The sequence below is a fragment of the Albibacterium bauzanense genome, assembly GCF_004339765.1.
GTDB lineage: Bacteria > Bacteroidota > Bacteroidia > Sphingobacteriales > Sphingobacteriaceae > Albibacterium > Albibacterium bauzanense.
Window position 1 is genome coordinate 692058 of record NZ_SMGO01000002.1, and the last position, 82943, is coordinate 775000.

An 82943-nucleotide genomic window follows, 5' to 3' on the forward strand; every position below is an offset into this window, starting at 1 on the left:
GGAGATGCATCAGAACCGATTATATATTCATTTTCTCCAACACCAATTACTAGGGGACTTCCTTTGCGTGCTGCAACAAGCTGATCGGGTTGTTCTTTATCTACAATTACAATGGCATAAGCTCCGATTACTTGTGTTAGGGCTAAACGAACAGCCTCTGTAAGATCACATTGTTCTTCTTTCTGGATTTCCTCGATTAGGTGAATAAGAACTTCAGTATCGGTATCGCTTTTGAAAACATGACCATTGCTGATCAAGGTTTCCTTCAAGATTGCATAGTTTTCAATGATTCCATTATGAACAATGGCTAAGCGTTGATTGCCAGAAGAGTGAGGGTGTGCATTCCGATCAGAGGGTTCGCCATGGGTAGCCCACCTTGTATGACCGATACCCACTGTTCCACTTAGGTCCTTATCGGCTGCATATGCCTCAAGAACAGATACTTTACCAGCCTTTTTAAGAGTCTTTATTTCATGTGGCTTAACGAGTGCAATGCCAGCACTGTCATATCCTCTATATTCTAATCGTTTTAATCCTTTAATTATAATTGGCCAAGCCTGTTTTGGGCCGACATATCCTACGATTCCACACATATATTTTAGTTATGAAAAAAACAAAAGTCGGAAAAAACTCCGACTTCTATGTGACTTCTTGAAAAAATGAACTAAATTTTATGATTTCTTAATTCGCTTTTGTATAATAAATATTCAATTTCATTTTATAATTCTCGTTACTGTTTCCGCCTAATACTGCCCGAGAACCTGAATAAACATTTAATAGGTAAGGTACAATCGTAGCTTCTACATTAGAAGCCGGAGCAACGTAAAAAGTACTATTGTTTGTTTTACTTTTTAATATATCTTGAATATAAGACGTAAGTATAAATGTATAGCTCTTTTTGTCTTTATCGTATTTTCCGCCGAAGGATAGTCCGAAACTTCTTGGATCGCGAATATTACGTACTTCTCCTGTCGGTAGTGTAGCTGTACGGGTATCGCCATCTGGTAAAGGTACACGTTGACCTGCGATGTCTTCACGATATAACGTTAGTCGTGGTGCTTGTTTAGTAAAGATTGTTCCGGTAGCGTCTGAATCAGTATAGATAATCAGTTCAGCTTTATTAATGATTAAATTCTGGTCTTTTAAAGAAGCAAGTGTCGGTAGAGATAATTTAGTACGTAAACCTGCAGGAGCTTGTACATAAACCGTTTCAAAGTTTCCTGTAGGATTTGCTAGCTGATCTGTAACAGCAGTAGAATAATCATTTGAAAGGGAGGAAACAGCATTTTGAGAACTTACAGAATAGAACTTGATCTTTTGATCTGTAGAGCCAGGTAATTTATAATAGACCATTAACCCATTTTGATTGCTATTTATTGCTAAATGGACAATACCCCCGATGCCAACCTGAGCTGTTTTATTAACGCTAACCTGGAAACCTTTTATCCGATTCTGGAAGAATGTATTGCTTGCAAATGTTGTAGAGTCAATGTTGCCATCAAATAAGCTTTTAATTTTAGCAGCATCCATCGGTATGCGTAGCTGAGGCCCAACCTTAATGATTGTATCTTTTGCGCTGATTACTGTATGGATCTGAATGCTATCGCGGTATGCAAATTTATTAAGTGTTTTGCTTCCAAGTATATCTGCTTCAACTGCCCATGTTGCATCGCTAGGATAATCCTTATTGAATTCGAAAGGTGTACTTAGCTGTTTTACTTCAACTGTAGTAGTTGAATTTAATGAGTCTCCAAAGAAATCCATTCCATAGTCGAATACCATAATAGCCGAATCAATATTTGCATTGGCTGGTATACGAGAATCGTCTGCGAATATCTTTTCAAGGCCTAATTGAATGCTAGCACTGCTTTCACCAATGGTAGGGTCTTTTAAATAACCTAGGGGATGCTGATATGAACTTTTTGTGGAAGTACTACTTTCTTTAACTGTAACGGCGTATATAGGAAGATCATCAATAAGTGCGCCTTGTATTTGGTCTTCTGGATCAACATCTAAACCTACTTTTGACGGGTTTTCACAACCACTTAAAATAAAGAGACTTATCAACAGGGTTAATAAGTCTCGAAAATAATATTTCATATGTTACTATTGAAAACTGAACGATTATACAGTTTCGAGTTCTTCACTCGCAAATTGTTCGTAAAGGTTGCAATAATTTTCGAAATCTGTATCATTCTGAACGTCGATAACTGGAATTTCCACGTTTTTAACAATTTTTAACAAATCCTCATGGATGTTATCTTCGGCTAATACGAGCGCATCAGAGTAATTAATAGCACCTTGATAGAGACTTAAATGAGTAGCGTCTTTGTAGTGTGAAACATCCTCATCTTTCATAGAAGAAGTTAATGCTTTCTTAGCGAATTCCTCTCCTAAGTTCTCTTTGAAAGAGTCGTTATATAATGAATAGATAACTTTTGCATCTTTATAGGTTGGGTCGTTTTTATAGGAAGTTTTAAGATAAGCAGGAATTAATGTACTCATCCAGCCATGACAGTGAACTACATCTGGTGACCATCCTAATTTCTTAACGGTTTCTAATGCTCCTTTGCAAAAGAAGATTGCCCGTTCATCGTTATCTGCAAAGAATTTGCCAGTTTTGTCGCTGAAAATATGCTTTCTATTGAAGTATTCATCGTTATCTAAGAAATAAACTTGCATACGAGCTGCAGGTATAGAAGCTACTTTAATAATCAACGGGTTGTCATTATTATTAACAACGATGTTCATTCCTGATAAGCGAATAACTTCATGAAGCCTATTCCTACGCTCGTTAATTGTGCCAAATCTTGGCATAAGAATTCGGATCTCATATCCTTTTTCCTGCATTGCCTGAGGCAATTGACGTGCAATTTCTGAAATTTTGCTTAATTCAAGGAATGGCGACATTTCATGTGTAATAAACAATATCTTTGTTTTTGCCATCTCCAATAATTTTTTATGTGTTTGTTTCTTTAGTAGAATATTGACTAACTAGGTTGGACAAAGATAAGCATTATCTGCCAACTTATCAATGAATTACGAAAAAGGCTTTGTATTACCAATTGAATTTACCACTTTTGGCGGTATTTTTTAACGAGTTAGCTGTGCTTATATTTTATAAAAAAAAGGAGTTAGAGAATCATCTTTCTTTTCTAAGAGAGGAAGGCAAGCGAATAGGGTTAATACCTACAATGGGTGCTCTACATCAAGGACATCTGACTTTATTAAACTATGCTAAAGAATACTGCGATATACGTTTATGTAGCATTTTTGTAAATCCTACCCAATTTAATAATGCAGAAGATATGGAGAAGTATCCTCGTCCTATCGAAAAGGATATAAATAATTTAAAAGAAGCAGGGTGCGACTTATTATTTATGCCAGAAGTAGATGAAATGTATGCTGAAGGGGAAGAGTGGCATATTAATTTGGAAGGATTGGATTCTATATTAGAGGGAGCATTTCGACCAGGTCACTTTCAAGGAGTAACTCAAATCGTTAAAAAGCTTTTTGATATTGCAAAACCGGATATTGCTTGTTTTGGTCAAAAGGATTATCAGCAATACCTGGTGATTGAAAAGATGGTTCATTTATTAAAAATACCTGTTGAGTTAAAACTATGCCCTACCGTACGTGAAACTGACGGTTTAGCGATGAGCTCAAGAAATATTCGTTTATCGGATAGGGGGCGCAACCAGGCTCTGATTATTTATAAAAGCTTAATTTACTTGAAACAACATATAAGGCGAGAAACTATCGAGAAGTCTAAAGTAAAGGCTATTGAGATGTTAGAAAGTATCCCGGATTTAAAACTTGAATATGTTGAGATTTGTGATTTGGATAGTTTAGAACCTTTGACTGATTATACGACAAATGAGTCGGTCATTGCGTTGATTGCAGTTTGGATAGATGGTGTAAGGCTGATTGATAATATGATAATTGAGGTTGAAAACTAAAGTATTACCATGATATTCTTTAATTTTAGTAAATTTGTACCATGATTATTGAGGTAATGAAATCAAAGATTCATCGTGCGCGTGTTACACAGGCGGAGTTGAATTATGTGGGAAGTATTACAATTGATGAAGATTTAATTGACGCTGCCAATATTATAGCAAATGAGAAGGTGCAGATTGTGAATAATAATAATGGTGCTCGTTTTGAAACCTACGTAATTAAAGGTGAACGAGGATCAGGTATTGTTTGCTTAAATGGCGCTGCTGCCCGTTTAGCCCAAGTGGGAGATGTAATTATTATTATTTCATATGCGTATATGTCCATTGAAGAAGGAAAGAGCTATGACCCTTTGCTTGTATTTCCCGATTCTAACAACCGATTAATTAAATAAATTCTATTTAGGGCCCGATAGTCGTAGGTTTTTCTTTTTCACTACTATGCTTGCATAGTAATTGTTATATTTAAGAAAATTTTAGCTTATGATTTTTGAACTAAGTGAAGAGCAAAAGATGATTCGTGATGCGGCTCGTGATTTTGCTGAAATAGAATTGAAACCCGGCGTTATTGAACGCGATGAAAATCAAACGTTTCCTGTTGAACAAGTAAAAAAATTAGGAGAACTTGGTTTTCTGGGTATGATGGTGGATCCAAAATACAATGGATCAGGTTTAGACTCTATTTCTTATGTTCTTGCTATGGAGGAGTTTTCTAAAATTGATGCTTCAGCCTCTGTAGTGGTTTCTGTAAATAATTCATTAGTATGCTTTGGTTTGGAGAAATATGGTTCCGAAGATCAGAAAGAAAAATATCTAAAGCCACTTGCTGCTGGTGAGGTTATTGGAGCTTTTTGCCTTTCTGAGCCTGAAGCAGGATCGGATGCAACTTCTCAAAGAACTATCGCAGAAGATAAAGGGGATTATTATTTGCTTAATGGAACGAAAAATTGGATTACCAATGGGAATTCTGCTTCTATATATTTAGTGATTGCACAAACTCATCCTGAAAAAGGAAGTAAGGGTATAAATGTTCTTATTGTTGAGAAGGGTATGGAAGGCTTTAGTATAGGACCAAAAGAGAACAAGATGGGTATTCGAGGTTCGGATACGCATTCTCTTCTTTTTAATGACGTGAAAATTCCAAAATCGAATCGTATTGGTGATGATGGCTTTGGATTTAAATTTGCGATGCAAACATTGGATGGTGGGCGTATAGGTATTGCTGCACAAGCTCTTGGGATTGCATCTGGTGCCTATGAGCTGGCATTAAATTATGCAAAGGAAAGGAAGGCCTTCGGTAAACCAATTGCAGAACTGCAGGCTATTAGCTTTAAATTAGCCGATATGGCAACTGATATTGAAGCAGCGCGTTTACTTGTCATGAAGGCTGCCTGGTTGAAGGATCAAAAATTGCCTTATGCAAAATATGCATCAATGGCTAAGTTAAAAGCTTCGGAAGTTGCGATGAAAACAACGATAGAGGCTGTCCAGATCCATGGAGGATATGGGTTTGTAAAAGAGTATCATGTTGAACGATTGATGCGCGACGCAAAAGTAACACAGATTTATGAAGGGACTTCTGAAATTCAGCGGCTTGTAATTGCCAGAGAAATACTGAAATAGTTATCTTTACAAAAAAATGTAGTATGAAAAAGTTCTTGTATTCCTTGTTGATTTTCAGCATCATCTATATGATTGGTTGTAGCCCTGCAAAGGTGGAATTGGAAAATGGAATATGGCGTGGGGTATTTAGAACCGATTCGGCCATTGAGATCCCTTTTAACTTTGAGGTATATGATTCCGCAGGGACTAAACAGATTGCATTTCTGAATGCAAAGGAACGTCTGAATATCAGTGAAGTTAGTTTAGTGGGTGACTCTGTTATTATTAAGACTCCTTTATATGAAACAGAGATTCGTGCTCTTTTGAGCGCAGATGGGATGTCAGGTACATGGACTCGCCATTTCCCTGATAAGATACAACATATGCCTTTTGAGGCTAAACCTAATGTGGCCTGGCGTTTTATAAAGAACCCAAGAGCTGCAAAGGAAAATATTACAGATAAGTGGTCGGTTCTTTTTAGAAGTGACAATGGTACGGATACTACAGCTGCTATAGGTGAATTTATTCAGGATGGAAATAAAGTGAGTGGGACCTTTTTAACAGACTATGGAGATTATCGTTTCTTGCAAGGGGAGATTGATGGGGATATTCTTTCTTTATCTGCTTATGCAGGGTCTAGTCCGAGTCTCTTTGTAGCTACTGTGTCAAAAGAGGGCATCATTGGAGATATGTATTCAGGGCCGAATAATCATACAGATTGGGAAGCAAAACGAGATGAAAATGCGATGCTGGCAGATGCTTATCATATTACCAGGTTGAAAGTTGATTCAAATACTGTTGCTTTCAAGTTCGAGGATACCGAAGGAAAGATGGTTTCTTTAAAGGACGAGCGTTATAAGGGTAAGGTTGTTATTATCCAGTTTTTAGGATCATGGTGTCCAAACTGTATGGATGAAACAGCATACTTAAGCTCTTTTTATAAGAAATATAAAGATAAGGGTGTTGAAGTTATTGGTTTAGCATATGAGCGTTATGCTGAACCTGAACGGGCTAAAAAGGCAGTTGTTAATCTTATAAATCGTTTTCAGGTTAGCTATCCTGTTTTATTAACAGGTTATACCAATAAAACAGAGGATGTATTAAAGAGTATTCCTGCACTTGAAAATTTTAATGCTTTTCCTACAACGATCATAATTGATAGGAAAGGAGACGTTCGGACAATTCATTCAGGATTTACAGGCCCAGCTACCGGACAAGCATATGTTGATTACACAAATAAATTTGAAACTACCATAAATGAACTATTAAACGAAAAGATATAATGATTAAGATTAGACCTATTAAAATGCAGAACGGCTCCTTAGGAGCCGTTCTGCATTTTAATAGGTTTTTGCTTCTATTTAATAAAATGTTTTAATTGTATAACTTCTTTTTCGTCCAGGTGTCTCCAGCGGCCACGTGGTAGATCTTTTTTGCTAAGATTAGCATAAATTACGCGATCTAATTTAATAACGTCATAACCTAAATGTTCAAAGATCCGTCTCACTATGCGGTTCTTTCCACTATGTATTTGTATGCCAACTTCTTTTTTACTTGCTCCTTGAACATAGCTAATATCATCCGGCTTGATTAGACCATCCTCTAATTCTATTCCGTATTCAATTTTGTTGAAATCGCCTTGACTAAGATTTTTGTTTAACTCGACCTGATAGATCTTTGTTATGCTATTGCGTGGGTGAGAAAGCTTCTCGGCTAATTCACCGTCATTGGTCATTAATAGTAAGCCAGTAGTATTGCGGTCAAGTCTTCCTACCGGATAAATACGTTCGCGAGTTGCTTTGTCAACTAAGTGCATAACTGTGCGACGTTCTTGAGGATCGTCTGTAGTTGTAATATAGTCTTTTGGTTTATTTAGAAGTATATAAACCATTTTCTCACGTTTTAGACGTTCGCCATTGTACTTAACTTCATCGGTAGCAGGATTTACGCGTGTGCCTAAAGAGGTAACTACTTCGCCATTGATACTAACTACTCCAGCTTCAATTAGTTCATCTGCTTTTCTTCTTGAGCAAATACCTGCATTTGCAATATATCTATTTAAGCGAATTAATTCAGGTTCATTAAAAGAGCGAGGTTTTGACTCTTTAGAGATCTCTTCTTTTTGATAAGGAGTATCTCTTCGAGGGCGATCTCCTTTCTTAAGATCATTAGATTTTCTGAAAGGTTTGTCTTCTCTTTTAAAGTTGTCTTCCCTTTTAAAAGAATTCTCTCGTCTTGGACCATCTTCTTTTTTGAAGTCATTTGACTTTTTGAATGGCCTATCTTCTCTTTTAAAGTTATCGTCTTTTTTAAAAGGAGTATCTTTTCTTGGACGGTCTGTCTTTTTAAATTCGCCAGGCTTTCTGAACGGTTTATCTTCTTTCTTAAAATGATTTTCCTTTTTATAAAGATTATCTTTTTTTGATCGCTCGTCTTTTTTGAAGTCGCCTGATTTTTTGAATGGTCTATCCTCTCTTTTAAAGTTATCGTCCTTCTTAAAGGGACGATCTTCTGATTTAGAGAATCTAGATGAAGATGTTGTAGTTTTTTTATAGGGTCTCTGCCTGTTATCATCTGATTTCTTAGCATCAAAGCTAGCTCCTGGTGCTTGATCAGAACGTTTTGAGTGAGGTTTTCTATCATCGAAACGATTGTCTCGGTTTGTGCTTCCTTCAGCTTTTCTTCCGAAAGAGGGTTTACCTCCGTGGTTGGACTTGCCGTCACGGCTGTTCCTTTTGTTATTGAATGGCATATATTTTACCCTTATTTTGAATCTGCAAAGGTAGATCAATTTTTTAAATATTAGCTATTAGACATCTTTTTTTGAAAAGAAGAATATTATGCTAAAAATATTGCCAATAGGTAGGTTTAAGAGGGGGTTTTGCGTAACTGTTTGGTAATTAACATTATAGTTTGTATATTTGCCACCCACATTTTCCCAGTACCAAAAGGAGAGGTAAAATATGATAAAAAAGCACCTGTTAACTTGCACTTTGGCAGTAGTAGTTTTGCTCGGTTCAAAGTTGTTTATATACAGTACCCCAGTAAAAAGTGAAGCGGAAACGAGGAGTTTGATGGGAGATGATAAGATAGTAGAGAGGCACCGCTTAGCTTTGGAAGTAGAAAGGAAAGAAAAGTATTATTCTTCCTTGAACTTTGCAGATGAGGAGATACCAACAGGTATTAAATCGGTTGATACAAGGATGAAAAGAAATCTTAATAAGTTTTCATATCGCAACCTTCAAACTCATAAACTACATCGTACTGCAAAGGAATGGTTTCCGAAAATAGTACCTATTTTAAAGAAATATGGTATTCCGGAAGATTTCAAATATATGCCTTTGGTAGAAAGCGGTTTGCGATCAGGGACTTCGCATCGAGGGGCCTCTGGCTATTGGCAATTTATGCCTGGGACAGCTCGCGCTTTTGGATTGAAAGTGAATGCACAGGTAGATGAACGACAAGATATAATAAAATCTACTGAAGCTGCTGCCAAATATTTAAATGCCTTGCATGATATTTTTGGAAATTGGACCTTGACAGCGGCAGCTTATAATATGGGAGAGGGCGGATTGCTTAAATCGATGAGGAATCAAGGCAAGGATGATTATTATTTATTGTCTTTAAATGCTGAAACTGCTGCTTATGTATATCGGTTGATTTCAATGAAGGAAATTATTGAGAATCCTGATATATATGGTTATTTACCTGCTAGCGGAAAAGGTATGCTCGCTGAAAATATTTCCTATCAGTGGGGGCTTGATAATCGCTTATAAGACGAATCTAATTTTATATTAAGGCTTCAGCTCCTTTACTTTTCTTCAGATTATTTCATAATATTATCTGTATTTTTGCATAAATGGGATATGGTTAAAACCCTTTTGCATTGAGCTTCCTACATGAATAAAAATACTATTCCGGATTTAGTAGAACAGAATGAAGTTGAGGTCTTTGGAGCTCGAGTTCATAATCTAAAAAATATTGACGTTAGTTTTCCACGAAATAAGTTGGTTGTCATAACTGGATTAAGTGGTAGTGGTAAGTCTTCATTGGCTTTTGATACCATTTATGCAGAAGGACAACGTAGGTATTTAGAAACTTTTAGTGCTTATAGCCGACAGTTCCTTGGAGGTTTAGAAAGACCAGATGTAGATAAGATTTCAGGGTTAAGTCCTGTAATTGCTATTGAACAGAAGACCACCAATAAAAATCCACGGTCTACAGTGGGCACAATTACGGAAGTCTACGATTTTTTGCGTCTTTTATATGCTCGTGCAGGAGAGGCATTTTCCTATGTCTCTGGTCAAAAAATGGAGCGTCTTTCAGAGAATCAAATTATTGATCGGATACTATTGAAATTTAATAATGAACCTGTTAATGTCTTAGCGCCCGTGGTAAAAGGTAGAAAAGGGCATTATCGGGAATTATTTGAACAAATTAGAAAGCAAGGCTTTGTAAAAGTTCGGATTGATGGAGAGTTGGCAGATCTTACTCCTAAAATGCAAGTGGATAGGTATAAGACCCATGATATTGAGATTGTAATTGATCGGTTGACCATTAGCGAGAAGGATAGAAGCCGGTTGCAAAGTTCAGTTCAACAAGCCATGAAATTGGCAAAGGGGGTTATCAAGATTAGTAATGCTGCTAATCAGGAATTTTTCTTTAGCCGGTTTTTAATGGATCCTGAATCAGGAATATCTTATGATGAACCTCAACCTAATACTTTCTCTTTTAATTCACCTTATGGTGCTTGTGAAAATTGTGATGGATTAGGCTATGTATTTCAGATTGATCGTGAAAGCGTTATCCCAGATCCGAAATTAAGTATTATGCGTGGAGGTTTAGCCCCTCTGGGTGAATATAAGGATAACTGGACTTTTCAGCAGTTAAAAGCTTTGGCCAAGAAATATGGCTTTTCATTGACTACACCTCTAAAAGATTTATCGGAAGAGCATCTTAGTTTAATTTTTGAAGGTGCTCCAGACATAATAAGCGTTCCTGTTTCTTATAACAAATGGAATGTAAAGACCTATCAGATTGTGTATGAGGGCCTCTTTAAGCAACTTGAAGAACAACATGAACAAAAGGCAGGGAAAGAAGATATCGAAAATTTTAGATCGTTGAAAACTTGTACAGTATGTGAGGGTGCGCGATTGAAAAAGGAAGCTCTGCATTTTAGGATTGATCATAAGAATATTTCGGAATTAGCTGATTTGGATATTTCGACTTTGATGACCTGGTTTGATAATTTAGAAAGCAGGCTGAGTGATCGTCAGAATATTATTGCTACTGAAATTCTTAAGGAGATTCGTTCTCGTTTAGGTTTTCTCTTAGATGTGGGTTTAAATTATCTAACCTTGAATCGTTCAGCGAAAACACTTTCAGGAGGAGAGGCTCAACGCATTCGTTTGGCTACTCAGATAGGTTCTCAACTTGTTAATGTTCTTTATATTCTGGATGAACCAAGTATTGGTTTACATCAGCGGGATAATGAACGGTTAATTGGCGCTTTAAAGAATTTAAGAGATATTGGTAATTCTGTTTTAGTAGTAGAACATGACAAGGACATGATCTTAGCTGCTGATTATGTGATTGATATGGGTCCTGCTGCAGGTTTACAAGGTGGAGCCGTTGTTGCAGAAGGTACACCTGAGGAAATTACTCAGAGCCATACATTAACAGCAGCTTATTTGAATCAGGAGAAGGAGATTCCGCTTCCTTCTGCAAGGAGGAAGAGTAATGGTTTGACTTTACGTCTAGAAGGTGCGAGCGGACATAATCTTAGAAATGTAAATGTTGATTTTCCTTTAGGATGCTTTATTGCAGTTACAGGTGTATCAGGCAGTGGAAAATCCAGTTTGATAACAGAAACGCTCTATCCTATTCTAAATCATCATTTTTTTAGAGCGAAGAAGACTCCATTGCCTTATAAAAAGCTGATTGGTTTAGATAATATTGATAAGGTAATAGAGATCGATCAGTCACCTATTGGTAGAACACCTCGTTCAAATCCTTCTACCTATACAGGCGTGTTTTCAGATATTAGAAATCTATTTGTTCAGCTTCCTGAAGCTAAGATCCGTGGCTATAAGCCTGGACGTTTTTCATTTAATGTAAAAGGAGGACGTTGTGAGACTTGTAAAGGTGGTGGAATGAAAGTAATAGAGATGAATTTTCTTCCGGATGTTCAGGTGCCTTGTGAAACTTGTCAGGGAAGACGTTATAATCGTGAGACATTGGAGGTGCGTTATCGTGGAAAATCTATTAGCGATGTTCTAGATATGCGTATTGAGGAAGCTGTTACGTTCTTCGAGCCTATCCCATCAATTTATCGTAAGGTTAAAACGTTGAATGACGTAGGCTTAGGATATTTAACATTAGGACAGTCATCGGTTACTTTATCAGGTGGAGAGGCGCAACGTGTAAAGCTTGCAACTGAACTTTCTAAAAAAGATACTGGTAAGACGTTTTATATTTTGGATGAACCAACTACCGGTTTGCATTTTGAGGATGTGAATGTATTATTGGGAGTATTGAATCGTTTGGTTCAGCGTGGTAATACAGTTTTGGTGATTGAACATAATATGGAAGTGATAAAAGTGGCGGATTGGGTAATTGATATGGGACCTGAAGGTGGTAGTGGTGGTGGCGAGCTTGTATTTGCCGGAACACCTGAAGGTTTGGCTCAAAATAAGATAAGCCGAACTGCTAAGTTTATCGAAATGGAATTAAATTTCAGTAATAAAGTAGTATCTTAAGGTGTTATAAGTTAATATAAAAAATTACAGATATGGAAATGATTGTATTGGATAAATTGGGTGTGGCAGATCAGATAAAAGAAGTGTTGGAGACTGTGTTTGATCCAGAGATTCCTGTAAATATTATTGAACTGGGCTTAGTTTATGAGATAATCACCAAAGAAGATGGAACAGCTAAAGTTATAATGACTTTAACAGCTCCAAATTGTCCTGTTGTTGACTCAATCATTAATGAAGTTCAGGAAAAAGTTGAGTCTGTAGAAGGAGTTAAGAATGCCTTGGTTGAATTAAGTTTTGACCCACCTTGGGAAAAGAGTTTTATGAGTGATGAGGCTCGATTAGAGCTTGGGTTTATGTAAGAGAACTACTCGAGCCCTTTTTCTAAATCATCTAGTCGCTTTGGAAAGGATGATACAGGTTTTACTTTATCCTTTTCATTTCTTCCAAAGGTGAGTTTCCAAAAGTTTCTGGATTCTTTTGTTAATAGGGGAGCCACAATACTTAATATAAGTACATATACTACTACAAAAGATTGGATGATTGGATTTAATCCGCCTGCCTTACCAATATTTGCCATGATAATTGAAAATTCTCCCCTTGCCGATAATGTAAACCCGATATCGAATGTAGCATGCTTTTTCATAGAAGAGATGCGAGTTGCAAAATAGCCCGATGCTAAGTTACCCAGTATAGTTAATGCCGCAGCAATAGAAGCCCACATAACGGCGCCGCCCAAGCTCATAGGGTCGATTGATAATCCGAAACTGAAAAAGAACATCGCTCCAAAGAAATCCTTGTATGGAAGCACCATATGCTCGATTCGTTTAATGTATTTTGAATCAGCTAATACTAGTCCTGCCATTAAAGCTCCTATAGCCTCTGCAACGTGAATGGTTTCAGAGAATCCTGCTGTAATAAATAATAATGCGAAAATAATAAGTATAAAAATTTCCGATGATTTTACTTGTAGTAGCTTATCGATAGCAGGAACCATTTTTCTGCCCAGGATTAGGAAAAGCAGAATAAAGCCAAGTGCGAGCAGGCAAGTGCCTACAACGGTCCACATTGATCCTCCACCACTTAAGACAAGGCCAGATAAAAAGGAAATATGCATGGCAATAAATAGATCATCGAACATGATCATTCCCATAATGATTTCAGTCTCAGGATTTGCTGTTCTGCGTAGATCGGTTAAAACCTTTGCCACAATTACCGTAGAAGAACTTGTCATAATACCACAAATAACCATTATCTCAGCAAATGGCATCCCCATCATCCAACCTACTAATAGACCGGTTACAAAATTGATACAGACATAAATGGTTCCACCAGTAACTATTGATCTTCCTGATTTAATTAAACGCCCTACAGAGAACTCTAATCCAAGATAAAATAGTAGAAATAGTACTCCAAGTCTGCCCATGAAATCCAGGAAAGGCATACTTTCTTTGAACTGGAGATCAATGACACCAAGATCAGGTGCATGTTCACCTAATACCATACCAATAAGAATAAAAAAAGGAATCACAGATACTCTTAATTTGTTTGATATTAAGCCAACTGTGGCTACCAAACAAACGGCAATTCCAATTTCTAATATTAAGGTATTCATTTTTATGTCTTAGGGTTAACGGTTATTTATCTAGTAGTATCTGCTTTAGCAATTTAATGTGATTCCGTTTTCCTGCTACAATTAAAGTAATCCCTGAAGATATAATATAGTCGGGACCTGGATTTATTATAGTTTCGTCTTGATTAATAGCAGCAATAATTGAAGCCCCGGTCATCTTTCGAACTTCAAGCTCTCCGATGGTTTTTGTTATGGCTTTGGATTCGTTAGGAACTTTATACCATTCGATCATTAGATCATCTAATGCTACCTCAATGGTTTCCAAAGCTTTGGGTTTATATGATAAACCTCCTATGATTCCAGCAACTTGACGTGATTCCTCATCATTCAATGTTAGAACACATCGCGATTCGTTCTCAGCTTCATCATAATTGTAGAGTTCTCTTCTTCCATCATCGTGGATTACGATTACTACATTATCGCCATAACTCGTTTCTAATTGATATTTCTTTCCAATACCAATCAGATCCGTTTCTTTAACATTTGACATAATCTATTTTTCTAATAAATATTTATATATGACAATTATGATGTTGTTCATCATATATTCCAAAAATATAAAAAATAAGCCAGACCATCATAATTGAGTATTTGTAAAAAGATTGATAGTTTTTTCTTAATTTCAGGAATGCGTAAGTTGATAACAGTTGCACAGATCCGAGAGGCGGATGCTGATTGTTTGAAGGTTAAGGACCTTTCATCAATCAGTTTAATGGAAAGGGCTGCTGCTGCTTTCGTAAATGTGTTCTCTGGGTTAATACCTGAAAAATATCGAGCGATTTTGGTTTTATGTGGTACAGGTAATAATGGTGGAGATGGTTTGGCAATTGCTCGTTTATTGCAGTGTGATGGTTATTCTCGTATTCGGATATTGATTGTTCGTACGGGAAAGAAAGAGTCTGCTGATTTTTTACATAATCTCAGACGTTTGAAAGAAACACCTATTGAGTTTAAATATTGGGAAGGGGAGAATCTAGGAGAAATATCTGAAGATATTATTATTGATGCAATTCTAGGATCAGGTGTTAATAGATCACTTGGTAGTGATCTATTAAAGTTGGTTGAAACTATTAATAGGAGTGAGAAATATTTGATTGCAGTTGATTGTCCGACAGGGTTTTTATGTGAAGGCGAGCTGCCTTCACGTGGAGATGTTCTAGTAGCGAAGGATGTAGTTAGTTTTCAAAGACCTAAATTAAATTTCTTCTTTCCTGAATCCGCTGCTTTTTTACAAACTTTTCATGTTGTGGATATTGGTTTGCGTGAAGAGTTTATTGAATCGTGCCCTTCTGATTATTATTTGCTTGAAAGTTCTGATATTGTTAATATTTATCGTCAGCGGCAAAGTTTTAGCCATAAAGGAACCTTTGGTCATGCATTAATTTATGCAGGGAGCATAGGAAAAAGTGGAGCCGCTCTGCTTTGTGCAGAGGCGTGTATATATTCTGGGGCCGGTTTAACAAGTGTTTGTATTCCAGAGGAAGATAGGATCGCATTGCATACTCGTTTGCCTGAAGCCATGTATCTGAATATTGAAGATGCCTGGAAAATTGAGCGAAGGGCTGCCTTTTCTGCCATAGCGATTGGCCCAGGTTTAGGAAATAATACTTCATTAATAGAACAGATTATTAAAGAGACAAAAGTGCCCTTAGTTATTGATGCAGATGGATTAAACTATTTAGCTCTCAATCAATCTTTATTAGGACTTTTGCCGAAAAGAACTATTCTGACACCTCATATGAAAGAATTTGACAGGATATTTGGAGAATCAAGTTCTTGGTGGTCACGATTATTGTTGGCTATTAGAAAAGCCAAAGAGTATCAGATCATCATTGTTTTAAAGAATAGATATACCTTTATTATTTTGGAAGATGGCCGGGTTATGATTAATCCAACAGGAAGCCCTGCTATGGCTTCTGGGGGAATGGGAGATGCACTTACAGGAATTATTGTTTCCTTTATCGCACAAGGATATACATCAGAAGAGGCTTGTATATTGTCTTGCTATTTACATGGGAAAGCTGGTGATTCTTTAGCTGCTGCAGGCAGATCTCCGGTGTCTGCCACACAGCTTATTGCCAAGATGCCTTTTATTATCGGGGATATTAAGAATTAGTTTACAGGCGACTGAGCTGTTCTTGTAAAACAGCCCGTCGAGAGATATGATCTAGGGATACAAATTGATATTCATTTTCCAAAAGGCTTACAAGAAGGAGATATTTTTTGTAAAGGTGTATCTGTAAAGTAAATTCATCTTGTAGTCCGGCATATTCATCGATGAAGTAGCTTAACATATTTAATTCCTCTGGTTTGAGGTTTTTATTTTTTATCTTTTCCAGAAATTCATCTTCTGAAAGCATTAAGAGGTCGTTATCATCTAGCTGATAGTACTCTTTGAAAATAGCATAACTAATTTTCTTCGCTTCTTCTTCAGCGTCTTCAATAATTAAACGTTTTACTTTCGCTAAAACCTGGCTTAACTGCTGCATTTGTGCAGCTAATGAATCTCTTTTTAACATTTATATTATCAATTACCAGCCTCCACTAGCTCCACCGCCACCAAATCCACCACCACCGAAACCGCCAAATCCGCCACCACCACCGAAGCTTCCGCCTCCACCAAATCCACCACCTCTACCGCCGAAGCCACCACCACGATTTCCAAGACCCCCAAGCAGAGTCCACCATAGCAAATCAGAGCTTCCTCTACTACCAATTACTTTACCGCCACCTTTACCGTTGCCGTTATTTCCACCTTTAGAAATAATACTTACAATTATAAAGAAGATAACTACGAAGATAATTGTTGAGACACTTAACCCGTTATTGGTTTCTTTTGGCTTAGCCTTGTACTCACCCTTTGTATAAGCAATTAAAGAGTTTGTTGCATCATTTAATCCTGTAAAATAGTCCTGACGTGCGAACGCGGGCTTTATTTCATTGTTGATGATTTGGAAGGCTATGGCATCCGGTACAGCTCCTTCTACTCCATAACCTGTTTGTATAGTTACTTTTCTATCACCTAGCGATGCCAGGAGTAAAATACCACTATCATTTTCTTTTCCTCCTATTCCCCATTTTTGAGCTAAACGAACGGCATAGTCGGCTACTTCGTAATCTTGTAGAGATTGAATAAGTACAACAGCAATTTGAATAGTTGTAGAGTCGTCAAATGCAACAAGTTTATTTTCAAGCTGTTGTATTTGGTCAGGGCTTAAGGTATTTGTATAATCATTGACTAATCGGTTAGAGCGTTCTGGGAAATCATCCGCATAGCTAAGGTTGATTAAAAGAAGACTTAAAAATAAGGCACTAAAGAATTTTGATACTTTCATGGGTAGCTTAATAAAGCAGAGATCTTCAAGGTGTTTAGAAGTAAACAACTTCGTTTGGTAATTCATTTATATCATCGTCAGATCGTGGGAAAAAGGTTCTAAGCTGTGTGCCTGCACGATCTATACCGGCAATTAAACCTTCTGCAAATTGCTCCTTTTTGAACAATTCAGCCATGATATTCTTCGTTTCCTCCCAAAAGTTTTCTGGAACTTTTTTATTTATTCCTTCGTCACCTATAATAGCGAATTTGTGATCTTCAATAGCAAGATAGATTAGAACACCATTTTTTAACGCAGTTTTGTGCATATTTAGCTCACTAAATCGCTTGGCTGCTTGTGTTATTGCCTCGTTAGGACATTTTTTTTCAATACATATTCTAATTTCACCGGAAGTACGGTTCTCTGCCATGTTTATGGCATGCATAATCTTTTCTTCTTGTTGACTATTAAAGATTTTCATTTCTTAAAATTGAACGTCAGGGGCTTCATTAGCACCCGCTTCTGCTGTAAAAGATCCTTTTTGTTTAAAGCCAAATATACCCGCCATTAGGTTATTTGGAAATTGGCGAATCTCAGAGTTATATTGTTGTGTTGCTTCAATAAATGCACGTCTTTCTACAGATATTCTATTCTCAGTTCCTTCTAATTGAGCTTGTAGCTGTAAGAAGTTCTGATTCGCCTTAATATCCGGATAAGCTTCTACAGTAGCTAATAAACGGCCCAATGATTGCGACAAAGTTCCTTGTGCTTGTTGAAACTGTGCGATTGCTTCTGGCGTCAAGTTATTCGCATCTATGTTAATAGAAGTTGCTTTAGCGCGAGCTTCAACTACTTGCGTTAAAGTTTCTTGTTCAAAATTAGCTGCACCTTTGACTGTATTAACTAGATTTGGTATTAAATCTGCCCTTCTTTGATAGGCATTCTCAACTTGCGCCCATTTCGCTTTTACGTTTTCATCAAGTTGAACCATGGTGTTATAACCGCAAGAGCTTAATGATGTTATGGCAAGGAAGCCAATTAATCCAACTAATAGTTTTCTCATTGTTTCGTTTTTAAAGGATTAGTTTTCGGGTTGATTTTTACTATTTAACTTTTAACACACAAAAGTTATACCTTTGTTTCTTCCGAAGTAAAAATTCGGTCATACAATATGCAAAAAGTAATTGAATTAGCTATTATTCCCGAAAATATTTTTGATGAGAAACACCTTATACAACAAGCATCAGAAAAGCTAAGTATCTCATCTCAACGTATTAAGGCGGTCAAAATACATAAAAGATCAATTGATGCAAGGGGTAGAAGAGTGGTTTTTCGTATTCAATTAATTGTATATATTGATGAGGAAATATTTGTTCCTGTTTTTGAATTCAATCCGGAAAATGTGTCAGATGCCAAACCTGTTCTTATTATTGGAGCGGGACCTGCTGGCTTATTCGCAGCATTGCAATGTATAGAAGATGGAATGAAGCCTGTTATATTTGAGCGTGGCAAAGATGTAAAAAACAGACGTCGTGATTTAGCTGCATTGAATAAATTAGGTGTCGTAAATGCTGAATCTAATTATTGCTTTGGAGAAGGTGGTGCAGGTACTTATTCGGATGGTAAATTGTATACGCGCTCGAATAAGCGGGGGGATGTTCAAAAGGTGTTGGATCTTTTTGTATATCATGGAGCTTCGTCTGATATCCTGGTTGATGCTCGTCCACATATAGGAACCAATAAATTACCTCATATTATAGAGGACATTCGAAGGACAATCATATCTGCAGGAGGGGAGATTCATTTTGAAAAAAAAGTAATTGACATTGAAACGCAGTTTGGAAAAGTAAGAGGGCTTAGAATGGAATCTGGCGAAACAGTTCTTGCAGATTCTGTGATTGTAGCAACAGGACATTCAGCCCGTGATATTTATGAGTTGTTTCATCGAAAGAATTGGTTGTTGGAAGCTAAGCCATTCGCTTTAGGAGTTCGTATTGAACATCCTCAAGAACTAATTGATAAAGTGCAATATCATTGTGATATTAGAGGAGATTACTTGCCTCCGGCTTATTATAGTTTAGTAGAACAAATAGAACAGCGAGGGGTGTTTTCTTTTTGTATGTGTCCAGGCGGTGTAATAGCGCCTTGTGCTACGGCAGAAGGTGAGATTGTTGTAAATGGTTGGTCTCCTTCTAAACGAAACAATCCTTTTGCTAATTCAGGTACAGTTGTTCAGGTTAATTTAAATGATGTGGGGAACTCAGTTAATAATTCACTGGCGTTATTGAAGTTTCAGAAGTCAATAGAAGAAAAAGCATTTATTTTAGGCGGTGGCAGTCAAGTTGCCCCTGCTCAACGTATGATTGATTTTGTTGAGGGAAGGGTTTCCACGAATTTACCTTTAAATTCATACAAACCAGGAACGCGATCTGTTGATTTGAATGATGTGTTGCCTGATTTTATAGGGAATTCCTTGAAACAGGCTTTGCCTAAATTTGGGAAAAAGATGAAAGGATATTTTACGAATGAAGCCATCTTAGTTGGAGTAGAGTCAAGAACTTCGTCTCCAATCAGAATAGTAAGAGATTCTCAAACTCTTCAGCATCCACAGGTAAAAGGTCTTTACCCATGCGCTGAAGGTGCTGGTTATGCAGGTGGGATTGTTTCTGCGGCGATTGATGGGATGAACTGTGCAAAAGCGATAACAAAACTATAGAGGTATTTTATATGTTAATATGAAAAAACAGGAGGGTATAATGAAAAAGACGATGATAATAGGAGCTACGCCTAATATTGATCGATATGCACATAAAGCTGCAACAAGATTGGTTTATACTGGACATAAAATTGTTAATATTGGAATTAAGAAAGGTGAGGTGGCAGGTAAAGTAATAGAGAAAGCGGATAAGATTTATGATGATGTACATACAATCACGCTTTATATAGGCCCTCAAATTCAGAAGGAATATTATGATTATATTTTGCAGACTAAACCTAAACGATTAATATTTAACCCTGGTGCAGAAAACTCTGAATTGTACAAGTTGGCCGAAGAGAATGGCATTGAGGCAACCAATGCTTGTACTTTAGTTTTGTTAGCAAGCAACCAGTTTTAAGGAATTAAAATATTTCCATTAATTCTTTTAATTCAATAATTTGATGTTTAATATCTTTGGGGGTATTGACTCTATTAGGATTAAAGAAAATTGCGTCTATTCCGAAATTTTGTGCTCCACGAATATCGGCTTCTATACTATCTCCAATCATTATACTTTCGCTTTTTTCTGCCAAAGCTCCTGTGAGTGCATAATTAAAAATCTCGGGGTGAGGTTTGTGCACACCTATATTCTCTGATATAATAATTTGAGAAAAATACTTAGCTATGCCTGTGGTTGCCACTTTGGTTTCTGAAGCTTTTTTAAAGCCATTTGAGATTAGATGGAGTACATATTTATTTTGAAGGTATTCCAATACTTCAATGGCATATGGAAATAGATTTGTTTTTTTGGGGCATAGATTTAAGTAATCCTCTTCGAATTGTGAGGGGAATAAGGATGATTCAATACCTAAATCTGTGAATGTATTAATAAATCTAGCTGCTCTTAATTGATCTTTTGTTATCTCTCCCATATGATACTGAGACCATAATTGGTGGTTGTTCTTAGTATAGACCTCTATAAAAATATCAGAAGAGGAGAGGCCTAATTCTTTGAATTTATAAATTTCAAAGAGTTCAGTAAGTGCTTCTCCAGCATTTTTATCAAAATCCCATAGGGTATGATCTAGATCAAAGAATAAATGTTTTTTAGATTTAAATGATAGACTCATCGCTTTTCACCTTTTCCACCATAAGCAAGATCTCCTGCATCTCCTAACCCTGGAACGATATAGGCCTTGCTGGTTAATTCAGCATCAACTGCACCTATCCAGAAAGAAGCATTTGGCAAGAAAGCTTTCGCATGCTCTAACCCCGCTTCACTTGCGATTGCAGATACAACATGAAGTTTCTTAATTTTGTATTGAGCAAATAATTCTTTACATACAAGAACCATACTTTTGCCAGTTGCCAGCATCGCATCTGAAATGATAACTGTACGGCCGTTAAGATCAGGAGTGGTTTGATATTCTTTATAAATTTCAAATTCCCCACTCTTTCTTGTCTTGCGATAAGTAGCTATAAAGGCACAATCAGATTGGTCAAAGATATTTAATAAGCCTTGATGTAATGGTAACCCAGCTCTTAAAATAGTAGCTAATATGGGATTTTGTATTAATAGCTGCGTTTTGGCCTCCCCTAACGGTGTAGTAGTGTTTTTAATCTCGTAAGAAAGTGTTTTACTGATTTCATAAGCAAATATTTCACCTATTCTTTCCAGATTCTTGCGGAAGCGCATTTGATCATTTTGAATATCAACATCCCTTAGTTCTGCAAGAAAGTGATTTGCAATACTATTTGTATCAGTTAATATATGGATCATAGGACAAAAATAGATTAATTGCTGACTATATTATCTTTAAATTTGTAAAACAATTTATTCCTCTTTAAGTTTTGGTTACACATGGAATTCAAAATCACTTCAGAATATCAACCTACTGGTGATCAGCCAGAGGCTATAAGACAGTTAGTTGAAGGTGTAAATACCGGCGATCATTATCAGAATTTGTTGGGGGTTACGGGCTCTGGCAAAACCTTTACAATCGCTAATGTAATTCAGCAGACACAGAAGCCAACACTTATTTTAAGCCATAACAAAACACTCGCCGCACAGTTATATGGGGAGTTTAAGCAGTTTTTCCCAGAGAATTCGGTTAACTACTTTGTCTCTTATTATGATTACTATCAGCCAGAGGCATATATTGCTACCTCAAATACTTATATAGAAAAAGATCTGGCTATAAATGATGAGATTGAAAAATTACGTTTAAAGACGACTTCTTCCTTAATGTCTGGGAGGAGAGATCTTATTGTTGTTTCTTCAATCTCTTGTATTTATGGAATGGGGAATCCGGAAGATTTTTCTCGTATGGTATTTAGATTTGCCGTTGGAACAGTAATCTCTCGCAATTCTTTTCTTCATAGACTTGTTGAGATCTTATATACCAGGACAACTTTAGAGTTTAAACGGGGTACATTTAGGGTGAAGGGAGATATTGTGGATGTTTATCCTGCTTATATGGATGAAGCCTATCGTATTTCTTTTTTTGGAGATGAGATTGAAGAGTTGGCAGTGATTGATCCGGATAGTGGAAAGACACTAGAGAAAATGACTGATCTTGCTTTATTCCCTGCAAACTTGTTTGTTACTCCTCGTGAACGGTTTACTGAATCTATTTGGAATATTCAAGAAGAGTTGATGTTACGTAAAGAACAACTTATTGGTGATGGAAGAATGCTTGAAGCAAAACGTTTAGAAGAACGAGTAAATTATGATCTGGAGATGATGCGTGAGCTTGGTTATTGTAGCGGGATAGAGAATTATTCCAGGTTTTTTGATGGGAGACAGCCAGGCATGCGCCCGTTCTGTTTATTAGATTATTTTCCTGATGATTATTTAATGGTAATTGATGAAAGCCATGTTACTGTTCCTCAGATTCGAGCGATGTATGGTGGCGATCGGTCAAGAAAGTTGTCATTAGTTGAATATGGCTTCCGTTTACCTGCTGCGCTGGATAATCGACCTTTAAATTTCCCTGAATTTGAAGCTTTGGCCCCTCAAACCATTTATGTAAGTGCTACTCCAGGTGATTATGAACTACAACAGACTGAAGGAGTTGTAGTAGAGCAAGTTATTCGCCCAACGGGTTTACTTGATCCACGAATAGAGATTCGGCCGATTGTTAATCAAGTAGATGATCTACTGGATGAGATTGATAAGACTGTTAAGGAGGGTGGAAGAATATTAGTGACGACTTTAACTAAGCGCATGTCTGAAGAGTTAACTAAATACATGGCTCGGTTAGGTGTAAAAGTACGTTATATACATTCAGAGATAAAAACTTTTGAGAGGGTAGAAATCCTTCGGGGATTGCGTTTAGGCGAATTTGACGTTTTAGTAGGAATTAACTTGTTAAGAGAAGGACTTGATTTGCCTGAAGTTACTTTAGTCACAATTTTAGATGCCGATAAAGAAGGTTTTTTAAGGTCGGAGCGCTCATTAATTCAGACGATAGGTCGTGCTGCGAGGAATGAGAAGGGAAGAGTGATTATGTATGCTGACAGTATAACAAAAAGTATGCAGATTACTATCGAGGAAACAGACCGACGTCGGGAAAAACAGATAGCTTATAATGAGTTGCATGGTATTGTTCCACGAACAGTTGGAAAGTCACGTGAGGAAATTATAGGACAAACCTCTGTAGCTGATTTTAAAGGTGGTATAGCGAAAGCATATGCCGGACCAGATGATGCTAGTTTAGCTGCTGACCCGGTAATTCAATATATGGATAAGCCGCAGTTGCAAAAAGCATTTGAGAATGCACAGAAGCAGATGCAGAAATCTGCAAAGGCAATGGACTTCTTAGAGGCTGCCAAATACCGTGACGAAATGTTTGCTCTGGAGAAAGTTATGAAGGAAAGATATTCTTAGGATGTAACTTCTTCAATCTTCATAACAATATCTGCTATATTTATTTCATTATGCGAGCTATTGTAGATACACTCTTGGTTATATATTAATAGAACTTGTGGAGATTCATGCTTTACTTTCCAAAGTTCTGAAACCTGATTAGAGAGTTCACGAAATTTTATTAAATCAAGAAAATACGTTTGTATATTTTCAGGTAATAATACAGCTTCTAATTCTATGTTTCGTTTTGCCATGCTGCTTACGGGGCAGCGAGTACTGTGTTTGAAAATCAATATAGGTTTAGAATGAGTATTAATATCTTCTAATTGATTAATGGAGTCTAATGGTATCCAGTTCATGATTATAGATTCTTGAATTTTGAAATTTCAACATTTAATAAGGCGGCGACAATGGGATATTGAAAAACTGTACCGCTAATCTTATCTGTAAATTGTGTGGCTAAGGTTAGTCCTCCACCGACGTCTTTAACTCTTGAGCTAAGAAATTCATGTGTTTTTTCATGTTCTTTATCGAAAGTTTCCCACTTGTTAATTATCCCTGTTTGGGAGTCAATATATAGTTTTGCAGATTCAGATTTATTGTTCGACAGATCTACTCCTAGTATAAAATATTTTTTTAAATCAATAATTACAGGATCTTGAACAATAGGCTTAAGGCTTTTATTTGCTATTTGAATAGGTGTAAATAACAAATAAGAATCTTCTTTGAAAAGTTGGGTAATGCTTTCTAACAATTCCAAATTTTGAGTTTTTTCATTATTTAAAAATACTTCTCCCGTATCATTTTGTGTATTGAATAATACTGTTAAAGAGTCACCACCCTCCGTTTTCCCTTCGAATCTACAGTCTTTCGTTTCCCAATCATATATATAGGTACGTTCTTCCTGGATTTCAGAGTGATCTTCATTAATGCAGCTAAACATTATATAGCGTGCATCTCTTAGAGATTTTTCACCACCTATCCCTTCTAGCAGCTTATTTATTGCAGTAATTTGTTCTTGACCATTTGATTTGAGAGAGATGGAATTGAGCAGAAAAAGAAAAGCCAGGAATATTGATGTTCTTTTATTGCACATGATATTTAATTCTTTTAAACAATTAAAATCTTATATCTAGTCAAAGATAGAGTAAATTTTAATAAAAGAGATTTTGGATTATTTAATTAGATCGGAGGAAATCTTTGCCATTTGAATAGCCGTAATTGCAGCTTCTTCTCCTTTATTACCATGTATTCCGCCTGCGCGATCCTCGGCTTGTTGTTGATTGTCTGTTGTTAGAACACCGAAAATTACAGGTTTGCTATATTTTAATGAGACATTAGTAATTCCATTTGCAACCGCATTGCATATGAAGTCGAAGTGACGCGTTTCTCCTTGTATCACACATCCTAAACATATAACAGCGTCAATTGATGCATCTTGTAATAGAATATCTGCACCAGAGGTAAGCTCAAAACTTCCAGGTACCTGGATCGTCTTAATATTATCCTGTTTAGCTCCTTTATCTAATAGGAGCTGGTAGGCACCATCATAGAGAGAGCCTGTTACGGCAGCATTCCATTGGGCAACAACAATCCCAAATGTGAATGCTTCAGCAGAATAAGCCTTTAAGTGCGTGAAATCTGACAGGCTTTTAAGATGAGTTGCCATTTTATAAATTAATTACAAGTGTGCTTCTGCGCGTGCTATGTAGGTATCTACCATAGAAGCTTCTTGACTTTGAGGAAATTGACTTTTAATTTTATTATAAGCATCTAGGGCTCCTTGGAAATCATTTTGAGCCTCACATACCAAGCCTAGTTTCTTCAAAAATAAAGGGGATGTAAAATCATTTGCCTTTATATCTGCAGCTTTTTTGTATTGGGTGGCAGCTTGTTTATAATCTTTTAATTCCGAGTAGGCATCACCTAAGAGACCGATAACTAGTGGATCTAAGATTGGACTACCTGTTGAGGTGTAATTTTCAAGAGCATTTATAGCATCTTGATATTGACCTTGACGTAAATAAAGTCCTCCAAGATAAGCATTAGCAATATTTGCTGAGGGAGTATTTGAATATTCCGCTGCGATCTGTTCAAAACCGGGATATGAACCGTCCCCATTTATAGCAAGCTTCTGTAAAGAGTCTATTTGTGCATAGCTTTCTGCTTTAAAAATCTCATTACTAGCCTTCTCAGCACGTGGTGCTAAGTAAAGTTGCTGATAGCCAAAATATAGTAGAACTAATACTACAATACCTAGAGCAATAAAACCTAGACTCTTTTCATTTTCTTTAATGAAGCTTCTTTCTCCGCCATGGTGGATAGTTGAAGTTGCTACTTTTTTATTTTTTTGTTGTGTTGACATTTCTTAAAATAAATTCGGACTGCAAAAATACATTTTTACAGCGTACAAACAAGAAACTTAGATAAGTTTATATGCTAAAGTGATGATTTTAATGTTATTGTACTAGAAAGATCGAATGTTAAATGTCTAAAAGTACACAAAATAGAATATATTATTTCACTAATTAAAAAAACTATCTTTGTTTCTTATGTGGATTAAGCACCTTTCTGCCCTAAATTTTAAAAACTATGCTGAATTTGCCATTGATTTCTCCTCGGGAGTAAATGCTTTTTCTGGCGATAATGGTGCTGGAAAAACTAACCTATTAGATGCGATTCATTATCTGTCTTTATGTAAGAGTTATTTTAACCCAATAGATTCTCAGCAAATTAAACATGGGAATGATTTTTTTATGCTTCAAGGAATTTTCAGGAGGAATGAGGAAGAGGATACAGTTTCTTGTAGTTTAAAAAGAAATCAAAAGAAACAGTTCAAGCGTAATAAAAAGGAATATTCGCGATTGGCAGATCATATAGGATTATTTCCCTTGGTAATGATATCTCCTAATGATTCCATTCTAATTACTGAGGGTAGTGAAGAGAGAAGAAGGTTTATCGATAATGTGATTTCTCAAACAGACAGTCATTATCTGGATTTATTGATAAGTTATAATCGTATTCTTCAAAACAGAAATGGTTTATTGAAACAGCATAAACAAGGGTCTTTTGATTTGGATTTATTATCGGTTTATGATGCCCAGCTAATAGAGCCAGGTAATAAAATATATATGCAGCGTAAGCTTTTTATGGAGTCTTTCACAAAATTGTTTAATAAACATTATTCGTTTTTGACAGACAACGCTGAGCCGGTCACACTTTTCTATGAATCTCAGTTAAATAAGAGTAATTTTCTTGATCTGCTTAATCAATCTGCTGAAAGAGATCAGATCTTAGAACGTACAACTTCAGGAATTCATAAAGATGATTTGATTTTTACGGTGAATGATATGCCCTTAAAGAAGTTTGGATCACAAGGGCAGCAGAAGTCTTTTTTGATAGCGTTAAAATTGGCTCAGTATAATTATCTGGTAAACAAAAAAGGATATAAACCATTACTTCTTTTGGATGATATCTTTGATAAACTAGATGATAAACGAATAAAACGACTCATGGAAATGGTGTCTCAAGATGAATTTGGCCAGATATTTATTACTCATACTAACCTGGATAGAATTAAGGAGATCTTTAAAAACATTCCTTGTGATTTGCGTACTTTTGAAGTTACTATGGGAGCGATTAGTGAAACATCGAGTGAATTATGATTAAGAGGAATAATGATAAAACGCTGAAAGAGGCTATAGAGCAAATGCTGGATGTTTATCGCTTGCGAAAGAAATTCGATGAAACCGCTCTTATTGCTGCTTGGCCAGAACTCATGGGAAATGCAATTGCAAGTAGAACCACGCAGATTTATATTGCAGATAAAAAGCTATTTATACGCATTGAATCTTCTGTTATTAAAAATGAATTAATGATGATGAAAAGCCAGATTCTTGAAAAACTAAATGATAGGGCTGGTAAAGAAGTTATTACTTCGATTGTAATTCTGTAATGATTAAGTCTAATACCTGTGTAGGATTAGTATTGTGAGCGTCTATTGTTAGTTTCGCTTTCTTATAAAAGCCTGCTCGCTCTTCTAGTTTCTTAGTTATAAAATCTAATATTTCATCTTCACTTTTTCCTTGCAGTAAAGGCCTGTTTTGTATTTCCTTCCCAGAAAGACGTTTTAGAAGTGCCTTAGGAGGAAGCTGCAGATAAATCGTTATCCCTCTTTCATTCATCCATTGCAGGTTTTCATTAAAACAAGGTGTACCTCCTCCGGTTGAAACAATCATTCCCTGGTTAAAGGGAATAGTCTTTAATGTGTTAGTTTCAAATTGTCTAAATGAATCTTCTCCATGCAAGGAGAAATAGTCAGATATGTCCATTCCTGACCTTTCTACAATTAAATGGTCCAGATCAATAAAGGGAAGGTTACTTGCTTTTGATAGCTTTTTCCCCACTGTAGTTTTTCCGGACCCCATAAATCCTATAAGGAATATAGGACAATTCAAATTCTGTTTTGATGTGTGATCAATATGGAACATGGAATTAATTTTGAATAAGGTACTTGTCAGCTAACTTCTGTGCAGATGGAATAATATGGAAATTCCATTTTTTGATGACCGTTCCATTTTTCAATAACATTAATCCTGGATTTGACCGAACCATACTTTTCAATGGTATCGCATCAACAAAGAAAACTTCTGAGAACAACTCAAAGTCTGAAGTAGCATCTTCTACAGCCTGCATGGAGCTGGCAGTTAGTAAAACAGTACGAATTCTATAGTCCTCTGCGGCAGATTGTGCAAGTTCATTAAGTTTTCTTAGACCATCCAAATTTGTGCTATTTATATCGTAAGCTACAATAATGAGATTATAATCCGGATTTTCAATAATCTCATTCGTATGATCTACGCCACTTACATCACTAATAATAAGATCGCTGATTGGTATTTGATAGCCTTTTTTGATTAATCTTGTTTCAGGATCACCCACAATTTCCCAAGACTGATCTTTCCATATTTCATCTTGCAAATATTCTTTATCGCCAACTTTCTTCGTTTCATTGGTTTCTTTATTCTTTAGAACGTATATAGTTTCATATTCATCGAGTGACTCTCCTTCCGGAATTGTCATTAATGAAGGTAAATTGTTCCCTACTTTATAAGGAAGAAAATCGATAATAGGTAAAAAGTTATAAGTATAAACTCCAAACCCAATAGAGATGACAACAATGCAAGTAGTTAAAATAGATTGGGTATAAAAATCTTTAATAAGTGGTTTAATATGTTCTTTGTAGTAAAATAGGATACCGATTAGGGCTAATAAAACACAGTCTTTCGCGAATGATTCCCAAGGGGTTAATGGAATTGCGTCTCCGAAACATCCACAAGAGGTTACAACCTCAAAGAAGGCGGAGTAAAAAGTTAAAAATGTAAAGAAAATAATAAGCAACAGAATACCCCAAATTGTTTTCTTGCTCCAAAAACCAAATAGTAATAATGCTCCTAATATTATCTCGAGACTGCATATAGCTATTGCTATCGCCACTGAATAATCATTTAAGAAATTGAGTTTAAATACGCCAAAGTATTCAACTAACTTATAACTAAATCCGATAGGGTCGTTCGCTTTGATAAGGCCAGAGAAAATGAAGAGTATGGATACAATTAAACGGACAATCCATATCATATAAAAGGTTTTTTTGGAGGTAGAGCTCATTGTTTTAACTTTGAAGAGTTGTTTTCAATCTGATAAGAGCAAATACGGCATAGTTTAGCATGTCTTGATAATTAGCAGATATGCCTTCTGATGCTAAGGTCTCTCCTTTATTATCTTCTATTTGTTTTACTCTTAATATTTTCATTAAGATTAGATCAGTCAAGGAACTAATTCGCATGTCTCGCCAAGCTTCGCCGTAATCATGGTTCTTTGCCATCATTAGATTATACGCTTCATTTACCTTTTTATCGTATTCTGCTTCAAGTAGTTCGAGGCTTAGTGTCTCGTTATCTCCATCTTCACCTAATTCTATCTGTATAAGTGCAATTACACAATAGTTAACGATTCCAATAAATTCAGATGGAATATCTTCATCAACTTTTGAAACTCTTTTTACTTCTAATGTCCGGATTCTTTGTGCCTTAATGAACAATTGGTCTGTTATAGAGGATAATCTTAAAATACGCCAGGCTGTTCCATAATCTTTTGCCTTTTTTAAAAACAGCTCTTTGCATTGTTTTATAGCTTGGTTATATTCCGCAGTAGTATCTTTCATTTTATCTTAATCCAATAATATTTTAAGGCATTTGGCACTTTCTTCACAAAATTACCGGAATATACTTAATTTAGCGAACACATATTGAATTTTATTATTGTGTATAGTCCAGAAGTCTCCACTATAAATGTGGGTCATAGATTACTCAGTCTAGTTGACCCTCTGGTTATGGGAGTTATTAATATTACACCTGATTCATTTTTTGATGGAGGCAGGTATTCGCAAACTGATAGAGCTCTTCAACAAGCAGAAAAGCTCCTGAAAGAAGGTGCCGATATATTGGACATCGGAGCATATTCATCCAGGCCCAATGCTGCAGATATAAGTGAAGAGGAGGAAATAAATCGCCTTCTGCCTCTTGTTGAATTATTAAAGAAAGAGCACCCTGAATGTGTAATTTCAGTAGACACTTTTCGATCAAAGGTGGCCGAAGCGGCAGTTCAACATGGAGTTCATATAGTTAATGATATTTCAGGAGGAGGTCTTGATGATAATATGTTTGAAACTGTTGGCAGATTGCAGGTTCCTTATATATTAATGCATATGCGCGGTACACCAAAGAGTATGCAAGGTCTCACTCAATATGAAGATGTGGTAGCAGATATCTGTTCATATTTTGTTGATAGAATTAATAAACTGCGTTCTTTTGGTGTAAAAGATATCATCTTGGATCCTGGTCCGGGGTTTGCAAAAACGATTGAACAGAACTTTGAAACAATTAATCGTTTTTCCGAATTTGGTATTTTTGGATTGCCTTTATTGGGTGCAATTTCTAGAAAGTCAATGATATATAATACATTAGAAATAAGTTCACAAGATGCCTTAAATGGAACAACAGTATTAAATACAATTTTAATATTAAATGGTGCTAAGATATTACGTGTTCATGATGTTAAGGAGGCTAAGGAAACAATTTTATTAGTTAGAAAATTAAAAGAACGATCTAAATAAGATTTATGGAAATTATTGAACGACCCTTTGATGATTGCTTTCTCTTAAAGCCGTTTATTATAGAAGATGAACGCGGCTATTTCTTTGAAAGTTTCAATACTCAGAAATTTAAAGATGTCACTGGTATTTCTACGAACTTCGTTCAAGATAATCAATCTTATTCTTCATATGGGGTGATCAGAGGGTTACATGCACAAGCGAATGAATTTGCGCAGGCAAAACTTGTACGAGTTTTACAGGGAGAGGTTTTAGATGTGATTGTTGATGCGCGTAAAGGAAGTCCAAGTTTTGGGAAGTCCTATTCTGTGAAATTGAGTGCAGACAATAAGTTCCAGTTATTTATACCGAGAGGATTTTATCATGGATTTGCAGTTTTAAGTGAAACTGCCGAATTTTTTTATAAATGCGATAATTTTTATAATAAATCATCTGAAAGAGGTGTATTTTATGCAGATCCTTTATTGAATATTGATTGGATTATTAACGAAGAAGATAGAGTTGTAGCGAAGAAAGATTTAGATTTATCTCATTTTAATGAAAATAGCTCGCTATGAAAAAGGTAATTGTATTAGGCGGAGGTGGACAGCTAGCTCAATGCATACAGAATGTTGAGAAGGTAGATCTAGATATAGTATATCTTAATTCTACGCAAGCCAATATTCTGGAGGAAGGGCATTTGCGTGAGGTGTTTAAAAGTTATCAACCAGAGGTTGTGGTTAATTGTGCTGCTTATACGGCCGTTGACATGGCTGAAGATGAACTTCTGAAGGCAGCAGCAATAAATTCTCAGGCCCCAAAACTAATTGCACAGCTTTGTATGGAGTATGATGCTATTTTAATTCATATTTCAACTGACTTTGTTTTTGATGGTACAAAAACGACCCCTCTGACAGAGGAAGATTTCCCTAATCCTATTAGTACTTATGGGAAAACAAAATTATTAGGAGAGGAAGCTATTATAGCGACATTAGATAAGCATGTTATTATAAGGACAAGCTGGCTGTATTCTGAATTCGGTAATAATTTTCTAAAGACAATGATGCGTTTGGGTTTAGAAAGGAAAGAAATGGGAATCGTGTTTGATCAATTAGGTACACCAACATATGCGATGGATTTAGCTAATGTTATTATTGAAATTGCTCAATTAGAAAACCCAGCTTATGGACTGTATCATTATAGTAATGAAGGCGCGGCTTCGTGGTATGATTTTGCTCATTCGATATTTAAATACGCAAATATCAATATTCAATTGAAACCAATCCGCACGTTTCAATATCCAACAAAAGCTACTCGGCCTGCTTATTCTGTAATGGATAAAACAAAAATTAAAGAAACTTTTGGAATAACTATTCCTCATTGGCTTGATAGTTTAGAGCGTTGTATAAAGAATATATGAGCGATTTGTCTTGGAAGATATTAGATTCAACTTATTTAGTTAAGGCTCCTTGGGCGGTCTTGAGAAAAGATGTTTGTCAAATGCCATCTGGTTATGTGGTTCCGGAATATTATGTATTAGAATATCCTAATTGGGTAAATGCAGTGGCTATAACAGCCGACAATCAATTTATATTAGTAAGACAATATCGACACGGAGTTGCTTCTACAGTTTTAGAGATACCTGGAGGCGTGATTGATGATGGAGAAAACGAACTTGAAGCAGTTAAACGAGAATTATTAGAGGAAACAGGATATAGCTTTGATTCATTTGAAGAGATTTGCGAGTTGTTTCCTAATCCGGCAACAAGCAATAATATAACCACTACATATTTAGCAAAGGGTGGAGTAAAGTTGCAGAATCAACAATTAGACTTACAGGAAGAGATTCAATTAGTTTTGGTTTCTCCTGAAGAGTTAAAAGAATTATTATTTGAAAACAAGTTCGGACAGGCACTACATACAGCTGCTCTATTTTATGCGCTTCGGCGATTGGGGATGCTTTCTTAATGGTTTTCGACTTGTTAATTTTATACTATGGCAAGAGAAATTTTAGAGACTAAGCGCAAAGCCTTAGCAATTAATCTAAACGGGAGGATTTACGGAACATTTGCAGAAATTGGTGCAGGGCAAGAGGTAGCGCGGAATTTTTTTACTGCAGGAGCCGCTTCTGGAACCATAGCAAAATCAATGTCGGCTTATGACATGGCATTCAGCGACTCTATTTATGGTGTAGAGGAGACGAAAAGATATGTTAGCCAATCCCGTCTTGAGAAAATGCTTGATCATGAATATAGATTATTAACAGAGAGACTAGTCGGACCTGAATATGCTAACCGCCATCTTTTCGCTTTCGCCAATACGGTAACTACTCTAAACTTTAGTAAGTCTAATGATCCGCATGGCTGGATAGGTATCCGCTTTCAGGTTGAACCCGGAGGAGAGGCAAATGACATTATTTTTCACGTCCGTTTGTTAGATAGTGATGCAGGGCTTCAACAAACTGTGTTAGGAATTTTGGGAGTAAATTTAGTATATGCTTCCTATTATTATATTCATGACATGCAGACTATGATTGAATCCTTGGTTGATAATTTAACTTCCGGATCAGTTGAAATTGATCTGGTTCGTGTGAAAGGTCCGGCTTTCAAAGATGTTAATGAACGGTTGATTAACCTCTACCTGGTTGCTAAAGATTTTTCTAGTGCTGCAATTTTCGCACCGAATGGGGAGGCTCTTCAAGCCAAGGATTTCCTTTATAGGAAAGACGTTATGATATTAAGAACTAAATACCGTCAAAAATCCAATCCTAATTTTGATTTATTTAATCTCGCAGTCGATGAGTTTAAGCGGAATTGTAATATAAATGATTCTAATCTCGTCGTGATGATTGAAGTTTTAATGTCCAATGCTTTGGAAGATCACCCTGAATTGAGCAATGAAGATTTGAGGTATTTTGCAGAGCGAGCTGAAAGCTTATGCGCAACGGGCAATTATATTATAGTATCTGATTTTTCGAGAAATAACCTACTCGCTAAATTTTTAGCTCAATTTAAGCCGGAAAATGTTGGTATTTCGAGTAATATTTCAAACCTCAAAAATATTTTTAATTCAAAACTGTACGGCGAAAACTATACGGATGAATTATTAGCTTATGTAAGCGGCATGTTCAGTAAAAATGTGAAGCTTTATGCCTATCCTTATCTTAATAAAAAAGAGAATATGATTGTTACTACTCAGAATATGCCTGTATCTGAACAAGCGAGACCCTTATTTGATTTCTTAGTTCAAAATCAATATATTATCGATATTGAAAACTATGATGAACGTTTTGTTAAAACGGTATAGGTTATTTTATATTAGGAAAAATTTCATGATAAGATGGAGCTTTGAAGAAAGCTACATATAAGGCAGCAATCACTATAACGCTCAATACAATGTAACCCCATTTCCGGTTCTTTTTATCTTTTCTTATTATCCAAAAAAGAAGAATAACCATCGGAACGGCAAAAACAATTAGGAAAAAAAGACTTGGTGTATCCATTTTTTATTAAATATAATAGTAAAAGTCGTTATAAATCTTGGTATAAAAAAGCTAATCAAGAGCCCAGCGTGTTAGGGGTGTTATATCTTGTGTAATAAAATCTTTATCTAAATATTTGTAATATCCGGCAATGCTTACCATAGCTGCATTATCAGTACAATATTCAAATTTAGGAATGAATATATTCCATGCATTTTCTGCTCCCAAGTTTTCCAGGCTCGTTCTTAATCCTGAATTGGCAGATACTCCTCCTGCAATTGCAATATTATTAATACCTGTAAGATGTGCTGCTTTTTCCAGCTTATTAAGTAGAATACTTACAATTCTGCTTTGTATAGAGGCACAAATATCTGGTAGATTATTTTGAATGAATAAAGGATTATCCTTTACATTTCTTTGTATAAAATAGAGAATGGATGTTTTTAAACCACTAAAGCTAAAATCTAAGTCTGGTATCTTTGGTTCAGGAAATGAATATTTATTTTTATCTCCTGTTTTTGCATAATGATCTATAAGAGGTCCTCCTGGATAAGGCAGATCTAATATCTTAGCTGTTTTATCAAAGGCTTCTCCTGCAGCATCATCCAGAGTTTGTCCTAATAATTGCATGCTGAAATAATCATTTACTTTTACAATCTGTGTGTGCCCTCCCGATACTGTAAGACATAAAAAAGGAAATGTGGGTTTAGGGTCTTCAATGAAATGGGCCAAAATATGAGCTTGCATATGATTAATCTCGATGAGAGGAATGTCTTTTGCTAGAGCAAACGCTTTTGCAAAAGAAGTTCCGACTAATAAAGATCCCAATAACCCTGGCCCACGTGAAAAAGCTACCGCATCTATGTCATTTTTGTGTATTTTTGCGTTTATAATAGACTGATCCACTGTTGGAATAATATTCTGTTGATGTGCTCGTGATGCAAGTTCTGGCACAACACCTCCATATTTTTCGTGGACAGTCTGATTCGCAATAATATTTGAATGGATTACGCCATCTATACAGATAGATGCTGATGTCTCATCACAGGTTGATTCTATACCAAGTATGGTTGCCAATGCTTTTAATTAGTTTCTTAGAAAATACAAAAATATCAAAAAAGTTGTAAAAATAGCATTCTGGGTATTACTTGGCTTAGTAATATTACTTGTTAGTTTGATACTTTCACTTCAATTAAGATCTGTACAAAACTATGTTACTCAGAAAGCATCTCAATATCTGTCTAAAGAACTTCAAACTACTATTAAGTTAGAGTCTGTTTATTTTAGACCTTTTGATGCTATCCAGATTAAGAATTTTTATGTAGAAGACCAAGAGCAAGACACGCTATTATATTTTGGTGAACTTCAGGCAGACCTGGATTTAAGCTCTATATGGAATTCGAGATTAATGATCAATAACCTTAAAATTAGTGACGGAAAGATCTCGATAAAGAAACAAATTGACTCAACTACTAACTTCACATTTATTCAACGTTATTTTTCACCACAAGAAACAGATCCGAAAAAGCCAGCAGGAAAGTTTGATCTTATTTTATCAAGTGCGACACTGCAAAATATTGAACTCTATTATAAAGATTACTTTTCTAAAGATGTTGATGGAATAAACTTTGGAGATCTTCATGTTTATTCACTTAATGGCAAATTCAATGATATTGATTATGTGAATCATATTATTAAGGCGTCTGTTCAAGAATTGACCTTTAAAGAGAAAAGTGGAGTTTTTGTTAAAAAGCTAAATACTATTGCTACAATTGATTCAAATCGTATGGAGTTTTCTCAATTAGATCTTGAAGTGAACTCTAGTTATATACGAGACTATGTTTTATTAGAATATGTGAATTTCGCTGCTTTCTCAGATTTTATTAAGCAGGTTTCTATTACAGGCAATCTTAGAGATTCAAGAATTACATCTAAGGATATTGCTTTATTTGCTCCGCAGGTAAATGTTACTAATTTCGATGTAATGATTAATGGAGATTTTTCAGGTAAGGTTGACAATCTTCAGGCAAAGAAAGTACAGATTCGCACTGGAAGACAAACATGGTTGCAAGGAGACGTATCTATTAAAGGACTACCAAATATTGATCAGACCTTTTTTGATATGAATCTTTCACAATTAATAACTGATAGAAAAGACCTTGAAACGCTAGTAGCTGATTTAAGCGGAAAGAAATTATTTGCCTTGCCCGTATTATTTGACCGTTTTGGTAAACTTAGTTATCAGGGACAAATAACAGGTTTTTATAATGATTTTATAACGAAAGGTATTTTTAAAACAAACTTAGGAGATATAATTGCTGACGTCAATCTTAAATTAAATGATGAGGGAGAATATAGTGGTGAAGTACTTGTTAATAAGTTTAATCTTGGAGAGTTAGTTCAGAGTGAGCAATTAGGATTTGTGGCATTGAGGGCAACTGCAAAAGGCAGAGGTTTCTCTCTTGAGAATTTGTATGAGGAGATACAATCCAATGTTCAATATATTGATTATAAGGGCTATCGATATCAGAATATATTAATTGATGGAGCCATTGAGAAACAAAACTTTTCTGGAAATATTAATGTAAACGATGAAAATCTAGCTGTAGACTTTAATGGTAATTTAAGTTTAGATAAAAATTTGCCAGAGTTTGGCTTTACAGCGAAGGTTGATAAGATTGATCTTAATAATTTACATTTATCGCAAGATAGTTTAATATTATCAGGCACCATTAATAGCAATTTTGTTGGAGGAAACCTGAATGATGTTATTGGAGAGTTGGTTGTTTCTGATTTAAGAATTGAGAAACCAGAACAAACAGCAATAGTAGAGTCACTCTCATTGCGCGCTGAAGGGAGGGGAGAAGATCGGCTTTTGGCTATTCAATCTAATATCTTAGATGCTACAATAAAAGGTGAGTTTGATCTAAATACTTTTCCTTCCTATTTTAAATCGGTAGCAAAACACTATATACCTTCCTGGGAAACGAAAATAGTAGAAGGAGGAATACAAGAGTTTGATCTGGAGCTGACATTAAAGGACTTTTCTCCATTTGCTTTAGTCTTTGCACCTGACGTCACCATACCAGAGGAGGTTATAGTCAATGGAAAATTCTCTTCTCAGAATGAGCAGGCATCTCTTAATGGCTTCATTCCTTTAATCACTTATAAAGATATAAAAGTTAATAATTTAATTTTTGACCAAACTACTAATGATCAATATTTGAATTTATTTATAACGTCCGACCGCGTTGATATTACAGATAGCTTATATATCAATAACGTTAACTTTGCCAATGTTCTTCGTAATGATAGTCTAAATTTTAATATTAAACTTTCAGACCCAAATGCAACGAACCAGTTGGATTTGAATGGATTGATAGAATTTGATAGTAATACTTCGCCTCGTTTAAGTTTACTTCCATCAGATGTTATTATAAACCATGAGGAATGGAGAATACAAGATCAGGTTCGATTTAATTTTGAAGATGGAAAGACTCTGATAGATGGATTAGAGCTATCGCAGGCAAGTCAAATAGTGAAAATAGATGGCACAATTTCGAATAGTGCGGACGATGTTTTAACTGTTAATTTACAGAATTTTTCTCTAAAGACATTAAATCCCCTTTCTAGAACTGCAGGAATTGAATTAAATGGCTTAATGGAAGGAGATATAGAGATTAGATCTCTTTTAAAGAACCCATTTATTCAAAGTGATATTAGTGCTCAAGGTATCGAATATAATCAAGTCATGATAGGTGATTTGACTTTGAAGGCAGATCTTGATCGAAGTACTCAATTAGTAAATCTAGAAGCTGAAGTCAATAACGACGGAGACCAATCGCTTTTTGTTGAAGGTACCTATAATGCTGTGCAAGAAGATAATTCGCTCGATTTAACAGTGCGCTTAAATGATAGTCAGTTAGTTTTATTTGCCCCATTTCTAAAGAATTTGGTCTCTGATCTGTCGGGAACAGTTACAGCAGAATTATCTGTAAGTGGTACGCCTTTTAACCCAGCAATAAATGGTTCTGCAAATTTTAACGATGCTGGTATGGTAGTTAATTATCTTAAAACCCCTTATATCATAAATGATAAAGTTCAAATAGAGAATAGTAAGATAATTATAAATGATTTAGCCATTAGAGATAGAGCTGGTCATAGGGCAATTGCAAATGGAACTGTTGATATGAGCACACCTCTAAATCCAACTATTCATGTAGAAATTGAAGCTGAAGAATTTATGGTTTTAAACACAACAGCTAAAGATAATCCTTTGTATTACGGTTTAGCTTATGGAACAGGGAGTTTCTCCTTTCAAGGGCCAACTGACAATATGAATATTAGAATTGAGGCACAGACGAACTCAGGTACCGTTATTAATATTCCTTTAAACGCTGCAGGAACAATAACAGATCGTGATTTTATAACATTTGTAGTGAAAGATTCCTCACTTGTTGTCCCTAAAAAGAATTCTTTTCAGGGTTTAACAATGACGATGGATTTAACAGTTGATCCTGAGGCTGAAATAAATATATTTACAGACCTGGGTAAATTATCTGGTAGAGGAGAAGGATTGTTGTCGATGAATATAACAAGTCTGGGTGATTTTGAGATGTTCGGTGATTATGCAATACAAGAAGGAGAATTTGAATTTACTGCTCAGGATTTTATTAATAAAATCTTTGAAATTAGTCAGGGAGGATCAATTCGATGGACAGGTAATCCTACAGAAGCCCTTATAAATTTAACTGCGGTTTATCAAGTAAGAACAAGTGTTCGGCCCCTTTATATTGCTGCAGGTAGAAACGGTACTGACCAACGTGTATTAGCGCAAGCCGAAATGATCTTGAATGGAAATCTATTGCATCCAGATATATCATTTGGCATAGATTTTCCAACTGATTCGTACGTAAAGGATGAATTACAAAGTTATTTGAGTGATGCTAATAATGTTAATCAGCAAGCTTTAAGTCTGATTGTGAGAAGGAGTTTTGCCCCTGGAACAGGTACGGATTTGACGCGCGAGTTAAATACTACTGTATTTAGTGCTGGCACTGAATTAGCATTTAACCAATTGAACAATATTATATCCCAGTCATTGAATCTTAATTTCGTAGACTTCAACATTCGTTCCTTTAATGAAGCCAGTGCTTCTATTAGATTGTTGAATGACAGGTTAGTTTTAACTGGAGGAGTTACGGATAGGCGAGGTCAGTTGAACGACTTTAACGTATTTGGAAAAGATATTGCGAGTGATGTAGAAGCCCTTTACTTACTTAGAAAAAGTGGGAATTTATTGCTCAGAGCTTCGAATCGATTGAATAATAGAAATTTCCTGAATCCAGAAGATGAATACGTAAGTGCCTTCGGATTGGTTTATAGACAGGAGTTTGATACTTTCGGCGAATTCTTTAGAAGGATATTTAATTTCAAAAAAGCTACAAATAAACCTTTAGTAGAATCAACACCTGATTCAACTAAAGTTAATTAAGAAAAGGCGCCAGGTTTAACAGATTCCTCAAGAGCTTTATACCAGTCTTCTCCATATTTTCGAATTAAAGGTGTTTTTAAAAAGCTATAGACAGGCACATTAAGTTCTTTACCAAAAGAACATGCAGCGTGGCATATATGCCAACGATCATAATTCAAAACATCAAATTCAGGGTAAGCCGTAACGCGAATGGGATAAAGGTGACATGAAATAGGCTTTTGCCATTCAATTGCACCAGCTTCATATGCTTTTTCTATAGCGCATTTTGTAATGCCATTTTCCCAATTAACATAAGCACACTCTTTGTTCTTATCAACGCATGGGGTAGTTAAATCACCATCTTCATCAATTACATGGGTGCCTTGTTCTTCAACGGCTTTAATTCCCTTAGCGGTCATATATGGCTTTACCTTATCGTATATCTCTTTTAATATACTTAGCTCGTGTTTTTCTAAGGGAGCACCAGAATCACCTTCAATACAGCATGCTCCTTTACATGCAGATAGATTGCAGACAAATTCTTCTTTGATTAGCTCCTCACTTACTAAAACACCCTCAACCTCGATCATGATTTAATTTTTATTTAGAGGGTATTTCAACCCAGATACGTCTACAAGCTCTAATGTAACTGAACCAATAAGAATTTCTACTTCTGCTTTCACAGGAATGCGATTGCCGTCATCTGTAACCCAAAGATAGAGTTTACTGTCCTTTCTGAATATTCTTCCTGGTTTAATCTCCGGGCTAAATTTAAGGCAATTAAAAGTGCCAATTGATGTTTTAATGCGTTCTTTACCTAGGTAGGTTATTCCCAAAGTGGCTACCTCATCATTTAAGAAATAGGTTAATTTGAATGATTGACCTACCGACATTTTAGAAAGATCAAGATTCCTGGCAAAATAATATGCTGATAGAAGATCAAAGGTTTGATTAGCACCTTTGAAAGTGCCTTTGTTGCCTGTGACTGTATTTTTATTTTGATCAAATCTTACTTTATCATTCCTTCTATATTTCCCTTCTTTAATATTTTCAGTGTAAAAATACGGAAGAAAGGTTTTTTGATCAATATAAGAATCGTATTGATTCACCACATTATAAAAAATGCTAAAAGCACTGGATGTTTTACCTTGCGCTGAAAGATGGATCGTGGGTTGTTGATCAAATTTCAGATCACTTGCTTCCACTTTTAAAGTTCCTTCAGCTGCAGATATAAAACCATACTTTAATTTATATTTTAGAACTTCACCAGGTTTAAATACAGATTCTTTTAGATAGGGAAGATCTTGCGCAAAAGCGCCAAATGATATAAATAGTGCGAATATAAATAATAGGTTCTTCTTCATATTTAAGCTAGTTGCAAAAAATATGCCCATTATAATTTTCGTTTAAAAATGGGAACTGAAGAACAGGCTTCTCCATACATAATACTTTTCGCAACTTTACTTAATTTTCTGGTAAAGGTAATAAAAGCGGATTCAGGAATTTTGATATCTCCACACCCTTTTACCATAATTCTTTCCCCTTCAAATTGACTCATATCAAGATCCGCTAATGATTTTTCGTATAGAAAAGTTTCTAGTACATCTAAATCACCAAAAATAACTTCTCTTGCATAAGGCTCTAATTTATTCGCTAGCAGCATGTATGCCCAAGTAGGAATGATGGCATCTGCAGAGCAAGTGATTGCAACGTTTTTATCTTGATATTGCGACCAGTCAGTACTTTTTATAAATTCTCTAAAATCCTTCTCTCGAAGTATTAAACCATGGAAGAGTTGGTCTTTAATGTCGAGCAATATTCGATCTCCTTTAGGAGACAGTGCAGCCAAATCAAATGTGATCAACCCACTTAGAGCTACTTTATTAACAATTGTATCCTGATTATTCATATCCTTGCCTTTCAAATCCTTCAAAAAAAATCCGGATAAATGATCGATTTATCCGGATACAAAGTTAAGTATTTTTAATCTAATAGAATCGCACTCGATTATCGATGATTTCTGCCCGGTCGTGTAATATTTGTAAAACAGCTCCTGGAACTCGTTGTTTAACTAAGTTCAGGTTTTGTTGTTTTATAGATACAAGATTTAGCGGCTGATTAGGATTTATAAAATCATGTACTGAAACTACATAAACTCCTTGTTGTCCTTCAATACTTTTAGATATAGTGGCGGGTTGCAAGCCGAATACTGTACCTACTACTTTATTCTCTTGTCCAATACCTGCAAGGATTGGATTAGCGAATACCGTATTTTGAACTTCAACAGGACTTTTTCCAAGTTTTTGAGCTACCTGCTCAATAGTAGATGATCCATTTAATGCCTCGTCAGTTTTCTTTATTAATTGCTTTGCTTTAATTTGATTGATTACAGCCGGCTCAATCTCTTGTTTCACTGTTTCAAGAGGAAGAATTCCTTTTTCTCGTATCTGGGTCAAACGGGCAACAATATATTTATTTTCTAACTCGTAAACTTTATCAGTCACGTCTCCAACTTTAGACTGGTATATCCATCTGATTAATTCACGAGGATTCATTAGATCTTGGATGGAACTTTGCATAGGAGCGATTTGAGCTCCGACCTGTGTTTCATAACCTTCTGCCTTAGCAAGTTCTCTGAAATTATCCTTAGATACCTTACCAAAGAAGTTTGATGCTTTATTATAAGCAGCATTTAAAGTCTCCTTGCTGCTCTGGATACTCTTGTCTATAATAGCAGCTTTTACAACTCTTGACGAACCAATTTGATTGTCTATTTTTATAATGTGTACACCAAATTGCGTAGTAAGAACAATCAGATCTCCTGTTCTGCCATTAAAAACAGCATTTTCAAAGGCAGGAATCATAGCTCCACGAGCAAATGTACCCAACTTTCCTCCATCATTCTTCGAGCCGTCTGTGCTGAATTCTGCCGCCAATGTAGCAAAGTTGGCACCATTTTGTATCAATGTTTTTATAGAGTCAGCCTTCGCTTTAGCTTGTTCATTGCCACCTTCTGCTGCCGGATTTAATAAGATATGGCTGGCAGATACAGAGTCCGGACTCATACGGCTATCTATTACCTTGGCAAGTTCATAGCTTCCATTAGAAAAGAAAGGACCTACTACAGATCCTGTAGAACTGTTAAACAAAGCTGAATCAAGCTTAGGCGATAAATCTCCCTTTTTGTAATATGCTATCGGATATTGAGTATCAGAATTGATTGAGGCAAATAATGAATCATTATCTGTCGTAGCTAATTCTGCTGCCAGTTCAATAGCTTTGTCATGTACAGCTAATGTATCACTAGCATTTGGTTCAGCATTAAATACTACATATTCAATACTGCGAGTTTCAACAGGGTTGAAAAAAGCAGCTTTATGATTGTTGTAATATGTTTTGTAGTCTTCTTCAGTTAGTTTAATGTCAGCATTGTTTATAGATGAATAATCTAATAAAACATAGCTGAAGTTAGCAATCTTATTACGTTGAATAAAATCCTCATTAGCCTCTAATGAAGTTACATAAACACTGTTCTGAATTAGTTGATTGTATTTTTGTTGTAAACGTTCTTGTTTAATGTTTCTCAAAAAGCCTTCCCACTGTTGTTTTTGAGTACTGGTAGGAGGTTCGTTCCTTATATTGGTTAGGAATATACTTAATTGATTGCGATCAAATTCTCCAGTTTGAGGATTTGTAAATGATTGGATGATCTGAGGTGAAGGATTTTGACCAGACACCATATCATTTAATTCACTTGAGGCAACATTTAATCCAATGCGATCTATTTCTTCTTGTAAGATAGTTTGTGTTAAATGCTGATTCCATACATTCTCAACAACATAAGCATTCATTTGGTCATTTACCGTTCCACCCATTTGCTGACGCATATTGTTCAAACCAGCTTCTACCTCAGCGTTGAATGTTGCATAATCAAGTTTTTCACCATTGATTACTCCAACCTCATTCTGATTGGCATTCATGGTTCCCAATAACTGTGGAATAATTTCGCCTAATAAAAATGCGACAAGTGCGATACCGATTGTCCATACTACTAATAATCCCAGACGATTCCGCAAAAAAGTCATTATTCCCATAATAATCTATTATATTATTTTCGTTAAATTACATTGTTATTTTCATTTGTTCTTTACAAATGAGGGCGCAAGATACAATTAAATGTAAAAATTAAAAAAGATAAAATTAAAAAGATAACGATGAAATGTCTGTCTTTTAAACTACTATCTAAAATCTTTTCGGACCACTGAATTCGAAGTTCCCAGTTTGCGAGGTAATTTCAAAATATGAGAAGTCTTCTTTTGCCCAAAATGAGGTTCCATATGAGACTTGATTGTTTATAATAATGGTTACAGGTAAATTTGAATAAAAGCGTTTTTCATTCTCATCCCATATTAATTCTTCTGATTTTAAAGTCATTCCATCGGCGCGGGTTGCAACTACATTCTTTCGTAATTCTGTAATGCCGGTATTAACACGTTGAATAGCATAATCTGATTTTACACGCTGAGTCTCCGAGCGGGTAGAATCGTACATAATTAGTAAACCACCTTGCGGAAATTCATAATAAGGATTTTCAGTATTGAAGTGAAGCATCTTAGGAGTAGTTAGCTGTGCTTTCACAACTGCAGAATCGCTGTATAGTACTTTAACTCCATACGACACATCGACAGGGTCTTCAATTTTCTGACTAGAAACACGCTCAACTTCTTTTAAATCATTTTCACAGGCAGAGAATGAAAGTACGAGAATGAAAACTGCAACCTTTTTGATGATGCTAAATATATGTACTTTATATAGTAGATTAGCATTCATAAGTTTTACTAATCGTATTGATAGCGTTGAAACCAACGATCATTTAAGGTAAAGCCTAAACGAAAGGTTACATATTTCTCTTTAACCAAACTATTCTCTAAGGATCCGCGTTGACCTAATTCAGCAGAGAAGTTAATTTTATAAAAAGTAGTTTGTCGATTAGAAGCAAGTGGTATACCTAATCCAACCGTTACAGCCATATCGTTGATATTTTGATCATTGATCTTTAGGTTCGTTTTATCATAACGAAATCCAAAACGATAATCGACTAGATTAAGATATTTATTGGAGGTATAATCAGGAGTAATATTACCTCCAATGGCAATTCCGTAGCTGTCTTCTAAAGAAGAAGGTAGATCTCCTTCTTTGAAATCAGACCACTGTCCATAATGAAAGTCTGCACCCACTAACCATTTATTTCGCTTACTTAAACTAAAGCCTAATTTATGTTCCATTGGCATAATAACATCCTTTGGAGAATTTTGAATTAAGGAAATAGTATCTAAGGCAATATTTTCTTCTGTAGCCGTAGCATTTCCAAATGTGCGGATAGCCACCTCTGTTTCTTTAGACCTGATCGATTTTCCTGCATTTCCGGCGTAGCCAATAACAAGGCCATAATCATCACCAATATTTGTAAAGTATTGAATGCCATAGTCGAACGCAAACCCATTAATTACTCTGCTGTTTTCTATTTTAGAGTTTAAGGCTCCAGTATTTACAGGGAACTGTACTTCTTGATTATTATCAAGTTTGCCAAAAAGATATCCTGCATTTGCTCCAATACTAAATTTCTTTCCAAGTTGAATGCCGTATCCGAAATATGCTTTGGATAAGCCACCTTCACCAGAGTAAACGTTATTAACCTCAATATTATTGATTGTTGATGGACTAGAATAGCGATATCCTAAATCTGAATAAGGTAAAAGTCCGAAACTAAGTGCCGATTTTGCACTTACAGGCACTGCAAAACTTAAATAGCCAAGTGAAAAATCGGAATTGTTTTGTTTAATGTTATCGCGCTCTAGTGTAGATAGATTACCATATACACCAATATCAATCGTCATTAATCGGATACCTGAATAAGATGCAGGATTACTTGAATTAATATTAAAATAAGAACCTAACCCACGTATACCTGTTGAAATTCCGCCCAATGCCCGTAATTGAGGAAGGTGCTCTCCACGTAATTCACCGAGTCCATATTGCGAATAAGGTGAACTAGTATTTGATTGCGCTAAAGCCCCTGAGACAGTAAATAGTAAAGTAAGACATGTTAATATACGGATAGGTAATTTTGATTTAATCATGTATTTTTTATCGTAAATCATTCAGGCGGTATTTCTGAAGAAAATTAGTAAACTGTGGATAAAATAGATTCAAAAAGGATTAAACCATCATCATTTGCTAAGAGGCTATTTGAAGCTCGTTCTGGGTGAGGCATTAAGCCAAAAACATTCCTATTTTTATTGGAAACACCAGCAATGTTGTTTATTGAACCATTTAGGTTGCTTTCAGCAGTAATATTTCCATTATAATCACAATAACGGAATAAAACCTGGTCATTATCATCCAGCTTTTTTAATGTATCTGCATCTGCAAAATAATTCCCCTCGCCATGAGCAATTGGAATCTTTAGTGCCTTGTTTAAATCTATTTGTGATGTAACTAATGAATCATTTGTTTCTGCTTTGATATAAGTATTAGCACAAATAAACTTTTGATTCTTATTCTGTAACAGGGCTCCTGGAAGTAAGCCGGCTTCTGTTAATATTTGGAAGCCATTGCATATTCCTAATACATTTCCTCCTTTATTCGCGAAAGAAATAATTTCTTGCATAATTGGTGAAAACTTAGCAATAGCTCCAGAACGAAGATAATCACCAAAAGAGAATCCTCCTGGCAAAACAATAAAGTCTGCTCCTTGCAAATCTTTATCTTTATGCCATAGACGAACTACATCCTGGCCCATAATATGTTGTAATGTATATATTATATCTTCATCACAATTTGATCCAGGGAAAACTACAACTCCAAATTTCATTTTTGATAGACTTAATTAGGGCCTTTTGAGCCAATTATTTTATACATGCAATTCTAAAAAGCAGAAATTAACTGTATTATCATGCAAATCTATTCAAATTTTAAATGCTTTGCATGGTATTTTTGTTAAAAAAGGTTAAAGATTTTACTAAAACCATTGGAAATACAGAATAGCTAAAATTAACAATGCAAATGATCCTTCGTATAACCAACGTATTCTTGCATGTGTAAAGTAGTAAGCCATATAAATGGTTAAGGGAGGAATACATAGGAGAAAATGATATTCCTCGAAGTTAGAGTTTAGGTAAAATGAAAGTAATCCAAGAATCAGCATGAAAAAAAGTAGTTGGAATGACTTTCGGATATGAATCACACTTTTAAAGAAGTTTTGCCGAATAGAAATAACGAATAGTATAAGTATTAAAGCCGGGGCAATCAGTACCAGGTAATCATAAATATCAATATTCAATGATGTCGGAAATGGATGCGTTAAAGGCAGCCAGATACTTCTGAAAAGAAAAAGCTTATCCAACCATAAATAAATGACAAATAAAATAAAATACACAGTTAAAAAGCCAAGGACACCTGCTGTCCATTCTCGCCAATTAAAAGGTCGAAGCAAAATGAGGTTAATCCATAATAATAGAAACATGGCAATAAATGGAAAATAAAACAATGTTCCTACGGCAACGATTAGCCCTAAGTCGTACATAACCGACTTAATCTCAGCACGACGATAAATAAACAAGAACTTATCTATCATCCATATTAGAAAAAAATTGCAAATTAAAGTGGATGATAAAGTAAGAAATGGGGTTAGCATACTGGCTAGGGTAATGTATAGCAGAGCTGTTAAATAGTTAGGTTTACCAAGCAGGTTATATTTATTTACGACGAAATTCAGTAAGAGCCCTTGAATGATGGTTAGAGCCACAGTAATTAGAACACTTATCGTAGGTGTTATCATTTCTTCAAAAAGATTTCCCGTGAGGTTAGAAATAGCGGGCTCAAAAAATATCGGTCTTAAATCTTCTGGAAAATTAATAAATGCTCCGATACATAATAGCGAAGCTAAGGGGATCAAATAGAGGAAATTAAACGGGTTGAAACTTCTAAATATATTGATCATACTTAATGTATAGGGTTTCTTAAAGCAAAATTACTTAATTATTTAGGCTATTCCTTTATTCTATTGCCTTTAACTCATTGATTTAGGCTATTTCATTGTTCATCGTTTTCGTTAATACTTATATATGAGCATATTAATGGAAAATAAACAATTTAAACTATTAAATTTTATGCAATCGATTGTGTTTGCTTTCACCTTGTTTTTTGAAATTATAAATCTTATAATCGTTAATCATTCGTAAGAAATGATTATATTTTGATCACCATTTTTAATAGAAACCTTGATATAAACGCTATGAAATTAAAAAAGACTTTAAAAACTTTCATGGCTCTTTTGCTGATATTAGGAGGATCTACTTACAGTTTTGCACAACAGGTAGAGACTTTTTCAATTATCCCCAAACCAGCCTCCATACAAGCTAAAAGCCCTGTATTTAAATTAAATAATCAAACACAGATTATTGCAAAAAGTGAAGATACACGTAAAATGGTATCCTTGTTTAATGATTTGATATGGGATCGCTATAAGATACGTCTTGCCGTAAGCTCATTAGACGCTGCAAAGAATGTTATTATATTAGAAGAAACAACACCTACTAATCAAGAAGAATATACGCTTGACGTTAACAAAGATCAGGTTGTAATTAAAGGGGGAAATGCGGGGTTATTTTATGGGTTGCAGTCTCTATTGCAACTTATTGAAAATGTAGATGGACAGTTAACAGTTCCTGGTGTTCTTATTAATGATAAACCAGAATTTGGTTATCGGGGAGTAATGATTGATGTTGCAAGACATTTTTTCACCCTTGATCAAATGAAGAAAATAGTGGATCAAATGGCATATTTTAAGTTTAATCGTCTTCATTGGCATTTAACAGATGACCAAGGTTGGAGATTAGAAATTAAAAAATATCCTAAACTTACTGAGGTTTCAGCTTGGAGAGATTCGACCATTATTGGAAGGTATTCAGACTTTAAGCCATTTATATACGATGGAGAAAAGCACGGAGGATATTATACACAAGAAGAAGCTCGTGAGTTTGTAAAATATGCTGCCGATAGGAAAATTACAGTTATTCCAGAGATAGAAGTACCGGGTCATAATACAGCAGTTTTAACAGCCTATCCTGAACTTGGCAATGGAACAGGCCCTTACCATGTTTTAGGCTATTGGGGAGTTATGCCTACTATTTTGGGTCCCAATGAAGCAACATTTAAATTTATAGAAGATGTATTAACAGAAGTAATGGATATTTTTCCAAGTGAACTCATTCATATAGGAGGAGATGAAGCACCAAAGGATGAATGGAAAGCATCGTCGGTAGCGCAAAGTTTTATTAAGAAAAACAAAATAAAGGATGAACATGAATTGCAGAGTTGGTTTACCAATCGTGTTGGAGAATTTCTAAACAAACATGGTAGACGACTTATCGGTTGGGATGAAATCTTAGAAGGAGGCGGACTTGCAGAGAATGCCATTGTAATGAGCTGGCGCGGAGAAAAGGGTGGTATAGCTGCTGCGCAAGCAGGTCACGATGTTATTATGACTCCTAATAGTTATCTATATATAGATTACCTTCAATCTAAAGATGCAGCCTCAGAGCCTTTGTCCATTGGCGGATTCGTACCTTTAGATAAAGTATATGGTTATAATCCAAGGCCTGGTGCATTAACTCAGGATGAACAGAAACATATACTTGGCGTACAGGCAAATCTGTGGACAGAATATATTGCAACTGATAATAAATTGGAATACATGTTATTCCCCCGTATGCTTGCCCTTTCAGAAGTAGCCTGGACAGGTACTGCAAGGCAAAATTATGATGAGTTTACAACTCAGCGTTTACCAGAAAGATTACAAGAACTGGAGCGTCAGCATATCAACTATCGTATTCCGGAAGCAAAAGTTGAGGTCGGAATAAATAATATATCAGGTCGGAAAACAGTTACAATTACTCCATTTGTGGCTAATAGTACAGTGTATTATACGATAGATGGACATAAAGCAGATAATAATGGAACGCTTTATAAGGGTACTTTTGAGATGCCATTTGTGGGAAAAGGACAAGGACCTTTGAAGCTGAACTATATTATTGAAACTCCTGGAGGTAGAGCCAGCTCAATGTTTACTGATTCATTAGGAGTAGAATAACTTCAATGAAATAGATAAATAGAAAATGTTATGAAGAAATCAATCATTTTAATAGTCTTCTTACTATCAACTGCATCCCTTTTTGCACAATCAACAGATCGTGCAGAAAATTTAATTGTAATTACGATAGATGGTGCTAGATGGAATGAAGTGTTTGGAGGAGCAGATTCTATAATCCTTTTTAATGATAAGTTTAAGAAGACAGAAGCAGCTCGTCTTACTAGAAAATTTTGGGCCGAAACTGCCGTTGAACGCCGTCAAAAGCTTATGCCCTTTTTATGGAGTACAATAGAGAAGCAAGGACGTATATATGGTAATAGAAATTACGGAAACAATGTTTCTGTAAAAAACTTAACTAATATCTCTAAGCCAGGATACAGTGAAATCTTTACCGGCACAGTCGATACAGCTATTAAATCGAATGATCTTACTGAAAATCAATACTAACGTATTTGAGTTTATTAACAAACAACCCGAGTTTGAAGGTAAGGTAGCTTCTTTTGCATCTTGGGATAGAGCCTCAGCATATTTGAATGCAAAAAGAAGTGGCTTTATGATTAATGGGGGACATACAGATATAGCAGGGCCAAATCTATCGCCACTACAAGAAACGTTAAATAATTTACAACAACTATCTCACAGGGGTGAGAGTTCCAGGCCTGATTATATAACCTATTTGCATGCCAAAGAATACTTAAGGATTAATCAGCCAAGAGTATTAAGTATTGGTTTTGCATGGACGGATGATATGGCACATGATGGCAGCTATCCTCTTTATTTAGAAAAGATATTTACTTTCGATACAATGATTGCAGATTTGTGGAGTTATATACAATCATTGCCACAATATAGAGATAATACAGCATTGCTTATTACGGTTGATCATGGAAGAGGCTACAATGAACAATGGGTCTCGCATGGAGCTACGATACCACATTCTAATGAAATATGGTTTGCTATCATGGGACCAGGAATTCATCCTCAAGGAGAAATGAAAGTTAATGCAAATTTATTTCAAAATCAATTTGCACAAACAATGGCGTATCTGTTAGGGTTACAATATCAATCATCTAAACCTATCGGAGATAGGATTGAGAACCTGGATGAATAAAAAATATTAATTAACTCAATTATTACATTTATTTTACAAAGATAATTTGCATACAGTGTATAAAGTACACTATATTTGTCCTTTCATAATTTAGGTTTATAATTGGTTAGTAAAGGTCTTCAGTCTCCCCGACTGAAGGCCTTTCTTTTTATAGATATATTTCTTAGGGCTTATAATATTTGTATTTTTAGATCATGAAAAAAATCATCTATTTATTCAGCAGCCTGTATTTTCTTATTATTTCAAGCGGAATGGCACAAAGTCCAAAAGACTCGACCGCTATTGCGCAGATAAAGTGGAATAAACACAAAATCGAGAAAGGAATTGTGTGGAAACAAGCTCATTTTGATGACCTATACCAAGCCCACCAAGAGGTTAACATATTAGAAATAGACCTAAATAAGAAAAAAATAGATATAGATTTTGCAGGTTTAGCGACTGGTCTGGAACTTACTTCTGAGTTTGTCAAAAACAATGATGCTATTGGAGGTATTAATGGAGGTTTTTTTGATGTTAAAGATGGTGGATCCGTTACCTTCTTGAAAATTGATAACAAGATAGTTAATACAACCACTATGAATACAGGAGAGGAGAGAAGTGATAGAACAAATGGTGCGATTATTATAAATGGTAATTCTGGTAAAGAAAATATAGATATTTTAGGAACCGAATTGACTAATATGAATTGGGAGGATAGTATTGATGCGCCAGATATCATGGTCTGTGGTCCGCTTCTAATTATGGACGAGGCCTATGTTATATTGGCAAAGAATGCGTTCAATGATAATCGCCATCCTCGTTCTGCTGTTGCTTTAAATGGAAATAAACTGATATTGATGACAGTTGATGGTAGAAGTAATCAATCTTATGGAATGAGTCTTCCTGAACTTGCCTACTTTTTAAAACAAATAGGAGCAGAAAAGGCTTTGAATTTAGATGGCGGAGGTTCTACAACTTTAGTACTTAATACACCCATTAAATCAGGAGTATTGAATTATCCATCAGATAATAAGCAGTTTGATCATGAAGGAGAGCGGCCTGTTGCTAGCGTTATTTTAATAAAAAAGAAGTAGACGAAATTTCCTTTCCTCCTTTTTCTTTAAAGGCCTCTAATTTAATTTTGAATTCATCAGGATCAATAGCTTTTGTTGCATCTATAACAATTTCTGCCTCAAATCCTAAATCTAAAGCATCCATTGCTGTATAGAAAACGCAGAAATCCGCGGCTAATCCACAGATAGATACTTTGTTTATCCCTTTCTCAGTCAGGAAACCAGCTAGTCCAGTTGAGTTTAGTCTCTCATTATCAAAAAATCCGCTGTAGCTATCAATTTCCGTGTTCATTCCTTTCCGTATAATTAAGCTAGTTTTTTGTGTTTCCAACTGCTTTGAAATCGCAGCACCTCTTGAGCCCTGCACACAATGAACTGGCCAAAGTACTTGGTCTGCTCCATGTAGTTTAATAATATCGTAAGGTTTTTTATCCTTATGAGATGAAGCAAAGCTTTTATGATTTGCTGGATGCCAATCTTGCGTAATCACAATTAAATCAAAATGTTCCTGTATCTTATTAATGATAGGAATTATTTTATTACCATCCTGAACTGCCAGAGACCCGCCAGGTAAAAAATCATATTGAATATCAATGATTATAAGGGCATTGTTTTTTATATTCGATGTACCTTCAAAATAAAGTTTTTCCTCAAAGTGGAATTCATCCCTTAAACGTTCCACTAATTTAGAGGGAAGTATATTGCTCATACATCAATATACGAATTCTTTGAATTCATTTTATCTTTTTTTATGCATCATATTTGTATTTTAAATATGAAATGAAATATTAACCAACGGCATCAAAAGAAAATGCTCTTTCATTAATCAAAAGATCATGAAAGAGCATCGATAGTTATTATAATAAGATGTAATTAAGGCAATATAGCAGCCTTTCGGATATTATTACCTACTCTTTGTGTCAAATCATCACCTAAATCCACGCGTGCATCTTCAGCTAAACCGATAAGTTTTTGTACTATTTCCGGATATAATTGTTGAACATCGTATGCTTCACCAGGGTCATGGGCTAAATCATATAAAGCTAATGGAACATTTACTCGTGAAATTACACCAGGGTGTCCAGCTTTACCATGTAAAGCAGTATACGAACCAGAAGGATGCGGTAGGACCAATTTCCAGTTTTTATAACGGACCCCTTCTAAATTGTTTTTACCAAAGTAATAGTAGAAAACTTCTCTCGGACCTTTATTCGTTTCATGGAGCCATAATGGTAAGAAATTTAAGCCATCAATCTTATTTTTTGGTAAGGATGAGCCTGTTGCTTTTGCTAAAGTAGGGAGTAAGTCCATATTAGTCATTAAGCTACTGTTTACGGTTCCTCCCTCAATTTTATCCGGCCATCGAATTAAAAATGGCACACGCGTTCCTCCTTCCCATGAAGTTGATTTGCCTTCTTTAAAACCACCGGATGAACCAGCATTATCCCCAAAATTCAGCCAAGGACCATTATCACTAATGACAATCAAGATTGTATTATCAGCGATTTTTTCTTCATCTAAAGTTGATAGTACTTCGCCAATAGACCAATCTAATTCCATGATTACATCACCAAAGACACCCATTTCACTTTTCCCTGAAAATTTATCGGATGCGACTAGAGGTACATGAGGCATTGGATGGGCCAGGTAAAGAAAGAAAGGATTGTTTTTGTTTTCTTTTATGAAGGAAACGGCTTTTTCAGTAAATGTACGTGTTAAAAGTGAAGCTTGCTGTAGTGTAAGTATTGAGTCGACTTTTTTGTTTCCTTCAATAACAGGTAAGGCAGGCCATTTACCACGCATATTATTTGGATCTGTGATGCGATTTCCATCATAATCAATAGGCCAGATATCATGCGAATAGGGAATACCGTAAAAACTATCGAACCCATAGCTTAGAGGAAAATAAGGGGCTTCATTACCAAGATGCCATTTTCCTAACATTCCGGTTATATAGCCTGATGCTTTCAGTAGAGATGCTATAGTTTCTTCTTCTGGATTCAAGGCTGTTTTGCTACCAGGTAATAAGGCACCAGACATTCCTACCCTATTTGGATAACTACCAGTTAATAGCGAAGCTCTAGATGCTGTGCAAACTGCCTGAGCAGCATTATAGTGAGTAAATCGAGTTCCTTCTTTTGCCATCCTGTTAAAATTAGGGGTGGGTATTCCAGTCATCCCATAAGGCTCTATATCACCATAGCCCATATCATCCATCATGATGATAATAACATTTGGTTTTTGAGGTACTTGGGCAGTTACATGTATTGTTAGCAAGCAAATACCTACTAATAATATATACCATTTTTTCATCAGCTTTTTATTTAGTATGTATGACTAATTTACCAATTTGGATTTTGAACTAAGTTCGTATTCAGGATTTTTTCATTCCGAGGAATAGGCCATAGATAATCCCTGTTCTTGTCGAATTTCTTTATATAAGAAGGTACTTCAATTGTTTTTAACTGTCCATTATCCAGATATGTAATACCATAAACTGAACCAGGAATTGCAGTTTCCGCAGTTTTCCAGCGACGAATATCAAACATTCTAAATCCTTCAAAGGCAAGTTCTATTGTTCTTTCCTTTCTAACCGCTTCCCTCAATTGTTCTCGGTTAAGGGTATTAGAAAGAGGAGGTAAATTTACATCGCCTCGTTGCCGTACTTGATTTATGGCGTTTAATGCAGTTTGATCATTAATCTGATTTAATTCAATCTTCGCCTCTGCAAAAGTTAATAACACTTCAGCATAACGAATAAGGATGCTGTTTATACCATTATTAGCCGGGTTTGCCAAGTCTTCATTATTAATATATTTTTTAATAGTATATCCTGTTGAAGTTGCATTAAAAGTACTTCCTATAGCATCGGGGGTTCCGCTTTTTGGTAATGGATTGAAGATTTTACCGTCTGGTAATACATCTCCAGGTACAAACATAGAATAGCGCATCCTAGGATCCCGGTCTATATATGGGTTGAATTTATCAAAACCACTATTTATATCAGTTATTGGAAGACCGTTCGCCATCGGATATAGGTCAGCTATTGATTTGGTAGGTACGTAAGTATTGGTAGAAGTTGCTTGACTATAAGGGGCCATTGTGCTGAAGACATTGTTCGATAATACATCTTTCAAGTATTGTCTATCTAAAATTATCTCTTCATTTCCTTCAGCAGCATAGCTAAATAATTTCTCATATCGAGGGTATAAATGGTAAAGATTAAGATCGAATACTTTTTGAGCTGCATCAATAGCATTTTGATAGCGACCAGCGTATAGATTTGCTCTCGCATTAAGAGCCCATGCGGCACCCTTAGATATTCTTCCCTTTTCAATGGTTGATGGTAATAATTCCACTGCTTCTTTCAATTCCTTATCAATAAAGTCCCAAATCTCATTTATTGGTGCATTAACTAATTGCTTGCCTTCTTGAATGCTTATTGTTTTTGTAACTAAAGGAACATCTCCAAAAGAAGCTGCTAATTTTATATACTGATAGGCTCGCAATGCTTTTGCTTCACCTCTATATTGATTTAATGCCACTTTATTTGTTTCCGTTTCTGGAACTCTATTAATATTATCTAAGACAAAGTTAGCTGCTGCTATACCTTTATATGCTGCTGACCATTGAGATGCAATAACTGAACTTGAGGCATCGTATACGTTTTGTTCTACTTGAGAACTAACTGCAAAAAACTGATTTACATGAGCAATATCTGTTAGCCCATCCAACAAGAATAATTGCGATTGTGCATCTAGATTTGGATATATTGCATTGACTGCTAACTCTGCATCTTCTTCTGTTTTCCAAAAGAACTCACCAGATAAACGATCATTAGGAACTGTATTTAGAAAATCCTTTTTACAACTTGTTACTACACTGGCAATAGTCAGTGATAGGGTTGTTATGATAAAAAAAGCACGTGCTTTCATAGTATTTGTTATTAATATAATTAGAACTGAACATTTAAACCAAACGTCCACAATGAAGTTTGTGGGTAATAAGTAGCTCTTCCTGATGGGGTTTCAGGATCTAGGCCCCATTCGTTTAGTTTTGAAATGGTAAACAAATTCGTTGCTGATGTATATACGCTTATTTTTGTCATGTTAAGCTTCTCAATTAAAGATTGAGGTAACGTGTAACTTAACTGAACGTTTTTAAGTCGTATATATGAACCATCAATAACCATTCTATCAGAAGTATTGGAGTTTGTGATATCTCTCTTTACTGGGCGTGGAAAACGTGCATCTGGATGCTCTGGAGTCCAGTAATTGTTTTTTGTTACTAAGGCTGGAGTGAAACCCTCATTATTTCCCATTTCCGCTAAAGCTCCGGCAAGGCGTGTGTCCACTTTTGCAGCACCTTGTAAAAAGGCAGACAGTTCAAAATTCCCATAACCAATGTTCCCAGAAAATCCAAATGTGTATTTCGGAAATGAACTACCAATCATTGTCATATCATCAGAATTGATAATACCATCGTCATTGAGATCTACGAATTTTACATCACCTGGTTTCCGATTAGTTGTAATGGTAGGGTAGTTATTAATCTCTTCAATGGTTTGAAATAAACCATCAGTTAAATAGCCCCAATGAGCATTGATGGGTAATCCTTCTTTAATGATATATTGAGGATTAATATCGTCGCCTGAAATATATGGTCCAGTGTCTGCTAAGCTAATTACTCTGTTATTATTTATAGCAACATTACCATTGAGACTATATTTAATGTTGTGAGAATTATTTCTATAGCCTAATGCAACCTCTAAACCGGTGTTATCTACTACTCCTGCATTTTGTGGAGGAGCTGATAGTCCAATGGTTTGAGGAATTGGAAGGTTAATTAAAATACCATCCGTCCTTTTTTTGTAGTAATCTAATGTAATGCTTAAGTTTCTAAACAACTGGGCATCTAATCCAATGTTGGTTTGGGTTGTTGTTTCCCAAGTTATATCTGGATTAGAAAGTGTTGTCGGACTATATCCTATTACAGAAGATGATCCAAATGCATACGATGATGTAGATAGAGCTTGAAGATAGCTATACAATCCTACTGCTTGATTACCTGTTCTTCCCCACGAACCTCTTAGTTTTAATTCATTGATTACGTCTATATTGCTAAAAAGCTCTTCTTGTGATAGTCGCCATCCTGCTGAAAAAGAAGGAAAAAAACTATATTGATTGCTGCCAGTAAATCGTGATGAACCATCATATCGTCCATTAGCCTCAAACAAATATTTGTCATTTAAAGAATAATTTACTCGTGCAAAATATGAGGCTAAATTCCACTCAGCATCACCCCCATTATTGCTTTTAGTGCCATCATTTGCACCTTGTCCAATAGATTGAATGTCATTATTATAAAACCTTTCACGATAAGCACTAAGGGTATTTGTAACGTTTGAGATTATTGAGTTACCTATTAAAGCAGAAATATTATGTTTTTCAAAAGTCTTATCGTAGGTAAGCAAATTGTTTATGGTATATTCTGTTGTATTGTTCCTCGTTTCAGTTAATGAATTATTTAAAATGGATCGGGTTACATTATAACGTTTATCGGTGACTGTAAATTCATTACCAAAAGATTTTTCTCTGAATAAATCAATACGAGCAGCTAACTGAGTTGTGAATTTTAAACCATCTATAATTGCCCAATCTCCTTTTATATTACCAATAATGTTTTCCATATATCGATGAGAAACACCGCCTAGTTCAGCATATACTAAGGGACTTTGTCCTTGGGTACTAAGGCCATAACTTCCATCTGCATATTTAGGAACAGCAAACAAAGTTCCATGAAACATACGATCATAAACATTGTTCTCTAAAGTTGGTGCTTTTGAATCGTTACGACGATAATTTAAGTCAGCAACAACATTAATCTTTTTGGATACTACATAGTCAGTATTTACTCTTATCTCCCCTAAGTTGGCACCATAGCCAGAAATAAGTGCATCTTGTTTCATATATCTAGCACTCATACGTGCTTTAAAATTTTCGCTTCCTCCACTTATAGATAAAGTGCTATTCAATTGAGGTGCTGTTTGGAATAATTCGTCAAACCAAACATTGGCTAATGGGTATTGTTCGCGGTCATTACTAGTCATCCATGTTTTAATAGATTCGTCAGTATACATTGAAGGAATAGCCAATCCTGCATTCTGATAAGCTACTTGTTGCAAATGCATATAAGATTCAGTATCCATTTTAGGATGGTTAATTGTATTTTGTAATGCATAGTAACTATTGAATGTTACTAAAGCTTTACCTGCTTTAGCACGCTTAGTAGTAATTAAGATTACACCATTGGCAGCTCTCGATCCATAAATCGCTGTTGAAGCTGCATCTTTTAAAATAGAAACTGTTGCAATATCATCTGGGTTTATATCAGAAAGGGATTGTTCGATACCGTCTACAATAACAAGTGCATCATTTTTAGCTGGGTTATTAGCATCTGGTAAGGTTGTTATTCCACGTACACGAATAGTAGAAGTAGAGCGACCTGGCATACCTCCCAAATCTAATACTGTCAAACCCGGTGCTTGTCCTTGTAATGCCTGTCCTAGATTAGAAACCGGTCTTTCTGTAAGCACTTCTCCCTGTATTTGACTTACTGAGTTGGTTACACTTACTTTCTTTTGTGTACCATATCCTACTACGACTACTTCTTCTAGATTTTGAGTATCTTCTAATAGAATAACGTTAACTGATGATCGATTGTTGACTGCAACTTCCTGAGCTACAAAACCAATATAAGTAAATACAAGTGTGCTACTACCTGGTGCATTTAAACTATATTGACCATTAATGTCAGTCGAAGATCCAGTTAATGCACCTTTCACTTTTACGCTTACGCCCGGCAATGATTCACCCTTATTGTCTGTTACTGTACCTGTTATTTGAGCTTGTTTAGACAGAGTTTGTAGAAAGAGATTTGATGCTCTTGTGTTTCCTGTCTGCGAATTTATATTAACAACGGTAATGGTATTATTAATCGGTCTAAAAACGAGACCTAAGTCTGTTTCTAGAGTATTAAGGATTTCTTTAACTGTTAAATCTTCATTTAAAGAAATAGCTTTATTTACATCCACATTATTGGAGTCGTAAATAAAATTGTAGGCCGTTTTTGATTCTATAGCATCAAAAACATGCTTAACGGTAGTATTTGATACATTTGTGTGAATTCGGACATTCATTTGAGCACTAGCCTCATATGCGAATATAAGATTGGCACTTATGAGTTGAATAGCAAAAACTATCAAACTTAGCCTTGATGTAAACATAAGGATGCTTAGTAAACTTTTTTTCATAATTTTGTTTAGTTAAATTGTTGTCAACAGTCCGGTCTCCAAACTGTCTGTTGATAAATAAAATAATTCTATGTATAAGCTGGCGACATTTTGTTTGCCAGCTTATATTTCTTAACTGCTGTTCATAATTGAGGTTGGTTTATTTTAGTATGGTTATTTTTTATTTGTCGAATAGGATTACTTCACCTTTCCGTATTTCGTATTGCATGTTATAATTAAACGATAGACTTTCCAGTACATCATTCAGAGATTGCTCTTTAAACTCTCCTGTAAGTTTCCATTGTTTATTCTGTAAGCCAGAGTAATTAAATTTAACACCATAGTGCCTTCTTAATTTACCTAAGACTTCCTCGATATTAGCATCTTTAAAAACCAATAAGTGTTCTACCTTCCACCCCAGACGTTCTGTATCCGAGAAAGTGCTTTTAGTTAGAGTTTGATTCTGTTGGATAAGAACTTCTTCTCCTGGATTTAGAATCACTTCACTTGAAGTATTAAGAGTAAGTTCTTTAACCTCAACCTTGCCTTTCTTTAGAGAAACGATGGTTTTATTATCCTCGACATAGGCTGAAACATTAAATTCAGTACCCAATGCTGTAGTTGATATATCATTCGCATACACAATAAAGGGCTTATCTGTATTCTTCTTTACTTTAAAGTAGGCCTCTCCTGTTAAAAACAATTCTCTATTACTTTTTTCATAATTATTTGGAACCTTTAATTCTGACATAGAATTTAACGTAACAACAGAACCATCTTTCAGACTTATTTCTTTAATTTCTCCATAAGCAGTTGTATAGCGATCCCCATTCCACCAGAACGCACCATTCCCATAGCTATTTATCTCAAAAATTAATGCTAGAAACATGATGATAATAGCTGCGTATTTATAAATCTGACTATAATTAATACTTTTCTTTTTCGTTGAGAAAGAAGGATTGTTATTTAATACAGTAAGTTGAAGGTTGTTCCATATCTTCTCTTCTTTAAAGGTGCATTCTTCTTGTGATAAGAGATTTTGATTCTCAGTAATATCTTCATCTTGATCAAACCACTCATGAACATACTTTTCCTCTTCAGGAGTACAGGTCCCATGAATATATTTTTCAAGTAAGTTTTTAATTTTTATGTTCGGCATGTTATGATATTCTGTGTATTTACAGCTTATACTAATGAGTGTAAGAAAAGGCCTTATACCCTAAAGAAAATGTTTGTTATTTAAAAAATAAAGAGGAAGACAGAGATCGTATACACCAACTCCTTAGAAAACTTCTTCAAAGCAACAGATATATGGTATTCAACACTTTTAACAGAAAGCCCTGTTTCTTCAGCAATCTGAGGGTAGGTTAATCCTTCAAAACGGCTTAATGAAAAAATACGGCTTGTTTTACTCGGTAATGAATCTAATAAATTAGATATGAGCGTTTCCAGTTCCTCATATTCAACCTTTGACTGCACATCATTATATGAGATAGGAGCTTTTAGTTCAATAGTTTGATTCTTTGATCTTATTTTAAGATAAAAGAAAGCAGTATATTTCGTAGCCCTTACAAGGTAATTCTCCAATCCTACTTTAATATGAATATGTTCTCTGCGATACCATAGAGAACTAAAAACATCTTGAACTACATCTTCTGCTTCCTGCTCAGACTGTAATAAATTATATGCTATATGATAGAGTTTTTTCCAATAAAGTTTATAGATCATCTTAAAACTTAAAGGATCACTCTTTATTAGGCCGTCTACCATATAGGATATGTTGTTATTCATAGTGATCACTTATCTCTAACGGTCCTAAATCCAAGATTCTCCAAACTGCTATCTTCAGTCGTTTTCATGCGCCTGGCAACGCGATAGCCTGAGCAGTAACTATCATTACATAAGAAGGACCCTCCTCTGGTTACACGTTTTGAAGTATAAGGTTCTTCCGGGTCGAAAGACTTGGATGGTCCCATTGGATTATTGATCGCTTGAGGCTCGTTAATGCTTGCATAATAATCAGCAGCATAATAGTCAGAACACCATTCCCAAACATTTCCAGCCATATCATATAAACCATATCCATTAGCATTAAACGATTTTACAGGAGCAGAAAAATAAAATCCATCTCGTTCAGTATTATTTGATGGAAACTGTCCCTGCCAACTGTTGGCCTTGGGACTGCCTGCATCAACATTTTCATTTCCCCAAGGATAAATATTATTCTTCAAACCGCCTCTTGCCGCCCATTCCCACTCTGCTTCTGTTGGCAGGCGCTTTCCTGCCCATTTACAGTAAGCCATTGCATCATAATAAGAAATATGGACTACCGGATGGTTTTCCTTTCCTTTAATGTCACTGCCCGGGCCACGTGGATGTCGCCAGTTGGCACCTGTGCTCCATTCCCACCATTGTCCAACATTGTTCAACGGAACCTGCTTATCTGTAGCATGAAATACCAGCGATGCAGGTACCAGCAAACTCTCATCCGGTTTTGGAGTACCTGGAGGAAGCTGTTTTTTCAACTCCTCCCAATCTGGTTTCATCTCAGCAGTAGTTACATAACCTGTTGCTTCAACAAATGCTGCGAACTGTGCATTGGTAACCTCTGTTACATCCATCCAGAAGCCATCAACCGAAACTTTATGCTTGGGAAATTCATCGGCAGATGCCTGATCATTATCTCCTCCCATATCAAAGGTTCCACCATCTATCCAAACCATATTCTCTGTAGATCCCGACTCTTTATTATTTGCAAGCTCTACAGGAAAAGGATCCTGAACACCGAAACGTGAAGGGATATTTGATTGGCAATACAATGAAGAATCATGGCTATTAAGAGAAATTTGCTCACTATTGTCGGTCTCTGTATTCATTTTCCCTTGATTACAAGAGGCTAATATAGCTGTCACCATCATGCAACAAACACTGATATTGCTTATTTTCTTCATCGATGTATATAAAAGGTAATTGGTATAATTTAAGCCTATATTAATACAGTGTTAAAAACGAGTCTATACCCTAAAGCGAAACATTCTTTTTATTAGGAAAAAGATAAAAATTCAACATGAGCATATGTTTTTATTACTTTTGAATGTACTAAATTTTAACTAGATAATATGCAAGATATTCACTGGGGAATGATCGGTGCCGGAGATGTTACGGAAGTAAAAAGCGGACCCGCGTTTCAAAAGGTAGAAGGTTCTAAATTAGTTGCTGTTATGCGTAGAAACGCAGAAAAAGCAGAAGATTATGCAAAAAGGCATGGTATCGCCAAATGGTATACCAACGCTCAAGAACTTATCGACGACCCAGAAGTGAATGCTATTTATATTGCTACTCCGCCAGATTCACATGAAGATTATGCATTGCAAGTACTAAAAGCAGGAAAGGCAGTTTACGTTGAAAAACCAATGACTTTAAGCAGCGTTCAGGCTCAAAATATGGCAAAAGCGGTAGGAGAGAGTGGAGGTAAACTTACAGTAGCACATTATCGTAGAGAGCAACCTTATTTTAAGAAGATAAAAGCTCTTTTAGAAGAAAAAGCTATTGGAATACCGAGATTAGTTTCCTTGCGTTATTGGAGAAAACCATTAACCCAGGAAGCATTAGCAGAAACGAAAACTCAATGGCGTTTAGATCCGGCTATATCCGGCGGAGGACTATTTCATGATATTGCTCCACATCAACTAGACCTCATGTATTACTTTTTTGGTGATGTAGATAAAGCCCAGGGCATTGCTCATAATCAAGCCAAGATTTATCCGGTTGATGACGCGGTTGCTGGCCAAATATTATTTCGAAATGAAGTTTTATTTAATGGGAGTTGGTTATTCAATGCATCAGAAAACAGCGATACCTGTGAAATTATCGGATCAGAAGGTAAAATAACATTCTCAGTGTTTAGTAATGATCCTATTGGGTTAACAAATCAACAAGGAAAGCAGCATTTCTCTTTTGAGCACCTTGCTCATGTTCAGGAACCGATGATTGCTGCTGTGGTGGCTTACCTTCAGGACAAGAGAGAAAACCCATGCAGTGCTTCAGAGGGATTCGAAGTAATGAGAATTATAGATGCTTTTATTAAACAGTAGTCAAACAGTGGTTGAACAGTGGTTGAACAGTCCTTGAACAGTGGTATAACGACCGGTCAAGGACTGTTTGATCAGAGTTTGATCTTTGTTTATCTTAACTAAAGATATACTCTTTTAAGGATTAGTCTTTCTTGAAAGTTCCAATGCTTTGGTAGTAATGTAGTATTTTGAAATCATGTTAGGAACTTCCCATTCAGGCATATTCCTATTCTTCATATAGTCCAGGAATTTCTCCATTACTTGTCCGAAATGTGCTTCATGACCAACCTTGTAGGTATCAGGAATAGATACTTGCCAGCCTTTTTCTACTTCTATGAGTTCTACTCCAGGATATTTTGCCTGAACATCCTTCAGTTTAGCAAAAAGTGCTTCTTTAAAGGCATCATCTTTTCCATTAACAGGTTCGATGTAAAGTTCTGGTCTGTATTGTTGCTCGGCTTCCTGACGGATTACCAGGTTCGATTTGGTTCCACGTAGCATAGAGAAATGCGTATCGCCTGTACCTTCAGGTGCCTGATACAACCATTTTACGACAACTTTCGCGTTTACACCTTTCAGTTTGAAGTTAGCTTCACCATTGGCATAAACTTGCAGCAGGCTATCTTGTACGATATTACTCTGAAGAAAATCAGGGAAGCCATTCAGCTTAGTGATAGCATTAAATTGACTTAACGATAGATCTGTACTCCATCTTTTTGCAGAAGTTAGTTCAATATCTTTTGTGTAATCAATTATCTGTTCCGGGAAGCCTACCCATTGTACCAAATCTACTAAGTGAGTACCAACATCGGCAATTCCTTCACCTTGTTGTTTGGTATCAAAAAACCAGGATGGACGGGTTAACACGTTTCCAGATACTTGTTTGTAAAAGAAATGCGTGCTTTCTTCTGTAATTGCCGGATTTTCAGGAGTGCCTTTCTCTAAGGTGCCAAAAACTTCGGGGATTAAAGAAAACTCTCTTTGTAAGATGGATGATATCTCATTGCGTTCTGTCATGATATCATACAGAAGCAGATCTTTCGTATTGGCAGCTTCGAAGGTGTTTTTTAATGTTTCAAAGCCATCCGATTCAATAACCATTGGTTTATCGGCCAATACATTAAATCCGGCATCGATGGATTTCTGTATGTAACTTGTTTTCTTTAAGTTGTTTCCAGCCAATACTACTACGTTTCCAGCTTTTTCTTCCAACATCTTTTCAAAGAAATCGGAGCCAGTATAAACTACTTCGTTCCAGGCAGTAGGGTTTGTTGGGTCTGAATTGTATTGATTAATTAAAGCCATGTGGCTATTTAATTCATTCCCTTCCGGAGCGTATACATGAACCGTTGAATCTACATCAGCATACATTGATTTTTGTACCAATGCTGCATGGAAATGCCCAGGCTCAAGCGTAATAAGCTTCACTTTTTGTGAATCTGTATTAACATCTTTAGAGCCTGCGCATCCTGAAACTATTGCTACTGAAAGTATAATAGCTGTTTTTGTTAGATAAGACATTTTGTTTTTTTTATTTAGTTTCTTTTCCAGTTTTCATCCATCTCTTTTAAAGTGAATGCACCTTCTCTGCCTTTAAATTTCTCACGGATTTTAGCAACATCTTCTTCGCTTACGCTAGATGCACTATTACTCCAGGCATTTCTAACAAAGCTTATTACTTGTGCGATATCTGAATCAGTAAATTCAGAACTTTGTCCGATTCCAGGCATATCACCAGCAAAGTTGGTAGTCTCTCCATTGATCACTATCGGGCCGCTTAAGCCAAACAGAACGGTAGCAATAACTTTATCTTTCTCGCCAAGTGCCCAGTCTGATTTGTTTAATGGCGGAGCAAGAGATTCTATTCCATAGCCATCTCTGCCATGGCAGGTTGCACAGTTTCTGTTAAAGATCATAGCTCCCTGAGGATATTTCTGACGCGCAGCTGCTGTATTTACATCATCTTTGGCTCTTAAAATATCTTTCATAGTTTGATTCAGGCTTTTGTTAATTGCTGTACTGGTATCTAACCCGTTTGATTCTACTTGTTTTAAGAATGCTGCTTCTTTGTTATAAAGACCACTTACTACAGCATCGGCTACGAGTTTATCATTCGGAAAGGCTTGTACTAATTTGTTCAATAATTGTCCTGCTAAAGCTTCATTAAAAGGCTCTATTTTCTCGGTTGAAAATGCGATATAAGGAGCAATCGCTGCATCTTTTTGATCAATCATTTGATCTAAGAAAGGAACAAAGTCATTATAATTATCCTTATTAATGATGTTAGCCATGGCACTGAAAGCTTGCATTTTGATATGCAAATCAGGTTGACCAAATAATGCAGTTACATCAGCCGAAGTTAAATCACCTAAGCCTTCTAAAGTCCATAATGAATGAATAAGAGGTAATGGGTTACTTGCGTCTTTAAGAAGGTTTCTAAGTTCCGGAATAGCGTCAGTCAGTTTTCTATCTATAATGATCTGTTGTGCTTTGTCCCTAACCCATCCATTCGGACTGCTTAAAAGTTTTACAAGTCCTTGAGCATCTTGAGGGAAGGTTACCATTTCTCTTTTTCCATCTTCAGGAACTATTCTGTAGATACGTCCAACTTCATGAGGCAATGTCAAATCTCTTTCTGCTATTTGCTCTCTTAAATAAGGGGTTACATATGTTTTGTGCTGAATAATACCACGATACATATCTACTACGTATAATGCTCCATCAGGACCGTTTGAAAGGTATACTGGACGGAAACGTTCGTCTAAACTTCTTAAGAATTCAGTGTTTTCATAGGCTTGTTCTCCTTCTACTGTATTTCCATTTTCTCTAAGGATATTTCTTTTGATAAGATTGGCAGCAGGCTCAGGTACGAAAGCATTGAAAGCATAATCATTTCCGAATAGATCTCCTCTGTAAATCGTTAGTGCAGAAGCAGCAGTAAAGTTAACAAGGCGTTTAGTGCTGTCTAATATTCCATCCATATAACCTCTGTTTACACCTGGCGTAGGTCTTAAAGGATATACACGATTATTAGGAACAATTGCCTCAATAAAACCAGCTACCTTGCGTTGGTTTGAGTTATCTGCTCCGAAACCAGGGGTGAAGTAATCTCCTAAAACGTTAGCAGAGTTGTGATTATAGTATAAACGGCCATAGTTGTCTTGGGCAATTCCCCATTGTCCGCGGAAATGTGTGTGTTCAATGATCCACTCGTTGCCTTTTCTTTTATAGCGTTTATCTGATTTTGCATTGTAAATCCAGTTATCAAGTCCACGCAATAATGTATTTGGTTGATGCTCAGCGTTTCCTCCTATGGCATATTCTGCATCTACCAGTACTTTTTCTCCTGCCTGATCATTGTTATTTGGTACCCACCATAGATTTGGTGATTCTGCAACAAGGATTCCATCAGAGAATAAAGATATAGCGCGAGGTAATACAAGAGAATCCAGGAATACTTTTTTGTCTTCATAAACTCCGTCACCGTCTTTATCTTCTAATATAGATATTTGTCCGGTAGGTTGATCTTCTCCTGTGCCGATTGTATCCAACATAAAACTTTTCATTTCTATTACCCAGATTCTTCCTTTCTCATCGAAAGTCATTGCTATCGGAGCGTCTAATAAAGGTTCAGAAGCAACTAATTCTACTTCAAAACCTTTTTCTATTTCCATCTTTTCTATTGCATCTTCAGGAGAAACTACCGGAGAAACAGAAAAATCCTGAACTTTTGGTTGAGTGTTACAGGATATTGCTACAAGTAATAAAAATGGAAGAAATAGCTGGAGCAATTTAATGGGATAAATGTGTTTTGTTTTCATTGGTTATTGATTTATTGGCTTTAAGGATGATTTATTTTGATTTAATTAGTGATAAGTTAGTATTTTTATTCTACTAACTTATCACTAAGGTAAAGATAATTAATAACCAGGATTCTGTGTCAAAGTAAGTTTACCATCTTTGAAACTGTTCTCGATTGCTTTTTGTGAAAGAGGTATCAATGCATCTGGGTCACGAGAATAAGTAGCTCCTGATACGAATCCCCTAAGAGTTGATTCATAGGTAAGGTAACCGTTTAATTCTTTCGTGTCAGTTGTGCCATCTTCAGCTCCGAAACGTATTGCATCGTATCCACGGTGACCTTCTAATCCTAATTCTAATGTACGTTCAAAGAAGATAGCTTCTAACGCTTTTGCCGGACTAGCAAATTGAGGTGACCCAACTGGATATAACGCTATTTTATAATTTGCCGCAGGTGTACCATCAGCATTCAGAACCCAGTTTTCAGGGTTTGTTGTGTTAGTAGCCATCCGATTACGAATTTGGTTTACGTAAATCCTTGCTTGTTCAGTATTACCTAAACGGGCATCTACTTCTGCTGCCATTAATAAAACATCAGCAAAACGAATAATAGCAATGTTTAGATTATTCTCAGATCTTCCCGGAGCAGTATCTATACCGTCTCTTGATTTAAGCGTAAAGAATTTTTTGCTGATATAAGGTCCCGCATAAGCTTGATCACGAATCCAGGCTTTTCCTGGCATATTTCCATAATCTAAGAAAGGAATACCACGGCGGCCAACGCTCCAGTCTAATCTTGGATCTACCAATCCTGCATCGGGAGTAAAAGCTGCTGAAGATTCGATTCCATCATCATTTTTAATAAAGGCTGCATTACGAGCTGCATCATCAAAGATTGGAAGTCCGGTAGCATCTACACGGAAATGGTTTACAAACCATTGTGATGGATTAAAGTAAGCATATCCTCTACCCATTGCTGGGCCACTCGGATTTTGAGAACCTATGTATAGAATATCCATACTGGCATTGGCTCTGTTATTCTCACTACCATCATTTACTTCATGCTGAACTGAATATACAGATTCCGGGCCGTTTTCTTTTTGACTATTGAAATTGTCATGGTAGTTTGCAGCAAGTGCATATTTTTCACCTTTATAGGTAACGCCATTGGTAATTACATCATCAAAGAGAGTTTTAGCCAGGGTGTAATTTGCATCGTCACCTTCATTACCCATGTATAGGTACGTTTTAGCTAAAAGAGCTTTAGCAGCCCAGCTATTAGGTCTTCCGGCAATAGATTGTGTTGGAGGAAGGTTTTCTGCTGCGAATTTAAAATCAGCAGCAATATTTGGCCAAACGTCAACAAAATTGCCTGACTCATCGGTGTTAGGAACACGTGGATCGTCTACGCTTGCTTCATCTAGCCATGGAATATTCTTAAATACACGTTTCATCATAAAATGATAATGTGCACGTAAGAATCGGGCTTCTGCTTCTACTTGTGTTTTATCAGCATCGGCTAATCCTTCCACTAATGGCAGGTTTTTTAGAACCATATTAGTACGTGCAATAGCATCTGAGAAATGGGTAATGAATATAAGTACGGAACTATTACTTGAGTTTACAGAGAATCTTTGGATCTCTGACATTTGAGGTTGAACACCGTTGCCAGATCCTCTATTTGCTTCACCACCACGGATACTACCAAAAAGGAATTGACCAGGGCCGGTTGCTAAATTTGATGCACCATTTAAAGGGGCATAAGCACCTGTTAAGGCCTTTTTAATTCCATCAGGCGTTGATATAATACTTTCCGGAAATGAGCCGATGGGTTGCTGTTCTATGAAGTCGTCCTTACAGGAAAACAACGTAACACATACAATCAATGTAAATATTACTGAATGAATCTTTTTCATATTTATGTTGTTAAATATTATTTCTTAATTATTATTAAAACCCAACGCTGATACCGAATAAAATCTGCTTAGGAGTAGGTAATGTATTATTGATTACACCCATAGAAGTATCTCCTCCGTTTAATGATGCATCCGGATCTAACACAGTTGTATTTTCGCTTTTAGCAGTAAACAGGTTCTGTGCCTGAACGTATACACGTACTTTATCAAGACCAGCTTTGCTGATCAAATTGTTTGGTATGGTATAGCCCAATTGAAGAGTTTTCAAACGTAAATAGGTAGCAGACTCTAAGTAATAATCTGTAACGTTACTGTTTGAATAAGAATCGAGTACATTGAGTTTAGGTAGTTTTGCATTGTTTCCCAATTCAGGAGTCCATGATTCGTAAAGCATGCGGGCACTTCTGTTAAATTGGAAAGTATTGAAATCTGAATTGAAACGACTTAGGTTAAAGATCTGACCACCTTTATTCCAGAAAAAGAATGCACTGAAGTCAAAGTTCTTGTAGTTTAACCCAGCGTTAAAACTCATTTGGAAATCAGGGTGTGGGGAACCGATAATGGTACGGTCTTCTGCATTGATTACCTTATCACCATTGATGTCTGTAAGTCTCCAGTTTCCAACCTCAGCAGGAATCCAAGGAGTTGTTGTTCCATCTGGATTGTAAGTAGCATTAAACGCATCTACTTCTGCTTGCGTATTAAAGAAACCATCTAGTTTATAACCGTAGAAAGAAGCAATCGGATCACCTACACGGGTTAAACTAGGACTTCCATTTAAACGAGTTCCAGAACCAACGATTGTAGCCAATGGGTTATCTAATACACGGGTTACTTCATTTTTGTACTTCGAGAAAGTAGCAGCTAAATCATAACCAAAACCTTCTACAATATCACCACGTTTGCTTAAGCTGATATCGATCCCTTTATTGGTCATATCACCTGCATTTAGGTATGGTTGAGTGGCATTGGTGCCTGTTACAGGAGCTTCATTTCTAACTAATAAATCCTTGGTTTGTTTGTTATATACCTCAATGCTGAAGTTTACCGAGTTGTCAAACATCGTTGCATCTAAACCAATGTTGGTCGTTGTGTTTTCTTCCCATTTAGCAGTAGGGTTTGCAACACTATTTAAGGTATAACTATCAGGCATGCCAGGATAACCTTGTCCATTATTAGATACATATACATTGTACTGGTTTTCATCTGGTAAACCGCTTTCGTTACCGATGATACCATAACTTGCACGAAGTTTCAAGTCGTTCAGGAAGGTAAGGCCTTGCATAAACGGTTCAGCTGAAATTCTCCAACCAATCGCAGCTGCAGGGAAATAACCTACACGGTTAGCTTTCGAGAACTTAGATGATTCATCACGACGAACTGTTGCATTGAACAAGTATTTGCCAGCGTAAGCATAATCAAGTCTGGTAAATAAAGAATATAAGTTACTACGAGAGAAAGAACCTGAGTTGGTTTGTGCACCTGTAGCCGCGTCAATTACCTGGAAGTTCGGATCATCTTCTAACGCCAATGATATATTGGTACGAGTTGCAGATAGGTTTTCTCCATAACTTCTAATTGATTCAGTACCTAATAAGAATTTGAAATCATGATTCTCCCCAAAGGTTTTACCATAGTTCAATGTGTTAGTCCAGGTCCATTGATTAAAGAAATTCTTTTGGTTGTTAAGTTGATTTAAGGTTGTATTTTCAGCATGCTCCAGTGTGATAGGGGTCATGTCCTTTTCATTTCTGGATGTATAGTTTACACCAAATGAAGTACGTGCTGTTAATCCTTTAATGATATCTACCTCTCCAAATACGTTTCCGAAAATACCATAGTTGGTCATTTTATCAAAACGATTGCGCCATGATTCTGTTACCTGGTTTCTGCCTGGAGCATTTGTATTTACTAAACCTGGTGCTGCCGAACTTGCCGGATTGCCCATAATATCATAAACCGGGATTAAAGGAGACATTACCCACGCAGTTTGAGGCCCTGCACCACCTGGATTTCCATCACCGTTCATTTCTCCATAGGAAACTTGAATGTTTTCTCCCAAACGGATGTTCTTACGAACATTGAAGGTAGAGTTTGCACGAAGTGAGTATCGTTCAAAACTGTTGGTTTTGGCAGATGTGTTATCACGTTTCATGTAATTCAAACTCAAAGCATAATTGCCTGTTTGCGTGCCGCCACGTGCACCTAACTGAATATTAGTTGCTGCAGCTGGATTGTAGATTTCATCAAACCAGTCTGTATCAGCAGATTTAACGATTTGATTTAACCCACTTTTAGCGAAATTATAATTTGCAGGGTCGGTGATTCTGGCAAATGTAGCAGGATCACTTATACGTAATGCTTCTAAAGCAGCACCACCTAATTTTGCACCATTATTATAGGCTAAAATATACTCAGGAATAACAGGGGTAGCGCCAGAACCATATTGGTCATGTTTATAGCTGGCCCCTCCTGGAAGATAAGCAGGATTGCCTGTTGATGCATAAGCCCCATCTAATTGTTTCCAATACAGTTCTCCCATTTCTTGTGCATTCAAAAGGTCTGGGAAATCGTTTTTGCTTACATAGCTGGTACCATAATAAGCCTCAGCTGTTATTTTTGGAGTACCTGCCTGACCTTTTTTGGTTGTGATAATTACCACACCATTGGCAGCACGAGCACCGTAAATAGAAGCAGCAGCAGCATCTTTCAATACCTGCATCGATTCAATATCGTTCGGGTTTAGATTATCAACTGCAGAAGAAGTACCTCCTCTACGGCCTCCACCAACAGGAACACCATCAATTACATATAAAGGCTCTGATCCTGAGAAAGATCCGAAACCACGGATACGAACTTTGGCACCTCCATCTAAGCTACCGTCTGCACTGACTGTAACACCTGCAGAACGTCCTTGCAACTGACTGGTAATATTACCTGTTGGAGTTGCATTTAGATCTTCAGCATTTACGATCGATACCGCCCCGATGATATCTTTCTTCTGTTCTGTGGTATAACCGGTTACAACTACTTCGTTTAAGCTGGTTACTGCCTCAGCAAGTGTCACATTAACCATCGCACGGTTGTTAGCACCAACCTCTTGAGTAATATACCCAATGTAGGTAAAGACTAATGTAGCATTAGCCGGAGCATTTAATGTATAGCGGCCATTCGCATCGGTCAGTGTGCCGTTCGTAGTTCCTTTTACCACTACGCTTACGCCTGGTAAAGTTTCTCCGGCTGCATCTGTAACTGTTCCTGATACCGCAGCCTGAACCAGGCTGGAATTATTAGCTGCCAAACTTACCATTGGGCTCAACACGCTATTGCTTGATGCAAATGAAGTGCTTCCCAAAACAAGTACAGCTAATACCTGGCCTGCCGTAATTCTCATTACTTTGTTCCAGTTAATAGGTTTTTGTAAATTAAGATTCATAACTTATTTTTAGGGTTTAAAAAATTGACTATTAACTTAATATTAAGCTCCTAATGCTTTTCTGCAATATTCCACACATTTTGCTACTTCCTTCACAGCATCAGAACCATCAGGAATCTGATATTCTAATTCGATAGAGGCAGGGAATGAATATTGATTTTTAGCCATTAGTTGAAGTACTTCTATAATAGGAGTATCTCCTTCACCCCATGGTAAGTTAGCACCTCCATTTTCTTTTGATTTTCTGTCTTTTACGTGCATGCTTACAATGTGAGAATGTCTTCCATTAATAAATTCAATCGGATCAAATCCTGCAGCTACATAATGTCCCATATCAAAGTTGGCAGCATTGTAAGCAGATTGGATGAAAGAAGCATCCCACATATCAAACGTTTGCTGTAAATGACCATGATAGCCTACATATATTTTGTATTTAGCTCCAAAATCTCCTAGTTTTTTTGAATGAGCTGTATTTGAAGGAAATTCTACAGTAACCTGGTTAGCGCCTAAAGCTTTAGCTGCACGGAAAGTATAGTCAATTTCAGCATCGGTATTATTTGGACCTAAAGCATTTGGTTTATAAGCATATATGGATACTCCGGCATCGTTGTACATTTTTCTTATTTGCTCGAATTTTTCCATAGGAACATTTGCACGCCATTCGGCTATTTTTTTAGAGTATTCTTCTACAGCTGCTAAGTATTCAGGGTCAGCTGGTGGACGAGGTTGCCCTGGGGCAGGTGCTGCCATTCGCGGACGAGCAGGTGCTTTTGGTGCTCCTCCAAAATCTTCCGCTTCATCGCCTTTCATTTCGATAGCACTAAGATTAGAATCTATGCAATATTGAAGAACGGTATCAGCATGTAACGGCATACTTCTAAAAGAATAAGTATTACATCCAATTTGAACGCCGTTAAATAATGAATTTGGCTTGCCTAAGTTTTTAATATAGGCTGGAGCTCCAAAGGTTGATTTGGAAGCTACCGCAAGTCCCGCCACCGCAAGTGTAGTGGTGCCCAGGAATTTACGTCTGGATAGATGTTGGGTTTTCATAATTTAATAAGGTTATTTAAGGTTATTTATTTAGTTTATTATTGATCTGCAATCGTTTGCAGATACATAGTTATGTAAAAAAATTATTAAATCAAAATTTTGTTACAGTAAAATTATAAATTTATTGTATTCGGCTGATTTGACCGAGTATTTGTTGATACTGTCTGATTAGTAGTTAATTATGAAGTAACATTGCCTTTACTTCATAATTAACTGCGATTTTTATTTGATTGTGATTTTAAAAAAAGTTTACAATTGAGTGTTATTTTCAATATATATCATATTTTTGGAAACGATTGCACATAATTATGAAAGACCAGCCTGTAACAATTAAAGATATAGCTTCAGAAGTAGGTATGTCTGTTTCCTCTATATCTAGAGCATTAAGTGACCATCCGCATATTAGTGAAGAAACAAAGGTTAAGGTAAGGGCTGCTGCTGAAAAGCTGGGTTATAGATATAATGCCTTGGCGGCAGCTTTAAGGAGTAGCAAGTCGAAAACAATTGGATTAATTGTTCCGCGGATATCCATGCCTTTCCAATCGGCAGTAATTACAGCAATACAAAACAGACTTCATACTTATGGTTATAATGTAATGATCTGTCAATCAAACGAATCTCCTGAATTGGAGAAAAAGTTGGTTGATCTTTTGTTGGCTATACAAGTAGAAGGATTAATTGTATCGTCTACCTTATATACTAAAGACTATTCGGTTTTTGATAGATCTTCTTTGGGAGGTATTCCTGTGGTTTTTTATGACCGTGTGCCAAAAGATAAGGCTTGCCATAAGATTGTCGGCGATGAGTTTAATGGTGGTTATCAGGTTACTAAGCATTTATTGGAACAAGGTTGTAGGGTCATCGCACATATAAGCGGACCTTTAAGCTGTAGCATTTATCAACATAGGCTAAGTGGTTATAAGGAAGCATTAAATGAATTTGGTGTTCAGTATAATGAAGATCTGGTTTTCTTTCATGAGCTTAATAGAGAAAACACACTTGCTAGTTGTGATGAGTTGTTTAAAAATGAAGTTGTTCCAGATGCTGTTTTTGCGTGTAACGATACAGCAGCTTTGACTGTTATAGAATATGCTGGAAAGAATAATATTTCAGTTCCTGGTGATTTGAAGGTGTCTGGTTATTCCAATGACAATAGGGTCGAAATATCGAGGCCAAAAATTACATCCGTTGAGCAATTTCCTCATTTAATGGGAGATGGGGCGGCCAAGTTAATTATGGACCTAATACAATCTACTGAAAATAATAAGAGTTATATCTCTTTAACTACCTCTATTGAGTTAATAAAGCGAGAATCGAGCCTGAAGGTTTGATTCAATCGAAGCCTGCTTATTAAGCTTTAAAAAATATTTCAACTTTTTTTTTGATATACTAATTTTTATATCTAACTATGTAACTGCAATCGTTTGCAAGCTGTGCTAAATGATTGCAGTTGCCAATTAAAACGATCTCGCAAGAGCGAGTAGAAAATATATAATTTTTAGAACAAATAACTTAAACGATGAATAAAAGTTTAATAAAGACTGGGATAATCGGTTCTGGCTTTGCTGCAAGGTTTCATTATGAGGCGCTTCAGCGTGTTTTTAGCACGAAGGTTGAAGTGATAGGTGTTTATTCGGTTGCTCAAGAAGAGTTAAATGAATTTACGAGCTTGAGAGGTTTGAATGCCTATGCAGATTTGGATGAGTTAATAAATGACAGCGATGTGCTTCATGTTTGTACTCCTCCGCTTACTCATGAGCCAATAGTAATTGCAGCTTTAAAGAAAAATAAGAACGTAATAGTTGAAAAGCCGTTTACAGGTTATTTTGGAGACGGATCTGAAGACTTTAATGGTGATACTTTTCCTCGTGAAAAAGGCCTAGAGTATACTATTGAGAGCCTTAGAAGAATGCTGGAAGCCGAGAAAGAAAGTAAAGGCCGCATAATGTATGCAGAAAACTGGGTATATGCGCCGGCTATACAAAAAGAGAGAGAAGTTTTAGAAAAGACAGGCGCTCAAGTTTTATGGATACAAGGAGAACAATCTCATTCGGGTTCGCATTCATTAGCATACGGGCAATGGAAACTTTCTGGAGGAGGTTCTATGATCGGAAAGGGCTGTCATCCTATTACTGCTGCTATTTACCTAAAGCATGTGGAAGGCAGAGCACGTACTGGCGAACCTATCAGACCAAAAACTATCTCTTCACGCACGCATGCAATAACCAGAATGCCTACTTATATAAATGAAGGTCATTTACAAACAACTTATAAAGATATTGAAGATGTAGCTGTAGTTCATATTGTTTTTGAAGATGGAACTATTGCTGATTTATTTGCCAGTGAATTGGTATTGGGCGGTGTAAGAAATAGATTGGAAATACATGCAAACAATCACCGTACCATCTGCAATATTGGTCCCAATGATGCAATGCAGTCGTATACACCTGATGAAAAGTATTTCAACGATGTTTATGTAGTTGAGAAAACAGAAACTAAACAAGGTTGGTCCTCGCTATCCCCTGATGAAGGATGGTTTAATGGATACCAACACGAAATGGATGCCTTTTATCGGTCTGCAGCATTTGGGACGCCTATAGAGAGCAATAGCAGTTTAGCTGCAGATGTTATAGCAACAATTTATGCAGGCTATGTTTCAGCTGAGCGTAAAGGTACCGAAGTTGCTATTACTACCCTTTAATTTATTACCTTAACAATTAAAACCAAGAGAACCATGGAAAATACTAAAGTTGGAAATTATCGTTGGGTAATTTGCGCATTGCTCTTTTTTGCAACAACCATTAACTATATAGACAGGCAGGTTATCGGTCTATTAAAACCCACTCTGGAAGTAGAGTTTAACTGGACAGAGGTTGATTATGGATATATCGTCATGGTTTTTGCAGCTATGTACGCGTTAGGATATGTTCTCTTCGGTACTTTTATTGATAAAGTAGGAACGAAAGTAGGTTATGCTGTTTCTGTTTCTGTTTGGAGTATCGCTGCAATGTTGCATGCGGTTGCAAGAAGCACAGTAGGATTTGGTTTCGCCAGAGGATTATTGGGCTTGGCAGAGGCTGGAAACTTTCCTGCAGGTGTTAAAGCTGTGGCAGAGTGGTTTCCTAAAAAGGAACGGGCATTAGCTACCGGAATATTTAACTCGGGTACGAGTATTGGTGCTGTAGCTGCACCTATTATAGTACCATTAATCTTGGGTGCATACGGCTGGTATGAAGCTTTCTGGATTACAGGTGCTCTGGGCTTTGTATGGCTAATATTTTGGTGGATATTTTACGAAATTCCTTCTAAGCAAAAACGACTTAAACAACCTGAGTTTGAATACATCCATAGTGATGCGGATGCTGGAGAAGAAGCTTCTCCGGTTAAGTTAAAGTGGGGTCAGTTACTTCGTTTAAAGCAAACCTGGGTATTTGTAATTGGTAAAGTATTAACAGATCCGATATGGTGGTTCTTTTTATTCTGGTTGCCTTCTTATTTTGCAGATGCCTTTGCTTTAGATTTAACTAAACCAAGCCTTCAGCTTGCTGTAGTATATGCAGCAACTACCTTTGGAAGTATTGGTGGTGGTTATTTATCATCTCATTTTATAAAAAAGGGCTGGCCTGTATTAAAAGCCAGAAAAACCACACTCTTAATAGTTGCTATCGCGGTAACCCCAATTTTCTTGGTTCAATATGCTGGAAATATATGGGAAGTAGTAGTACTTATAAGTATAGCTACTGCTGCTCACCAAGCATGGAGTGCAAACATCTTTACAATTGTATCTGATATGTTCCCTAAGAAAGCTGTAAGTACAGTTGTTGGTATTGGAGGAATGTCAGGATCAATTGCATCAACCTTATTTCCAATATTTGTAGGAACACTTTTAGCGTACTATAAAGACTTAGGGAATATAACTGCCGGATATAATATATTGTTCATAATCTGTGGTTGTGCTTATTTCCTTGCTTGGGCAATTATTCAGTTGCTTACTAGACGTATGAAGCCGATTGAATTATAAGATTTAAAATAAACTGAATTAGAATGGAATTTGGATCATTAAAGGATAAAGTAGTTGTTGTAACCGGAGGAACTGGCGTTTTAGGCGAATCTTTTGTAAATAGTATTCACTCAAGAGGAGGAACCGTCGCTGTACTTGGCAGAAACCGTGAAGTTGCAGAAAAAAGAGCCTCTGTTATTGAAGCAGATGGTGGAAAAGCTTTAGCTGTTGTTGCAGATGTAATGGATATCAATAGCCTTTCGGAAGCAAAAGATCAAATACTTAATAAGTTTGGAAAGATCGATGCTTTGGTTAATGCTGCAGGAGGCAACATGCCTGGAGCAGTGATTGAACCTAAAACTGATTTATTTAACATTGATTTAGAATCAATGAGTAAAGTAATGAATTTGAATTTGTTCGGTACTATTAATGCAACGCAGGTTTTTGGAGAAGAAATAGCAAAGTCAGGAAATGGAACTATAGTAAATATTTCTTCAATGACATCGCAACGAGTAATAACAAAGGTGATGGGCTATAGTATTGCCAAGGCCGCGATTGATTTATACACGAAATGGTTTGCTGTAGAGTTGGCGAATCGTTACGGTGATAAAGTAAGAATGAATGCTATTGCACCTGGGTTTTTTATTACGGAGCAGAATAGAACATTGCTTACAAATGAAGATAAAAGCTATACAGATAGAGGAAACTTAGTAATTAAACAAACTCCATTTAAGAGGTTTGGTGTTCCAAGCGAATTAGAGGGCGCACTTATTTGGTTATTAAGCGATGACTCTAAATTTGTAACAGGCACGATTATTAATGTTGATGGAGGTTTTGCTGTATTTGGTGGAGTTTAAATCATAAAAAGATAATGATGGATTATAAAATGATTCCAACCATGCGTTGGTTTGGACCGAATGACCCTGTAAAGCTGAGTGATATAAGACAAGCTGGTTGTGAAGGTATTGTTACTGCTTTACATCATATTCCAAATGGAGTAGTTTGGGAAATAGAAGAAATACAAAAGCGTAAAGATGAGATTCAAGCTCATGGAATGGTTTGGAATGTAGTTGAAAGTCTTCCTGTTTCAGAAGATATTAAAACAAGAAGTGGTAATTATATTCAACAACTAGAAAACTATAAGCAGTCTATAATTAACCTGGCAAGTTGTGGTGTTAATATTATCACGTATAACTTTATGCCCATTTTAGATTGGACACGTACTAATTTAGCTTATGAGTTAGAGAATGGTGCCAAGGCATTATACTTTGAAAAGTTAGCATTGGTTGTTTTTGATCTTTTTATTTTAGAAAGAGAGAATGCTCAATTAGATTATACTTCAGAGGAAGTAGAAAGAGCGACACAAAAGTTTGCAGCCATGAGTCAGGCGGAGAAAGATAAGCTGCAAGCAACGATTATAGCTGGTTTGCCTGGAAGTGAAGAAGGATATAGTATTCAGAAATTCAGATCTGCACTTGCTACTTATAAAGGGATAGATGCTGATAAACTAAGAGCGAACCTGGTTTATTTCTTAGAACAGATAATTCCGACAGCAGAAGCGCATGGTGTAAAGATGGTTGTTCACCCAGATGATCCTCCTTATCCAATCTTAGGCTTGCCAAGAGTAGTAAGTAAAACTTCAGATTATGAACATATAATAAGCCATGTTCCTTCTAAAAATAATGGCATCTGTTTCTGTACTGGCTCATTGGGCGTAAGTCCGGATAATGATTTGCCAGCAATGATAAAACAGTTTGGTGATCGGATTTATTTCTTGCATTTACGCAACACAAGAAGAAATGAGCTAGGCGACTTTTATGAAGATAATCATCTTGATGGAAACGCAGATATGTATGCTGTAGTTAAAGAGGTTGTTCTTTGTATGCAAAAAAATAAGATTAGTATCCCTGTACGGCCAGATCATGGACATCAAATGTTGGATGATTTAGGCAAGGTTGTAAATCCGGGATACTCTGCAATTGGCAGATTAAAAGGGTTAGCAGAATTACGAGGACTTGAATATGGAATTATTAGAAATTTAGAAACGAACTAATGAAAAAATTCTTAGATGAAGATTTTCTGCTAAATAATAAATTCGGGAGCAGATTATATCATGAATATGCTAAAGATATGCCTATAATAGATTATCATAGTCATGTTCCTCCCGATCAAATTGCTAATGACAGCAAATTCGAGAACCTTACTCAAATTTGGCTATATGGCGACCATTATAAGTGGAGAGGGATGCGTGCAAACGGAGTTCCTGAAGCTTATATAACCGGAGAGAAGAGCGACTATGAGAAGTTTGAGAAATGGGCAGAGACAGTTCCAAATACAATGAGGAACCCATTATACCATTGGACTCATCTTGAATTACAACGCTATTTTGATGTTCATGAACTTTTAACGCCAAAAACGGCTAGAAAGATTTATGACGAATGTTCAGAAAAATTACAATCTCCTGAATTCTCAGTACGTAGCTTATTGAAGAAAATGAAGGTGAAAGTAGTAGGAACTACAGATAATCCTCTTGATGATTTGGCTTCACATAAGAAGATTAAAGATGATGGATTTGAAGTACGCGTACTTCCTTCTTTCAGGCCAGATAACTTTATGGCTATTGACAATGCGGAGAGTTTTAGAACTACAGTTGCACAATTAGAGAGTTTAAGTTCTGGCACAATAGCTACGTTTACAGATTATTTGGAAGCGTTAAAAGCTAGGCATGATTTCTTTGCAGAAAGAGGTTGCTCTGTTTCAGATCACGGTCTATCGCACATGTATGCTACAGGCTACACAGCAGAAGAGGTAGAATCTATTTTCAAAAAGGTGTTAAATGGTGGAATTATTGATCATACAGAAGAATTGAAATTTAAATCTGCTATGTTATATAATTTTGCTTTATGGAATCATGAAAAAGGCTGGGTTCAGCAGTTTCATTTAGGTCCGTTGAGAAATAACAATAGCCGCTTATTGAAAAATATAGGGGTGGATGCAGGGCTTGATTCTATTGGAGATTTTAAACAAGCTGTTCAATTATCACGTTTTCTGGATAAGTTGGACACTACAGACTCATTAACGAAGACCATTCTTTATAACTTGAACTCTGCCGATAATGATGTTGTTGCAGCCATGGCCGCTAATTTCAACGACGGTTCTGTTGCAGGTAAAATGCAATATGGAGCAGCCTGGTGGTTTTTAGATCAGAAGATTGGAATAATAAATCAATTGAATACAGTTTCCAATCTGGGTTTACTAAGTCATTTTGTAGGAATGTTAACAGATTCACGTAGCTTTTTATCGTACCCTCGACATGAATATTTCAGAAGGATACTTTGTGATGTAATTGGACAGGATGTAGAAAGCGGGGAACTGCCAGCAGATATTGAATTTATAGGAAAGATGGTTCAGGATATATGTTATAATAACGCCAAAAAGTATTTCAATTTTTAGATTAAGTTAGTTTGTTGATTAGGTTTATTGATTAAGCTGGAGGGAGTGATCCCTTCAGCTTTTTTTGTTTATGTATATTATAGTGTAGCGAAAATCTCTTTACAACGCTTAACCAACCATTGAAAATCATCAGGCGTAGAAGAATTGGCCGGAGCTTGAAAAAGATTCGATCCTAATCCAATAGCAACCGCACCTTTAGAGAACCAGGCATCTAAACTTTCCTTTTCTAATCCAATACCTCCTGTAGGCATAAATAACAATGAAGGGAATAATGGCTTGATATTCTTTAAAAAGTCAGGACCAACAATGCTTCCCGGGAAAAGCTTAATTAATGGGGCACCTGCATTTTCTGCAACCGAAACTTCCGTTGGTGTCATACATCCTGGAATCCATAGAATATCTTTTTTAAGTGTGATTTCAGCGATTGCTGGATTTACAACAGGGCTAACTATGAAATCTGCTCCTAGTTGGATATACTGTTTAGCTTCTTCAACTGTTTTAATCGTTCCGATTCCTAAATATAGTTCAGGCAGGTGTTTGTTTTTATAATCAACCAGGGCTGCAAAGTTATCAATCGCTTTTTTACCACGATTAGTAAATTCAAATGCTCTGATTCCTCCCTCATAGCAAGCTTGTATAATTGAAATACATAGATCTACATCGTCGTTGTAATAAACAGGGATGATAGGATAATTCTGAATATGATTTAATGTTGTTTTAATAGATTTCATTTTGTAATTTTTAATTGTTCGTTAGATATCTCCGTTTCCAAAATCGCCTTTTACGAAAAGCTTTTTAAATCCTGCCGATGTAGCCATATTAATAAGCTCCTGTCCTTGTTTATTTGTACTCAGACCATAAATTAATCCCGCCATAAATGCATCCCCACTTCCAATTCGATCAATTACTTTGAAAGTTTCATTACTATCCGATACGTAATCATGAGTTGGCGTATGATAAGTGCCATATAGTAAATTGTGGACCGGCGAGTCCATAAATCGAAATGTGTAGGCAATATGTTTACAATTTGGATAGTGATTGAAGAGCGATTTTGCCGATTCGTTTGCACCTAGTATGTAATCTTCTCTTGTAGAGCTTGCTCTGTTTAATGTATTATCAACAGGGATGGATAGCATTTCATTAGCCGCCCAGATATTTCCCATAATCACATCGCAGTATTGCGCAAGCTTTGGCATTACTTCATTTGGAGATTTTCCATAGTTCCAAAGTCGGTTCCTATAGTTTAAATCCACAGATATTGTTAGCCCTTTTTTCTTTGCAGCAATTAAAGCCTCCTCCATTACATCTGCTAAATTAGCGTTCAATGCCGGAGTAAGCGCACTCCAGTGAAACCAGGTATGTCCTTCTAAAAGAGTATCCCAGTCAATTTCACCCGGACGTAAATTAAAGAACGATGAATAGCTGCGGTCATAAATTACTTCTCCTTTTGTTAAACCATTAGCAGATAACAGGAAGTATAAGCCTAGTCTGCCATCTTTAAGGATGCATTTATCGGTCTTAACATTCTTGTTTGATATGTTTTTAAGTATCTGCCTGGTTAATTCATTATCAGGAATACAGCTTACATATGAATTAGGAATATTCCACTGACCTAAGGATGTAGCTACATTAGCCTCAGAACCTCCTGGAAATAAGTTAATTAAATTATCTGAA

General features: G+C 36.1%; 73 protein-coding genes (2 of these 73 cut by a window edge). 30 read left to right on the forward strand and 43 right to left on the reverse strand.

The genetic code is table 11. The features are described 5' to 3' along the window. From glmS to C8N28_RS08965, 3 genes are all read right to left on the reverse strand, one after another. On the reverse strand, positions 1-593 hold the beginning of the coding sequence (gene glmS / locus C8N28_RS08955; RefSeq protein WP_132224024.1) for a glutamine--fructose-6-phosphate transaminase (isomerizing). It extends 1246 nt beyond the left edge of the window; the window shows 593 of its 1839 coding nt (coding positions 1-593); the start codon lies at positions 591-593; its stop codon lies off the left edge, out of view. 88 nt (positions 594-681) lie between these two features. Continuing rightward, positions 682-2100: a DUF4270 family protein gene (locus C8N28_RS08960; RefSeq protein WP_132224026.1), complete on the reverse strand. Its 1419-nt coding sequence runs from the start codon at positions 2098-2100 to the stop codon at positions 682-684. A gap of 24 nt (positions 2101-2124) precedes the next feature. Then, the gene (locus tag C8N28_RS08965; RefSeq protein ID WP_132224028.1) at positions 2125-2946 is read right to left on the reverse strand and encodes a glycogen/starch synthase; all 822 of its coding nucleotides are present in this window, start codon (positions 2944-2946) and stop codon (positions 2125-2127) included. Between the two features lie 134 nt (positions 2947-3080). Here C8N28_RS08965 and panC point away from each other — a divergent pair, with 134 nt between their 5' ends. The 4 genes from panC (at position 3081) to C8N28_RS08985 (ending at position 6841) form a co-directional block, all read left to right on the forward strand. Next, the gene (gene panC, locus C8N28_RS08970; protein WP_246012783.1) at positions 3081-3959 is read left to right on the forward strand and encodes a pantoate--beta-alanine ligase; all 879 of its coding nucleotides are present in this window, start codon (positions 3081-3083) and stop codon (positions 3957-3959) included. A gap of 41 nt (positions 3960-4000) precedes the next feature. Continuing rightward, positions 4001-4351 carry an aspartate 1-decarboxylase gene (gene panD / locus C8N28_RS08975; RefSeq protein WP_132224030.1) on the forward strand — a complete coding sequence of 117 codons (351 nt, stop codon included), beginning with the start codon at positions 4001-4003 and terminating at the stop codon, positions 4349-4351. A gap of 88 nt (positions 4352-4439) precedes the next feature. Continuing rightward, positions 4440-5579 (forward strand): acyl-CoA dehydrogenase, encoded by a 1140-nt coding sequence (locus C8N28_RS08980; protein ID WP_132224032.1) that lies wholly within the window; start codon positions 4440-4442, stop codon positions 5577-5579. A gap of 23 nt (positions 5580-5602) precedes the next feature. After that, positions 5603-6841: a TlpA disulfide reductase family protein gene (locus tag C8N28_RS08985; RefSeq protein WP_132224034.1), complete on the forward strand. Its 1239-nt coding sequence runs from the start codon at positions 5603-5605 to the stop codon at positions 6839-6841. 74 nt (positions 6842-6915) lie between these two features. On the opposite strand, the gene C8N28_RS08990 is transcribed toward C8N28_RS08985, so the two are convergent. After that, a complete protein-coding gene (locus C8N28_RS08990; protein ID WP_132224036.1) occupies positions 6916-8310 on the reverse strand; it encodes a pseudouridine synthase in 1395 nt (464 codons plus the stop codon). A 211-nt stretch (positions 8311-8521) separates the two neighbouring features. Between C8N28_RS08990 and C8N28_RS08995 the strand changes: the two genes are divergently transcribed. The 3 genes from C8N28_RS08995 to C8N28_RS09005 all read left to right on the forward strand — a co-directional run bounded on the left by C8N28_RS08995 (position 8522) and on the right by C8N28_RS09005 (position 12675). Beyond that, the gene (locus tag C8N28_RS08995; RefSeq protein ID WP_132224038.1) at positions 8522-9334 is read left to right on the forward strand and encodes a lytic transglycosylase domain-containing protein; all 813 of its coding nucleotides are present in this window, start codon (positions 8522-8524) and stop codon (positions 9332-9334) included. A gap of 123 nt (positions 9335-9457) precedes the next feature. After that, the gene (gene uvrA, locus C8N28_RS09000; RefSeq protein ID WP_132224040.1) at positions 9458-12316 is read left to right on the forward strand and encodes an excinuclease ABC subunit UvrA; all 2859 of its coding nucleotides are present in this window, start codon (positions 9458-9460) and stop codon (positions 12314-12316) included. A gap of 32 nt (positions 12317-12348) precedes the next feature. Then, the gene (locus tag C8N28_RS09005; RefSeq protein ID WP_165870316.1) at positions 12349-12675 is read left to right on the forward strand and encodes an iron-sulfur cluster assembly protein; all 327 of its coding nucleotides are present in this window, start codon (positions 12349-12351) and stop codon (positions 12673-12675) included. A 5-nt stretch (positions 12676-12680) separates the two neighbouring features. On the opposite strand, the gene C8N28_RS09010 is transcribed toward C8N28_RS09005, so the two are convergent. Both C8N28_RS09010 and C8N28_RS09015 read right to left on the reverse strand, forming a co-directional pair. Next, positions 12681-13928, reverse strand: a complete 1248-nt coding sequence (locus C8N28_RS09010) for a cation:proton antiporter (protein ID WP_165870317.1) — start codon at positions 13926-13928, stop codon at positions 12681-12683. 22 nt (positions 13929-13950) lie between these two features. Then, the gene (locus tag C8N28_RS09015) at positions 13951-14436 is read right to left on the reverse strand and encodes a cation:proton antiporter regulatory subunit (RefSeq protein WP_132224044.1); all 486 of its coding nucleotides are present in this window, start codon (positions 14434-14436) and stop codon (positions 13951-13953) included. Positions 14437-14574: 138 nt separating this feature from the next. On the opposite strand from C8N28_RS09015, the gene C8N28_RS09020 reads away from it, so the two are divergent. After that, complete coding sequence (locus C8N28_RS09020) at positions 14575-16062, forward strand: NAD(P)H-hydrate dehydratase (protein WP_132224046.1); 1488 nt, start codon at positions 14575-14577, stop codon at positions 16060-16062. A gap of 1 nt (position 16063) precedes the next feature. Here C8N28_RS09020 and C8N28_RS09025 read toward each other — a convergent pair whose 3' ends face one another. Genes C8N28_RS09025 through C8N28_RS09040 form a run of 4 tightly spaced genes read right to left on the reverse strand, consistent with a single transcriptional unit; the run spans position 16064 to position 18323 of the window. Further along, entirely contained in the window at positions 16064-16465 is a 402-nt protein-coding gene (locus tag C8N28_RS09025) for a hypothetical protein (protein WP_132224048.1), read from the reverse strand. Positions 16466-16477: 12 nt separating this feature from the next. Beyond that, entirely contained in the window at positions 16478-17281 is an 804-nt protein-coding gene (locus C8N28_RS09030; protein WP_132224050.1) for a TPM domain-containing protein, read from the reverse strand. Positions 17282-17315: 34 nt separating this feature from the next. Further along, on the reverse strand, positions 17316-17741 hold the full coding sequence (locus tag C8N28_RS09035) for a TPM domain-containing protein (protein WP_132224052.1): 426 nt from the start codon (positions 17739-17741) through the stop codon (positions 17316-17318). Between the two features lie 3 nt (positions 17742-17744). Then, positions 17745-18323: a LemA family protein gene (locus tag C8N28_RS09040; protein ID WP_132224054.1), complete on the reverse strand. Its 579-nt coding sequence runs from the start codon at positions 18321-18323 to the stop codon at positions 17745-17747. Positions 18324-18431: 108 nt separating this feature from the next. Here C8N28_RS09040 and C8N28_RS09045 point away from each other — a divergent pair, with 108 nt between their 5' ends. Further along, positions 18432-19976: an NAD(P)/FAD-dependent oxidoreductase gene (locus C8N28_RS09045; protein WP_132224056.1), complete on the forward strand. Its 1545-nt coding sequence runs from the start codon at positions 18432-18434 to the stop codon at positions 19974-19976. A 40-nt stretch (positions 19977-20016) separates the two neighbouring features. Continuing rightward, complete coding sequence (locus C8N28_RS09050; protein ID WP_132224952.1) at positions 20017-20376, forward strand: CoA-binding protein; 360 nt, start codon at positions 20017-20019, stop codon at positions 20374-20376. Positions 20377-20380: 4 nt separating this feature from the next. Here the strand turns inward: C8N28_RS09050 and C8N28_RS09055 are convergent, their stop codons facing one another. Both C8N28_RS09055 and upp read right to left on the reverse strand, forming a co-directional pair. Continuing rightward, a complete protein-coding gene (locus C8N28_RS09055; RefSeq protein WP_132224058.1) occupies positions 20381-21088 on the reverse strand; it encodes a YjjG family noncanonical pyrimidine nucleotidase in 708 nt (235 codons plus the stop codon). Next, positions 21085-21738, reverse strand: coding sequence for a uracil phosphoribosyltransferase (upp, locus tag C8N28_RS09060; protein WP_132224060.1), 654 nt, complete (start codon positions 21736-21738; stop codon positions 21085-21087). Before upp ends, C8N28_RS09055 begins: the two co-directional genes overlap by 4 nt. An 81-nt stretch (positions 21739-21819) precedes the next feature. Between upp and uvrB the strand changes: the two genes are divergently transcribed. Next, positions 21820-23847, forward strand: coding sequence for an excinuclease ABC subunit UvrB (gene uvrB, locus C8N28_RS09065; protein WP_132224062.1), 2028 nt, complete (start codon positions 21820-21822; stop codon positions 23845-23847). Here uvrB and ytxJ read toward each other — a convergent pair. The 4 genes from ytxJ to C8N28_RS09085 all read right to left on the reverse strand — a co-directional run bounded on the left by ytxJ (position 23844) and on the right by C8N28_RS09085 (position 26191). Continuing rightward, a complete protein-coding gene (gene ytxJ, locus C8N28_RS09070; RefSeq protein WP_132224064.1) occupies positions 23844-24185 on the reverse strand; it encodes a bacillithiol system redox-active protein YtxJ in 342 nt (113 codons plus the stop codon). The two genes, uvrB and ytxJ, sit on opposite strands and share 4 nt — an antisense overlap. Before the next feature lie 2 nt (positions 24186-24187). Beyond that, positions 24188-24922 (reverse strand): hypothetical protein, encoded by a 735-nt coding sequence (locus tag C8N28_RS09075; protein WP_132224066.1) that lies wholly within the window; start codon positions 24920-24922, stop codon positions 24188-24190. Positions 24923-25000: 78 nt separating this feature from the next. Continuing rightward, positions 25001-25495, reverse strand: coding sequence for a 6,7-dimethyl-8-ribityllumazine synthase (gene ribH, locus C8N28_RS09080; protein WP_132224068.1), 495 nt, complete (start codon positions 25493-25495; stop codon positions 25001-25003). Positions 25496-25507: 12 nt separating this feature from the next. Continuing rightward, positions 25508-26191, reverse strand: coding sequence for a tetratricopeptide repeat protein (locus tag C8N28_RS09085; protein ID WP_132224070.1), 684 nt, complete (start codon positions 26189-26191; stop codon positions 25508-25510). Between the two features lie 187 nt (positions 26192-26378). On the opposite strand from C8N28_RS09085, the gene recF reads away from it, so the two are divergent. Together recF and C8N28_RS09095 are read left to right on the forward strand one after the other, a co-directional pair. Beyond that, the gene (gene recF, locus C8N28_RS09090) at positions 26379-27491 is read left to right on the forward strand and encodes a DNA replication/repair protein RecF (protein ID WP_132224072.1); all 1113 of its coding nucleotides are present in this window, start codon (positions 26379-26381) and stop codon (positions 27489-27491) included. Further along, positions 27491-27781, forward strand: a complete 291-nt coding sequence (locus C8N28_RS09095) for a DUF721 domain-containing protein (protein WP_132224954.1) — start codon at positions 27491-27493, stop codon at positions 27779-27781. Before recF ends, C8N28_RS09095 begins: the two co-directional genes overlap by 1 nt. Here C8N28_RS09095 and C8N28_RS09100 read toward each other — a convergent pair. The 3 genes from C8N28_RS09100 to C8N28_RS09110 are packed head-to-tail and all read right to left on the reverse strand — an operon-like array spanning position 27759 to position 30049. After that, a complete protein-coding gene (locus C8N28_RS09100) occupies positions 27759-28316 on the reverse strand; it encodes a shikimate kinase (protein WP_132224074.1) in 558 nt (185 codons plus the stop codon). The genes C8N28_RS09095 and C8N28_RS09100 overlap by 23 nt on opposite strands. A gap of 4 nt (positions 28317-28320) precedes the next feature. Beyond that, positions 28321-29463, reverse strand: a complete 1143-nt coding sequence (locus C8N28_RS09105; protein ID WP_246012784.1) for a BT_3928 family protein — start codon at positions 29461-29463, stop codon at positions 28321-28323. Between the two features lie 34 nt (positions 29464-29497). Continuing rightward, positions 29498-30049, reverse strand: coding sequence for a DUF1599 domain-containing protein (locus C8N28_RS09110; protein ID WP_132224078.1), 552 nt, complete (start codon positions 30047-30049; stop codon positions 29498-29500). Between the two features lie 168 nt (positions 30050-30217). On the opposite strand from C8N28_RS09110, the gene folP reads away from it, so the two are divergent. The 5 genes from folP to C8N28_RS09135 are packed head-to-tail and all read left to right on the forward strand — an operon-like array spanning position 30218 to position 34282. Continuing rightward, positions 30218-31000: a dihydropteroate synthase gene (folP, locus tag C8N28_RS09115; protein WP_132224080.1), complete on the forward strand. Its 783-nt coding sequence runs from the start codon at positions 30218-30220 to the stop codon at positions 30998-31000. 5 nt (positions 31001-31005) lie between these two features. Next, the gene (rfbC, locus tag C8N28_RS09120) at positions 31006-31554 is read left to right on the forward strand and encodes a dTDP-4-dehydrorhamnose 3,5-epimerase (RefSeq protein ID WP_132224082.1); all 549 of its coding nucleotides are present in this window, start codon (positions 31006-31008) and stop codon (positions 31552-31554) included. Continuing rightward, positions 31551-32396 (forward strand): dTDP-4-dehydrorhamnose reductase, encoded by an 846-nt coding sequence (gene rfbD, locus C8N28_RS09125; RefSeq protein WP_132224084.1) that lies wholly within the window; start codon positions 31551-31553, stop codon positions 32394-32396. Before rfbC ends, rfbD begins: the two co-directional genes overlap by 4 nt. Further along, positions 32393-32944, forward strand: coding sequence for an NUDIX hydrolase (locus C8N28_RS09130; protein WP_132224086.1), 552 nt, complete (start codon positions 32393-32395; stop codon positions 32942-32944). Before rfbD ends, C8N28_RS09130 begins: the two co-directional genes overlap by 4 nt. A 27-nt stretch (positions 32945-32971) precedes the next feature. Beyond that, entirely contained in the window at positions 32972-34282 is a 1311-nt protein-coding gene (locus C8N28_RS09135) for a nicotinamide mononucleotide adenylyltransferase (protein ID WP_132224088.1), read from the forward strand. 1 nt (position 34283) lies between these two features. On the opposite strand, the gene C8N28_RS09140 is transcribed toward C8N28_RS09135, so the two are convergent. Together C8N28_RS09140 and tsaD are read right to left on the reverse strand one after the other, a co-directional pair. Further along, positions 34284-34478, reverse strand: a complete 195-nt coding sequence (locus tag C8N28_RS09140; RefSeq protein WP_132224090.1) for a hypothetical protein — start codon at positions 34476-34478, stop codon at positions 34284-34286. Positions 34479-34529: 51 nt separating this feature from the next. Next, the gene (gene tsaD / locus C8N28_RS09145; protein ID WP_132224092.1) at positions 34530-35534 is read right to left on the reverse strand and encodes a tRNA (adenosine(37)-N6)-threonylcarbamoyltransferase complex transferase subunit TsaD; all 1005 of its coding nucleotides are present in this window, start codon (positions 35532-35534) and stop codon (positions 34530-34532) included. An 82-nt stretch (positions 35535-35616) separates the two neighbouring features. Here tsaD and C8N28_RS09150 point away from each other — a divergent pair, with 82 nt between their 5' ends. After that, positions 35617-39951 (forward strand): translocation/assembly module TamB domain-containing protein, encoded by a 4335-nt coding sequence (locus C8N28_RS09150; RefSeq protein WP_449369352.1) that lies wholly within the window; start codon positions 35617-35619, stop codon positions 39949-39951. Here C8N28_RS09150 and C8N28_RS09155 read toward each other — a convergent pair. From C8N28_RS09155 to C8N28_RS09190, 8 genes are all read right to left on the reverse strand, one after another. Further along, the gene (locus C8N28_RS09155) at positions 39948-40520 is read right to left on the reverse strand and encodes a DUF3109 family protein (RefSeq protein WP_132224096.1); all 573 of its coding nucleotides are present in this window, start codon (positions 40518-40520) and stop codon (positions 39948-39950) included. The two genes, C8N28_RS09150 and C8N28_RS09155, sit on opposite strands and share 4 nt — an antisense overlap. A gap of 3 nt (positions 40521-40523) precedes the next feature. Further along, positions 40524-41294, reverse strand: coding sequence for a DUF3108 domain-containing protein (locus C8N28_RS09160; protein WP_132224098.1), 771 nt, complete (start codon positions 41292-41294; stop codon positions 40524-40526). Between the two features lie 29 nt (positions 41295-41323). After that, positions 41324-41839 (reverse strand): DUF2480 family protein, encoded by a 516-nt coding sequence (locus C8N28_RS09165; RefSeq protein WP_132224100.1) that lies wholly within the window; start codon positions 41837-41839, stop codon positions 41324-41326. A gap of 79 nt (positions 41840-41918) precedes the next feature. Continuing rightward, positions 41919-44024 carry a peptidylprolyl isomerase gene (locus C8N28_RS09170; RefSeq protein ID WP_132224102.1) on the reverse strand — a complete coding sequence of 702 codons (2106 nt, stop codon included), beginning with the start codon at positions 44022-44024 and terminating at the stop codon, positions 41919-41921. Positions 44025-44172: 148 nt separating this feature from the next. Continuing rightward, positions 44173-44760 (reverse strand): LPS export ABC transporter periplasmic protein LptC, encoded by a 588-nt coding sequence (lptC, locus tag C8N28_RS09175; RefSeq protein WP_132224104.1) that lies wholly within the window; start codon positions 44758-44760, stop codon positions 44173-44175. 8 nt (positions 44761-44768) lie between these two features. Beyond that, positions 44769-46070 carry a PorV/PorQ family protein gene (locus C8N28_RS09180; protein WP_132224106.1) on the reverse strand — a complete coding sequence of 434 codons (1302 nt, stop codon included), beginning with the start codon at positions 46068-46070 and terminating at the stop codon, positions 44769-44771. A 44-nt stretch (positions 46071-46114) separates the two neighbouring features. After that, on the reverse strand, positions 46115-46804 hold the full coding sequence (gene purQ, locus C8N28_RS09185) for a phosphoribosylformylglycinamidine synthase subunit PurQ (protein ID WP_132224108.1): 690 nt from the start codon (positions 46802-46804) through the stop codon (positions 46115-46117). 147 nt (positions 46805-46951) lie between these two features. After that, positions 46952-47932, reverse strand: a complete 981-nt coding sequence (locus tag C8N28_RS09190) for a DUF6427 family protein (protein ID WP_132224110.1) — start codon at positions 47930-47932, stop codon at positions 46952-46954. Positions 47933-48226: 294 nt separating this feature from the next. Here C8N28_RS09190 and C8N28_RS09195 point away from each other — a divergent pair, with 294 nt between their 5' ends. From C8N28_RS09195 to C8N28_RS09210, 4 genes are all read left to right on the forward strand, one after another. Next, on the forward strand, positions 48227-50083 hold the full coding sequence (locus C8N28_RS09195) for a beta-N-acetylhexosaminidase (RefSeq protein WP_132224112.1): 1857 nt from the start codon (positions 48227-48229) through the stop codon (positions 50081-50083). Positions 50084-50113: 30 nt separating this feature from the next. Further along, positions 50114-50530: a hypothetical protein gene (locus C8N28_RS09200; protein ID WP_132224114.1), complete on the forward strand. Its 417-nt coding sequence runs from the start codon at positions 50114-50116 to the stop codon at positions 50528-50530. After that, positions 50505-51194, forward strand: a complete 690-nt coding sequence (locus tag C8N28_RS09205) for an alkaline phosphatase family protein (protein ID WP_132224116.1) — start codon at positions 50505-50507, stop codon at positions 51192-51194. Before C8N28_RS09200 ends, C8N28_RS09205 begins: the two co-directional genes overlap by 26 nt. Before the next feature lie 194 nt (positions 51195-51388). Beyond that, positions 51389-52267 (forward strand): phosphodiester glycosidase family protein, encoded by an 879-nt coding sequence (locus C8N28_RS09210; RefSeq protein WP_132224118.1) that lies wholly within the window; start codon positions 51389-51391, stop codon positions 52265-52267. Here the strand turns inward: C8N28_RS09210 and pncA are convergent. The 7 genes from pncA to C8N28_RS09245 all read right to left on the reverse strand — a co-directional run bounded on the left by pncA (position 52245) and on the right by C8N28_RS09245 (position 62488). Beyond that, entirely contained in the window at positions 52245-52955 is a 711-nt protein-coding gene (pncA, locus tag C8N28_RS09215; RefSeq protein ID WP_132224120.1) for a bifunctional nicotinamidase/pyrazinamidase, read from the reverse strand. The two genes, C8N28_RS09210 and pncA, sit on opposite strands and share 23 nt — an antisense overlap. Before the next feature lie 164 nt (positions 52956-53119). Continuing rightward, on the reverse strand, positions 53120-54559 hold the full coding sequence (locus C8N28_RS09220; RefSeq protein WP_132224122.1) for a sulfatase family protein: 1440 nt from the start codon (positions 54557-54559) through the stop codon (positions 53120-53122). Between the two features lie 29 nt (positions 54560-54588). Then, the gene (locus tag C8N28_RS09225) at positions 54589-56181 is read right to left on the reverse strand and encodes a RagB/SusD family nutrient uptake outer membrane protein (protein ID WP_132224124.1); all 1593 of its coding nucleotides are present in this window, start codon (positions 56179-56181) and stop codon (positions 54589-54591) included. Positions 56182-56201: 20 nt separating this feature from the next. Next, a complete protein-coding gene (locus C8N28_RS09230) occupies positions 56202-59558 on the reverse strand; it encodes a TonB-dependent receptor (RefSeq protein ID WP_132224126.1) in 3357 nt (1118 codons plus the stop codon). 160 nt (positions 59559-59718) lie between these two features. Next, positions 59719-60696, reverse strand: coding sequence for a FecR family protein (locus C8N28_RS09235; RefSeq protein ID WP_132224128.1), 978 nt, complete (start codon positions 60694-60696; stop codon positions 59719-59721). An 80-nt stretch (positions 60697-60776) separates the two neighbouring features. Then, positions 60777-61328 (reverse strand): RNA polymerase sigma-70 factor, encoded by a 552-nt coding sequence (locus tag C8N28_RS09240; protein WP_132224130.1) that lies wholly within the window; start codon positions 61326-61328, stop codon positions 60777-60779. Positions 61329-61333: 5 nt separating this feature from the next. Continuing rightward, positions 61334-62488, reverse strand: a complete 1155-nt coding sequence (locus C8N28_RS09245; protein ID WP_246012785.1) for a formylglycine-generating enzyme family protein — start codon at positions 62486-62488, stop codon at positions 61334-61336. A 168-nt stretch (positions 62489-62656) separates the two neighbouring features. On the opposite strand from C8N28_RS09245, the gene C8N28_RS09250 reads away from it, so the two are divergent. Then, on the forward strand, positions 62657-63631 hold the full coding sequence (locus tag C8N28_RS09250) for a Gfo/Idh/MocA family protein (RefSeq protein ID WP_132224132.1): 975 nt from the start codon (positions 62657-62659) through the stop codon (positions 63629-63631). 114 nt (positions 63632-63745) lie between these two features. Here C8N28_RS09250 and C8N28_RS09255 read toward each other — a convergent pair whose 3' ends face one another. The 5 genes from C8N28_RS09255 to C8N28_RS09275 form a co-directional block, all read right to left on the reverse strand. Further along, positions 63746-65131: a putative oxidoreductase C-terminal domain-containing protein gene (locus C8N28_RS09255; protein WP_132224134.1), complete on the reverse strand. Its 1386-nt coding sequence runs from the start codon at positions 65129-65131 to the stop codon at positions 63746-63748. Positions 65132-65145: 14 nt separating this feature from the next. Next, the gene (locus C8N28_RS09260; protein ID WP_132224136.1) at positions 65146-67431 is read right to left on the reverse strand and encodes a DUF7133 domain-containing protein; all 2286 of its coding nucleotides are present in this window, start codon (positions 67429-67431) and stop codon (positions 65146-65148) included. A 99-nt stretch (positions 67432-67530) separates the two neighbouring features. Next, on the reverse strand, positions 67531-69327 hold the full coding sequence (locus C8N28_RS09265) for a RagB/SusD family nutrient uptake outer membrane protein (RefSeq protein WP_132224137.1): 1797 nt from the start codon (positions 69325-69327) through the stop codon (positions 67531-67533). 34 nt (positions 69328-69361) lie between these two features. Then, positions 69362-72763: a SusC/RagA family TonB-linked outer membrane protein gene (locus tag C8N28_RS09270; protein ID WP_132224139.1), complete on the reverse strand. Its 3402-nt coding sequence runs from the start codon at positions 72761-72763 to the stop codon at positions 69362-69364. Positions 72764-72805: 42 nt separating this feature from the next. Continuing rightward, positions 72806-73816 (reverse strand): TIM barrel protein, encoded by a 1011-nt coding sequence (locus tag C8N28_RS09275; RefSeq protein WP_132224141.1) that lies wholly within the window; start codon positions 73814-73816, stop codon positions 72806-72808. A 308-nt stretch (positions 73817-74124) separates the two neighbouring features. Between C8N28_RS09275 and C8N28_RS09280 the strand changes: the two genes are divergently transcribed. The 6 genes from C8N28_RS09280 (at position 74125) to uxaC (ending at position 81269) form a co-directional block, all read left to right on the forward strand. Then, complete coding sequence (locus tag C8N28_RS09280) at positions 74125-75147, forward strand: LacI family DNA-binding transcriptional regulator (RefSeq protein ID WP_132224143.1); 1023 nt, start codon at positions 74125-74127, stop codon at positions 75145-75147. A gap of 188 nt (positions 75148-75335) precedes the next feature. Beyond that, on the forward strand, positions 75336-76517 hold the full coding sequence (locus C8N28_RS09285; RefSeq protein ID WP_132224145.1) for a Gfo/Idh/MocA family protein: 1182 nt from the start codon (positions 75336-75338) through the stop codon (positions 76515-76517). Between the two features lie 33 nt (positions 76518-76550). Beyond that, positions 76551-77837 carry an MFS transporter gene (locus C8N28_RS09290; protein WP_132224147.1) on the forward strand — a complete coding sequence of 429 codons (1287 nt, stop codon included), beginning with the start codon at positions 76551-76553 and terminating at the stop codon, positions 77835-77837. A gap of 23 nt (positions 77838-77860) precedes the next feature. Continuing rightward, entirely contained in the window at positions 77861-78673 is an 813-nt protein-coding gene (locus C8N28_RS09295) for an SDR family oxidoreductase (protein ID WP_132224149.1), read from the forward strand. A 14-nt stretch (positions 78674-78687) separates the two neighbouring features. Further along, a complete protein-coding gene (gene uxuA, locus C8N28_RS09300) occupies positions 78688-79869 on the forward strand; it encodes a mannonate dehydratase (protein ID WP_132224151.1) in 1182 nt (393 codons plus the stop codon). Next, a complete protein-coding gene (gene uxaC, locus C8N28_RS09305; protein WP_132224154.1) occupies positions 79869-81269 on the forward strand; it encodes a glucuronate isomerase in 1401 nt (466 codons plus the stop codon). Before uxuA ends, uxaC begins: the two co-directional genes overlap by 1 nt. 77 nt (positions 81270-81346) lie before the next feature. Here uxaC and C8N28_RS09310 read toward each other — a convergent pair whose 3' ends face one another. After that, the gene (locus C8N28_RS09310) at positions 81347-82000 is read right to left on the reverse strand and encodes a beta/alpha barrel domain-containing protein (protein WP_132224156.1); all 654 of its coding nucleotides are present in this window, start codon (positions 81998-82000) and stop codon (positions 81347-81349) included. 21 nt (positions 82001-82021) lie between these two features. Then, a protein-coding gene (locus C8N28_RS09315; RefSeq protein WP_132224158.1) for a PfkB family carbohydrate kinase crosses the window boundary here: on the reverse strand, positions 82022-82943 show its 3' portion. The gene runs 74 nt beyond the window's last position; only the last 922 of its 996 coding nucleotides appear in the window; the start codon falls outside the window, past its right edge; the stop codon is at positions 82022-82024.

Coding starts and splice junctions, on each gene's coding strand:
- C8N28_RS08960 (WP_132224026.1), bottom strand. CDS start 2,100: ATGAAATATTATTTTCGAGACTTATTAACCCTGTTGATAAGTCTCTTT.
- C8N28_RS08965 (WP_132224028.1), bottom strand. CDS start 2,946: ATGGCAAAAACAAAGATATTGTTTATTACACATGAAATGTCGCCATTC.
- panD (WP_132224030.1), top strand. CDS start 4,001: ATGATTATTGAGGTAATGAAATCAAAGATTCATCGTGCGCGTGTTACA.
- C8N28_RS08980 (WP_132224032.1), top strand. CDS start 4,440: ATGATTTTTGAACTAAGTGAAGAGCAAAAGATGATTCGTGATGCGGCT.
- C8N28_RS08985 (WP_132224034.1), top strand. CDS start 5,603: ATGAAAAAGTTCTTGTATTCCTTGTTGATTTTCAGCATCATCTATATG.
- C8N28_RS08990 (WP_132224036.1), bottom strand. CDS start 8,310: ATGCCATTCAATAACAAAAGGAACAGCCGTGACGGCAAGTCCAACCAC.
- C8N28_RS08995 (WP_132224038.1), top strand. CDS start 8,522: ATGATAAAAAAGCACCTGTTAACTTGCACTTTGGCAGTAGTAGTTTTG.
- uvrA (WP_132224040.1), top strand. CDS start 9,458: ATGAATAAAAATACTATTCCGGATTTAGTAGAACAGAATGAAGTTGAG.
- C8N28_RS09005 (WP_165870316.1), top strand. CDS start 12,349: ATGGAAATGATTGTATTGGATAAATTGGGTGTGGCAGATCAGATAAAA.
- C8N28_RS09010 (WP_165870317.1), bottom strand. CDS start 13,928: ATGAATACCTTAATATTAGAAATTGGAATTGCCGTTTGTTTGGTAGCC.
- C8N28_RS09015 (WP_132224044.1), bottom strand. CDS start 14,436: ATGTCAAATGTTAAAGAAACGGATCTGATTGGTATTGGAAAGAAATAT.
- C8N28_RS09020 (WP_132224046.1), top strand. CDS start 14,575: ATGCGTAAGTTGATAACAGTTGCACAGATCCGAGAGGCGGATGCTGAT.
- C8N28_RS09025 (WP_132224048.1), bottom strand. CDS start 16,465: ATGTTAAAAAGAGATTCATTAGCTGCACAAATGCAGCAGTTAAGCCAG.
- C8N28_RS09030 (WP_132224050.1), bottom strand. CDS start 17,281: ATGAAAGTATCAAAATTCTTTAGTGCCTTATTTTTAAGTCTTCTTTTA.
- C8N28_RS09035 (WP_132224052.1), bottom strand. CDS start 17,741: ATGAAAATCTTTAATAGTCAACAAGAAGAAAAGATTATGCATGCCATA.
- C8N28_RS09040 (WP_132224054.1), bottom strand. CDS start 18,323: ATGAGAAAACTATTAGTTGGATTAATTGGCTTCCTTGCCATAACATCA.
- C8N28_RS09045 (WP_132224056.1), top strand. CDS start 18,432: ATGCAAAAAGTAATTGAATTAGCTATTATTCCCGAAAATATTTTTGAT.
- C8N28_RS09050 (WP_132224952.1), top strand. CDS start 20,017: ATGAAAAAGACGATGATAATAGGAGCTACGCCTAATATTGATCGATAT.
- C8N28_RS09055 (WP_132224058.1), bottom strand. CDS start 21,088: ATGAGTCTATCATTTAAATCTAAAAAACATTTATTCTTTGATCTAGAT.
- upp (WP_132224060.1), bottom strand. CDS start 21,738: ATGATCCATATATTAACTGATACAAATAGTATTGCAAATCACTTTCTT.
- uvrB (WP_132224062.1), top strand. CDS start 21,820: ATGGAATTCAAAATCACTTCAGAATATCAACCTACTGGTGATCAGCCA.
- ytxJ (WP_132224064.1), bottom strand. CDS start 24,185: ATGAACTGGATACCATTAGACTCCATTAATCAATTAGAAGATATTAAT.
- C8N28_RS09075 (WP_132224066.1), bottom strand. CDS start 24,922: ATGTGCAATAAAAGAACATCAATATTCCTGGCTTTTCTTTTTCTGCTC.
- ribH (WP_132224068.1), bottom strand. CDS start 25,495: ATGGCAACTCATCTTAAAAGCCTGTCAGATTTCACGCACTTAAAGGCT.
- C8N28_RS09085 (WP_132224070.1), bottom strand. CDS start 26,191: ATGTCAACACAACAAAAAAATAAAAAAGTAGCAACTTCAACTATCCAC.
- recF (WP_132224072.1), top strand. CDS start 26,379: ATGTGGATTAAGCACCTTTCTGCCCTAAATTTTAAAAACTATGCTGAA.
- C8N28_RS09100 (WP_132224074.1), bottom strand. CDS start 28,316: ATGTTCCATATTGATCACACATCAAAACAGAATTTGAATTGTCCTATA.
- C8N28_RS09105 (WP_246012784.1), bottom strand. CDS start 29,463: ATGATATGGATTGTCCGTTTAATTGTATCCATACTCTTCATTTTCTCT.
- C8N28_RS09110 (WP_132224078.1), bottom strand. CDS start 30,049: ATGAAAGATACTACTGCGGAATATAACCAAGCTATAAAACAATGCAAA.
- folP (WP_132224080.1), top strand. CDS start 30,218: ATGGGAGTTATTAATATTACACCTGATTCATTTTTTGATGGAGGCAGG.
- rfbC (WP_132224082.1), top strand. CDS start 31,006: ATGGAAATTATTGAACGACCCTTTGATGATTGCTTTCTCTTAAAGCCG.
- rfbD (WP_132224084.1), top strand. CDS start 31,551: ATGAAAAAGGTAATTGTATTAGGCGGAGGTGGACAGCTAGCTCAATGC.
- C8N28_RS09130 (WP_132224086.1), top strand. CDS start 32,393: ATGAGCGATTTGTCTTGGAAGATATTAGATTCAACTTATTTAGTTAAG.
- C8N28_RS09135 (WP_132224088.1), top strand. CDS start 32,972: ATGGCAAGAGAAATTTTAGAGACTAAGCGCAAAGCCTTAGCAATTAAT.
- C8N28_RS09140 (WP_132224090.1), bottom strand. CDS start 34,478: ATGGATACACCAAGTCTTTTTTTCCTAATTGTTTTTGCCGTTCCGATG.
- C8N28_RS09155 (WP_132224096.1), bottom strand. CDS start 40,520: ATGATCGAGGTTGAGGGTGTTTTAGTAAGTGAGGAGCTAATCAAAGAA.
- C8N28_RS09160 (WP_132224098.1), bottom strand. CDS start 41,294: ATGAAGAAGAACCTATTATTTATATTCGCACTATTTATATCATTTGGC.
- C8N28_RS09165 (WP_132224100.1), bottom strand. CDS start 41,839: ATGAATAATCAGGATACAATTGTTAATAAAGTAGCTCTAAGTGGGTTG.
- C8N28_RS09170 (WP_132224102.1), bottom strand. CDS start 44,024: ATGGGAATAATGACTTTTTTGCGGAATCGTCTGGGATTATTAGTAGTA.
- lptC (WP_132224104.1), bottom strand. CDS start 44,760: ATGAATGCTAATCTACTATATAAAGTACATATATTTAGCATCATCAAA.
- C8N28_RS09180 (WP_132224106.1), bottom strand. CDS start 46,070: ATGATTAAATCAAAATTACCTATCCGTATATTAACATGTCTTACTTTA.
- purQ (WP_132224108.1), bottom strand. CDS start 46,804: ATGAAATTTGGAGTTGTAGTTTTCCCTGGATCAAATTGTGATGAAGAT.
- C8N28_RS09190 (WP_132224110.1), bottom strand. CDS start 47,932: ATGATCAATATATTTAGAAGTTTCAACCCGTTTAATTTCCTCTATTTG.
- C8N28_RS09195 (WP_132224112.1), top strand. CDS start 48,227: ATGAAATTAAAAAAGACTTTAAAAACTTTCATGGCTCTTTTGCTGATA.
- C8N28_RS09200 (WP_132224114.1), top strand. CDS start 50,114: ATGAAGAAATCAATCATTTTAATAGTCTTCTTACTATCAACTGCATCC.
- C8N28_RS09205 (WP_132224116.1), top strand. CDS start 50,505: ATGATCTTACTGAAAATCAATACTAACGTATTTGAGTTTATTAACAAA.
- C8N28_RS09210 (WP_132224118.1), top strand. CDS start 51,389: ATGAAAAAAATCATCTATTTATTCAGCAGCCTGTATTTTCTTATTATT.
- pncA (WP_132224120.1), bottom strand. CDS start 52,955: ATGAGCAATATACTTCCCTCTAAATTAGTGGAACGTTTAAGGGATGAA.
- C8N28_RS09220 (WP_132224122.1), bottom strand. CDS start 54,559: ATGAAAAAATGGTATATATTATTAGTAGGTATTTGCTTGCTAACAATA.
- C8N28_RS09225 (WP_132224124.1), bottom strand. CDS start 56,181: ATGAAAGCACGTGCTTTTTTTATCATAACAACCCTATCACTGACTATT.
- C8N28_RS09230 (WP_132224126.1), bottom strand. CDS start 59,558: ATGAAAAAAAGTTTACTAAGCATCCTTATGTTTACATCAAGGCTAAGT.
- C8N28_RS09235 (WP_132224128.1), bottom strand. CDS start 60,696: ATGCCGAACATAAAAATTAAAAACTTACTTGAAAAATATATTCATGGG.
- C8N28_RS09240 (WP_132224130.1), bottom strand. CDS start 61,328: ATGAATAACAACATATCCTATATGGTAGACGGCCTAATAAAGAGTGAT.
- C8N28_RS09245 (WP_246012785.1), bottom strand. CDS start 62,488: ATGAAGAAAATAAGCAATATCAGTGTTTGTTGCATGATGGTGACAGCT.
- C8N28_RS09250 (WP_132224132.1), top strand. CDS start 62,657: ATGCAAGATATTCACTGGGGAATGATCGGTGCCGGAGATGTTACGGAA.
- C8N28_RS09255 (WP_132224134.1), bottom strand. CDS start 65,131: ATGTCTTATCTAACAAAAACAGCTATTATACTTTCAGTAGCAATAGTT.
- C8N28_RS09260 (WP_132224136.1), bottom strand. CDS start 67,431: ATGAAAACAAAACACATTTATCCCATTAAATTGCTCCAGCTATTTCTT.
- C8N28_RS09265 (WP_132224137.1), bottom strand. CDS start 69,327: ATGAAAAAGATTCATTCAGTAATATTTACATTGATTGTATGTGTTACG.
- C8N28_RS09270 (WP_132224139.1), bottom strand. CDS start 72,763: ATGAATCTTAATTTACAAAAACCTATTAACTGGAACAAAGTAATGAGA.
- C8N28_RS09275 (WP_132224141.1), bottom strand. CDS start 73,816: ATGAAAACCCAACATCTATCCAGACGTAAATTCCTGGGCACCACTACA.
- C8N28_RS09280 (WP_132224143.1), top strand. CDS start 74,125: ATGAAAGACCAGCCTGTAACAATTAAAGATATAGCTTCAGAAGTAGGT.
- C8N28_RS09285 (WP_132224145.1), top strand. CDS start 75,336: ATGAATAAAAGTTTAATAAAGACTGGGATAATCGGTTCTGGCTTTGCT.
- C8N28_RS09290 (WP_132224147.1), top strand. CDS start 76,551: ATGGAAAATACTAAAGTTGGAAATTATCGTTGGGTAATTTGCGCATTG.
- C8N28_RS09295 (WP_132224149.1), top strand. CDS start 77,861: ATGGAATTTGGATCATTAAAGGATAAAGTAGTTGTTGTAACCGGAGGA.
- uxuA (WP_132224151.1), top strand. CDS start 78,688: ATGATGGATTATAAAATGATTCCAACCATGCGTTGGTTTGGACCGAAT.
- uxaC (WP_132224154.1), top strand. CDS start 79,869: ATGAAAAAATTCTTAGATGAAGATTTTCTGCTAAATAATAAATTCGGG.
- C8N28_RS09310 (WP_132224156.1), bottom strand. CDS start 82,000: ATGAAATCTATTAAAACAACATTAAATCATATTCAGAATTATCCTATC.